At 66.7% G+C, this 115,343-nt stretch carries 96 protein-coding genes, 1 tRNA gene and 1 pseudogene (1 of these 98 running past the window's edge); 54 read left to right on the forward strand and 44 right to left on the reverse strand.

Features of this window, described 5'->3' with window-relative positions:
• Positions 1-855, forward strand: the 3' portion of a protein-coding gene (locus ACN0WF_RS01075) for an ABC transporter permease (protein ID WP_417770913.1). Its footprint begins 270 nt before the window's first position; 855 of the gene's 1,125 nt are visible here — the last part of the coding sequence; its start codon lies beyond the left edge, outside the window; the stop codon is at positions 853-855.
• A 2-nt stretch (positions 856-857) separates the two neighbouring features.
• Entirely contained in the window at positions 858-1,664 is an 807-nt protein-coding gene (locus tag ACN0WF_RS01080) for an ATP-binding cassette domain-containing protein (RefSeq protein WP_417770914.1), read from the forward strand.
• A gap of 76 nt (positions 1,665-1,740) precedes the next feature.
• Here ACN0WF_RS01080 and ACN0WF_RS01085 read toward each other — a convergent pair whose 3' ends face one another.
• On the reverse strand, positions 1,741-3,249 hold the full coding sequence (locus tag ACN0WF_RS01085) for an ABC transporter substrate-binding protein (RefSeq protein ID WP_417770915.1): 1,509 nt from the start codon (positions 3,247-3,249) through the stop codon (positions 1,741-1,743).
• A 224-nt stretch (positions 3,250-3,473) separates the two neighbouring features.
• Between ACN0WF_RS01085 and ACN0WF_RS01090 the strand changes: the two genes are divergently transcribed.
• The gene (locus ACN0WF_RS01090) at positions 3,474-4,379 is read left to right on the forward strand and encodes a DUF6030 family protein (protein WP_417770916.1); all 906 of its coding nucleotides are present in this window, start codon (positions 3,474-3,476) and stop codon (positions 4,377-4,379) included.
• Here the strand turns inward: ACN0WF_RS01090 and ACN0WF_RS01095 are convergent.
• Positions 4,357-5,283 carry a pirin family protein gene (locus ACN0WF_RS01095; protein WP_417770917.1) on the reverse strand — a complete coding sequence of 309 codons (927 nt, stop codon included), beginning with the start codon at positions 5,281-5,283 and terminating at the stop codon, positions 4,357-4,359. The genes ACN0WF_RS01090 and ACN0WF_RS01095 overlap by 23 nt on opposite strands.
• 291 nt (positions 5,284-5,574) lie before the next feature.
• Here ACN0WF_RS01095 and ACN0WF_RS01100 point away from each other — a divergent pair, with 291 nt between their 5' ends.
• Positions 5,575-7,128: an alkaline phosphatase family protein gene (locus ACN0WF_RS01100; RefSeq protein ID WP_417770918.1), complete on the forward strand. Its 1,554-nt coding sequence runs from the start codon at positions 5,575-5,577 to the stop codon at positions 7,126-7,128.
• A gap of 13 nt (positions 7,129-7,141) precedes the next feature.
• Here ACN0WF_RS01100 and ACN0WF_RS01105 read toward each other — a convergent pair whose 3' ends face one another.
• Both ACN0WF_RS01105 and ACN0WF_RS01110 read right to left on the reverse strand, forming a co-directional pair.
• Positions 7,142-8,899, reverse strand: a complete 1,758-nt coding sequence (locus tag ACN0WF_RS01105) for a TRAP transporter permease (protein WP_417770919.1) — start codon at positions 8,897-8,899, stop codon at positions 7,142-7,144.
• A gap of 149 nt (positions 8,900-9,048) precedes the next feature.
• Positions 9,049-10,005, reverse strand: a complete 957-nt coding sequence (locus tag ACN0WF_RS01110; RefSeq protein WP_417770920.1) for a TAXI family TRAP transporter solute-binding subunit — start codon at positions 10,003-10,005, stop codon at positions 9,049-9,051.
• Positions 10,006-10,337: 332 nt separating this feature from the next.
• Here ACN0WF_RS01110 and ACN0WF_RS01115 point away from each other — a divergent pair, with 332 nt between their 5' ends.
• From ACN0WF_RS01115 to ACN0WF_RS01125, 3 genes are read left to right on the forward strand one after another with little or no spacing between them, the layout of a single operon-like run.
• The gene (locus ACN0WF_RS01115) at positions 10,338-11,288 is read left to right on the forward strand and encodes an ABC transporter permease (RefSeq protein WP_417770921.1); all 951 of its coding nucleotides are present in this window, start codon (positions 10,338-10,340) and stop codon (positions 11,286-11,288) included.
• Positions 11,285-12,151, forward strand: coding sequence for an ABC transporter permease (locus ACN0WF_RS01120; protein WP_417770922.1), 867 nt, complete (start codon positions 11,285-11,287; stop codon positions 12,149-12,151). Before ACN0WF_RS01115 ends, ACN0WF_RS01120 begins: the two co-directional genes overlap by 4 nt.
• The gene (locus ACN0WF_RS01125) at positions 12,148-13,782 is read left to right on the forward strand and encodes an ABC transporter ATP-binding protein (protein ID WP_417770923.1); all 1,635 of its coding nucleotides are present in this window, start codon (positions 12,148-12,150) and stop codon (positions 13,780-13,782) included. The genes ACN0WF_RS01120 and ACN0WF_RS01125 overlap by 4 nt, the downstream gene beginning before the upstream one ends.
• 57 nt (positions 13,783-13,839) lie before the next feature.
• Here the strand turns inward: ACN0WF_RS01125 and ACN0WF_RS01130 are convergent, their stop codons facing one another.
• Positions 13,840-17,541: an autotransporter domain-containing protein gene (locus ACN0WF_RS01130; RefSeq protein WP_417770924.1), complete on the reverse strand. Its 3,702-nt coding sequence runs from the start codon at positions 17,539-17,541 to the stop codon at positions 13,840-13,842.
• A 231-nt stretch (positions 17,542-17,772) separates the two neighbouring features.
• On the opposite strand from ACN0WF_RS01130, the gene ACN0WF_RS01135 reads away from it, so the two are divergent.
• From ACN0WF_RS01135 to ACN0WF_RS01145, 3 genes are all read left to right on the forward strand, one after another.
• Positions 17,773-18,561, forward strand: coding sequence for a DeoR/GlpR family DNA-binding transcription regulator (locus ACN0WF_RS01135; protein WP_417770925.1), 789 nt, complete (start codon positions 17,773-17,775; stop codon positions 18,559-18,561).
• Between the two features lie 38 nt (positions 18,562-18,599).
• Positions 18,600-19,523 carry an ROK family protein gene (locus ACN0WF_RS01140; RefSeq protein ID WP_417770926.1) on the forward strand — a complete coding sequence of 308 codons (924 nt, stop codon included), beginning with the start codon at positions 18,600-18,602 and terminating at the stop codon, positions 19,521-19,523.
• A 76-nt stretch (positions 19,524-19,599) separates the two neighbouring features.
• Complete coding sequence (locus tag ACN0WF_RS01145; protein WP_417770927.1) at positions 19,600-20,211, forward strand: YceI family protein; 612 nt, start codon at positions 19,600-19,602, stop codon at positions 20,209-20,211.
• 43 nt (positions 20,212-20,254) lie between these two features.
• On the opposite strand, the gene serA is transcribed toward ACN0WF_RS01145, so the two are convergent.
• The 7 genes from serA to ACN0WF_RS01180 all read right to left on the reverse strand — a co-directional run bounded on the left by serA (position 20,255) and on the right by ACN0WF_RS01180 (position 28,117).
• The gene (gene serA, locus ACN0WF_RS01150) at positions 20,255-21,502 is read right to left on the reverse strand and encodes a phosphoglycerate dehydrogenase (RefSeq protein ID WP_417770928.1); all 1,248 of its coding nucleotides are present in this window, start codon (positions 21,500-21,502) and stop codon (positions 20,255-20,257) included.
• A 127-nt stretch (positions 21,503-21,629) separates the two neighbouring features.
• On the reverse strand, positions 21,630-22,466 hold the full coding sequence (locus ACN0WF_RS01155; protein ID WP_417770929.1) for an N-formylglutamate amidohydrolase: 837 nt from the start codon (positions 22,464-22,466) through the stop codon (positions 21,630-21,632).
• A gap of 32 nt (positions 22,467-22,498) precedes the next feature.
• The gene (locus tag ACN0WF_RS01160) at positions 22,499-23,497 is read right to left on the reverse strand and encodes an ABC transporter ATP-binding protein (protein ID WP_417770930.1); all 999 of its coding nucleotides are present in this window, start codon (positions 23,495-23,497) and stop codon (positions 22,499-22,501) included.
• Positions 23,494-24,492 carry an ABC transporter ATP-binding protein gene (locus ACN0WF_RS01165; protein ID WP_417770931.1) on the reverse strand — a complete coding sequence of 333 codons (999 nt, stop codon included), beginning with the start codon at positions 24,490-24,492 and terminating at the stop codon, positions 23,494-23,496. The genes ACN0WF_RS01160 and ACN0WF_RS01165 overlap by 4 nt, the downstream gene beginning before the upstream one ends.
• 5 nt (positions 24,493-24,497) lie before the next feature.
• Entirely contained in the window at positions 24,498-25,430 is a 933-nt protein-coding gene (locus tag ACN0WF_RS01170) for an ABC transporter permease (protein ID WP_417770932.1), read from the reverse strand.
• A gap of 7 nt (positions 25,431-25,437) precedes the next feature.
• Positions 25,438-26,415: an ABC transporter permease gene (locus ACN0WF_RS01175; RefSeq protein WP_417770933.1), complete on the reverse strand. Its 978-nt coding sequence runs from the start codon at positions 26,413-26,415 to the stop codon at positions 25,438-25,440.
• A 106-nt stretch (positions 26,416-26,521) separates the two neighbouring features.
• Positions 26,522-28,117, reverse strand: a complete 1,596-nt coding sequence (locus ACN0WF_RS01180; protein ID WP_417770934.1) for an ABC transporter substrate-binding protein — start codon at positions 28,115-28,117, stop codon at positions 26,522-26,524.
• 179 nt (positions 28,118-28,296) lie between these two features.
• Here ACN0WF_RS01180 and ACN0WF_RS01185 point away from each other — a divergent pair, with 179 nt between their 5' ends.
• The 4 genes from ACN0WF_RS01185 (at position 28,297) to ACN0WF_RS01200 (ending at position 33,898) form a co-directional block, all read left to right on the forward strand.
• Positions 28,297-29,259 (forward strand): LysR family transcriptional regulator, encoded by a 963-nt coding sequence (locus ACN0WF_RS01185; RefSeq protein WP_417770935.1) that lies wholly within the window; start codon positions 28,297-28,299, stop codon positions 29,257-29,259.
• A gap of 65 nt (positions 29,260-29,324) precedes the next feature.
• Positions 29,325-30,491 carry an acetylornithine deacetylase gene (argE, locus tag ACN0WF_RS01190; protein ID WP_417770936.1) on the forward strand — a complete coding sequence of 389 codons (1,167 nt, stop codon included), beginning with the start codon at positions 29,325-29,327 and terminating at the stop codon, positions 30,489-30,491.
• Positions 30,488-31,453, forward strand: a complete 966-nt coding sequence (locus ACN0WF_RS01195) for a succinylglutamate desuccinylase/aspartoacylase domain-containing protein (protein WP_417770937.1) — start codon at positions 30,488-30,490, stop codon at positions 31,451-31,453. Before argE ends, ACN0WF_RS01195 begins: the two co-directional genes overlap by 4 nt.
• Before the next feature lie 258 nt (positions 31,454-31,711).
• Positions 31,712-33,898, forward strand: coding sequence for an anthranilate synthase component I (locus ACN0WF_RS01200; protein ID WP_417770938.1), 2,187 nt, complete (start codon positions 31,712-31,714; stop codon positions 33,896-33,898).
• A gap of 99 nt (positions 33,899-33,997) precedes the next feature.
• Here ACN0WF_RS01200 and ACN0WF_RS01205 read toward each other — a convergent pair whose 3' ends face one another.
• The 6 genes from ACN0WF_RS01205 to ACN0WF_RS01230 all read right to left on the reverse strand — a co-directional run bounded on the left by ACN0WF_RS01205 (position 33,998) and on the right by ACN0WF_RS01230 (position 39,619).
• Complete coding sequence (locus ACN0WF_RS01205; protein WP_417770939.1) at positions 33,998-34,441, reverse strand: RidA family protein; 444 nt, start codon at positions 34,439-34,441, stop codon at positions 33,998-34,000.
• A gap of 31 nt (positions 34,442-34,472) precedes the next feature.
• Complete coding sequence (locus ACN0WF_RS01210; protein ID WP_417770940.1) at positions 34,473-36,125, reverse strand: benzoate-CoA ligase family protein; 1,653 nt, start codon at positions 36,123-36,125, stop codon at positions 34,473-34,475.
• 61 nt (positions 36,126-36,186) lie between these two features.
• On the reverse strand, positions 36,187-37,386 hold the full coding sequence (locus ACN0WF_RS01215) for an acyl-CoA dehydrogenase family protein (RefSeq protein ID WP_417770941.1): 1,200 nt from the start codon (positions 37,384-37,386) through the stop codon (positions 36,187-36,189).
• Positions 37,387-37,395: 9 nt separating this feature from the next.
• On the reverse strand, positions 37,396-38,262 hold the full coding sequence (locus tag ACN0WF_RS01220; protein WP_417770942.1) for an enoyl-CoA hydratase family protein: 867 nt from the start codon (positions 38,260-38,262) through the stop codon (positions 37,396-37,398).
• A complete protein-coding gene (locus tag ACN0WF_RS01225; protein WP_417770943.1) occupies positions 38,255-38,839 on the reverse strand; it encodes a MarR family winged helix-turn-helix transcriptional regulator in 585 nt (194 codons plus the stop codon). The genes ACN0WF_RS01220 and ACN0WF_RS01225 overlap by 8 nt, the downstream gene beginning before the upstream one ends.
• 9 nt (positions 38,840-38,848) lie before the next feature.
• Positions 38,849-39,619 carry an SDR family NAD(P)-dependent oxidoreductase gene (locus ACN0WF_RS01230; RefSeq protein ID WP_417770944.1) on the reverse strand — a complete coding sequence of 257 codons (771 nt, stop codon included), beginning with the start codon at positions 39,617-39,619 and terminating at the stop codon, positions 38,849-38,851.
• Positions 39,620-39,930: 311 nt separating this feature from the next.
• Between ACN0WF_RS01230 and ACN0WF_RS01235 the strand changes: the two genes are divergently transcribed.
• Together ACN0WF_RS01235 and ACN0WF_RS01240 are read left to right on the forward strand one after the other, a co-directional pair.
• Positions 39,931-42,270 (forward strand): bifunctional salicylyl-CoA 5-hydroxylase/oxidoreductase, encoded by a 2,340-nt coding sequence (locus tag ACN0WF_RS01235; protein WP_417770945.1) that lies wholly within the window; start codon positions 39,931-39,933, stop codon positions 42,268-42,270.
• Positions 42,271-42,371: 101 nt separating this feature from the next.
• Positions 42,372-42,845 carry a DUF1203 domain-containing protein gene (locus ACN0WF_RS01240; protein WP_417770946.1) on the forward strand — a complete coding sequence of 158 codons (474 nt, stop codon included), beginning with the start codon at positions 42,372-42,374 and terminating at the stop codon, positions 42,843-42,845.
• Between the two features lie 16 nt (positions 42,846-42,861).
• On the opposite strand, the gene ACN0WF_RS01245 is transcribed toward ACN0WF_RS01240, so the two are convergent.
• From ACN0WF_RS01245 to ACN0WF_RS01260, 4 genes are read right to left on the reverse strand one after another with little or no spacing between them, the layout of a single operon-like run.
• A complete protein-coding gene (locus ACN0WF_RS01245; RefSeq protein ID WP_417770947.1) occupies positions 42,862-43,473 on the reverse strand; it encodes an ABC-type transport auxiliary lipoprotein family protein in 612 nt (203 codons plus the stop codon).
• Positions 43,474-43,511: 38 nt separating this feature from the next.
• Complete coding sequence (locus tag ACN0WF_RS01250) at positions 43,512-45,161, reverse strand: MlaD family protein (protein WP_417770948.1); 1,650 nt, start codon at positions 45,159-45,161, stop codon at positions 43,512-43,514.
• A gap of 20 nt (positions 45,162-45,181) precedes the next feature.
• Complete coding sequence (locus ACN0WF_RS01255; RefSeq protein ID WP_417770949.1) at positions 45,182-45,985, reverse strand: ABC transporter ATP-binding protein; 804 nt, start codon at positions 45,983-45,985, stop codon at positions 45,182-45,184.
• Position 45,986: 1 nt separating this feature from the next.
• Positions 45,987-47,132 (reverse strand): ABC transporter permease, encoded by a 1,146-nt coding sequence (locus tag ACN0WF_RS01260; RefSeq protein WP_417770950.1) that lies wholly within the window; start codon positions 47,130-47,132, stop codon positions 45,987-45,989.
• Positions 47,133-47,368: 236 nt separating this feature from the next.
• On the opposite strand from ACN0WF_RS01260, the gene dgcN reads away from it, so the two are divergent.
• Positions 47,369-48,382, forward strand: coding sequence for an N-acetyltransferase DgcN (gene dgcN / locus ACN0WF_RS01265; RefSeq protein ID WP_417770951.1), 1,014 nt, complete (start codon positions 47,369-47,371; stop codon positions 48,380-48,382).
• Complete coding sequence (dgcA, locus tag ACN0WF_RS01270; protein WP_417770952.1) at positions 48,379-49,362, forward strand: N-acetyl-D-Glu racemase DgcA; 984 nt, start codon at positions 48,379-48,381, stop codon at positions 49,360-49,362. Before dgcN ends, dgcA begins: the two co-directional genes overlap by 4 nt.
• A 12-nt stretch (positions 49,363-49,374) precedes the next feature.
• On the opposite strand, the gene ACN0WF_RS01275 is transcribed toward dgcA, so the two are convergent.
• Positions 49,375-50,559, reverse strand: coding sequence for an MFS transporter (locus ACN0WF_RS01275; protein WP_417770953.1), 1,185 nt, complete (start codon positions 50,557-50,559; stop codon positions 49,375-49,377).
• A 135-nt stretch (positions 50,560-50,694) separates the two neighbouring features.
• On the opposite strand from ACN0WF_RS01275, the gene ACN0WF_RS01280 reads away from it, so the two are divergent.
• Complete coding sequence (locus ACN0WF_RS01280; protein ID WP_417770954.1) at positions 50,695-51,981, forward strand: protein phosphatase CheZ; 1,287 nt, start codon at positions 50,695-50,697, stop codon at positions 51,979-51,981.
• Positions 51,982-52,260: 279 nt separating this feature from the next.
• Complete coding sequence (locus ACN0WF_RS01285) at positions 52,261-53,310, forward strand: DUF2336 domain-containing protein (protein WP_417770955.1); 1,050 nt, start codon at positions 52,261-52,263, stop codon at positions 53,308-53,310.
• A 151-nt stretch (positions 53,311-53,461) separates the two neighbouring features.
• Here ACN0WF_RS01285 and ACN0WF_RS01290 read toward each other — a convergent pair whose 3' ends face one another.
• From ACN0WF_RS01290 to ACN0WF_RS01300, 3 genes are all read right to left on the reverse strand, one after another.
• A complete protein-coding gene (locus ACN0WF_RS01290) occupies positions 53,462-54,448 on the reverse strand; it encodes a threonine ammonia-lyase (protein ID WP_417770956.1) in 987 nt (328 codons plus the stop codon).
• Positions 54,449-54,522: 74 nt separating this feature from the next.
• The gene (locus tag ACN0WF_RS01295) at positions 54,523-55,560 is read right to left on the reverse strand and encodes a glycosyltransferase family 4 protein (RefSeq protein WP_417770957.1); all 1,038 of its coding nucleotides are present in this window, start codon (positions 55,558-55,560) and stop codon (positions 54,523-54,525) included.
• Positions 55,557-56,360 (reverse strand): UDP-2,3-diacylglucosamine diphosphatase, encoded by an 804-nt coding sequence (locus ACN0WF_RS01300; protein ID WP_417770958.1) that lies wholly within the window; start codon positions 56,358-56,360, stop codon positions 55,557-55,559. Before ACN0WF_RS01300 ends, ACN0WF_RS01295 begins: the two co-directional genes overlap by 4 nt.
• 190 nt (positions 56,361-56,550) lie before the next feature.
• On the opposite strand from ACN0WF_RS01300, the gene ACN0WF_RS01305 reads away from it, so the two are divergent.
• Entirely contained in the window at positions 56,551-57,330 is a 780-nt protein-coding gene (locus ACN0WF_RS01305; protein WP_417770959.1) for an SDR family oxidoreductase, read from the forward strand.
• Positions 57,331-57,424: 94 nt separating this feature from the next.
• Here the strand turns inward: ACN0WF_RS01305 and ACN0WF_RS01310 are convergent, their stop codons facing one another.
• The 3 genes from ACN0WF_RS01310 to ACN0WF_RS01320 all read right to left on the reverse strand — a co-directional run bounded on the left by ACN0WF_RS01310 (position 57,425) and on the right by ACN0WF_RS01320 (position 63,598).
• Positions 57,425-58,729, reverse strand: coding sequence for an OmpP1/FadL family transporter (locus ACN0WF_RS01310; protein ID WP_417770960.1), 1,305 nt, complete (start codon positions 58,727-58,729; stop codon positions 57,425-57,427).
• 463 nt (positions 58,730-59,192) lie between these two features.
• Positions 59,193-62,396 (reverse strand): efflux RND transporter permease subunit, encoded by a 3,204-nt coding sequence (locus tag ACN0WF_RS01315; RefSeq protein WP_417770961.1) that lies wholly within the window; start codon positions 62,394-62,396, stop codon positions 59,193-59,195.
• Positions 62,393-63,598, reverse strand: coding sequence for an efflux RND transporter periplasmic adaptor subunit (locus ACN0WF_RS01320; protein WP_417770962.1), 1,206 nt, complete (start codon positions 63,596-63,598; stop codon positions 62,393-62,395). Before ACN0WF_RS01320 ends, ACN0WF_RS01315 begins: the two co-directional genes overlap by 4 nt.
• 380 nt (positions 63,599-63,978) lie before the next feature.
• On the opposite strand from ACN0WF_RS01320, the gene ACN0WF_RS01325 reads away from it, so the two are divergent.
• Positions 63,979-64,740, forward strand: coding sequence for a TetR/AcrR family transcriptional regulator (locus ACN0WF_RS01325; protein WP_417770963.1), 762 nt, complete (start codon positions 63,979-63,981; stop codon positions 64,738-64,740).
• Between the two features lie 33 nt (positions 64,741-64,773).
• On the opposite strand, the gene ACN0WF_RS01330 is transcribed toward ACN0WF_RS01325, so the two are convergent.
• Positions 64,774-65,934, reverse strand: coding sequence for a TRAP transporter substrate-binding protein (locus tag ACN0WF_RS01330; RefSeq protein WP_417770964.1), 1,161 nt, complete (start codon positions 65,932-65,934; stop codon positions 64,774-64,776).
• 272 nt (positions 65,935-66,206) lie between these two features.
• On the opposite strand from ACN0WF_RS01330, the gene ACN0WF_RS01335 reads away from it, so the two are divergent.
• Positions 66,207-66,443 carry an Lrp/AsnC ligand binding domain-containing protein gene (locus ACN0WF_RS01335; RefSeq protein ID WP_417770965.1) on the forward strand — a complete coding sequence of 79 codons (237 nt, stop codon included), beginning with the start codon at positions 66,207-66,209 and terminating at the stop codon, positions 66,441-66,443.
• A gap of 30 nt (positions 66,444-66,473) precedes the next feature.
• On the opposite strand, the gene ACN0WF_RS01340 is transcribed toward ACN0WF_RS01335, so the two are convergent.
• Positions 66,474-67,466: a DMT family transporter gene (locus tag ACN0WF_RS01340; protein WP_417770966.1), complete on the reverse strand. Its 993-nt coding sequence runs from the start codon at positions 67,464-67,466 to the stop codon at positions 66,474-66,476.
• A gap of 295 nt (positions 67,467-67,761) precedes the next feature.
• Positions 67,762-70,065 (reverse strand): xanthine dehydrogenase family protein molybdopterin-binding subunit, encoded by a 2,304-nt coding sequence (locus ACN0WF_RS01345; protein ID WP_417770967.1) that lies wholly within the window; start codon positions 70,063-70,065, stop codon positions 67,762-67,764.
• A 333-nt stretch (positions 70,066-70,398) separates the two neighbouring features.
• On the opposite strand from ACN0WF_RS01345, the gene ACN0WF_RS01350 reads away from it, so the two are divergent.
• Positions 70,399-71,364 carry a DMT family transporter gene (locus ACN0WF_RS01350; protein WP_417770968.1) on the forward strand — a complete coding sequence of 322 codons (966 nt, stop codon included), beginning with the start codon at positions 70,399-70,401 and terminating at the stop codon, positions 71,362-71,364.
• A gap of 42 nt (positions 71,365-71,406) precedes the next feature.
• Here the strand turns inward: ACN0WF_RS01350 and ACN0WF_RS01355 are convergent, their stop codons facing one another.
• From ACN0WF_RS01355 to ade, 3 genes are all read right to left on the reverse strand, one after another.
• The gene (locus ACN0WF_RS01355) at positions 71,407-72,279 is read right to left on the reverse strand and encodes a substrate-binding domain-containing protein (RefSeq protein WP_417770969.1); all 873 of its coding nucleotides are present in this window, start codon (positions 72,277-72,279) and stop codon (positions 71,407-71,409) included.
• 112 nt (positions 72,280-72,391) lie between these two features.
• Entirely contained in the window at positions 72,392-74,050 is a 1,659-nt protein-coding gene (locus ACN0WF_RS01360; RefSeq protein WP_417770970.1) for a long-chain-fatty-acid--CoA ligase, read from the reverse strand.
• A gap of 226 nt (positions 74,051-74,276) precedes the next feature.
• Positions 74,277-76,043, reverse strand: a complete 1,767-nt coding sequence (ade, locus tag ACN0WF_RS01365) for an adenine deaminase (protein ID WP_417770971.1) — start codon at positions 76,041-76,043, stop codon at positions 74,277-74,279.
• A 198-nt stretch (positions 76,044-76,241) separates the two neighbouring features.
• Between ade and ACN0WF_RS01370 the strand changes: the two genes are divergently transcribed.
• From ACN0WF_RS01370 to ACN0WF_RS01425, 12 genes are all read left to right on the forward strand, one after another.
• The gene (locus ACN0WF_RS01370; protein WP_417770972.1) at positions 76,242-77,540 is read left to right on the forward strand and encodes an ROK family protein; all 1,299 of its coding nucleotides are present in this window, start codon (positions 76,242-76,244) and stop codon (positions 77,538-77,540) included.
• Positions 77,541-77,582: 42 nt separating this feature from the next.
• Positions 77,583-78,599 carry a sugar ABC transporter substrate-binding protein gene (locus tag ACN0WF_RS01375; protein WP_417770973.1) on the forward strand — a complete coding sequence of 339 codons (1,017 nt, stop codon included), beginning with the start codon at positions 77,583-77,585 and terminating at the stop codon, positions 78,597-78,599.
• Between the two features lie 102 nt (positions 78,600-78,701).
• On the forward strand, positions 78,702-79,778 hold the full coding sequence (locus ACN0WF_RS01380) for an ABC transporter permease (protein ID WP_417770974.1): 1,077 nt from the start codon (positions 78,702-78,704) through the stop codon (positions 79,776-79,778).
• Positions 79,775-80,557, forward strand: coding sequence for an ATP-binding cassette domain-containing protein (locus ACN0WF_RS01385; RefSeq protein ID WP_417770975.1), 783 nt, complete (start codon positions 79,775-79,777; stop codon positions 80,555-80,557). Before ACN0WF_RS01380 ends, ACN0WF_RS01385 begins: the two co-directional genes overlap by 4 nt.
• A 28-nt stretch (positions 80,558-80,585) precedes the next feature.
• The gene (locus tag ACN0WF_RS01390) at positions 80,586-81,611 is read left to right on the forward strand and encodes an alpha/beta hydrolase (protein ID WP_417770976.1); all 1,026 of its coding nucleotides are present in this window, start codon (positions 80,586-80,588) and stop codon (positions 81,609-81,611) included.
• Positions 81,608-82,573, forward strand: a complete 966-nt coding sequence (locus tag ACN0WF_RS01395; protein ID WP_417770977.1) for a carbohydrate kinase family protein — start codon at positions 81,608-81,610, stop codon at positions 82,571-82,573. Before ACN0WF_RS01390 ends, ACN0WF_RS01395 begins: the two co-directional genes overlap by 4 nt.
• 19 nt (positions 82,574-82,592) lie before the next feature.
• Positions 82,593-84,065: a glucose-6-phosphate dehydrogenase gene (gene zwf, locus ACN0WF_RS01400; protein ID WP_417770978.1), complete on the forward strand. Its 1,473-nt coding sequence runs from the start codon at positions 82,593-82,595 to the stop codon at positions 84,063-84,065.
• Positions 84,066-84,244: 179 nt separating this feature from the next.
• Positions 84,245-86,071, forward strand: coding sequence for a phosphogluconate dehydratase (edd, locus tag ACN0WF_RS01405; RefSeq protein ID WP_417770979.1), 1,827 nt, complete (start codon positions 84,245-84,247; stop codon positions 86,069-86,071).
• A 46-nt stretch (positions 86,072-86,117) separates the two neighbouring features.
• A complete protein-coding gene (gene eda / locus ACN0WF_RS01410) occupies positions 86,118-86,753 on the forward strand; it encodes a bifunctional 4-hydroxy-2-oxoglutarate aldolase/2-dehydro-3-deoxy-phosphogluconate aldolase (RefSeq protein WP_417770980.1) in 636 nt (211 codons plus the stop codon).
• Positions 86,754-86,801: 48 nt separating this feature from the next.
• Positions 86,802-88,463, forward strand: coding sequence for a glucose-6-phosphate isomerase (gene pgi / locus ACN0WF_RS01415; protein ID WP_417770981.1), 1,662 nt, complete (start codon positions 86,802-86,804; stop codon positions 88,461-88,463).
• A gap of 183 nt (positions 88,464-88,646) precedes the next feature.
• A complete protein-coding gene (locus tag ACN0WF_RS01420) occupies positions 88,647-88,916 on the forward strand; it encodes a glycine zipper domain-containing protein (protein ID WP_417770982.1) in 270 nt (89 codons plus the stop codon).
• Between the two features lie 80 nt (positions 88,917-88,996).
• A complete protein-coding gene (locus ACN0WF_RS01425; protein ID WP_417770983.1) occupies positions 88,997-89,266 on the forward strand; it encodes a glycine zipper domain-containing protein in 270 nt (89 codons plus the stop codon).
• 100 nt (positions 89,267-89,366) lie between these two features.
• Here the strand turns inward: ACN0WF_RS01425 and ald are convergent, their stop codons facing one another.
• Positions 89,367-90,506: an alanine dehydrogenase gene (gene ald, locus ACN0WF_RS01430; protein ID WP_417770984.1), complete on the reverse strand. Its 1,140-nt coding sequence runs from the start codon at positions 90,504-90,506 to the stop codon at positions 89,367-89,369.
• Between the two features lie 222 nt (positions 90,507-90,728).
• On the opposite strand from ald, the gene ACN0WF_RS01435 reads away from it, so the two are divergent.
• The 3 genes from ACN0WF_RS01435 (at position 90,729) to ACN0WF_RS01445 (ending at position 92,772) form a co-directional block, all read left to right on the forward strand.
• Positions 90,729-91,205 (forward strand): Lrp/AsnC family transcriptional regulator, encoded by a 477-nt coding sequence (locus tag ACN0WF_RS01435; RefSeq protein ID WP_417770985.1) that lies wholly within the window; start codon positions 90,729-90,731, stop codon positions 91,203-91,205.
• A 97-nt stretch (positions 91,206-91,302) separates the two neighbouring features.
• Entirely contained in the window at positions 91,303-91,800 is a 498-nt protein-coding gene (locus ACN0WF_RS01440; protein WP_417770986.1) for a response regulator, read from the forward strand.
• An 84-nt stretch (positions 91,801-91,884) separates the two neighbouring features.
• The gene (locus tag ACN0WF_RS01445; RefSeq protein ID WP_417770987.1) at positions 91,885-92,772 is read left to right on the forward strand and encodes an SMP-30/gluconolactonase/LRE family protein; all 888 of its coding nucleotides are present in this window, start codon (positions 91,885-91,887) and stop codon (positions 92,770-92,772) included.
• Between the two features lie 24 nt (positions 92,773-92,796).
• Here ACN0WF_RS01445 and ACN0WF_RS01450 read toward each other — a convergent pair whose 3' ends face one another.
• Entirely contained in the window at positions 92,797-93,657 is an 861-nt protein-coding gene (locus tag ACN0WF_RS01450) for a rhodanese-related sulfurtransferase (protein WP_417770988.1), read from the reverse strand.
• A gap of 144 nt (positions 93,658-93,801) precedes the next feature.
• Here ACN0WF_RS01450 and ACN0WF_RS01455 point away from each other — a divergent pair, with 144 nt between their 5' ends.
• Positions 93,802-94,716, forward strand: coding sequence for a PhzF family phenazine biosynthesis protein (locus ACN0WF_RS01455; protein WP_417770989.1), 915 nt, complete (start codon positions 93,802-93,804; stop codon positions 94,714-94,716).
• A gap of 62 nt (positions 94,717-94,778) precedes the next feature.
• Here ACN0WF_RS01455 and ACN0WF_RS01460 read toward each other — a convergent pair.
• The 3 genes and pseudogenes from ACN0WF_RS01460 to ACN0WF_RS01470 all read right to left on the reverse strand — a co-directional run.
• Positions 94,779-95,120 (reverse strand): annotated as a pseudogene (locus tag ACN0WF_RS01460) (ribbon-helix-helix domain-containing protein); the annotation flags it as partial.
• A gap of 132 nt (positions 95,121-95,252) precedes the next feature.
• Entirely contained in the window at positions 95,253-95,822 is a 570-nt protein-coding gene (locus ACN0WF_RS01465) for a DJ-1/PfpI family protein (protein ID WP_417770990.1), read from the reverse strand.
• Between the two features lie 155 nt (positions 95,823-95,977).
• Positions 95,978-96,748, reverse strand: coding sequence for a matrixin family metalloprotease (locus ACN0WF_RS01470; RefSeq protein WP_417770991.1), 771 nt, complete (start codon positions 96,746-96,748; stop codon positions 95,978-95,980).
• 576 nt (positions 96,749-97,324) lie between these two features.
• Here ACN0WF_RS01470 and ACN0WF_RS01475 point away from each other — a divergent pair.
• The 11 genes from ACN0WF_RS01475 (at position 97,325) to ACN0WF_RS01525 (ending at position 107,075) form a co-directional block, all read left to right on the forward strand.
• The gene (locus ACN0WF_RS01475; RefSeq protein WP_417770992.1) at positions 97,325-97,993 is read left to right on the forward strand and encodes a TetR/AcrR family transcriptional regulator C-terminal domain-containing protein; all 669 of its coding nucleotides are present in this window, start codon (positions 97,325-97,327) and stop codon (positions 97,991-97,993) included.
• Between the two features lie 65 nt (positions 97,994-98,058).
• Entirely contained in the window at positions 98,059-99,078 is a 1,020-nt protein-coding gene (gene ilvC, locus ACN0WF_RS01480) for a ketol-acid reductoisomerase (protein ID WP_417770993.1), read from the forward strand.
• A gap of 136 nt (positions 99,079-99,214) precedes the next feature.
• Entirely contained in the window at positions 99,215-99,748 is a 534-nt protein-coding gene (locus ACN0WF_RS01485; RefSeq protein WP_417770994.1) for a dihydrofolate reductase, read from the forward strand.
• A 154-nt stretch (positions 99,749-99,902) separates the two neighbouring features.
• Positions 99,903-101,012, forward strand: coding sequence for an S-(hydroxymethyl)glutathione dehydrogenase/class III alcohol dehydrogenase (locus ACN0WF_RS01490; protein ID WP_417771208.1), 1,110 nt, complete (start codon positions 99,903-99,905; stop codon positions 101,010-101,012).
• A gap of 71 nt (positions 101,013-101,083) precedes the next feature.
• Complete coding sequence (locus ACN0WF_RS01495) at positions 101,084-101,506, forward strand: helix-turn-helix domain-containing protein (protein WP_417770995.1); 423 nt, start codon at positions 101,084-101,086, stop codon at positions 101,504-101,506.
• A 44-nt stretch (positions 101,507-101,550) separates the two neighbouring features.
• Positions 101,551-102,039 carry a GNAT family N-acetyltransferase gene (locus ACN0WF_RS01500; protein WP_417770996.1) on the forward strand — a complete coding sequence of 163 codons (489 nt, stop codon included), beginning with the start codon at positions 101,551-101,553 and terminating at the stop codon, positions 102,037-102,039.
• On the forward strand, positions 102,036-102,878 hold the full coding sequence (fghA, locus tag ACN0WF_RS01505; RefSeq protein WP_417770997.1) for an S-formylglutathione hydrolase: 843 nt from the start codon (positions 102,036-102,038) through the stop codon (positions 102,876-102,878). Before ACN0WF_RS01500 ends, fghA begins: the two co-directional genes overlap by 4 nt.
• Before the next feature lie 240 nt (positions 102,879-103,118).
• The gene (gene hflK, locus ACN0WF_RS01510) at positions 103,119-104,303 is read left to right on the forward strand and encodes an FtsH protease activity modulator HflK (protein ID WP_417770998.1); all 1,185 of its coding nucleotides are present in this window, start codon (positions 103,119-103,121) and stop codon (positions 104,301-104,303) included.
• Positions 104,303-105,214: a protease modulator HflC gene (gene hflC / locus ACN0WF_RS01515; RefSeq protein WP_417770999.1), complete on the forward strand. Its 912-nt coding sequence runs from the start codon at positions 104,303-104,305 to the stop codon at positions 105,212-105,214. Before hflK ends, hflC begins: the two co-directional genes overlap by 1 nt.
• Positions 105,211-105,396, forward strand: a complete 186-nt coding sequence (locus tag ACN0WF_RS01520; RefSeq protein ID WP_417771000.1) for a DUF2065 domain-containing protein — start codon at positions 105,211-105,213, stop codon at positions 105,394-105,396. The genes hflC and ACN0WF_RS01520 overlap by 4 nt, the downstream gene beginning before the upstream one ends.
• Before the next feature lie 167 nt (positions 105,397-105,563).
• The gene (locus ACN0WF_RS01525) at positions 105,564-107,075 is read left to right on the forward strand and encodes a DegQ family serine endoprotease (RefSeq protein WP_417771001.1); all 1,512 of its coding nucleotides are present in this window, start codon (positions 105,564-105,566) and stop codon (positions 107,073-107,075) included.
• Positions 107,076-107,173: 98 nt separating this feature from the next.
• On the opposite strand, the gene serB is transcribed toward ACN0WF_RS01525, so the two are convergent.
• A complete protein-coding gene (gene serB, locus ACN0WF_RS01530) occupies positions 107,174-108,085 on the reverse strand; it encodes a phosphoserine phosphatase SerB (RefSeq protein ID WP_417771002.1) in 912 nt (303 codons plus the stop codon).
• 32 nt (positions 108,086-108,117) lie between these two features.
• On the opposite strand from serB, the gene miaA reads away from it, so the two are divergent.
• The gene (gene miaA, locus ACN0WF_RS01535; protein ID WP_417771003.1) at positions 108,118-109,026 is read left to right on the forward strand and encodes a tRNA (adenosine(37)-N6)-dimethylallyltransferase MiaA; all 909 of its coding nucleotides are present in this window, start codon (positions 108,118-108,120) and stop codon (positions 109,024-109,026) included.
• Between the two features lie 308 nt (positions 109,027-109,334).
• Positions 109,335-109,874 (forward strand): GNAT family N-acetyltransferase, encoded by a 540-nt coding sequence (locus ACN0WF_RS01540; RefSeq protein ID WP_417771004.1) that lies wholly within the window; start codon positions 109,335-109,337, stop codon positions 109,872-109,874.
• Positions 109,875-109,980: 106 nt separating this feature from the next.
• Here the strand turns inward: ACN0WF_RS01540 and ACN0WF_RS01545 are convergent, their stop codons facing one another.
• From ACN0WF_RS01545 to ACN0WF_RS01555, 3 genes are all read right to left on the reverse strand, one after another.
• Positions 109,981-111,528 carry a 2-isopropylmalate synthase gene (locus tag ACN0WF_RS01545; protein WP_417771005.1) on the reverse strand — a complete coding sequence of 516 codons (1,548 nt, stop codon included), beginning with the start codon at positions 111,526-111,528 and terminating at the stop codon, positions 109,981-109,983.
• Between the two features lie 442 nt (positions 111,529-111,970).
• Positions 111,971-112,543 (reverse strand): acetolactate synthase small subunit, encoded by a 573-nt coding sequence (gene ilvN / locus ACN0WF_RS01550; RefSeq protein ID WP_417771006.1) that lies wholly within the window; start codon positions 112,541-112,543, stop codon positions 111,971-111,973.
• Between the two features lie 19 nt (positions 112,544-112,562).
• Positions 112,563-114,329: an acetolactate synthase 3 large subunit gene (locus ACN0WF_RS01555; protein ID WP_417771007.1), complete on the reverse strand. Its 1,767-nt coding sequence runs from the start codon at positions 114,327-114,329 to the stop codon at positions 112,563-112,565.
• A gap of 748 nt (positions 114,330-115,077) precedes the next feature.
• Here ACN0WF_RS01555 and ACN0WF_RS01560 point away from each other — a divergent pair.
• A tRNA-Lys gene (locus ACN0WF_RS01560) sits at positions 115,078-115,153 on the forward strand.
• Positions 115,154-115,343 lie beyond the last annotated feature (190 nt).

Below are 115,343 nucleotides of genomic sequence, written 5' to 3' on the forward strand. Positions count from 1 at the left end.
GTCGGCTCCATGGTCGCCTTCGCCGGCCTGGCCTTCGGCACGGTGCTCGTCACCTGGGATATGCCGCTCATCGTCGCCATCTTCGCGACGCTTGTCTTCGCCGCCGGCATCGGTGCGATCAACGGCCAGATCGTGCTGCGCACCGGCCTGCCGTCCTTCATCGTGACGCTGGCCTTCCTGTTCATCCTGCGCGGTCTCACCCTCGTCGGCCTGAAATGGGCGACCGGCGGGGCGACCCAGTTGCGCGGCATCAAGGACGCCGCCGGCGACGGCTTCGTCATGGAGCTGTTTTCCGGCGAGGCTTTCGAAGGACTCTTCGCCCGGCTGGCCGAGGCCGGCTGGATCGACACCTTCAAGAACGGGACACCCAAGGTCACCGGCGTTCCGGTGGAAATCCTCTGGTTCACCGGAATCGCGCTGATCGCCACCTGGGTGCTTTTGCGCACCCGCTTCGGCAACTGGATCTTCGCCTCCGGCGGCGATGCCAATTCGGCGCGCAACTCCGGCGTTCCCGTCAAGAGGGTGAAGACGATCCTGTTCATGACGACGGCGATGTGCGCCGGGCTCGTCGCCATCCTCACCGTTCTCGACGCCGGCTCGACCGATGCCCGGCGGGGGTTCCAGAAGGAGTTCGAGGCGATCATCGCCGCGGTGATCGGCGGTTGCCTGCTCACCGGAGGCTACGGCTCCGCCATCGGCGCCTTCCTCGGCGCGATCATTTTCGGCATGGTGCTCATCGGCCTCACCTACACCCAGATCGACCAGGACTGGTATCTCGTCTTCCTTGGCGGGATGCTGCTCATCGCCGTGCTGTTCAACAACTTCATCCGCAAGCGCGCAACGGGGGAGCGGTGACCATGGCACAGGCAGCAACCAACCCCGAGGCCGCCGCCCCGCTCATCGAGGTGCGCGATCTCGTCAAGCACTTCGGCTCGGTCATCGCTCTTGGCGGCGTGTCGATGAAGGTCCACGCCGGCGAGGTCCTGTGCCTGCTCGGCGACAATGGCGCCGGCAAGTCGACGCTGATCAAGACGCTGTCGGGCGTCCATAGCCCGAGCGACGGCGCGTTCCTCGTCGAAGGGCGCCCGGTTTCGTTTTCGAGCCCCCGCGACGCACTCGATGCGGGCATCGCCACGGTCTATCAGGACCTGGCAATGATCCCGCTGATGTCGATCACCCGCAACTTCTTCATGGGGCGTGAGCCATTGAAGGGCTTCCCGCCGTTCCGCCACATGGACATGACCCACGCGGACGCGGTGACACGCGAGGAAATGCACCGCATCGGCATCGATGTGCGCGACCCCCAGCAGGCGGTGGGAACCCTGTCGGGCGGCGAACGCCAGTGCGTCGCCATCGCCCGCGCGGTCTATTTCGGCGCCAAGGTGCTGATCCTCGACGAGCCGACGTCGGCGCTTGGCGTTGCCCAGACATCGATGGTGCTGAAGTACATAGGCCAGGTGCGGGCCAAGGGTCTGGGGGTGATCTTCATCACCCACAACGTCCGCCATGCCTATGCGGTCGGCAACCGCTTCACCGTGCTCAACCGGGGCAGGACGCTCGGCACCCACGCCAAGGGCGAGATCACCATCGACGAACTGCAAAACCTGATGGCAGGCGGCAAGGAGCTGCAAGATCTCGGCACGGAGCTTGGCGGCACCGTCTGAGACGCGCGGGTTTCAACGTCAAACGGCCCGGGCTGACTGTCCGGGCCGTTTCACTTTCGCGCCGCGCAGGGCGGCGTCAGTCCGCCCAGTAGACGCCGGTCAGGTCGTTCGCCTGGATCGGCGCGTTGACCCACATGCCCTTGAGCTTGGCGTTCCACACGCCCGCCTTGGCAAGCTGGAAAAGATAGACGTTCACCGCGTCATCGGTGATGAGCCGCTGCGCCGCGCCAAAGAGCTGGTAGCGCGCCTTGGTGTCGGTGGTCGCTGCGAGTTCGTCCATCACACGCCCGAAGTCGGCGCCGTCATACTGGAAATAATAGTCCTTGCGGCCATAGATACCGATGTCCATAGGCTCTGTGTGGGACACGATGGTGAAATCGAAGTCCTTGCCCTTGAACACTTCCGTCAGCCACTGCGCCCATTCCAGTGGAACGATCTCCAGCTCGATGCCGATCTTCTTGAGATCGGAGGCGATGAGCTCCCCGCCCCGGCGCGCGTAGGTCGGCGGCGGCAGCTTCAGCGTTGCCTTGAAGCCGTTCGGATATCCCGCCTCCGCCAGCAGCGCCTTCGCCTTCTTCAGGTCCAGCGGATAGCGGCCGGTCAGATCCACATAGGCGGGATGATGCGGAGCGAAATGCGTGCCGATCGGCGTGCCGTTGCCGAACATCGCCCCGTCGATGATCGCCTGCCGGTCGACCGCGTGCGAGATCGCCCGGCGCACCCGCACATCCGCGAGCGGACCGGCCTTGTTGTTCATGGCCAGGATCGTCTCGCCCTCGGTGGTGCCCACCGCCACGGTAAAGCGCGGGTCGGCCTCCAGAATCGGCAGGTTCTCGGTCGCCTGGAAATTCGGAAAGGCGTCGATGTCCTCTGCCATCAGCGCGGCCAGCTCGGCCGCCGGATCGGCGATGAACTTGATCGTTGCCGTCTCGAGGTGCGCCGGCGTTCCCCAGTAGCCGGGATAGCGCGCCATCTCGACCCTGTCGCCGCGCACCCAGCGGGAGAAGGCGAAGGGGCCGGTTCCGACCGGCTCGGACTTGTTGGTGTCCGCGCTCTCCGGCGCCACGATTGCCGCGTCGCCCCAGCCGAGATTGAAGAGGAATGCGCCGTCGGGCTGCTTCAACGTCACCTTCAGCGTCGCCGGATCGACCGCCTCGACACTGTCGATATGCGCGAACAGCGGCTTTTGCGCATTGGTGCTGCCCTCGCCGCGCGCCCGGTCGAGCGAGAATTTCGCGTCGCTCGCCTCGAAGCTTGTGCCGTCATGGAAGGTGACGCCGGTGCGCAGCTTGAAGGTGTAGACCAGCCCGTCCTCGGAGACAGACCAGCTTTCGGCCAGCCATGGCTGGACCGCGCCTGTCGAATCGATCCGCGTCAGGCCCTCGAAAATATTGGCATAGGTGATCTCGTCGATCGCCGCCGCCGCGCCCGCCGTCGGGTCGAGATGCGGCGGCTCGAGCCGCACGCCGATCCTGACGTCCGTGCGTGCCGCCGCGGCCGGGCCGACGTTTCCAAGCGACAGGCCAACGACCGCCAGCATCGCGCCGGCGGCCAGCACGCCGCGTCGGTTCCAGTGTCCGAACATGTTTGAGGACCTCCCCCTTTTCGAGATCGCCTGCCGATCCGGCCAGAGCCGTCCGACCTACCGCTGCCCTCCCTCGGGCGCGATTTGAGGAGAGCCTAGCCGCTGGCGCGCGCGAGCGCCACATGTCACCCCGCACATGGTGTGCGCCGGCGAAAGGCGCGCCAAGCCGGCGTCGTCATGTTAGGACTGCCGCGCTGAACACGCGCGTAGGGAAAGGAAGCGAGGTGGCACCGGAACGACCAGGCGGCAAGGCCAGCCTCCCCGGGCGGTCGGGCGGTGCAAGGACGCAGCCCGGCCCCGGCGCGCCCGCGCTTGCCGGCATCGCCGGCCGCCAGCGCCTTGTCAGGCGCGCGCGTCTCGCCGTGCCGCTGCTGCTCGTGGCCGCCGCCCTGGCCGGTGCCGTCATCGTCGCGCTGGAAGAGCCCCCCTCGCCGCCGCCCGCAGCCCCGGCTCTTCCGCCAGACCCGATGGCGGCGCTGACGCCCGCGGCCCGCGACACCCTGCTTGCCCCGACCCTCGAAAAGCCGGCGCGCTTCAGGCGCGTCTACGGCGGCCACCCCCGCGCGCTGTGCGAGGCAATCACCGGCCTCGGCATCCCGATGTCCGACTGGCGACCCGATCCCTTCGTCGCCGGAAGCTGGTACTGCGCCAGCGAACTGGTCACCATCGGGCGCACCGGCGCGGACGGTTCCCGCTCGACGCTCTTCGTCAACCTGCGCGGCCCGGGCGAAACGGAGCTCGGCACGGTGCGGATCAAGCTCAACGGCGAGAACCCGCAAAGCGTCCCGGCGGCGCGCGCCTCGCTGCTGCGCATTCTCGACGCCGTCGGGCGACGTTACGGCTGGCCCTGGCCGCCCTCGCTGCGCGCGGCCATCGAACGCAACACTGCGGCGGAAGCCGTGCAATACGGCATGGTCTCCCGCGTCCTGCCCGAGGACGCCGGCCTGACCGGCGACGGCACGAACACCGTGCGTCTCAATGTCATCGTCGATTTCCCGACCGGCGATTTCGTCGCCCCGGCGGAGATGTTCGCGCCCTTCCCCTGGGACCCGGAAGAGCCGTCCCGCCGTCGCAACATACCGACCGGCGGGGCAACGCTTAATCCCGTCAGGCCCCCGGAAGCGGAATGAAGTCCTCCGCGTCGCCCGGCACCGTGTCAAAGCGCATCCGCTTCCAGTCTTCCTTGGCCTGCTCGATCCGCTCCTTCGAGGAGGAAACGAAATTCCACCAGATGTGGCGCGGTCCGTCCATCGGCTCGCCGCCGAGGATGAGGAAGCGCGCCGCCCCCGGCCCTTCGGCCGTCACGGTGATGCGGTCGCCGGGGCGGAAGACGAGAAGCTGACCCGCCTCGAACCGCTCGCCGGAGATCTCGACCGTGCCGCTGACGGTGAAGATACCCCGTTCCTCATGGGTCGCATCGACCGGAAAGCGCCGGCCCGGCTCCAGCGAGACGTCGGCGTAGATCGTCTCCGAGGCAGTGGCCACCGGTGAACGGGCACCGTAGAGCTCGCCGGCTATCACGCGCACGCTGACGCCGTCGTCGCGCAGCATCGGCAGGTCGCCACGCCCGACGTGCTCGAACACCGGCGACTGCTCCTCCTTGTCCTTCGGCAGCGCCACCCAGCTCTGGATGCCGAACAGCTTGCGCGCCATCGCCTTGCGCGCCGGATCCTCGCGCTCGGAATGGACGATGCCCGAGCCCGCCGTCATCCAGTTGAGATCGCCCGGATGGATCGCCAGCTCCGACCCCAGGCTGTCGCGATGATGGATCTCGCCCTCGAAGAGATAGGTCACCGTGGCAAGGCCGATATGGGGATGCGGACGCACGTCGATGCCGCCGGTGTGCAGGAACTCCGCCGGGCCCATCTGGTCGAAGAAGATGAAGGGGCCGACCATCTGGCGCTTGGGCGAGGGCAGCGCCCGGCGCACCTCGAAACCGCCGAGATCGCGCGCCCTCGGCACGATCACCATGTCGATGAGATCGCAGGCGCCGGCATCGCCGGGCTGCGGGTCGAGATCTGGCATCCAGGTCATGGCTGGCCTCGCTCCGTTTTCGCCGCCGCGGCGGCCGCGCGCTCGGCGCAGGTGGAATCTTGCGGACAATCCCGCCCGCCTGGCAAGCCGCCCGCCCGATGTCGCGCCCTTGTCATTGAAAGACGTGACCGTCCCCGACAAGATAAGCCACAAGCCGCCGCCCGCCAGTGATCTCCGCGCGACGGTGCGTTTCCGCCTCCGCAACAATCGGCAGAGCGGGGGCGCAATGTCAGCCCAGTCCGGCGCGACAGAAACGCGTCTGATCAGACATGATGTCAGGTAAAGCGATCCATGCTCAACGTCCTTCTCATCACCGCCGACCAGTGGCGTGGCGACTGTCTCGGCCTTGCGGGCCACCCCGTGGTGAAGACCCCGAACATTGACGCGCTGGGTCGCGAAGCTGTCTGGTTCTCGCGCCACTATTGCCAGGCGGCCCCCTGCTCGCCGGCGCGGGCCTGCCTCTACACCGGGCTCTACCAGATGACCAACCGGGTGGTGCGCAACGGCACGCCGCTCGACGCCCGCCACGACACCATCGCACTCGCCGCCCGGCGGGCCGGTTACGATCCGACGCTCTTCGGCTACACCGACCAGTCCGTCGATCCGCGCACCGTCACCGGCGACGATCCCTGGCTCAGGACCTACGAGGGCATTCTGCCCGGCATGAGCGTGCGCGTGCGCGTGCCGGAGGACCACGCCCCCTGGCTTTCCTGGCTCGCCGCCCGCGGCCACCGGCTGCCTTCCCCACCGCAGGACATCTGGCTGCCGGTCGACGGCCCGGCCGACCCTCCCTCCGCCCGCCCCGCCCGCTACGGCAAGGATGAAACGGAGACCGCCTTCCTGGTCGACGAATTCCTGCGTTGGCTCGACGAGATGGAAAGCGCCCCGCCCTCTCGGGCGAAGGCCGGTGCGCGGCCCTGGTTCGCACATCTGAGCTTCATCCGGCCGCATCCGCCCTTCATCGCGCCCGAGCCTTATGCCTCCATGTACGATCCGGGCGAGGGGCCGGACTTCCTCGGCGCGGCAACGCCGGAGGAGGCCGCCGCGCTGCACCCGTTCCTGGCCTATTCCCTCGACCGGCTCGACAAGGCCGACCTCGTCTGGGGCGCGCGAGGGCGGGCCCGCGACTGGAGCGAGGCGGACCGCCGGCGCATCCGCGCCACCTATTGGGGCATGGTCTCGGAGGTCGACGCGCAGATCGGTCGCATCGTCGATGGGCTGAAGGCGAAGGGAGAGTGGGAGAACACGCTGATCGTGCTGACCGCCGACCACGGCGAGATGATGGGCGACCACCAGCTTTTCTCCAAGCTCGGCTTCTACGATCAGGCCTACCACATCCCACTCATCGTCCGCGATCCACGCCGGCCCGCCGGCCACGGGCGCAAGGTCTCCGCCTTCACGGAATCCGTCGATGTCATGCCCAGCGTTCTGGAGGCAATCGGCGCCGAGTGTCCGAACTGGCTCGACGGCGCGCCGCTGACGCCGTTCCTGGAAGGCGGCGCACCAGCCGAATGGCGCGATGCGGTGCACTGGGAATACGATTTCCGCGAGGTCGCAACCCGTGAGGCGGAGGAAGGCCTGGGCGTGCCGCTCGATGCCTCGGCCATGAGCGTCATCCGCGACGAGGACGTGAAATACGTCCATTTCGCCGGCCTGCCGCCGTTGCTCTTCGACCTTGCCGCCGACCCGCATGAAACCCGCAACGTCGCCGACGATCCGGCCTACACCTCGCTTCGCCTGCACTATGCGGAAAAGATGCTCTCCTGGCGCGCGCGCCACCTCGACCGGCGGTTGACCGGGCTGGAGCTGACCGAGAACGGTCCCGTCGACGGACGGGCCCGCTGAGGCCCGCCCACCTTCAGACGAAGAGCAGCACCGCGCCGCCGGCAACGAGGGCGGCGCGCAGCAGCACATTGAACGGAGCGATGACGCCGAAGGAGATCGCCGACAGCGCCGCGCCCACCTTGACCGCCGCGACGAGCGCGTGGCCGGGCTCCGCCGCGAGCCCGATCAGCGCCGGATTGGCGATCATGCCGAGCGGCACCAGATAGAGCCCGAGGCCAAGCGCCATCGCCGACATCGCGACCTTCAGCCAGTTTTCCCCGACCATGCCGGCGGCAATGAAGACCGCTCCGCAGACCGGCGGCGTGATCGTCGACAGCAGCGCGTACCAGAACACGAAGAGATGGGCGAGAAGCGGCGGCAGGCCGAGGTGCGACAGCGCCGGCCCGGCGACGGAAACGCAGATCACATAGGCCGCCGTCGTCGGCACCTCCATGCCCAGGATCAGGCAGGCAATCGCCGTCAGCACCAGCGCCGGCCACAGGTAGCCACCCGAACCGGAGAGAATGAGCGAGGTGATCTTCACCCCGAGGCCGGTGAGGCCGAGCACGCCGACGATGATCGACGCGCACAGGATGATCGAGGCAATGGTCGCAATCTGCCGGCCGGCGTTGGTGCAGGCCTCCTCGAGCCGACGCGCCGTACGCCGGACGTCGAAGGTCAGCCGGCCATCAAGCAACAGCAGCAGTGCACCGGCGAGGATCGCCAGCGAGGCGGCGTATTGCGGTGTCACCTTCAGCCAGAACATGCCCCACAGCAGGATCGTGAAGGGAACGAGAAAGAAGGCCGACGTGATGGCCACCGCGCGCGCCGCCGGCCGATCCTCCGGCGCAAGCCCCTTCAGCGCATAGCGCAGTGAATAGGCGTCGATGCCAACCCACACGGCGACGAAATAGAGCAGCGCCGGCAGGATCGCCGCCATCATGATGTCGGAATAGGGCGTGCCGGTCAGCTCCACCATGACGAAGGCCCCCGCCCCCATCAGCGGCGGCATGATCTGCCCGCCCGAGGACGCCACCGCCTCCACCGCGCCGGCAAGCGCGCGCGGATAGCCGAGCCTGGTCATCGCCGGCAGCGTGATCGCCCCTGTCGAGGCGACATTGGCGGAGGCCGAGCCGGAGATCGAGCCGAACAGCGCCGAGGACAGCACCGCGACCTTGGCGGCCCCGCCGCGCAGCCGGCCAGCGGCGGCCGCCGCCACGTTCATGAAGCCCTGCCCGGCCTCGCCCGCGTTCAGCACCGCGCCGAAGATGACGAAGATCGCGACAACGGAGACCGAAACCCCGGTGAGCTTGCCCCAAAGCCCGCCCTCGGCAATCGTCAGCGTGCCGAAGAGGCTCGCCATGGGAAGTCCGGGATGACCGAACTCGCCCGGAATACCCTGCCCCCAGACCGCATAGGCAAGCGCAAGTGCGGCAACGAGCGGCAGCGGCCAGCCGATGGCCCGCCTGGCCATCTCCAGCGTCACCGCGATCAGCACCAGCGCCACGCCCATCTGGAAATCGCTGGACAGATAGCCGTACTGGTCGCCCAGCGCCTCGGCGTTCCACGCAACCCAGCCGGCTGCGGCGATCCCGAGAACGGCGATCGGCGGCCCGCTCCAGCGCTGGAAGGCGGACTTCGGCGCGAACAGCAGCACGAAAGGCACCGCCAGCGCCATATGCAGCGGCCGGCTGACGAGATTGGGGACGAGGCCGGAGAACACGAGCCACAGGTGAAACGCGATCGACACCGCGCCAAGCGCGGTCCAGATCAGCCGGGCTTTCAGGGTCATTCAGGCCTCGACAGCAAAGTCAGGAAACAGGAAATGCGCCCGGACGCGGGGCTCCGCAGGGGGGAGGATGGCTCCCTTGCGCGGGACAAGCTGAAGAACCGGCGCAGGCCTGCGGCCCGCGCCGGACAAAAGCTTGATCACGGAAGCTTTTACTTGGCCGCCTCGCCAAGGGCGATGCCCTTTTCCGTGTAGTAGCGCAGCGCGCCGGGATGAATCTTGCCCGGAATCGCGGCCACCATCTCCGGCGTCACGCCCTTCCACCACGGCGCGTCATCCGCCATCTTCGCCTTCTCATCCCAGAAGGTCTTCGTAAGCTCATAGGCGGTGTCGTCGTCCATCGCCGTGGTTGCGAAGGCGATCACATCGAGCGACGTGGTGGCGACAGGCGCGTCCTGCCCCGGATAGGTGCCGGCGGGAATGACCAGCCTGGTGCGCTTGGTCTCGGCGATCTGCGCGTCCGAGAGCGGGAGAAGGACAATGCCGGTGCCGGCGGCCGCCTCGATGACGTTCGGCGCCGGATAGGAGCCGGCAGTAACAAAGCCGTCGATCTGGCCGTTCTTCAGCGCCGCGCCCGCGTTGGACAGCTCCACGTTGGCGAGGTTCACCTTGTCCTTGAGGCCGAAGAGGTCGAGATACTTGGCGCCTTCCGTCGCGCCGAAGCTGCCCTTGCCGACGAGGATGGTCTTGCCTTCCATGCCGGCGAAATCGGTCACGCCGGTGTCGGCGCGCATGACGAAATGCATGGTCAGCGAGGGGATCGGGAACAGCGCGCGGATCTCGTCGAACTTCGGGTTGCCCTTGCCCTCGAACATCGCCTTGCCGCCTTGCGCCAGGCGCACGAGCGCCGGCGGCGAGGTGAAGACATAGTTGCCAGGGCGCACCGCCGCTTCCATGACGTTCTGCACCGACCCCTGGCTTTCCTCGAGCGTCAGGATGATGTCGCCATTGGTGCCGGCCTTGATCGCCTCCGCGATCTGCACCCCCATCTGGTAGTAGGACGATCCGGCCGAGGCCGACTTGTAGGTCACGCGGGTCTCGGCCGTAGCCGAGGAAAGCGGAATGAGCGCGGCAAGTCCGGCCACCGCGATTTTGCTCCAGAACGTCATGATACCTCCCCGACTGTTCTTCCTGCGTGCCGGCGCGGCGGATCCTCCGTCCGCCCGGCCTTCGTCTTTCCGGGTCAGCGCCCGGCTGCCGGCTCCAGCGAGTCCCCGGCGGGAGGCAGAGATTAATCCGCCTGCCCGCAGCTTGCACGCCCGAAGATTACGGAAAATTGCGGAGGGACGGCGGCAACCGGCGCAACCGGCAAACCGCTCGGGAAGCAGCGGACCGCCGGACGGCGCATCGCTCCCCCCGCCCTCCCCCCCTTTCACACTCCGCCCTTCCCCTATAGCCTTGCGGCGACAATGAAGATTCCCTCCGGAGCCCCTTGCCGCCGATGCTGGTTCTTGCCGCCAAACGCCTCGCCAGCCTCGTCGCGACGCTGATCGTCGCGAGCTTCGTCATCTTCTTCGTGCTGGAGATCCTGCCGGGCGATCCGGCCGAGGTGATGCTCGGCATCAACGCCCAGGAAGACACGCTCGCCGCGCTTCGCTCGGAGTTCGGCCTCGACCGGCCGCCGCTGGAGCGCTACGCCGACTGGCTTGCCGGGTTTGCCAGCGGCGATCTCGGCCAGAGCTACACCTACGCCGTGCCGGTTTCGGAGCTGATCGCCGGGCGCATCGCCATCTCGCTGCCACTGGCGCTGCTGGCGCTGGCCCTGTCGACGGCGATCGCCTTTCCCGTCGGGGTCTACGCGGCGGCGCGGCGCGGACGCTGGCAGGACGGCGGCATCATGGCGCTCACACAGATCGGCATCGCCGTGCCGAACTTCTGGTTCGCCATGCTGCTCGTCTATGTCTTCGCCGTGGTGTTGCGGATGGTTCCATCGGGCGGCTTCCCCGGTTGGGAGGCGGGCCTCGCCCCGGCGCTGACCGCCCTGGCGCTTCCCGCCATCGCCCTGGCCCTGCCGCAGGCGGCGATCCTCGCCCGCGTCATGCGCTCGGCGCTGATCGACGCGCTGCACGAGGACTATGTACGCACCGCAAGGGCCAAGGGGCTGACACGCACGGCCGTGCTGTGGCGCCACGCCCTGCGCAATGCCCTGATCCCCGTGCTGACGATCCTCGGCCTGCAGTTTTCCTTTCTGATCGCCGGCACCATCATCATCGAGAATGTCTTCTACCTGCCCGGCCTCGGGCGGCTGGTCTTCCAGGCCATCGGCCAACGCGACCTGATCGTGGTCAGAAGCGTCGTCCTGCTGCTGGTGGCGACCGTCATCGCCGTCACCTTCCTCGTCGACATGACCTATGCGCTGGCAGATCCACGGCTGCGGAGGAAACCGCGATGAACACCGAGACCCCCGGCACGACCCGCAAGGGACCGCTCGCGCGCGTGCTGGCCCATCGCGCGCTCGTCACCGGCGGCGCCATCGTCGCGCTGGTGACCTTCGCCGCGCTGCTGTCGCTGGTCTGGACGCCCTATCCCATCGACGTGCTGTCCGTGCCCGACCGGCTGCAGGGACCGTCGATGGCGCACCCTCTGGGCACCGACCAGTTCGGCCGCGACATGCTCTCCATGCTGATGGTGGGGGCGCGCACCTCCATCGCCGTCGCGCTCGTCGCCGTCGGCATCGGCATCGCCGTCGGCGTCCCGCTTGGGCTTCTCGCCGCCTCGCGCGGCGGCCTGCTCGACGAGGCGCTGATGCGGGCAAATGACCTCGTCTTCGCCTTCCCCGCCCTACTTTCGGCGGTGATGATCACCGCCATCCTCGGTCCCGGTGCCATGAACGCGGTGATCGCCATCGGCATCTTCAACGTGCCGGTCTTCGCCCGTGTCGCCCGCGGCGGGGCGCTGTCGCTGAAGTCGCGCGAGTTCATTCTCGCCGCCAGGGTCGCCGGCAAGGGCGAGACCCGCATCCTCGCCGAACACGTCCTGCCGAATATCGCCAACCTGCTGATCGTGCAGGGCACGATCCAGTTCTCCCTCGGCATCCTCGCGGAAGCCGGATTGTCCTATGTCGGCCTCGGCGCGCAACCACCGCTCGCCTCCTGGGGGCGGATGCTGAACGAGGCGCAGACCATGATGGCGCTCGCCCCCACGCTTGCCCTCTATCCGGGGCTGGCCATCGTCGTCACCGTGCTCGGACTCAACCTGATGGGCGACGGATTGCGCGACCTGCTCGACCCCCGGCTGAAACGGCGGGTGGCATGACCATGCTTCTCAAGGCAGAAAACCTCGCCCTTTCGATCCACGGCACACCGATCCTGAAGGGCGTCAGCTTCGAGATCGCCCGGGGCGAGACGCTCGGCCTCGTCGGCGAGAGCGGCTCGGGCAAGTCGATGACGGCGCTCGCCGCCATGCAGCTGCTTCCGCAGGGGGCGACAGCCTCCGGTCGCCTGGCGCTCGACGGCACGGACGTGCTCACCCTGCCCGAAGCGGCACTCTGCCGCCTGCGCGGCCGCCGCGTCGGCATGGTGTTTCAGGAACCGATGACGGCGCTCAATCCGGTGAAGACCATCGGCGAGCAGATCGCCGAGGGCCTCGTCTGGCACCTTCGCCTGTCGAAGCAGGAGGCCGGCCGGCGCGTCACCCGCCTGCTTGACCGGGTCGGCCTCGCAGGCGCGGGCGTCACCTCCAGCCGTTTTCCGCACCAGCTTTCGGGCGGCCAGCGCCAGCGCGTGGTCATCGCCATGGCGATTGCCTGCGAGCCCGACCTGCTCATCGCCGACGAGCCCACGACCGCGCTCGACGTCACCATCCAGGCGCAGATCCTGGCGTTGATTGCAGAAATCGCGGCCGAGCGGAAAATGGGCTGTCTGCTCATCAGCCACGACCTTGCCGTCGTCGCGCAGATGGCAGACCGGGTCGCGATCATGAAGGATGGCGCACTGGTGGAGAGCGGGCCGACGGCGGCGCTCTTCGCCAATCTTCGCCATCCCTATTCGCTGGCGCTGATGGAAGCGTCCTCCCACGTGCCCGAACGGCCGGCAACGCCGGAGCGCGACGAAAGCGCTGCGCCGCTGGTCAGCGTCCGGGCGCTCGTGCGCCGCTACGCCCGGCCGCGCGAAAGCCTGTTCGCCCGCCCCGGCACCTTCACCGCCGTTGATGGCGTCAGCTTCGACATCCACCCCGGCGAAAGCATCGGCCTGGTCGGGGAATCGGGCTGCGGCAAATCCACCCTTGCCCGCGCGCTGCTTGGCCTCGAGCCACCCGACGGCGGCGAGATCCTCGTGGAGGGAGCCGATCCGCATCGCGTCCGCGGCCCGGCGGCACGGGCGCTTCGACGCTCGATCCAGGTCGTTTTCCAGGATCCCTATGGCAGCTTCGATCCACGCCACCGCGTCGGACGCATCGTCGGCGAGCCGTTGCATTTGCTGCGAGAGGACCTCTCGCGGGCCGAACGCACCGGGCGGGTGCGGCAGGCGCTGACCGAGGTCGGCCTGGCGGGGGACGATGCGGAGAAGTTCCCGCACGAATTTTCCGGGGGCCAGCGCCAGCGCATCGCCATTGCCCGCGCGCTGGTGACCCGCCCCCGCCTGATCGTCGCCGACGAGCCGGTCTCCGCGCTCGACGTGTCGATCCGCGCCCAGGTTCTCGACCTCCTCGCCGACCTGCGCGCCCGCCACGGCCTCGCCTATCTCTTCATCAGCCACGATCTCGGCGTGGTGCGCGCCATCACCGACGAGGTGCTGGTGATGAACGGCGGCAAGATCGTCGAGCGCGGCCGCACGTCCGATGTGCTGGACCATCCGCGCCATCCCTACACGCGCATGCTGGTGGCCGCCGCCCCCAGCCTTTCCTCCGCCCTTGCCGCAAGGGCCCGGTGCGAGGCGGAGCCGTGAACGGAACAAGGCCGGGAAGGTCGCCCCTCCCGGCCTGTCCGCAAGCCTCCGACCGGCTTAGAAGCTGATCGCCAGCCGTGCCTTCACCGTGCTCTGCGAAAGCCCCGAGCCGAACTGTCCTGCGTAGGAGAGCCCCGCCCTCGCCCGGCTGCCGATCAGCGCGTCGGCGCCGATCTCGACAAGGCCGACATCGCCGGCCACCGGCGTACCCGTGACATCGAAGGCACCGCCGCCGGCAAACGCCATGCGCGCTGTCGGCGAGACATCGCCGAAGGCATGCTGCCAGCCGACCATGCCGCGGGCCATCAGGTCGAGATCGCCGAAGGAGAGCGGCGTCGAAGCGCGCAGGCCGACGGTGGTGAAGGTGACGCTGTCGTTCGCACCGGCAACGCTCAGCGCCGCCGATCCGCCGGTTTCGGAGAAGCCGTCGGTGCGCATCTGCACGAAGGCGAGATTGGCGAAGGGCTCGAACACCGCCGCCTCGACACGCGCCTCATAGGCAAGTTCTCCGAAGGCCTGGAACGTGCGGGCCGAGTGGTCCGCGCTCAGCGTCTCGACAAGGCCCGGTGCGACGACCGAACGGCTGGACTTCATCGTGTGCCAGCTGAAGGCCGCACCGCCGCGCAGCGCCGCGCCGTTCCACATACCGCCGCCGTAGACGCCGACATGCGCCGTCTCGGTGTTGCCGCTCGACGAGCGCGCGGAAACGTCGAAGGTCGAACGGGTGAAACCGCCCATCACACCGATCCGCAGGCTGTCGCTCACCTCGCCGTCGATGCCGGCGACGAACCCGCCCGTGGTCTGCGTCATCCGCGCGGCGTTGCCGTTGGCGGAGGTGGACGACCAGCCGCCCAGCGCCGTGCCCCACAGACCGGATCCGGCACGGGCCGGCGTTGCCGCCGCGCCATGGGTGGCAACAACCGCGTTCGGCGCGGAGGTTTCGGCGAAGGCCGCGCGGATGCGGTCATTGGCGGCAGAGCGCAACAGCAGGCTGTCGTTGATCAGCGCCGTGCGGACGGAGGCGTGCATCTCGCCCGACAGCGCGTCAAACGTTGCCCGCGCCGAGGTGTCGCTCGCCTGGCGGGCAACCGCGTCGTAGACCACATTGCCGACGCCCAGAGCTTCGACCGCATTGGCCGTCCGCTGCTGATTGCCGGTCGCCGCGATGCTGTCGAAGGAGGCCGTGTTGCGCAGCACGTCCAGATGCAACTCGTTCGGATCATAGGCAAGCGTGAGGTCAAGGAACGGCAGGTTCTGCGTCAGGTTGCCGAAGGTTCCGGACACGCCGCCCGTCGCCGTCAGGATCGTGTAGCGCTGGCCCACGCCATAGCTGCCCACGGCCTTGGTGATGTCGACGGTCGCCCCGCCAAGGGTCGCGGCTCCGCCGACCTCGACCCGGTCACCCGCGCCGGTAGCGTCGATCTCGACCTTGAAAATCGAGCCGGAGGAGAAGGAAAGATCGCCGGCGACCTTGAGCGTGCCGATGGAGTTGCCCGGCGCCAGAACGGCGCCATTGTCGAGCGCCAGCGCACCCAGCGTTCCCGCGCCACCGATCTGACCACCGGAACCGAGCGACACGGTGCCGGCAAGGCTTGCGGTTGCGTGATCCGCATCGCCCACGACCAGCCAACCACCGTCGACGCGGGTGGTTCCCGTGTAGGTGTTCTGCCCGTTGAGGACCAGAGCACCGGTGCCGGACTTTGTGAGCCCGCCCGTGCCGGAGATCACGCCATCGAAGCGGGTGTTTGCGGACTGGTCGACGCCGAGCGAGGACCCGCCCAGCGCGATCGCCCCGCCGGTGCCCGAAAGCCGCGACGCAGCAAGATCGAAGCCGCCAAGATCCAGAGTGCCGCCATTGACCTCATAGGCGGTGTTCTGCACGAAGCCGCCGGCAAGCGTACGCGTGAGGCGTCCCGCCTCCACCACGGTGCCGCCGGCGTAGCTGTTCGCAGCCTCAAGGGAGAGCGTGCCCGCCCCTTCCTTGACGAGAACGCCCACGCCCGAAATGCCCTGTGCGAGCGACACGGTGTTCGCCGCCTCCTCGACCTCGATCCGGCCAACGGCGTCAAGGCCCACCTTGCGATTGAGTTCGGTCATGGCCGTGCCGGCGATCCGCAGCCGGCCGTTGACCAGCCGCAGGTCCGCCGAGGCAAGGCCGAGCGCCGCGTCCTCGTCGACGATCACGGTGCCGTTGTCGCTGACCACGGTCTCGCCGATGAAGGTGTGATCGTCGATGCAGTACTCCTGGATCGACGCTTGCAGCCCCGCATCCTGGCTCGAGCAGTCGAGCAGGGTCTTCTTCTCCGCCTCGCTGAGGCCGGTGAGGATCGGGTTGCCGTCCGCGTCCGAAATCTGCCCGAGGTAGACGTCCGTGCGCCTGTTGTTGCGGGTCAGGTGAAACACCCCACCCGCCTCGTCGAACGTGTTGGCCGCGGCTCCCCAGATGATGCGCTTCTTCGCGCCGTCCGGCGTGAGATCCTGCAGCACCGGACCGACCCAGCGCACCGTGTGGGCGACGAGTTCATGATCGGAAAGCTGACGCGAGCCGTCGTTGCTGAAGGCCGTTTCGGTCAGGACGCCGGTGTAGGAATCGTTCGGATCGTCGTCGAGCACCATCCACTTGCCGAACGGCCGCGCGGCGATGAAATGATCGATCTTGACGTGATCCCAGCTCGTCCAGGTGTTGGTGTGATCCTCGCCCTTGGAGGTCCATGTGGTGCGCCCGTCGCCAGCCTCGATGGGCTGAAACAGCTCCCGCTCACTCTCGTTCTGAAGCAGGATGTAGTCCTTCTTCAGAACATTCATGGTCACGGGCAGGTTGGCGTCGACCGCATATGTCTCGTCTTCGAAGGTCAGGCCCTTGCCGGCCATGTCCTTGGCGATGATCTCTTCCCATTGACGCCAGCTCAGCTGCCCCGCATCGCTGGCACCGGGATAGTCTGCGCGATGCGCGTCGAAATAGTCGGCGATCACCTGGCGGTACTTCTCGGACCCGCTCGCGCCGCTCCGCATGTCGGCGACATAAGCCTGAAACTCGACCTCGCGGCCCTCGGGCGTGTACTGCCCGGCCAGGTCCTTCCAAAGCTGGGAACTGCCACCGTCCATCAGGACGCGGGCAAACAGATAGGAAGCCTGCTCGGCGGAGTGCAAGCCGCGCTCCGAGACGTCGCCGGCATTGAAATCACCGACGATCAGCAAAGGATTCGTCACGCCCTTGGCGATCGCGTTCAACCCCTTGGCCTCGGCAACACGCACCGCCGGCTCGTCGTGATAGTCGAAATGGACGGAGCCGACCCCCATCTTCGGCATGCCCTTTTGCGCATCCAGCGCCGCATAGCCGATGAAGCGGTCGTATCCGCTGCCAGGCACGAGATCCTTCAAGGATCCGACGCTGCCCTGAAGTCGGGACAGAACGGAGGCATCGTCACGCTGGCTAGCGTCGTAGGTGCCAAGGCCGAGGCTTGGCAGCAGCGCCAGGAGCGCGCTGCGATAGGCACCCGACGTGCTCTCCTGGAGGCCGATCACATCATAGTCGCCGTTCAGGAAGAAGTCAGACATCCGGGTCGGGTCAGCACGCAGGCCGCTGTTGGACCCATCCCCCCAGGTATTGAAGGTCAGGACGCGAATGCCGTCCTTCTGCGCGTCCTGGGCACCGGCCGCACCACTCAGTGCGCCGAGAACGGCGACGCTGCACAAAAGATGCGCCATGGCGGCACGCAGCACCCGCCCGCCGTTGCCGTTGCGGCGCGCAACAACCATACCGCGTTCAGTTTCGATTGATTTTCCAGCACCACGCAAACGCCCCGTCTCACCCAGGTTACTCATAACTACGCCTTCCCGATTATGTCTGCCTCACAACAAAAAATGTTGCTTTACGGACATTATTGAAGGCTCTTGTCAGTTTGATAACAATTTCGACGAGACATCGGACAAAAAAAATGCGACAGTACATAACACCCATAAAAGAAGATGACGCCCGGATTATTCGATATGGATACGCAACGTAAGTACCGAACAGAAGGAAACAAAAAGGAGAATAGAAAATCATTCATCGAACAATACATTGAAGAAAATGGATTCATCTCGGTGGATGAGATAACGAAATTGTTCTCGGTCACAACTCAAACAGCACGCCGTGACATCATGGCTCTTGAGGCACTGGGGAAGGTACGCAGGCTCCATGGCGGAGCGGCACTCGCGGCCCCCGTGACGCCCCTGACACTACGGGAAAGGCGCCTGCAGCAGGCCCCCCAGAAACTGAAGATCGCCGCGAGCATCGCGGAGCTGGTGCCGGACGGCGCCGCCATCTTCATCGACACCGGCACCACCTGCGAGGCGGTCGCCCAGGCGCTTCTGGTGCGTCGCGACCTTCGGGTGGTGACCTACAGCCTGCGCGTGGCCTCGATCCTGAGCGAAAACTCGGACTTCGCGCTTGCCATCCCCGGCGGCTTCGTGCGCCCGGTGGACGGCGGGCTGTTCCAGGAAAACACCGACGAATTCATCCGCCAGTTCCGGTTTGATCACGCGGTGGTCTCCGTGAGCGGCATCGATGCGGAAGGCAATCTCTATGATGACGATCAGGCCGAGGTCGCGGCCGTCGCGGCCGCCCTTGGTCGCTCGGATCATCGCATCCTCGCCGTCGACAGCAGCAAGTTCGGCAAGCGCGCGCTCGTGCGCCTCGGCAGCCTCGACATGGTGACCACGCTTGTCACTGACAAATGGCCTGATGACGCTCTGCGCCGGCGTGCGCGTGCGTCCGGCGTAGCGGTTCTAGCCTGAAGTCGCCTTTCCCGTATCCCGATCACCGGACAGCACGCATGACGCAACCGCAGGCACTTCCCCTTCGTCTCGGCATCGACTGGGGCGGCACCAAGATGGAGGTGATCGCGCTCGACGCCGCTTCCGGCCGGGAGCTGTTCCGCAAGCGCGTCGCCACCCCGCGCGACGATTATCCCGGCTGTATCAGTGTCGTGCGCGATCTCGTGGCGGCCGCGGAATCCGCGATCGGAACAACCGGCACCCTCGGCCTCGGCATACCGGGATCGCTGTCTCCCGCGACCGGCCTCGTCAAGAACGCCAATTCCACCTGGATGAACGGCAAGCCGCTGGACCGCGATCTCGAGCAGGCCCTAGCCCGTCCGGTGCGCATCCAGAACGATGCCAATTGCCTCGCCGTTTCCGAGGCGACCGACGGCGCCGGCGCCGGCGCCCATCTGGTTCACGCCATCATCATCGGCACGGGATGCGGCTCGGGGATCGCCATCGACGGGCGCGCCCATCGCGGCGCCAATGGCATCGGCGGGGAATGGGGCAACATTCCCCTGCCCTGGATGCGCGAGGACGAATTTCCCGGGCCCGACTGCTGGACCGGCCATCGCGGCACCATCGACCGGCTGTGTTCGGGCTCTGGCTTCCAGTGGGATTACACGCAGGCAAGCGGCGAGACGCTGACCGGCCGCGAGATCGTTGCGCTGGCGCGCGCCGGCAACGCCCAGGCAGCCGCAAGCCTGGCGCGCTACATCTCCCGCCTCGGCCGCGCCATGGCCATGGCCGCCAACCTGATCGACCCGGATGTCTTCGTGCTGGGCGGAGGCATGTCCAACGTGGACGAGCTTTACGAGCGCCTGCCCGCGGCGATGGCGCCCTTCATCTTTTCCGACCGCTACGAGGTGCCGATCCGCAAGGCCGCCCATGGCGACAGCTCCGGCGTACGCGGCGCGGCCTGGCTCTGGAACGACTGAGCGCGCCCTCGCCGGACGCCGCGCGGGGCCTATATTCCAGGAGCGAACAGGGTTTCATCCATCATGGGAGGACACCGTGCCAAGCCCGCTCCTTCGCCGTTTCGCCGGACCGCGCCGCATGCTGCTTGCCGCCGCAGCACTCTTCGCCCTCGCAGCCCCGGCGCAGGCGGAGCCGCGCGACTACCGCATTGATCCGGAGCATTTCTCCATCGTCTTCAATGCCGTGCATATCGGCTACGCGCCGACCTGGGGCCTGTTCCTGAAGGGGGCCGGTTCCTTCACTTTCGACGAGGAGACAAGGACACTCTCCAGGCTGAAGGTCGAGATCGAGACCGGCAGCGTCTTTTCCAACAACCAGGCGCGCGACGAGCACCTGCGCTCACCCGATTTCCTCGACGCCAGGGCCCATCCGCTCGCGACCTTCGTCATGAGCGAGGCCCGTCCCACCGGCGAACGCACCGGCAAGGTCACTGGCGATCTGACCCTGCGCGGGGTGACGAAGCCGGTCACGCTGGATGTCACCTGGAACAAGTCCGGCCCCTACCCGTTCGGCGGCACCTATGTGACAGGCATCAGCGCCCGCACTGCGATCAAACGCTCTGACTTCGGCTCGACCTACGCGCTGGAGAACGATCTCGTCGGCGACGAGGTGGAGATCCGCATCGATCTGGAGGCAATCCGGCAATAGTCCCGCCACCCGCCAGTCGGCGGGAGACGGGGCCGGTTGCTCATCACACCCGGTTGAGCAGGCGCGCGCGGATGGTGCCGGGAAGCTCGCGGATCGCCTCCAGAAGTTCCACCGCATTTGCGACGGGACCGTCCGCATCGAGAACCACGTAGCCGATCTCGCCGTCGGTCTGGTAATGCTGCGCGGCGATGTTGATCTTGTAGCGTGCGAACAGGTCGTTGAGCTTGCCCAGTTCACCCGGCAGGTTGCGCTGAACCTGGATGAAGCGGGTGTTGTTGGTGCCCTTGGGAAGCTGCACCTGGGGCACATTCACCGCGCCGATGGTCGAGCCGACGTCCGAATACTCGATCAGCCGGCGCGCCACCTCCTCGCCGATGCGCTCCTGCGCCTCTTCGGTCGAGCCGCCGATATGCGGCGTCAGGATGACATTGTCGAGACCGCGCAGCGGCGAGACGAATTCCTCGTCGTTGGACTTCGGCTCCTTCGGGAAGACGTCGACCGCCGCGCCCGCCAGATGCCCCGACTTCAGCGCCGCCGCCAGCGCGTCGATGTCGAGCACCGTGCCGCGCGCGTTGTTGATCAGATAGGCACCCTTCTTCATCGCCGCGATCTCGGCCGCACCGATCATGCCGCGCGTCTCCGGGGTCTGCGGCAGGTGCAGCGACACCACGTCAGAGGCCGCCAGCAGGTCGTGCAGCGAGCCGGTCGGCTCGGCGTTGCCGTGACGCAGCTTGTCGGTGTGATCGTAGTAGATGACCTTCAGCCCCATCGCCTCGGCAAGCACGGCAAGCTGCGAACCGATGTTGCCGTAGCCGACGATGCCGAGCGTCTTGCCGCGCACCTCGTTGCTACCCGAGGCCGTCTTCAGCCATCGGCCGGTCTGATGCGCCGCCATCGACTTGGTGAAGGCCCCGCGCATCAGCATGACGATCTCGGCCATGGTGAGCTCGGCGACGCTGCGGGTGTTGGAGAAGGGAGCGTTGAAGATCGGAACCCCGCGCCGGTTGGCGCCAACAAGATCCACCTGGTTGGTGCCAACGGAAAAGCAGCCGACGGCGACCAGTGTGCCGGCCGCCTCCAGGATCGCCTCGTCCACCTGCGTGCGCGAGCGGATGCCGAGGATATGAACCCCGTGCAGAGCCTCGATCAGCGCATCGCGGTCGAGCGCCGTCTTCAGCGTGGTGACGTTGGAATAGCCGGCCTGCTCGAGCAGGGACGTTGCGGTCGGGCTGATGCCCTCCAGCAGCAGCCAGCGGATTTGGTTCTTCGGACGCGACAGGCCGGTGTTCATTGTGCGTTTCCGTGGTCGGGACGAGGGAGGCGGGCGCGGGGCCGGAAGGAGGCCCCACGTTTCCGTCGTTGCGTTCTGGTGCCCTGTCCGGCGGGAAAATTCAACAGTCTCGCGGGGGAATTCCGTTCTACCGTGCTGCGACCCAATCCCGCATGGCGGCGAGAAATGCCGTCAGCCGTGTCCGCGTCTCCTCGAAACGCGGCGATTTCACAAAGGTTTCGACATCCATGTAGAGCGCCCGGTTGACCTCGACCTGCACCGAATGAGTGCCGGCGGCCGGATTGCCATGGCGGCGCAGGATCTCCGCCCCCTTGAACGGATCGTTGAGCGCGACGGAAAACCCGAGGCTCTCGAGCGCCGCCCGCGCGGCATGGAGGAACGCCGGCCCCGAACTCGTTCCCTCGCGGTCGGAAAGCACGATGTCGGGGCGACGCGAACCGCTCGCGTCCTCGTGCATCGCGTTGGCAACCGGCTGCATCGAGTGCAGGTCGAGGTGATGGACGACACCGGCCGCCTTGCGGGCGTCGTCGAGAAGGCCGGCCAGCGCCGCGTGATAGGGCCACCAGCAGCGCGACAGCCGGTGCTCGTAGTCGGCGCGCCGCACGGGGGCGGCAAGCAGCGGCGCCCCGTCCGGAGGCGTCGCCGTCCAGATCACGCCCTTGCCGAGGCGGGCCTTGGCGGATGGGGCAAGCGCCATCCCCGCCGCGTCGTCCAGCGTGCCGGGCGCGAGGTCGTCCGCGGCCCTGTTCACGTCGCAATAGATCCGCCCGAAACGCGCCGCAAGCAGCGGCAGGCCAAGGCCGGGGCCCGCCGAAAACAGCTCGTCCACATACATGTCCTCCGCCCGGCGGTAGCGCGCGGGCGGCACGGCGGCGTTGAAGTCGTTCGGGTAGAGCGTCCCCGAGTGCGGACTGTCGAGCACCAGCGCCACCGCCGGTCCGGCCGGCAGCTCGATCGCGATCATCCCCGTGTCCTCAGCGCCCGCCATCGCCGCCCTCACCTGTCGTTGAGATGGCAGGAGGAAAGCCGGCCCGGTGCGATCTCGCGCAACGCCGGCGCTTCCACCTTGCAGCGGGCGAAGGCGCGCGGGCAGCGCGGATGGAAATGGCACCCCGGCGGCGGTGACAGCGGCGAGGGAATTTCCCCCTTCACCGGCTGGAACACGCGCCGGCGCGCATCGATCCTCGGCACCTCGTCGAGCAGCGCGCGGGCATAGGGGTGGTTCGGCTGGGCGAACAGTTCCTCCGCCGGGGCGCTTTCCACCACCCGGCCGAGATACATGATCACCACCCGGTCGGCGAGATGCTCGACCACGCCGAGATCGTGACTGATGAAGAGATAGGTGAGGTTCAGCTCTTGCTTCAGATCCATGAAGAGATTGAGAACCTGCGCCTGGATCGACACGTCGAGCGCGGCGATGCTCTCGTCGCAGACGAGGAACTCCGGGCGGACCGCCAGCGCGCGGGCGATGCCGATGCGCTGGCGCTGACCGCCGGAGAACTGGTGCGGATAGCGGGTCTTGAAGTCAGGATCGAGACCGACGCGGGTCAGCATCTGGTCCACATAGTCGGAGACCTCCGCCGTCCCGATCAGCCCATGCACGCGCGGCGCCTCGCCGATGATGTCGCGCACCCGCATACGCGGATTGAGCGAGGACATCGGGTCCTGGAAGATCATCTGGATCTTCAGCGTCGCCTCGCGCCGGTCCGCGCCCGACAGCTTCGCCACGTCGCGGCCGCGCCAGAAGACCCGGCCTTCGCTTGGCCCGTGCACGCCGGCAACGACCCGCCCGAGCGTCGACTTTCCACAACCCGATTCCCCGACGAGGCCGACCACCTCTCCCTCGCCGATGGCCAGCGACACGTCATCGACCGCGTGCACCACTTCCTCGCGGCGGTTGCCGCCGAACAGATTGACGACGCGCTCGGCCGCGTCGAGCCGTCGCACGAAGCGCTTGGAAACGCCCTCCAGGCGCAGAAGCGGTTCGCCGCTCATGCGGAACCTCCGGAGCTGGCGACCTCGGCCGCGTGGGGGTAGTGACAGCGCACAAGGCGGGCGGGGCCGACGCCGACAAGCTCAGGCATCGTTCGGCAGGCCGCATCAACGCGCGGGCAACGGGCGGCAAAGCTGCACCCCTGCGGCAGCGCCAGCAGCGACGGCGCCATGCCCGGGATCTGGGTCAGCCGCTCGCCGCGCCGGTTCTGGCTTGGCACCGAGCCGACAAGACCGTGGGTATAGGGATGGGCCGGGGCGTCGAGCACCGGATCGACCGGCCCTTCCTCGACGATGCGGCCGGCGTACATCACCGCCACCCGGTCGGCGAGGCCGCCGACGACGGCAAGGTCATGAGTGATCCAGATCATCGCCAGCCCGCTTTCGGCACACAGTTTCTGCACCTCGTAGAGGATCTGCGCCTGGATGGTGACATCGAGCGCGGTGGTCGGCTCGTCGGCGACGATCACCTCCGGCTCGTTGAGCAGCGCGATGGCGATGGCCACGCGCTGGCGCATACCCCCGGAGAACTGGTGCGGATAGGCGGCAAGCCGCTCGTCGGGGGCCGGAATGCCGACGCGCACCAGCGCCGCGCGCGCCCGCTCGCGCGCCGCCTCCTTCGAGATAGACTCATGCGCCCGGATCGCCTCGATCATCTGCGTATCGACCCGCAGCACCGGATTGAGCGTCATCATGGGATCCTGGAAGATCATGGCGATGCGCTTGCCGCGCAGGCTCCGCCATTCCTCTTCCCGCCGGCCGACGAGTTCCTGGCCGGCAAGGCGGATCGAGCCGCCGACGATCCGCCCCGGCGCGTCGACGAGCCCCATCAACGAGAAGCCCGTGACGGTCTTGCCCGAGCCGCTTTCGCCGACCAGGCCCAGCACCTCGCCCCGCTTCAGCTTGAAGGACACGCCGTCGACGGCGCGCGCGACGCCGGCCTTTGTGAAGAAATGGGTCTTGAGGTTCTCGACCTCGAGCACGGTTTCGCCGGTCATCGGCCTCACCTCCTCAGGCGCGGGTTGAGCACGTCGCGCAACTGGTCGCCGACCATGTTGATCGAGACGATGGTGATGAGCAGCGCCAGTCCGGGAAAGACCGCGATCCAGTATCTGCCGGAGAGCATGTATTCGAACCCGTTGGAGATCAGCAGCCCGAGCGAGGGCTCCGTCTGCGGCAGGCCGACGCCGAGGAACGACAGCGTCGCCTCCAGCGCGATGGCGTGGGCGGTCTGCACCGTAGCGACGACGATCAGCGGCGCGACGCAGTTCGGCAGGATGTGGCGGAAGACGATGCGCGCATGCGACAGGCCGAGGCAGGCGGCTGCCTCCACATATTCGCGTCGCCGCTCGCTCAGCGCCGAGGCGCGCACCGTGCGGGCGTAATAGGCCCATTGGGCGATCACCAGCGCGATGATGATCTTGTCGACGCCCTTGCCCAGGATCGCGAGCAGCATCAGCGCGATGAGCACGGCCGGCAGCGACAGCTGGATGTCGACGACGCGCATGATCAGCGTCTCGGTGCGCCCGCCCGCATAGGCGGCGATGAGCCCGACCGTCATGCCGACGACAACGGCAATCACCGCCGAGGCGACGCCGACCGACAGCGAGATCCGCAAGCCGTAGATGATCGCCGAAAGCAGGTCGCGCCCCGCTCCGTCGGTGCCGAGCCAGAAGGTGTAGCCGTCCATGCTCTGCGCGCCCGGCGGCTGGCGCGCGTCGAAGATCGAGACGGTGGCGAGGTCATAGGGATCCTGCGGCGCGATCCAGGGCGCGGCCAGGGCGACGACGACGATCGCCAACAGCACCAGGAAGGCGAGCACCGCGATCCGGCTCTCGCAATAGTCCGACAGAAGGCGGCGAAAGGCGTTCTCCGGCGGCGTCACGGCCGGCGCGGCAAGGGAGGCGCCGTCGCCTGCGGGGTCGGTCACGGTCATCGCGCCCTCACTGTCCGCGCTCGCCGAGCCGCACGCGCGGATCGAGGAGCGAATAGAGAATGTCGACCACCAGGTTGATGACCACGAAGAGGAACACGATCATCATCAGGTAGGCGACGATCACCGGTCGGTCGAGCTGCTGGATCGAGGAGATCAGCAGCTTGCCCATGCCGGGCCATGCGAAGATCGTCTCGGTCACCACCGAGAAGGCGATGAGCGAGCCGAACTCGAGACCGAGCACGGTGACCACCGGGATCAGGATGTTCTTCAGCAGATGCACCCCGACGATGCGTGAGCGCGACAGCCCCTTGGCGCGGGCGAACTTGATGTAGTCCTGCAGCATCGCCTCGCGCGTGCCGGCGCGGGTCAGCCGGATCACCAGCGAGATCTTCAGCAGCGCCAGGTTGAGCGCCGGCAGCGCCAGATGCCGCAAGCCGTCGAGCGTCAGGAAGGACAGCGGCACGCCGAGCACGTCCACCGTCTCGCCTCGCCCGGTCGAGGGCAGCCAGCCGAGCATCACGGCGAAGACCAGCATCATCATGATGCCGACCCAGAAGGTGGGCAGCGAGAAGCCGAGGATCGAGCCGGCCATGATCGTCTTCGCCGCGACGCCATCGGGATAGAGGCCGGCGTAGAGGCCGAGCGGGATGCCGATGACGATCGCCATCAGCAGCGCCGTGAAGGCAAGCTCCAGCGTCGCCGGCATGCGTTCGATGATGAGGCCCAGCGCCGGCTCGCCGAAGACGAAGGACTGCCCCAGATGGCCGGTAACCGCATTGACCATGAAGTACCAGAACTGTTCCCAGATCGGTCGGTCGAGGCCAAGCGCCCGGGTTACCTGTTCGATGTCGGCCTGGTCCATGTCCGGGGTGATGAACATGTAGACCGGGTCGCCGACGAAGTGGACGCCGAAGAACACCAGAACCGCCATCGCCGCCATGACGAGGATGCTCTGGAAAAGGCGTCGGAGGATAAAGACGCTCATGTGCGGATTCCGGACCGGGGGAGGAGGCCCCGTTGACGGGTGCCCGGCCCGCGGGCAAAGCCTGCGGGCCGGGTCGGTCGCTTTGGCACGCGCGGCGCCGGCAGGACTATTCCTTCACCACGCCGTAGCCGACGGTGTATTCGTCGGTGCGCGGGATGTGGCGCAGGCCCTTGCGGCTCGCCCAGGTGTTGACCTGATAGTGGATCGGGATGATCGCCTGATCCTCGCCGATGGAAAGCTCCGTCGCCTTGGCGAGCAGCTCGGCGCGCTTGGGATCGTCCACTTCGGCGAGGGCTTCCTCGATCAGCTTGTCGACCTCCGCGTTGGCGTAGCGGCCACGGTTGGCGGTGCCCATGCCCTTTTCCTTGTCGAAGGACGCGATGAGCGCGCGCAGCGGCGAGGAGGCCTCACCCGAGCCGGCGCCCCAGCCGACCAGGATCAGCGAGAACTCCGGCAGCCCCTCCGCGCCCGTCGATGCCCGGCTGAAGTAGACCGAGCGCGGCATCGTCTCGACCTGGGTCTTGATGCCCGCCCGCGTCAGCATCTGGGCGATGGCTTCGGCGATCTTGGCGTCGTTCAGATAGCGGTCGTTCGGCCCGTGGATGGTCAGTTCGAAGCCGTCCGGCAGGCCCGCCTCCTTGAGCAGCTCCTTGGCGCCGGCGACATCGTAGTCGTCCGGCTTCAGGTTCTCCGACACGCCGAAGAAACCTTCGGGAAGGAGCTGGCCGGCGGGGATGGAAAGCCCCTCCATCACCCGGTCGCGGATGAGATCGCGCGAGATCGCCTTGGAGATCGCCTTGCGCACCCGCACGTCGAGCAGCGGGTTCTTGATGTCGCCGCCGCCATTGGCCTTGACGAAGGGCGAGGCCTCGCGGAACTGGTCGACATGCAGGTAGATGACGCGGTTGGAAACGCCCTGAGACAGGGTCACGTCGTCCCGCCCCTTCAGCATGCCGATGTCGGTGGTCGGCACGCCGTTGATCACGTCGACGTCGCCGGCGAGCAGCGCCGCGACCCGCGAGGGACCCGACTTGATCGGCTTCAGCGTCACCTTGTCCCAGATCGGCTTGTCACCCCAGTAATCCGGATTGGCCTCGAGCACGATCCGGTCGCCCGGCACGTATTCGGAAAACTTGAACGGCCCCGTTCCCGCCGCCGCCTTGCCGGAGTTGAAGTCCTCCGTCGAACCGTCGCAGCCGCCCTCGCTGGAGACGATGGCGACATTGCCAAGATCGTTGACCATCACCGGATAGGGCGCGTCGGTCTTCACGTGGATCGTGTAGTCATCGACCTTGATGAAGGTCTTGCCCTTCACGTAGGTGCCGAAGCCGGCGGGCGAGTTCGGCACGTTCGGCGCGCGCTCGAAAGTGCAGATCACGTCGTCGGCGTTGAAGTCCGACCCGTCGTGGAACTTCACGCCCTTTCGCAGCTTGAATTCCCAGGTGGTGTTGTCGATGGGCTTCCAGCTTTCGGCCAGCCCCGGCTTGAAGTTCTGCCGCTCGTCCGGATTTGCCAGCCGGTCGAAGATCATGAAGCCGAGCTGGTTGTTCGGGCCGAGATTGTGGAAATGCGGATCGATGGAGGTTGCCTCGGAATCGAGGCCGATCACCAGGTCGTCGGCAAGCGCCGGACCGGCGAAGGCAAGCGTCGAGCACGCGGCAGCAAGCAGCGCGCGCCGAAGCGGCGTTTTCACGGAATGCATCAACTGTCTCCCCTCCGGACCCCTGGAAGGATTTTTTCGGTCGGGGCGAGATCCGGGAGGTCCCGACCGGTGCCGTTTGCGGATTGGCCTGCGCCATCCACGGCTTGTCGGAAAGGCTATTATGCGATTTAATGATCGACAAATGAAAAACGATACCTTCCACGCATAGACCTATTCTCGTGACAAATACCGAGTATCTTGAGCAGCCCGCGCCGCGTCGCGTGGGCGAGAACTTCCAGCGCGGCGGACTGACCCTCCGGGAGCTTGAGGTGCTGCGCGCGGTGATCAGCGAAGGCAAGACGACCGCCGCCGCCCACCGGCTCGGCATCTCCCAGCCTGCTGTCAGCCGCGCCGTCGCCCAGCTTGAGGCCCGCCTTGGGCGTAAGCTGTTCCTGCGCCATGGCAACCGCATCGAGCCAACGGCGGACGGCCTTGCCCTCAACGAGCAGATCGAGCCGATCTTCGCCACCCTGGCGAGCCTTACGGCAAACGAGACCGACCGGCCCAATCCGCGCCGTCTGCGCATCTGCGCGCCGCCGACCCTGGCCCACCGGCTGGTGACGCGGCTGATCGCCGGCTTCCTGCGCGAGAACCCGGACGCCTCGGTCCATCTGGAGATCGGCATGTCGGCCAATGTCACGGCCGCCGTCGCCGACGAAAACGCGGACCTGGGCATCGGCGACGGGCGTATCCGCCACGACGGGCTGCGCATGTACCCCTTCCGTCAGGCCGTCGCCCATGCCGCCATTCCACACCATCACCGGCTCGCCGGGCGCACCGAGATCGTGCCGGAGGACCTGGCCGGGGAGCCTTTCATCACGCTCACCCGGCGCTTCCATCAGCGCAATCTCTACGACCGGATCTTCTCCGAACGGGGTGTTGAGCGGAACATTCGCGCCGAAACGGCGACCAGCATCGCCGTGTGCGAGCTGGTGCGAGAGGGGGTCGGCATCGGCCTGGTCAACCCGTTCCCGGTCAACCTGCGCCCGGTCGAAGGCGTCGTCTTTCGCCCCTTCACCCCCCGCATCGACTATCTGACGCAGTTTTTCACACCTGCCGGCCCGGTGACGCCGATCGCGCAGAGTTTCATCGAGTACGCGCGCCGGACGGTCCCCGCCGACGCCTATTCACAGCCCGCCTGATGTTGACCTGACAGAGACGAACCCGCCTTGAAACCACCCGCCCGCAAGGGGCAAGAGGACACTCCATGTTGCAGAACGCCGCGCCGAAATCAGCCCAGATCCTGAAAGAGCTGGTTGCCTTCGACACCACCAGCCGGGGATCGAACCTCGCGCTCATCGCCCATGTGGAGGCCTTTCTCCATGCCCGTGGCGTGAAGACCGCCCGCGTTCTGGACGAGACCGGCGAAAAAGCCAACCTCCTGGCGACCGTCGGTCCCGCCGATGTGCCGGGCTATGTTCTCTCGGGCCACACCGACGTGGTTCCCGTCGACGGGCAGGAGTGGACCAGCCCGCCCTTCGAGCTGACGCTGCGCGACGACAAGCTCTACGGGCGCGGCTCCTGCGACATGAAAGGCTTCCTCGCCTGCTGCCTCGCCCGTGTGGACGACATGTTGGCCGCCCCGCTCAAGGCTCCCATCCACCTCGCCTTCTCCTATGACGAGGAGGTCGGCTGCAAGGGCGTTCCGAGCCTGATCGAGAAGATGATCGAGACGCTGCCGCGCCCGCGCGCCTGTTTCGTCGGCGAGCCGACCGAGATGCAGGTGGTGCTTGGCCACAAGTCGAAGCGCTCCTACCGGGCCATTGTCACCGGCCTGACCTGCCATTCCTCGCTTGCCCCGCACGGCGTCAATGCGGTCGACTATGCCGCGGAGCTGATCCTGAAGATCCGCGACATGGGCCGCGTGCTCGCCGAAGGGGCCTCCGATCCGCTTTACGACGTCGCCGTCAGCACCGCCCACACCGGCATGTGCCATGGCGGCACGGCGCTCAACATCGTGCCGGACCGCTGCGAGATCGCCTTCGAGTTCCGCGTCCTGCCCTCGCAGGATGCCGACGCGCTGGTTGACGAGATCATGCGCTACGCCCGCGAGGAGATCGAGCCGGCGATGCAGGCGCGTTCCCCCGGGACCGGCATTGCCTTCGAACAGATTTCCAGCTTCCCCGGCCTCGACACGGCGCCGGACGCGGAGGTCACGGTGCTGGCCAAGCGCCTTGCCGGGCGCAACGATCACGCCAAGGTCGCCTTTGGCACCGAGGGCGGCCTCTTCCAGGAGATCGGCGCGATTCCGACCGTGGTCATCGGCCCGGGCAACATCGAGCAGGCGCACAAGGCCGACGAGTTCATCAAGGTCAGCGAGCTGGAGAAATGCGAGGCCTTCATCGGCAAGCTGATCGAGGAGGCCTGCGCATGACCGGCCTTCCGACCGCAGGCAGCATCCCGCTCGAACTCGAGAAGACGGACATTTCCGCCTATCTCACCGGCAACACCGGTATTCGCGGCGTCACCACCTTCGACAGCGGCAAGCCCGGCCCCCATGTGGCGATCACGGCGGTCGTCCATGGCAACGAGCTGTGCGGCCCTATCGCGCTCGACTGGCTGTTCCGCCAGCAGGTGCGCCCGGTCGCCGGCCGGCTCTCCCTCGCCTTCGTCAATCTCGACGCCTACGAGCTCTACGATCCGGCCGATCCCTTCGCCTCGCGCTGGGCGGATGAGGACATGAACCGCCTTTGGCAGGCCGAGACGCTGGACGACGACAGCACCCGCGAGCGCCGCCGCGCCCGCGAGCTGCGGCCCTTCGTGGACACGGTCGATTTGCTGCTCGACCTTCACTCGATGCAGAACGCGACCGACCCGCTGACCCTCTCCGGTCCCCTGGAAAAGGGCCGAGAGCTTGCCCGCGCCGTCGGCTATCCCGCTCTCGTGGTCACCGACAAGGGCCACGCCGCCGGCAAGCGCATGCGCGACTACGCCGGCTTCTCCGATCCGCAAAGCCCGAAGAACGCGCTGCTGGTGGAATGCGGCCAGCACTGGGAGAAGTCGAGCGCGGATGTCGCCCTCGCGACCTCGATCCGCTTTCTCCGTGCGACCGGCGTCGTGGATGCCGCCTTCGGAGCGGCGGAGCTTGCACGCATCGGCGCGCCCGCGCCGCAGAGTTTCATCGAGATTGTCGAGCCTGTCACGATCATGACCGACGACTTCCGCTTCGAGGGCGATTTCCTCGGCCAGGAAGTGATCGAGAAGGCCGGCACCGTGATCGCCCGCGACGGCGACAGGCCGATTGTCGCGCCGCACGACCGCACCGTCCTGATCATGCCGAGCAAGCGGCTTACGAAGGGCATGACCGCGGTGCGTCTCGGGCGTTTCGTCGAATGAGCCGCCGGGCGGCGCGCGGCTGACGCGGATTCCGCGTTGCGCGCGCCGCCCGCTTGCGCTAGTGAAAATGCCATGAGCACGATGATTGTCACGAACAGCGGTTGGTGGTGGCGCCTTTCATAAAGGGCGGCAACCGACAACGCGTGACCAGTCGTCACTCGAAAGATGAGGAAAGCCGCCGCGGGGTCCCGCCGGCGGCTTTGTCATTTCTGACCGCTGCAACAGCGGGTCCGGCGGCCGGATGAAGGAAGGCGGACAATGCAGCTGGGACGTGAAGAAACCTTCGTGACGAAGGGCGGTATCGGGGTGACGGTGACGGCGCGCGCCGCCGACTATTCCAAGGGCACGTCCCCCTGGATCGACCGGCTCGACGCCGAACGTGGCGCCGTCTTTTCCTCCTCCTACGAATATCCCGGGCGGTACACCCGCTGGGACATGGCGTTGGTCAATCCGCCGCTGGTGATCGAATCCCGCGCCCGCGACGTCAGCGTCACCGCGCTCAACGACCGCGGCCGGCTGCTGCTTCCCGCGATCCGCAAGACGCTCGACGCCCTGCCCGAGCTGGAGCGGCTCTCCGGCGACGACACCCGCCTGGAGATGCGGATCGCACCGGCCACCCGCGCCTTCTCGGAGGAGGAACGCTCGCGTCAGCCCTCCGTCTTTTCGGTGATCCGCGCCGTCAATGCGCTGTTTTCCTGCGACGACGCGCACCTCGGCCTCTATGGCGCCTTCGGCTACGATCTCGCCTTTCAGTTCGAGCCCATCGAGCTTGCGATGGAACGGCCCGACGACCAGCGCGACGTCGTCCTCTACCTTCCCGACGAGATCCTTCTGGTCGATCACTACGGCCGCAAGGCCCATGTGCTTGCCTATGAATTCTCCGTCGAGGGTAAGAGCACCGACGGCCTGCCGCGCGACGGCGCCAGCAACGTCTATCGCCCGGCCAACGAGGCCCCCGGCCGGGGCGACCACCAGCCCGGCGAATATGCCCGGCTGGTCGACGAGGCGAAGGCCTATTTCCGCCGCGGCGATCTGTTCGAGACCGTGCCCGGGCAGGTCTTCTACGAGGCCTGCCCGGCGACGCCCTCGGCCGTCTCCCGCCGCCTGCAGGAGATCAATCCCTCCCCTTACGGCTTCTTCATCAACCTCGGCAACGCGGAGTATCTCGTCGGCGCCAGCCCGGAAATGTACGTTCGCGTCTCCGGCGGTCGCCGGGTCGAGACCTGCCCGATCTCGGGCACAATCCGGCGCGGGCGCAACGCCATCGAGGACGAGGCGCAGATCCGCAAGCTCCTCAATTCCGCCAAGGACGAGGCGGAGCTCACCATGTGCTCCGACGTCGACCGCAACGACAAGAGCCGCATCTGCGTGCCCGGCTCGGTGCGCGTCATCGGCCGGCGGCAGATCGAGCTCTACTCGCGTCTGATCCACACCGTCGACCACATCGAGGGCACGCTGCGGGAGGACCTCGACGCGCTCGATGCCTTCCTGTCGCACACCTGGGCGGTGACGGTGACCGGCGCTCCCAAACGCTGGGCGATGGACTTCATCGAACGCCACGAGAAGAGCCCCCGCGCCTGGTATGGCGGCGCGATCGGCGCCATCCTCTTCAATGGCGACATGAACACCGGCCTGACGCTGCGCACCGTGCGCATCAAGGATGGCGTCGCCCAGATCCGGGCCGGCGCAACGCTGCTCTTCGACAGCGTGCCGGAAGACGAGGAGGCGGAGACCGAACTCAAGGCCGAGGCCATGCGCGCCGCCGTGCGCGAGGCCGGTCAGGGACGCGCCGCCGAAGCACTCGCGCGCGCCGAGGAGCCCGGCAAGGGACTGAAGATCCTGCTTGTCGATCACGAGGACAGCTTCGTCCACACGCTTGCCAACTACTTCCGCCAGACCGGCGCGGACGTTGTCACCTACCGCTCGCCGGTGGCCGACAGCGTCTTCCACGATGTCGCGCCCGACCTCGTCGTGCTCTCGCCCGGCCCCGGCAACCCGAAGGATTTCGACTGCGCCGCCACCATCGGCCGGGCCCGCGCCCGCGGCCTGCCGATCTTCGGCGTCTGCCTCGGCCTCCAGGCGCTCGCCGAGGGTCTCGGCGGCCGGCTCGCCCAGCTCGATATCCCGATGCACGGCAAACCCTCGCCGGTGCGCTTCACGCCCGACAGCCTGCTCTTCGCCGGCCTTTCCTCGCCGGTGACCGTCGGGCGCTACCATTCGCTGCACGCGGTCCGCGACGCCCTGCCGGCGGGCTTCCGCGTCACGGCGGAGACGGAAGACGGCATCGTCATGGCCATCGAGCATGAGGCGGAGCCCATCGCCGCGGTGCAGTTCCACCCGGAATCGATCATGTCCCTCGACCAGGAGGCAGGTCACCGCATCATCGTCAACGTGATCGAGCGCCTTCTCGACCGCCGGCAGGCGCCGCGCGCGGCCAACGGCTGAAGACACCGCGAATCGTTCATCGACGATGAGCGCAACGACACGAAAAAAGGCCCGGCAGAGCCACTGCCGGGCCTTTTTGCATGGATGGCGGCTGCCCTGTCAGACCGGCACGATGGCCGTGCCCTCGATCTCGACCATGGCCTCACGCTCGACCAGCGCCAGCACCTGCACGACAGCCATGGCCGGATAGTTCCGCCCCATGACGGCGCGATAGGCAGGGCCCAGTTCCTTCAGGCAGTTGCGATAGGCCTCGATGTCGGTGACATACCAGGTCAGCCGGGCGATGTGCTCCGGCCCGCCTCCGGCCGCACGCACCACGGCAACGACGTTTTCCAGCGTCTGGTGGATCTGGCCGACGAAATCCGTCGGAAAGGTCCCGTCGGGACGCCAGCCGATCTGGCCGCCTGTCAGCACATAGCGCCCCTCGCCCGCCATGCCGTTGGCATAGCCTCTCGGGATAGGCCAGCCCTCGGGCTGGAGCGGCGTCAGCGGCGAGGACGCGGGCTCGGCCACGGCGGCGGCGGTTTCGGCGGTCTTGGTCATTCGTTCATCCAGATCGTTGGCCCGGCCGATATCACGATGCGGCCTTGGCGTGAAGGGCGTCCTCGCCGTCCCGGGCGGCGATGTCGCGAAGGGCAAAGCGCTGCAGCTTGCCGGTTTCGGTGCGCGGCAGGCTGTCGACGAACTCGACAGCGCGCGGGTACTTGTAGGGAGCAAGCTCGGCCTTGATGTAATCCTGCAGCGCCTTCGCCAGCGCCGCGTCCCCCTGGACGCCGGGCTTGAGCACCACATAGGCCTTGACGATGCGCCCGCGATCGGGATCCGGCGCGCCGACGACGCCGCATTCGGCGACCGCCGGATGGGCCAGCAGCGTGCCCTCGACCTCGGGTCCGGCGATGTTGTAGCCAGCCGACACGATCATGTCGTCGGAGCGCGCCTGATACCAGAAATAGCCATCGGCATCGCGGATATAGGTGTCGCCGGTGACGTTCCAGCCATTGACGGCATAGACGGCCTGGCGGTCGTCGGCGAGATAGCGGCAGCCCGTTGGCCCGCGCACGGCAAGCTTCCCCGGCGTGCCGTCGGGCACCTCTTCGCCGTCGGGTCCGATCACCTTGGCCTCATAGCCCGGCACCGGCTTGCCGGTCGCCCCGGGGCGCACCTCGTCCTCGCGCGCGGCGATGAAGATATGCAGCATCTCCGTCGCGCCGATGCCGTCGAGGATCTTGATCCCGGTCGCCGCCAGCCAGTCGTCCCAGGTCGCCTTGGGCAGCGCTTCGCCAGCCGACACGCATTTGCGCAGCGACGAGAGATCCGCATCCCCCTTCTTGGCCAGGATCGCGCGATAGGCCGTCGGCGCGGTGAAGACGACGGTCGGCCGGAGTTCGGGTATCGCCTTCAGCAGTTCGTCCGGCCCGGCACGCTCCAGCAGGATCGCGCTTGCCCCGACGCGGAAGGGAAACAGAACCAGCCCGCCGAGGCCGAAGGTGAAGGCCAGCGGTGGCGAGCCGATGAAGACGTCGCTCTCCTGCGGCCTCAGCACTTCGCGCGCGTAGCAGTCGCAGATCGTCAGCATGTCGCGGTGAAAGTGCATGGTCGCCTTCGGCACGCCCGTCGTGCCGGAGGTGAAACCAAGCAGGCAGACATCGTCGGCCGCCGTGTCGCAGGCGCTGAACTCGGGCGAGGCATCGGCCATCAGCGCCTCGAGGCTGTCGGCGCTTCCCGACCCCGAATAGACAATGGTCTCAAGCCTGTCGGTGCGCGCCCGCGTCATCTCCATCTCGTCGGCAAGACGGTGGTCGCAGACGGCCAGCGAAAGCTCGGACTTGTCGACGATGACCGACAGCTCCTTGGCCCGCAGCAGCGGCATGGTGGCGACAACGATGCCGCCGGCCTTCAGGACGGCGAAATAGACAGCCACCATGGTCGGCGTGTTGGGAAAGCGCAGGAGCACGCGGTTGCCCGGCGCGAGAGCGAATTTCTCGACGAGCACATTGGCCATCCGGTTCACCTTCTCGGCGAGCTCGGCATAGGTCCAGCGTTCGTTGGGGCCGATCAGGGCGAGCTTGTCGCCGCGCCCCTCCTCGACATTGCGGTCGATCAGTTCGACCGCGCAGTTCATCCGCTCCGGATAGCCGAGGCGGTCGAGATTGATGAGGTCGGGCCACTGGTCGCGGGGCGGGAGGTTGTCCGCCGCGAAGGTATCGACATGAGCTGAGCGGGCCATCAGGCACTCCTTCTGGAAGGATCCGTCGGCCGGTTCTGCGCCGGCTCTGACGGGAAGTTCGTTACTCCGCCGCCGCAGCGGCGGAGCAGCGGGCTGCGTGGTCGGCCACCGCCTGACGGGCGATGACGACCTTCTGGATTTCCGTTGCGCCCTCGTAGATGCGCAACGCGCGCACGTCGCGGTAAAGCTCCTCCACCTTTGTGCCCGTGCGCACACCGTGACCGCCGTGCAACTGCACGGCGCGGTCGACGACCTTCTGGGCGTTCTCGGTCGCCACCATCTTGGCAAGTGCCGCCTCGCGGGTGACGCGGGCGGCCCCCATGTCCTTGGTCCATGCGGCGCGGTAGACGAGAAGGGCCGCCGCATCCACGTCGGCGACCATCTCGGCCAGCGAGGCTTGCGTCATCTGCAGATCGGAAAGCGGCGCGCCGAAAAGCTGGCGCGTCGTCGTGTGCTGGAGCGTCTCGTCAAGCGCGCGGCGGGCGAAACCGAGCGCCGCCGCCCCGACCGTCGAGCGGAAAATGTCGAGCGTCGCCATGGCGACCTTGAAGCCCTCGCCGCCTCTGCCGAGCCGTGCCGAGACCGGCACGCGCACGCCATCGAAGGCGAGCGTCGCAAGCGGATGCGGCGCGGTGGTCTCGATGCGCTCCTTCACGCGGAACCCGGGCACGTCCGCGTCGACCACGAAGGCGGAGAGCCCGCGCGCGCCCGCCGCCTCGCCGGTGCGGGCGAAGACGATGTAGTGATCGGCGATGCCGCCGTTGGAGATCCAGGTCTTCTCTCCGGTGATGCGCACATGGTCCGGCCCGTCCGGCTCGGCCACGGTCGCAAGGGCGGCCACGTCCGAGCCCGCCTCGGGTTCCGAAAGCGCGAAGGCGGCGATCTTCTCGCCGCGGGCGACCGGAGGCAGGTAGCGCGCCTTGATCTCCTCGGATCCCGCAAGCGAGATCGAGCCGGTGCCGAGCCCCTGCATGGCGAAGGCGAAATCGGCAAGCCCGTGATGGCGGGCCAGCGTCTCGCGGGCAATGCACAGGCTGCGCACGTCGAGCCGCTCGTGCAGGCCGCCGAAGGCCGCCGGCACGGCCGCCCGCAACAACCCGGCGCGGCCGAGCGCCGCGACCAGCTTGCGGCAGGACCCGTCGACATCGTGATGGTCGGCCAGTCCGGCGACCTCGGCCGCGGCGAAGGCTTCCACCTCGTCGGCGAAGGCCCTGTGCCCGGCGTCGAAGAACGGCCAGTCGAGAAAGCTCTTGTCCGTCATGGCCGCTCCTCAGTTCCCCTCGAATACGGGCTTGCGCTTGGCGGCAAAGGCCTCGAATGCGCGGCGATAGTCCTTGGTCTTCATGCACACGGCCTGGGCCATGGCTTCAGCCTCGATCGCCTGGTCGATGGACATGTCCCACTCCATGTGGAGCATCCGCTTGGTGACGGAATTGGCGAAGGTCGGACCGGCGGACAGCGTGTCGGCGAGCGCCCGCGCATCGCCAAGCACCTCCTCCGGTGTCGACAGCCGGTTGAAGAAGCCCCAGCGCTCGCCTTCCTCTCCGCTCATCACCCGGCCTGTGTAGAGCAGCTCGGAAGCCCGCCCCTGGCCGATGATGCGCGGCAGGATGGCGCAAGCGCCCATGTCGCAGCCGGCAAGGCCGACCTTGTTGAACAGAAAGGCGACCTTGGCGCCCGCCGTCGCCACCCGCAGGTCGGAGGCCATGGCAATGATCGCGCCGGCGCCAACGCAGACGCCGTCGACCGCCGCCACGATCGGCTGCGGACAGGCGCGCATCGCCTTGACCAGCTCGCCGGTCATGCGCGTGAACTGCATGATGCCCGGCATGTCGCGGGACAGAAGCGGCTCGATGATCTCGAACACATCGCCGCCGGAGCAGAAATTGCCGCCGGCACCGGTGATCACCACCGTCTTGACCTCCTCGTCGAACTGAAGCGCGCGGAACAGGTCGCGCAGCTCCGCGTAGGACTGGAAGGTCAGCGGGTTCTTGCGCTCCGGACGGTTGAGCGTGATCAGCGCGGTCTTGCCCTCCACCTCAAGCTTGAAGTGCACGGGCACATAGTCACGCACCGGTAGCGTGATGGCGTAAGTTTCCTGCGGCGCGGGCGCAGATGCGGTCAGGGCGTCAGCCATTCGGTGTTTCCTCGTCCCCTCGGGTGTCCTGCGTCGCCGTGGCCGGCTTCAGTGCCGCAGCCATCGCCGACGCCTTTGTCTTTGCCAGGAGCCGCATGAGCGCCTCCATGTCGGCCGGCTCCAGCCCGGCGAAGATCTCTCCGATCCAGTCGCCATGGGCATGCGCCATGCCCTCGAAGCTCGCGCGCCCCGCCGCCGTCAGGCTGACCAGCGCCGAGCGCCGGTCGCCGGGGGCCGGGCGACGCTCCACCAGCCCGTCCTGGACGAGCCGCTCCACGAGGCCCGTGACATTGCCCGCCGACACCATCATGCGTCGCGAAAGCTCGCCCAGCGTCAGGCCGTCCTGGGTGCGCTCGAGCTGCGCCATCAGGTCAAACCGCGGCAAGGTCACGTCGAATTCGGCGCGAAGCTGCGAGCGGATATCCGTCTCGATCAGGTTGGCGCAGGTCAGAAGCCTCAGCCACAGGCGAAGCTCCGTCTGGTGATCGCCGTCGCCATGAAGGCGGGTCTCGGCATCGAGCGTCACGCCCGCATGCGCAAGCGCGCCTGCCTCGGAAACTGGGGTCCGTTCATCCATCGCCAGGCCTCACATCACTTCGCCGCCGGCGACTGCCAGCGACTGGCCGGTCACCGAACGCGCCCGCGCGCCGACAAGCCATGCCACCGCGTCCGCCACCTCGTCCGGGTCGACAAGCCGCTTTTGCGGGTTGTCGCGCACCATGTCGGCGATGATCGCCGCCTCGTCCCGGCCCGTCTTCTCACGGATCTTCGCCACGCTGTCGCGCACCAGGTCGGTGTCGGCGAAGCCCGGGCAGACCGCGTTGACCGTCACCCCGGTTTCCGCCGTCTCCAGCGCCAGCGCCCGCGTCAGCCCGACGACCGCATGTTTCGCCGCCACATAGGCGGAGACATAGCGATAGCCCTTGAGGCCCGCCGTCGAGGCAACATTGACGATCCGCCCCTCTCCCGCGTCGATCATGCCGGGAAGCACCGCCTGGCAGGCAGTGACGACGCTGTCGAGGTTGACCGAGATCATGCGCGAGAAACGCTCGGGCGAGGTTTTCAGGAAGGGCGCGCTTTCCGCCTGCCCGGCATTGTTGACGAGGATCGCCACCGGACCGAGACGGCTTTCCGCCTGCCGGATCGCGCCGGTCAGCCCGTCGCGATCGGTCACATCGGCGCCCGCGAAACCAGCGGCGCCGATCTCGCGCGCCATCGCTTCCGCCCGCCCCGCGTCGCGTCCGAGGATCGTCACGCTGGCGCCCTCGGCCACCAGGCGACGGGCAATCGCAAGCCCGATGCCGCGCGTGCCACCGGTCACGAAGGCGTGACGGCCATGAAGCGAAGCCTGTGCCAACCTGTCTCTCCCGCTTGCCGGGCCATGATGCGCCGGCTGCCCGCCTGCTGCTTCGTTGCGGATCCCGAAAGCGATCCAGAACGGCATTGCGCGTCGAATTATTTTAAGCTTAAAATATCTCCGACGGGGACGCAAGCATGTCCATCGCGAGGGCGGCCGCCAGAGGGAACCTTCCGGGGAACCCGGCGCGGCCGGGACATGGCACGGCGACAACGAACCGGCGCCGGAGCACGGGACAACCGGGCACGGACGCCAGAGGGGACGAGCCAGGCAGGCCGGAAGGGCCGCCATGGCCACGGAAGGAAAATGCCATGCGGATCGAAATCATCGGCGGAGGCCCGGCCGGCCTCTATTTCGCAATCCTGATGAAAAAGGCGCAGCCGGGCGCGCGGATCACTGTCCACGAGCGCAACCGCGCCGACGACACCTTCGGCTTCGGCGTCGTCTTCTCAGACCAGACGCTTGAGACCTTCGAGCGCTACGACAGCGAAAGCTACCGGGCGATCACCGAGAATTTCGCCTATTGGGACGACATCTCGATCAACTACAAGGGCGCCTCCTACCGCGTCGGCGGCAACGGCTTTTGCGGCTGCTCGCGTCGCACGCTGCTGCTTCTCCTCCAGGAGCGGGCCCGGGCGCTTGGCGTCGAGATGCACTTCGAGGCCGATGTCAGCGATCTCGGCCAGTTTGCCGGCGCCGACCTGATCGTTGCCGCGGACGGCATCAACTCGGCCATCCGCGAGGCCAACCGCGATCATTTTCAGCCCTCCGTCGACCTGCGCCCCAACAAGTTCACCTGGATGGGCTCGACCAAGCCGCTCGACGCCTTCACCTTCCATTTCAAGGAAACGGAACACGGCATCTTCATCGCCCACGCCTATCAGTATGAGCCCGGCCGCTCGACCTGGGTGCTGGAGACCGATCCGCAGACCTTCGAGAATGCCGGCATCGGCGCGATGAGCGAGCAGGAGTCCGCCGACTTCCTCGAAGAGGTCTTCGCCGAGGAACTCGACGGCCACAAGCTGCTCATCAACCGCTCCATGTGGCGCAACTTCCCGATGATCCGCAACGCCCGCTCGACGATGGACAATGTCGTGCTGCTGGGCGACGCCAAGTCGACGGCGCATTTCTCCATCGGCTCCGGCACCAAGCTTGCCATGGAAGACGCCATCGCCCTCTACGAGAGCCTGCGCCGGACCTCCTCGGTCGCCGGAGCGCTCGCCGACTTCGAGGACACCCGCCGCGAGGAGGTCGAGAAGACCCAGCATGCCGCCGACGTGTCGCTCGTCTGGTTCGAGCATGTGAAACGCTACTGGCACATGGACCCGGTCACCTTCGCCTTCGGCGTGATGACCCGCTCCAAGGCGATCACCTATGACAATCTCGAGCTGCGCGCTCCCGGCTTCGTCGCCGACGCCACCCGCGCCTTCGCCGAGAAGGTCCGCGCCTCCGGCCTCGACGTCGATACGAAGAACCCGGTCGTTCCCGCCTTCCAGCCACTGCGGTTGCGCGACATGCAGGTGGCCAACCGCCTCGTCGTCTCGCCCATGTGCATGTATTCCGCCGTCGACGGCGTGCCGCAGGACTTTCACCTCGTCCACTATGGCGCCCGCGCCATCGGCGGCGCCGGCCTCGTCTTCACCGAGATGACCTGCGTCTCGCCGACCGCGCGCATCACGCCGGGCTGCACCGGCCTTTGGAACGACGATCAGGAAGCCGCCTGGACCCGCATCGTCGACTTCATCCACGGCCAGTCCGCCGCGAAGGTCTGCCTGCAGCTCGGCCACGCCGGCCGCAAGGGCGCCTCGAAGCTGATGTGGGAGGGCATGGACCGCCCGCTTCCCGCCGAGGAAGCGTGGCCGATCCTCTCCGCCTCCGCCCTGCCCTACTATCCCGAGAGCCAGGTGCCGAAGGCGATGGAGCGGGCCGACATGGACGCGGTGAAGGCGGATTTCGTCGCCTCCGTCGAGCGCGCCATCCGCTGCGGCTTCGACATGATCGAGCTGCACTGCGCCCACGGCTACCTGCTCGCCAGCTTCCTGTCGCCGGTTACCAACGAGCGCACGGATGAATACGGCGGCGCGCTGGAGAACCGCCTGCGCTTCCCGCTCGAGGTCTTCGACGCGATGCGCGCCGCCTGGCCGAAGGAGAAGCCGATGTCGGTGCGCGTCTCGGCCACCGACTGGATCGAGGGAGGCATCAGCGCCGACGACAGCGTCGGGATCGCACGCGCCTTCGCCGCGGCAGGCGCCGATCTGGTCGACGTCTCCACCGGCCAGACCAGCCCGAAGAGCGCACCGGTCTACGGCCGCATGTTCCAGACCTCCTTCGCCGACCAGATCCGCAACGAGGCGGAGGTTGCCACCATGGCGGTCGGGGCCATCACCACGGCCGACCAGGCGAATACGATCCTCGCCGCGGGGCGCGCCGATCTCGTCGCCCTTGGCCGCCCGCATCTGGCCGACCCGGCGTTCGCGTTGCGCGCCGCCGGCGACTATGGCGCGGGCGAGATCTTCGCGCCGAAACAGTACCAGCCGGGCAAGTTCCAGCTCATGCGCAACGCCGAACGCGCCCGCGAGGAGTTGAAGGAACTGAAGATCAAGGCCAAGCCCAAGACCCACAACCCGGCCTTCCGCGAGGCGGCCGAGTAACTCTTGGCGTCAGGCACGGGCGGCTCGCAAATCGGGTCGCCCGCGCGCTGCTCTCCTCCTAGGCCTCCTGAGTTCCCCCGGGCACCAACAGGAGACCTCACATGACCGACATCCGCTTCGTCGCCCTCGACAGCGCCACCGCCGCCCGCTACCGCGACGGCGCCTTCGATGCCAACGGCCAGGCGCCGGAGCGGCGCATCTGCGCGGAAGGCGGCCTGCCCTGCCGCCACTGTCTGCGCCACATTCCGATCGGCGCGCCGTACCTGATCCTGGCGCTGCGCCCCTTCACCACGCTTCAGCCCTATGCGGAACTCGGGCCGATCTTCCTCTGCGCGGACCCTTGCGAGCGCCACACGGATACGGCCGAGTTGCCGGAGATGTTCGCGCGCGGCGACCGCTACATGCTGCGCGGCTATTCCGCCGACGAGCGGATCATCTATGGCACGGGGGATGTGGTGGAGGTTCCGGCGATCGCGGCGCGCGCGGCCGAGTTGCTCGCCCGCGACGACGTCGCCTTCGTGCACATGCGCTCGGCGCGCAACAACTGCTATCAGGCCCGCATCGACAGGGCGTAACGCCCCGCCGCCTGCCTCACACGTTGGCAAGCACCCAGGCGGCAAGCTCGGAGAGCACGCCGTCGGCGGCCGCGTTCATCGCCTTGACCGCATCTCCGACGGCCACGCCGGAGGCGGGAACCTCGGCACGGAAAACGCGGCTCGCCTTGGTGCGGCCATTGCGGTCGTTGACGAGGCGGGCCATCAGCTCGACCACCGCCCGGTCCTGCCCGTCGACGTGAAGCTCGAAGGAGCGCAGGTCCGTCTGCAGCTGGTAATCGATCAGCAGCCCCTCGCCGGGCAGGCCGACGCCGCGCAGCCCGCGCGTATTCTCGAGCGTCTGGACGATCTTCGCCTGCAGCACCTTGGGCAGCGTGTCGGTCCAGGCGGCCTTTGGGAAATAGGTGTAGACCGGACCCGTATCGACGACGGCGATGGAGACCGTGTCGAGCGCCTGCAGCGCGCGCGGCGGCGGCACCAGGAGCTGGATGGAACGCCCGCCGGACCGGCTCGCGACATCGCTCGCCGCCGGCGCCGTCAGCCCGTAATAGGCATCCGGCGCGGAACTGGAGGCACAGCCGCCGAGCACAACGGCAAGGGCCAGTGCGCCAATCCGCCAGGCATGCGCAGCCCTGCTCCCGCTTCGCATCGCCCGCCCCGTCATCTCCAACTCCAGCCCCGCCCTGCTCATCGCCGTTGCGCCCCGTTGAAGGTCGGCTTGTCCGACCCGCCGAAGATCACCCGCTGCGGATCGCGGTTGATGCTCTCGACCGTGCGCTGGATCTCCACCAGCGTCCGGTTCAGCTGCGCCATGGCATTTCCGAAATCGGCCGCGCCGCGCGTCGTGAAGCGCTCCAGGCCGGATGTGATCGGGCCGACCCGCTCGGCCAGCACGTCCGCCACCTTGCGGATCGCGGCCGCTGCCTTGGTGGCTTCCTTGATCAGCCCTTCGCCGTCGCCGTCGACCATCGTGTCGACCTTGTCGACCATCGCCTGCAGGCGCGTGCCGGTGGCGTTGAGCTTGGAGGCAAGCTCGCGCGCGTCGCGCATGATCTGGTCGACCTCCGGCCCGCGCCCCTTCAGGCTCTGCGAGAATTCGCTGACGTTGGCGATTGCCTCGCCGGCCCGGTCGATGGCCGTCGTCACCGTGTCGGTGCGCGTCGACAGGCCCTCGGTGAACGTCTCGACCGAGGAAACCACCTTGGACACCCGCTCCGGATCGATCGCAGCGATCACCTGGTCGACCTTGTCGACGGCGGAGTTCAGCCGGGTCGCGAGCGCCCGCGCCTCGGTGATGATCTCGCCGATGTCCTCGCGCCTGTCGGCGGCGACCTGGCTGACGCTCTCGATGTTGTCCATCGTCCTGGTCGTGGAAACGACCAGCCTGTCGAGGTCGTCGCTGCGCGCCTTCAGCATGTTGGTGAAGCTCGCCACCCCGTCGACGATGTCCTGCACCGCCTTGGGCTGAACGCTTGCCACAAGCTTGTCGACCTTGGCGAGGCTTTCCGAAAGCCCGGCGGCGAAGCTCTGCAACTCCGCGGCCGCCTTCTCCGCATCGTCCATCAGCCCGACGAGGCCGTCGGAGGCCTTGGCCACCTTGGAGGTCACCTCGGAGGCATCGTTGATGATCTGGGCCACCTTGTCGCGCGGCACCGCGTCGACAATCTCGGTCGCGCTGTCGACCAGCCCTTCCAGGCGGCCCGAAAGCTTGGTCAGCGCGTCGCCGGTCGCCGCGACGCTCTTCATGAAGGTGTCGACGCTGTCGGCGTTGGCCGCCAACGAGTCGGAGAAGATCCGCGCATTGTGGATGATCTGATTGATATCGCCGCGGTTGTCGTTGACCACGTTCTCGATCGAGGCCAGCGTCGTGTCCGCCCGGGTGAGAATGTCACGCGCGCCCTCGACGATGTCCTCGAAGGCGGAGCGCTCGGCCTGGATCACCGGGATGGTGTCGGAATTGGGATCGAGCAGCAGCGGTGCTGTGTTGCTGCCGCCGGACAGATCCACATAGGCGATGCCGGAGAGCGTCTGGAACCCGAGCGTCGCCTTCACGTCCTTGCGCAGCGGCGTGGTCGGGTTGACGCGAATGGTGGCGATGACGACGGAAGGGTCCTTGGAATCGAAGCCCAGCGCGCCGACGTCACCTACCTTGATGCCGTTGAAATTGACCGCGCCGCCCACGGAAAGCCCGGTCACCGCGCCGTTGAACACCACCTTGACCGGCAGCGCGCGCGGCCCCTCGGAACGCGCGCCAAGCCAGTAGATGAAGACAAAGCCGACGAACAGCGTGATAAAGACGAACGCGCCGATAATGATATAGTTCGCGCGGGTTTCCATGCTGAATTCGAATCCCCGATCTAAACCCGCCGCAACGCGCGCTCGCCATTGAAATACGATTGCACCCAGGCATTGTCGAAATGCATGAGCTCATCAATCGTACCGGCGCGCAGCACCTTCTTCTCCCCTAATACAGCGACACGGTCGCAAATGGAATGCAGACTGTCGAGATCGTGGGTCACCATGTAAACGGTAAGCCCCAACGTATCGCGCAGACGGCTCACCAGGTCGTCGAAAGCGGCAGCGCCAATGGGATCGAGGCCGGAGGTCGGCTCGTCCAGAAAGACCAGATCCGGGTCGAGCGACAGCGCCCTGGCCAGGCTCGCGCGCTTGATCATGCCACCCGACAGTTCGGAGGGAAACTTCTCCGCCGCGCTGCGCGGCAGGCCCACCATCTCGATCTTCAGCAGCGCCAGTTCGTCCATCAGCCGCTGCGACATATTCATGTGCTCGATCATCGGCACCTGCACGTTCTGGCGGACCGTCAGCGACGAAAACAGCGCACCCTGCTGGAAAAGCACGCCCCAGCGCCGCTCGATGGCGTTGCGCTCGTCCGCGCTTGCCTGGTCGAGATCCGTGCCGAACACCTCGATGGTGCCGGCCTGGCGCGGTGTCAGGCCGAGGATCGCGCGCATCAGCACCGACTTGCCCGTTCCCGAACCGCCGACAAAGCCGAGGATCTCGCTCCGGTAGACGTCGAGATCGAGGTCCTTGAGGATGATCGCCTTGCCGAAGCCCACGGTGACGCCGCGCGCCCGCAGGATGACCTCCCGCTCGCCGGAGGTCGCGTCACCGGATACCGCTGTTGTGTCCCCGTCCGTCATGTCAGATCCCGATCGAGGAGAAGAAGATGGCGAACAGCCCGTCGACGACAATCACCATGAAGATCGCCTTCACCACCGAGAGCGTGGTGTGCTGCCCGAGCGATTCGGCCGATCCCGAGACCTTGAACCCCTCGACGCAGGCCACCAGCCCGATGATCAGCGCCATGAAGGGCGCCTTAACCAGACCGACGACCAGCGTGTCGACGGTGACGGCCTCCTGCATCAGCTTGATGAACACCGGCGGCGCGATGTCGAGATAGAACCAGCTCACGAGACCCGCGCCGAACAGCGCCGCCAGATCGGACAGGAACGTCAGGATCGGCAGGGCAATGATCAGCGCCAGAAGGCGCGGCATCACCAGCACTTCCGTCACCCGCAGGCCGATGACATGCAGCGCGTCGATCTCCTCGCGCATCTTCATCGAGCCGATCTCGGCGGTGAAGGCTGATCCCGAGCGGCCCGCGACCATGATCGCGGTGAGAATCACGCCGATCTCGCGCAGCACCAGCACGCCGGCGAGATCTACGACATAAACGTCCGCGCCAAACTGACGCAGGTAGAAGCCGCCCTGCTGGGAAATGATGGCGCCGATCAGGAAGCTCATCAGCATGACGATGGGCACCGCGCCGATGCACACCCGCTCGAACTGCGTGGCGAGCGACGGCAGGCGGATGCACTTGGGCCGCACGAAGACACGCGCCAGCACCGACGCCAGCGAGCCGACGATATGCAGCACCGACTTGCAGTCTTTCAGGATCTCGACGACCTGTCGCCCGGTCCGCTCGAAGACGCCAAACAGGGAGAGGGGGTGGTGTTCCGGCTCCCAGGGCGGCGGATGCAGCCGCTCGACCTCGTCCATCAGCGCCGCATGCGCCCCCTCCACGCCGTCCAGATCGACGCGCACGCCCTTGAACTCGAGGTCGCCGCGGACGCGGTGCAGCAGCCAGGCGCCGGCGGTGTCCAGTCCGGTGATGCGCGACAGATCCATGCGCAGATGCGAGCTGCGCTCGACCGGCAGGTCGCTCAGCAGGCGCTCCATGAGCTCGCTGTTGCCGATCTTCCAGGTGCCTTCGACGACGAGTCGGGCCGCGTCGCCATCCCGCTCGAGGGTCAGGCGAGGAACATCCTTTGCCACATGGGTCGTCATCTGCGCCTGTCGCCGTCCCGTTCCGCCGCCGCCCGGTTCGACCGGCCAGTCGATGCGCGGCCCTTGCCGAGCATCCCGTCGCAAACGTATACCTTGGCGGCAACGTCAGCGTCCAGCCGGCCCGCGACCTCCCGATGTGGAAGACGGCGGACCGGTGCACGCGCACAACGCCGCTCGCCGGCACGCCAACGCTTCGCCGGCAGAGTCCGGCGCCCGCATGTTCTAAGGAGTTTTCGATGGAAATCGCCCATCCCTACCTGCTGTTCCTCGGCGACGTGCCGGACGCGCTTGCCGCCAAGACCGGGCTTGGCATCGTCGACTGGCGCCGCGACTGGTGCATCGGCCAGCATCGCCTCGAGGGTTGCCAGGCGGATGCGAAGCTGCCCGACATGTCCCCGGCCGAGGCCGCGAGCGCTGGCGCGCGCACCATGATCGTCGGCGCGGTGAACGCCGGCGGCGTGCTGCCCGAGCACTGGGTCTCCTCCATCGTCGCCGCGCTCGACGCGGGCATGGACGTCGCCAGCGGTCTTCACATGCGCCTGCGCGATGTGCCGGAGATCCTCGCCGCCGCCGAACGCAACGGCCGCCATCTGCGCGACGTGCGCCATTCGGACATCCGCTTCGACACCGGCAAGGGCCACAAGCGCACCGGCAAGCGCCTGCTCACCGTCGGCACCGACTGCTCGGTCGGCAAGAAGTACACCGTGCTGGCGCTCGAGAAGGTGATGCGTGACCGCGGCTTCGACGCCGACTTCCGCGCCACCGGCCAGACCGGCGTGTTCATTTCCGGGCGCGGCGTCGCGCTCGACGCGGTCATCGCCGACTTCATCTCGGGCGCGGCCGAGTGGGTGTCGCCGGCCGGCGAACCCGATCACTGGGATCTGGTCGAAGGCCAGGGCTCGCTGTTCCACCCCTCCTTCGCCGGTGTCACGCTGGGTCTTCTGCACGGGTCCCAGCCAGACGCCTTCGTCGTCTGCCACGAGCCGACCCGCACCAACATGCGCGGCGTGAAGACGCCGCTGCCGACCATCCAGCAGGTCATCGACCTGACCACGGTCTGCGGCCGCCTCACCAACCCCGAGATCCGTTGCGTCGGCATCTGCGTCAACACAGCCGCCCTCGACGAGGCCGACGCCAAGGTGCTGCTCTCCGACATCGCCGCCGAGCACGGCCTGCCGGCGACCGATCCGGTCCGCTTCGGCTGCGAGGAGATCGTCGACCGCATCGAGAGCGAGTTCGGCAAGCCATGACCGTCACGCTCGAGGTCGCGACCGACAGCTGGCCGATCGAGGGTGGGTTCACCATCGCGCGCGGCAGCCGCACCCACGCAAATGTGGTGGTGGCGACCCTGCGCGAGGGGGCCCATGCCGGTCGCGGCGAATGCGTGCCCTATGCCCGCTACGGCGAGACCGTCGAGGGCGTCATGGATGACATCGCCCGGCTCGCCCCGGAGATCGCGCGCGGGCTCGACCGCGCCGGTCTCCAGCAGGCGATGCCGGCGGGCGCGGCGCGCAATGCGCTCGATTGCGCCTTCTGGGATCTTGAGGCGAAACGCGGCGGCACCACCGCCGCCGCGCTCGCCGGGCTCGCGGAGCCCAGGGCACAGATCACTGCCTTCACCATCAGCCTCGGCACGCCGGAAAAGATGGCGGCGGATGCCGCGAAGGCCGCGTCCCGCCCGCTGTTGAAGGTGAAACTCGGCGGCGAGGGCGACGACGCGCGCATTGCCGCCGTTCGTGCCGCCGCCCCCCAGGCCCGTCTCATCGTCGATGCCAACGAGGCATGGACCGAGGCGCTCTTCGCCCGCAACATGGCCGCCTGCCAGGAGGCCGGCGTCGAGCTTATCGAGCAGCCACTGCCCTCGAGCGCCGATGGCGCTCTCGCCACGCTCGAGCGGCCGATCCCGGTCTGTGCCGACGAGAGCCTGCACACCTCCGCCGATCTGGAGAGGCTGGCCCCGCTCTATGACGCGGTCAACATCAAGCTCGACAAGACCGGCGGTCTCACCGAGGCGCTGGTGCTTGCCCGCAAGGCGCGCGCCATGGACTTCCGCGTCATGGTCGGCTGCATGCTCGGCACCTCGCTTGCCATGGCTCCGGCCGTGCTGGTGGCGCAGGAGGCCGATTATGTCGACCTCGACGCGCCGCTTCTGCTCGCGCAGGATCGCGAGCCGGGCCTTGCCTTCGAGGGCAGCCTGCTCATCCCCCCCGGCCCCGCCCTTTGGGGCTGAGCCGGCAGGGGATCAGCCCTCGCGTCGCGTCGCCGCGGCCCTGAGACGCAGGGCCCCGGCGGCGAGCATCGCACAGCCGACGCCGGCGATCGCCGCCATGGCGAGAAACGCCGGCGTCGGGCCGATGCCATAGAGCGCGCCGGCCAGCGCCGAGGCGAGCGCCGTGCAAAGCCCGATCACCATCGAAAGCAATCCCTGCGAAAGGCCTGCCCAGCGGCGCGGCGCGCGCGCCGCCACGAAGGCGACCGCCCCGAGATGCGTCGCGCCGAAGCTGAAGCCGTGCAGCAACTGGACCAGTCCGGTGGCCAGCGGATCGACCACAAAGGGAAAAAGCAGCCAGCGCAGGATGGCCGCCGCCGCCCCGATCCCCAGGATCCCGAGCGCCCCGATGCGCGCCCCCACCGCCCCCGCATAGGCGAAGAGCACGATCTCCGTGGTCACGCCGAGCCCCCAAAGGATGCCGATGGAGAGCCCTGAAAAGCCGGCGTCCTCCCAGAACAGCGCGCTGAACGCGTAATAGGCGGCATGGCTGCCCTGCAGGACGCCCGCCCCCACCACGACGAGCAGGAAGCCGATATCCGGCAGGCCGCGGCCTTTTTCGACCGCCGCCCCGGCCCGCTCCGGCTCTGCCTCCGGCTCCATGTCCGCCGGCGAGCGGGCCTGCGGGACCGTGAGCCGCAGGCCGATGGCGAGAGAAACCAGCATGCCGCCGACGATCCCGCCGATCACCACCGCCTGCGCATGCGCCCCGGCCGCCGCCCCGCCGACGAGATTGGCGGCGATGAAGGCGACCGATCCCCACAGCCGCATCCGCCCGTATTGCCCCCTGCCCTCCCGGTCGAGGCGAGCCGCGAGCGCATCCTCGATGGGCACGAGAGGCGACCAGACGAGGGCGGCCGCAAGGAGCAGCGCGGCAATGGGCCAGAAGCCGGAGACAACGAAGAGGCCAGCGAAGGCGAGTGCGGCGAGGCCGGAGAGCACGGCGATGGCGGTGCCCGGACGCGCGTAGCGGTCGGCGAGCCCGCCGACGAGGGGATTCGCGGCCAGCCGCACGATCATCGGCACCGCAAGCAGCGTCCCGATCTCCGCCGCCGTCAGGCCCGTGTCACGCAGCACCACCGGAAAGAACGGAAGGAACAGCCCGAATCCGAAGAAGTAGGCCGCGAACAGGCCCGAGACCAGATAACCTTGCGGCATTTTGCGGGGTCCGTTTGGCGCTGAAGCCGGCCTTCTATACCGATTTTAAGGATTTGGCGATTAAACATCATCCTTGCGCGAGAGTGCCGGCGGCGCGATCCGGTTTGACGAAACGACAGGTTGCGGACGAGGAACATGGTTGAGATGGCGACGCCGGGAACGATCAGGGAAGACGACTTCGAAGCGATTCTCGTCGCCCTGTCCGAGACCGAACGCGGACGCTCGTTCCTGTCGGAATACATACGCCGCCAGCAGAAACCCGACACGCAGGTCGTGCTCGAGGCCATCGCCCGGCTCGAGAAGACGATGACGCGCGAGCGCGCGATCCCGAGCATCGACCGCATCCGCCTCGACATCGCCGACATGCAGGAAGCCATCGAGCGCACCAAGCGCGAGATCGCCAACATCAAGCACGAATCGGACGACGGAAACCGCTTCGTCGAGGCCTCCAACGAACTCGACGCCATCGTCACCAAGACGGAAGCCGCCACCCAGGAGATCCTCGCCGCCGCCGAGGCGATCCAGGAACACGCCTGGACCCTGCGCGAGGCCGGCGCGGACGAGGCCGCCTGCGACGACATCGACGCCCGCGCCACTGAGATCTTCATGGCCTGTTCCTTCCAGGACCTCACCGGCCAGCGCACCCAGAAGATCGTCAACGTTCTCCAGTACCTCGAATCGCGCATCAACATGATGATCTCGATCTGGGGCATCGAGGGCAGCAACGCCGACGAGGGCGCCTATCTCGAGGACAGCCGTCCCGACGCCCATCTTCTGAACGGTCCCCAGCTCGACGGGCGTGGCGTCAGCCAGAACACGGTCGACGAAATGTTCGGCCCCACCGACGGGGACCAGACGGAAGACACCGGTGGCGCGGCGCAGGAGAGCGCCGACAGCTTCGCCGGAACCACCGCCTCGGCCGACGAGATCGACGCCCTGTTCGCGGAAGATGACGCCGACGCGCAGGACGCCGGCAGCGAGCCGATGAACGAGGACGACATCAGCGCCCTCTTCGATGCCGACACACCGGCAACCGTCGAGGCCGACGACTTCGACGATCTCGTCATGATCGACAGTCCGGCCGTGGACGATGTCGCCTTCGTCGATGCGGAGGACGCCGACGAGGCCGCCGCCGATGAGGAAATGGACATGGAGGCGCTGATGGCCTCCTTCGACGCCCCCGCCGACGGCGGCGAGGACGACATGGCGGCCGCGATGGCCGCCGACAACGAGACTGAGACCGAAACGGAGACGGAGACGGAGACGGAAACCGAAGTCGAGCCCGAGGCGAAGGCCACGGCGGACAACGACACCGTCGCCGACGCCGTGTCGCGCCAGCTGTCGCGGATGGACGACGAGGTCGACGGCGATGACCCGCTCGAGGAGCTCTCGGCCGGCGAACGCCAGGCCCTGTTCAGCTAATCTTTCGCTTCAGGGCCTTCGCCCTGTAATTTTCTTCTTTTATTTCTTATACTTGTCGCGTGGGACAATTGAGCCCGCACAGCCGTCACAGCCCTTGCGCAGCCGCGCCGGGAAGATCACACTGCGACGGCATCGAGGCTGGCGCGTGCCGCCATCTACGCATTTTTAACATGACAGGGCGTATCCTTTCCGATGCGCTCGCGCAGGGCGCACCACCGGGCGGGCGCCGCTCCCTTGCGGAGGCGCGTGGAGACTGCCGAGGGGATTGGAAGCGGGGGCATGATCAGGCAGCAGCTGGAGGAATTGGCACGGATCCGCGAGCCGTCGGCCCGCTCCGAACTCGTCCGTCTGCTGAGCGCGCAATATGCCGACAAGCTCGAGCGCGAACCAAGCGAGGTCGAACGGACGCTGTTCTCCGGCCTGGTGCTCGACGTCTTCGACCAGCTTGACCATTCCGTGCGCCTGGACATCGTTGTCCGCCTTGCCCGCACCGACCGCATCACCTCCCCGCTGGCCGACCGGCTTGCCGAGGAATCCTTCGATCTCAGCGAACCTGTGCTCCAGCATTCGCCTGTCATCTCCGAGGAAAAGCTGGTCGAGGTCGCCCGACACCGCAGCGACCGTCACCGCCTGGCGATCGCCCGCCGCCAAAACGTGCCCAACCGCATTTCCGACACGCTGGTCGCGCGCGGCGGGTTTCAGGTCATCAACGCGTTGCTGCACAACGACGGGGCCGCTTTCAACGTGCGCGCCCTGCTTGCCTTGCTGATCCAGTCGAACTCCGACCCGCGCCTTCTGGCGGCCCTTGCCCGTCGCTGCGCCGGCGACGATCTTTTCCGCGAGGAGCTGCGGATGATTGGCGAGGCCGATTGCCCGCTGATGCCGCCGGAGCTGGAAAAGGCGCTCGACGACCCCGACCGGCTCAGGCAGATCGCCGACCGCGCGGTCACCGACAAGCGCGAGGCCGAGATGGAGGTCGATGGCGAGACCCTGTCCAAGCACGAGGTGCGCATCCAGATCGCGGCCGGAGAATTGAGCTTCGAGACCATTCTCCTGACCTTGATCGAGCGTCAGGACATGGACGCCATCATCTGGCTTGTGGCGCGCCACCTGAGCCTGCGCGAGAGCACCGTGCGCGACACCTTCGCCTCACAGGCCGACGGCGCGGTGGCGCTGCTGATGAAGGAAACCGGCATCCGCCCCAAGTCCTACGGCGCGTTCCTGCGCTTCCGCTGCGCCTGGCTCGGCGTCGGCACCTCGAGCGTCGCCCGGGACGTCTACCTGTTCCGCACCATGCGCCACCCCGGCTCGCCACGCGCCTTCAACTAACGCCGCCAGCGCCAGCCCCCGCCGTTCCCCAGGCCCCCCCCAGGACGTCGCCCCCTCTCCTGCGTCACCCCGGGCTTGACCCCGGGCCCAATCCACGCCCCCGCGCGCACCGCCCCGGCCAGGGCACCAACCCTGGCCGATGACGGGTGTCTTAGCCGGCGAGTGCGCGGGCGAGCATGGCGCCGTCGATGTTGCCGCCCGAAAGCGTCAGCGCCACCGTGCGCCCTTTCACCGGCAGCTTGCCACTCAGCACGGCGGCGAGCGTCACCGCACCGCCGGGCTCGACCACAAGCTTCAGCTCCCGGAACGCGAAGGCAACGGCGGCGAGGGCTTCCTCGTCGGAGACCGCGAGCGCGCGCTTTGCACGGCGTCGGGTGATCGCAAAGCCGATTTCGCCCGGCATCGGCGTCAGCAGCGCATCGCAAATCGAGCCGCTGGAGCGCGCGTTGGCGACCCGTTCGCCGGCGGCGAGCGAGCGGCCGTAGTCGTCGAACTCGGCAGGCTCCACCGGCAGGAACTCGCAATCGGGCGCCAGCGCCTCAAGCGCCAGCGCGATGCCGCCGGTCATGCCGCCGCCGCCGGCGCAGGTCAGCATCGCCTCGACGGCCAGGCCGCGCTCGGCCGCCTGTTCCACCACCTCGACGCCAATGGTGCCCTGCCCGGCAATGACACCCAGGTCGTTGTAGGGATGCACCAGCGTTGCCTGCTTCTCAGCGGCAAGCGCCTGGGTGATCGCGTCGCGGTCCTCGCTGGCCCGGTCATAGGTCACGATCTCCGCCCCCGAACGGCGCGTGCGGAAAAGCTTTGCCTCCGGCGCATCCGCCGGCATCACGATGGTCGCGGGCATGCCGAGGATACGGGCGGCCTCCGCCACGCCCTGGGCGTGATTGCCGGAGGAACAGGCAACAACGCCGCGCGCCTGATCTGCCTCGGGGATCATCGACAGCCGGTTGAAGGCGCCGCGAAACTTGAAGGACCCGGTGCGCTGCAGGCTCTCCGCCTTGAGCAGGATCCGGCCGCCGGTCAGTTCGTCGAGAAAGGCGGACGAGATCAGCGGCGTCAGCACCGCTTCGCCCGCGATGCGCCGGCGCGCATCGAGAATGTCCTGAAAAACCGGTGCCTTGACGTTGATACCCATGCCGCTCTCCTTCGCAAGATCATTCAATCGGTACACGATCGGGGAAGGCCGTTGAAGCGCGAAACGCGGCGGCGTCAGGCGGCGGCAGTGGTGGCGCGCGCTATTTCCTGCGCGTGCATGCAATTGTCGATGAATTGCCCGGTGCTCTTTTCCCAGGTGTAGGAAAGCGCCAGCTCGCGACAGCGAGCGGAAGGGATGTCGAGCGCGGCAAGCGCGGCGGCGCCGAGATCCTCGCACAGCACGCCGGCATCCGTTCCCCCGATGATGTCGATCGGCCCCATCACCGGGAAGGCAGCGACCGGCACCCCACAGGCAAGCGCCTCCAGAAGCACGTTGCCGAAGGTATCCGTCAGGCTCGGGAAAACGACCACATCGGCGCTGGCATAGTGGCGGGCGAGGTCTTCCCCGTACTTCGATCCGGTGAACAGCACGTCCGGATAGTCCGCCTTCAGCTCGCCGAGCTGCGGCCCCCCGCCGACGACCACCTTCGACCCGGGCAGGTCGAGATCGAGGAAGGCGGAGATGTTCTTTTCCACCGCAACCCGACCGACATACATGAACACCGGTCCCTCGACATCGGCCGGCAGCACGCTGTCGCGGTGGGGACGAAAGAGGTCATGGTCGACACCTCGCGACCAGCGCATCAGGTTGCGGAAGCCCCGCCCGGCAAGATCCTCCTCCAGCGTCCGCGTCGCCACCATGCAGCCGCTGCCGGCGTTGTGAAACCGGCGCAGCCAGCCGTAGGACCAGGAGACCGGCACGGGCATGCGCGCCGAGAGGTATTCGGGAAAACGGGTGTGGTAGCTCGTGGTGAAGGGCTGGCCGGTGGTGCGCGCCACCCGCGCCGCCAGCATTCCCAGCGGGCCCTCGGTGGCGATGTGCAGGTGCTCGCAATCGAGACCGGCGATCCGCCGGCGCAGGCTTCCCGGTGTTGTCAGCGTCAACCGGATCTCCGGGTAGGTCGGACAGGGAACGGTGTAGAAATCGGACGGCGACAGCACCACCACCCTGACGCCGCGACGCTCCAGCTCGACGACCGTGCGCTCGATCGACCTCACGACGCCGTTGACCTGCGGATGCCAGGCGTCGGAGACGATGAGCAGCGATCTCATGCGGCCACCTGCGGGCGGCCGAGCTGCCGGGGTTCCGCAGCAACGGCGGAGCGGTCCGCCCAGCGGATGATCTCGAAGGTGCCGTCGTGATGTTCGGCAACGGCCGTGCAGCTTTCCACCCAGTCGCCGGTGTTGATGTAGCGGGTGCCGAACTCGCGATGGTCGGCGGCATGGTGGATATGCCCGCAGATCACCCCGTCGACCTTCTGGCGCGCCGCCTCATGGGCGAGCGTTTCCTCGAACTTGCCGATGAAGCTGACAGCGTTCTTCACCTTCAGCTTGGCCCAGGCCGACAGCGACCAGTATTGCAGGCCGAGACGGCGGCGCATCACGTTCAGCACGGTGTTGAGGTTGAGCGCCGTGACATAGGCCCAGTCGCCCAGAAACGCGAGCCACTTGGCGTGGCGCACGACGACATCGAACTTGTCCCCGTGGATCACCAGGAAGCGCTTGCCGTCGGCGCTTTCATGGATCGTCTCCTCGACAACCTCGATGCCGCCGAAGTGGGTGCCGAGGAAATCGCGCAGGAACTCGTCGTGATTGCCCGGCGTGTAGATGATGCGCGCGCCCTTGCGGCCCTTGCGCATCAGCTTCTGCACCACGTCGTTGTGCGCCTGCGGCCAGTACCACATGCGTTTCAACCGCCAACCGTCGACGATATCCCCGACCAGATAGATCGTGTCGGCGTCGTTGTGGCGCATGAAGTCCAGCAGAAGATCCGCCTGGCACCCTCGCGTGCCGAGATGGATATCGGAAAGGAAAATCGCCCGGTAGTGACGCGGGGCCGGCTCGACGGACATGGCGCGCTCCTGACAAGTGTTGGAGCCTTGATCCACGATTCCGATCTCAGGAATGTGACAGGCGCGACGATCCGTCGTCGCCAGGCCTGCCCGCGCCGGCCATGGACGCGCGCCCGCCCGATCCGCTATCACGGTTGGCAAGGCGCAAACCCGGGCCGGCCCGGATGCGTGCAGCACAAGGAGATATCTGATGGATCTTGGCATTTCCGGTCGCACGGCGATCGTTTGCGCGTCCAGTCGCGGGCTGGGGCGCGGGTGCGCCGAGGCGCTCGCCGAGGCGGGCTGCAATCTCGTGATCAACGGTCTCGACGCGGTTCGCCTCGACGCCACCGCCAGCGACCTGCGCGCCCGCTACGGGGTCGAGGTGACGCCGGTCGTCGCCAATGTCTCGACGCTCGCGGGCCAGAAAGCACTGCTCGCCGCCTGCCCCGCCCCCGACATCCTGGTCAACAACAACGGCGGCCCGCCACGCCGCGACTATCTCGATCTGGACCGCGAGGCGATGATCGACGGCGTCATCCAGAACATGATCTCGCCGATCGAGATGATCCAGCAGGTGGCCGAAGGCATGGCCGAGCGCGGCTTCGGGCGGATCGTCAACATCACCTCGATCTCCGTGCGCATGCCGCTCGACGGGCTCGACCTGTCGAGCGGCGCCCGCGCCGGACTGACCGCCTTTCTGGCGAGCATCGCCCGCCGCTACGCCGGGCGTAACGTCACGATCAACAACATCCTGCCCGGCAAGATGGACACCGACCGCCTGCGCGGTGGCCTGGAACGCGCCGCGGAGCTCTCCGGCACCTCCGTCGACGCCGCCGGCGCCGCCCAGATGGCGGAGATCCCGGCGCGCCGCTTCGGCACGGCCGACGAGTTCGGCAAGCTCTGCGCCTTCGCCTGCTCCACCCACGCCGGCTACATCACGGGCCAGAACCTGCTGATCGACGGGGGCCTCTACCCGGCCGCCTTCTGAGCCGGCGAGAACGACGCAAGAAAAGGCCGGCGGAAGCTTCCGCCGGCCTTTGTTTTCGAAATTCTGTCACGCGAATTGCCGGAATTGCAGCCGCTCAGTAGCCGCGCGCCGGATCAAGGCTCGGCCGTGGCAATGCCCCACCCCAGTTGTAGCGCACCGACGCGGAGACAATGTTGACGCTCGAATCCGCGTTGCCGACGTAGCTGCCGAGAGCCGGATTGTAGTCCTGATGGGTGCCGCTGATGTTGATCGGCGTGTCCTTCGACCAGATGTAGGTGTAGCCGAGGTCGAACGCCAGATTGTCGCTGAAGCGATAGGACGCGCCGGCAGACAGCCAGTAGCGGTCGTTGTCGGGCAGGCGGGTCGAGCGGATCGAATCGTCGATCGGCGAGATCTCGTAGGCAAGACCACCGCGCACCGTCAGGTCTTCATTGATGTCATATTCGCCGCCGAGCGCGAAGAACCAGCCATCGCTGTAATTGAACTTCAGCGTCTGCACCGTCGCACCCGAGGCCTGCGCATAAACGCGCGGCGCCTTGAGCCGGCTCCAGTTGCTCCATTCAACCGTGCCAAACAGCCGGAACTGATCGGTAATGCGCTGTTTCACCGAGAGATTCACCGAGTCCGGCGTAATCAGGTTGGCGCCGATCGCCGGCGTTCCGGCCGGTGACTGCAGGCTGCCGCCAAGCTCATGCACGATGCCGGAGCGGTAGCCCAGACCGACCTCGGTTCCCGCCATCGGCTTGTAGGTCAGGCCGGCGGTGACGCCGAAGCCGATGTCATCGCCCTCCAGGATGCCCGAGGGGAAGCCCGGCACCGTCGGAATGCCGGTGGCCAGGCGCACCTTGAGCTGCTCGATCTGCAGGCCGAAGCCGACGGCAAGCTGCTCGTTGATCTGATAGGAGATCATCGGCGTGACGTTGAGCGAGGAAACCTTTGACGTGCGCGAGTAGAACTGGCCCGCCCAGTTGTAGTTCGGCTTGGTCGACAGGCCAAAGGGCGCGTTGACGGAGAGGCCGAAGACCACCTGGTCGGTGACCCGATAGGCCATGTAGCTTGCGGGAATATAGGCGTCGGAACCGATGTCGCCGGACGGCGCGGTGCTCGCCGGAACCGGCACGACACCTGGCGTGAAGGTGCCGGTGATCTCGGAATTCGGAACAATCGCAGTGTTGTGGGTTTCGGACGTGAAGCCCGCGCCGGCCCCCGAAAGCGCCGCCGGGTTCCAGAACATGGACGAGATCGACGGCCCGGTCGTACCATAACCGGCGAACGACATGCCCTGATAATAGGAACTCTGCTCGCGCAGCGCAAAACCGCCCGCATAGGCTCCCGTCGCGCCGACACACAAGGCGACCGCAGTCGCCGAAAGCAATAGAACCCTGCGCTTGCTTGCCATGTCTGCCATTTCCTCCCGAAGCGGCCTTCGCCGGCATGCCCCTGCCGGCAATTACGTTTACGTAATCGTTACCAACCAAAACGAGAGAAGCAAGCCGGGAAATTTCCCGAAAATCCGGGGATTTTGCAGCGCGAGATCGCGAAATATTGCCAATATCGTTAGGAAATGCACGTTTTACGTGCAATGAAAAATATGCTCAAGATATTGCTTTCACGACACTTTCATGAACGAATCCGAAAAATTCAGAAATTAATTCCAAAATCGATCAACCAAGTACTCCCGCAATGCAGCAATGCTTTCATCGCCGATCGTTGCCGGAATGACACAGGCACCCGCCTTGAACGCCCCAAGCCGATCTCCAGGGGCGCAAGGCCTCGACCGCCCGCCCCGAACCGGCCCCGGGATGGGGGAGCCGAAAGGCCGGAGGGGCGGGCGGCGCGGCGTGGCGGAATGACCTCGCGGGTCACTCCGCCGCGTGGGGCAGAGCCGGTGCGGGGGCCGTTTGACGCTCTGCCTCAACTGGATTTTCCGTGTGTGCGCTGGCCGATGCGGCATCGCCGCCAGCCCCGCGACCGGTCTGGCTCGCCATTTCCGCCTCGGTCTTGTCGAGGCGGCGGCGGAACCACAGGGCATAAAGCGCCGGCATGAAGACCAGCGTCAGGACGGTCGCCACCGTCAGCCCGCCGATCATCGAGATCGCCATCGGCCCCCAGAAGATATTGAAGGTGAGCGGGATGAACGCCAGAACAGCGGCGAGCGCGGTCAGAATCACCGGGCGTGACCGCCGCACGGTGGACTCGACGATGGCCTGCCGCATGGTCGCTCCCGCGCCGAGATCATGCTCGATCTGGTCGGCCAGGATCAGCGTGTTGCGCATCACCATGCCCCCCAGCGCGATGACGCCGAGAATGGCGACGAAGCCGAAGGGCGCATCCGTCAGCAACAGCGCCCCCACCGCTCCGACCAGCCCGAGCGGGAAGGTCAGAAAGACCAGCACCATCTTCGAGAACGACTGCATCTGCAGCATGATCAGGAACGCCATGGCCAGCAGCATCAGCGGGAAGACGGCAGCCAGCGCCGTGTTCGCCTTGGCCGATTCCTCGGCCGCGCCGCCGGTGTCGATCCGGTAGCCGGCGGGTAGCCCCGCCTCGATCTCGCGCATCGCCGGCAGCAGCGCCGCGGTGACGTCGGGCGCCTGCACGCCGGGCGCCACATCGGCGCGCACGCTCAGGACAGTCTCGCGGTTGCGACGCCACAGGATCGGCTCCTCGGCCTCATAAGAAATCCTGGCAACCTGCGAAACAGGTATGGCCCTGCCGTCGCGGACGCGAAGCACAAGATCACCGAGATCTCCGAGCGCGGCGCGCTCGGCTTCCGTTGCGCGCACCACGACGCCGACCGAATGGCGGCCGTCGCGCAGGGCCGTCGCCTCGACACCCGACAGAAGTGCCTGCAGCGACTGGCCGATCTCGCTCGTCGAAAGGCCCAGCGCCCGCGCCCGGTCCTGGTCGACCTCGAGACGGATCGACTTCATCTTCTCGCCCCACTGCAACTCGGTGAAGCGCGTGTCCGGATGGGCGCGCATCTTGTCGCGCACCCGCTCTGCGATCCGATGCACCTCTTCGCGATCCGCGCCGATGACGCGGAACTGAACGGGAAAGCCCACGGGCGGGCCGAGCTCGAGCCTGTTGACCCGCCCGCGCACAGGGCCGGGCGCGGTCTCGAAATGCGCGCGCAGCTGCTCGGTCAGCCGCGCCGTGTGTTCGCCGCCCTTCGACTGGGCGAGGATCATCGCGTAGCTCGGGTTCGGCAGCGCCGGATTGTAGGCGAGGAAGAAGCGCGGCGCGCCCGCCCCCACGTAGGTGGTGAAATAGTCGACATCGGGATTGTCGGAGAGCATTGCCTCGATCTTGCGGACCTCGGCATCCGTCGCCTCGAAGGAGGCGGATTGCGCGCCCTGGAGTTCGATCAGCACCTCCGGCCGGGAGGAACTGGGAAAGAACTGCTGCTTGACGAAGCCCATGCCGTAGCCAGCCCCACCGATGAGGGCGAAGGTGGCGAGCACCACCGGCAGGCGAAAGCGCACCGCACCGGAGACCAGACGGCGGAGCCGGTTGTAGGAGGGCGTCGCATAGATCGCCTCCTCGTCATGATGCCCGCTTTCCGCCGCCTTGCGTTCCAGCGAGCGCGGCAGCAGCATCATGCCCAGATACGGGGTGAAGACCACCGCGACGATCCAGGAGATCAGCAGCGCCGTGGTCACCACCCAGAAGATGCCGCCTGCGTATTCGCCCGCCGCCGACTTGGCGAACCCGACGGGAAGGAAGCCCGCAGCCGTCACCAGCGTGCCGGTGAGCATTGGAAAGGCCGTCGATTCCCACGCATAGGTGGCGGCCCGGAAGCGGTCCCACCCCTGCTCGATCTTCACCACCATCATCTCGATGGCGATGATCGCATCGTCGACCAGAAGACCCAGCGACAGGATCAGCGCCCCGAGCGAGATCCGCTCCAGGTCGATGCCCATGCCCATCATCACGACGAATGTGCCGGCCAGGGTCAGCGGCACCGACAGGGCAACGATAATCCCGGTGCGCAGGCCGAGCGAGGCGAAGGACACAAGGAGCACGATGGAAATGGCGGCGACGAACTTGAGCAGGAACTCGCCGATGGCTTCCTCCACCACTTCCGGCTGGTTCGAGACCTGGTGGAGTTCCGCCCCGACCGGAAGCTGCGCCTTGAGCTCACCGGCCTTCTCGTGCAGCAGCTCGCCGAGATCCAGCACGTTGCCGCCGTCGGACATGGCGATGCCGATCATGACCGCCGGCTCGCCATCGTAGCGTGCCACATAGCTCTTGGGATCCGCGATTCCGCGCGACACGCGGGCGACGTCGCCAAGACGGAATGTCTTGCCGCCGGCCTCGATCGGCACCGACGCCACCGCCTCGACCCCGTTCAGGCTGCCGCTGACGCGGATCTCGACGGTTTCCGCCGGCGTGTCGACCGAACCGGACGGCACGACGGCGTTCTGCGCCGCGAGCGCGTCGAAGATGGCGCTCGCGGGAATGCCCAGGGTGGCGAGCTTGGAATAGGAGATGTCGACGTAGATCTTCGGATCCTGCTCGCCAAAGAGCTGAACCTTTTCCACGCCGGGAACCCTGAGGAAGCCCTGACGCAGGGTCTCGGCGAGATCGGAAAGTTCGATGGCCGAGGCGCCCGGCGCGGTCAGTGCGTGAACCTGGACGAAGACGTCGGCGTATTCATCGTTGAAGAAGGGACCGAGGACGCCGGACGGCAGCTCGGAGCGGATATCCCCGACCTTCTTGCGCACCTGGTACCAGAGCCCCTCCACATCGGCGGCCGGTGTCGAATCCTTGAGAACCACCTGCGAGGCCATGAAGCCCGGCCGCGCGTAGGTCTCGATACGCTCCAGATGAGGAAGCGTCTGCAGACGGGTCTCGATCCGGTCCGCGACCTGGCCCTGCATCTCCTCCGCAGTCGCCCCCGGCCAGGCGGCCGTGACGACCATCACCTTTACCGTGAAGGAGGGATCCTCGTTGCGCCCGAGATTGACATAGGCATAGACGCCCGCCGCCGCGATGACGAGGATGAAGAAGAGCACGAGCGCCTGATGTCGCAGGGCCCAGGCCGACAGGTTGAAGCGGCTCACTGCAGCGCCCCCACGGCGAGCGCGCCGGAGGACGTCGCGCCAGCGGCGGTCGTGCCACTGGCCGCGCGCTGCACCACGCGGACCTCGAGCCCCGGGTCGAGACGGTGCACTCCCATGCTGACAACATCGTCGCCGACTGCGAGATCGCCGGCGATCACCGCCCGCTCGCTCTCGATGCGCCTGACCGTCACCGGAACCGCGCTGACCCGCCTGGCATCGGCCTCGGCGCGCCACACGCGCGCCGCCCCGCCTTCGTACCAGACAGCCGACAGCGGCACGGAGAGACCTTCATGCGCGGCTTCCGGCGAAAGCGCGACCGTCGCCGTCATGCCGAGACGCACCGCCGCGATCGGAGCGTCGAGCGCATAACGCGCGGTGAAGCTTCGCGAGGCGCTGTCGGCCTGCGGCGAAACCTCGCGCAAGGTGGCGGGAAAACTGCGGCCGGGTGCGGCCCAGAGCGACACCCGGGCCGTCGCGCGGTCCAGGTCGGCGATCCTTGCCTCGGGAATGGCGACCTCGATCTCGCGCGCGCTGCCTCGCGTGACCAACGCCACCGGCTGGCCGGCGGTCACCACCTCGCCGGGTTCCGCCCGGACCTCGGTGACAACGCCGTCCGCATCGGCGCGCAAGACAGCGTAGGAAAGCCGGCTCTCGGCAAGGATGCGCGCCTCGCGCGCGGCCTTCAGCGTTTCGCGTGCCGCATCGGCGGTCGCCTCCGCCCGGTCGAGCGCCGATTCGCTGACATGCCCCTTGTCCTTGAGTGCGGCGACACGGGTGAGGTCCTCGGCGCTGCGGCGCGCTTCCGTCTCCGCCGCCCGCTCCCGCGCCTTCTCCGCCCGCAGGCTGGATTCCAGGTCCGTGGCATCGAGGCGCGCGATCACATCTCCGGCGCGAACGCTTGTTCCCGGATCGACGAAGCGCTCGGCAATCTTGCCGCCGGTGCGAAAGGCCAGCGGCACCTCGAAGCGAGCGCGAACCGTGCCGGAATAGGCAAGGATGCGGGCGGCCGCGCTTTCGACCGGCTCGACCCAGACGGCACGGACCTCGCCCTGCCCGCCCGTCTCCTCGCTCGCCTCAGGCTGGCACCCGGCGAGGAAAACCGCGGCAAGGAGCCCGACCGAAAGGCGCAGGCGGCCGTACGTCCGCCCAGATGACGCGGCGGTTTCTTCCCCGGCGCGGGTGGCGGTGTGATTGTCTCTCATCGTCTTTCCCTTGCCAGGCTGGAACCGCCGCGCGTCTCGATCCGCGACATCTTGCGTTCCGCCAACATCACCCCTGCGGCCGCCACGATGACAAGCCGATGCCCGAACGGCATTTCGCACATATTGTCTGTCGAATGACGATTGTCAATATTCGTCAGGAGACATATGTTCAACTGCGGACGTTGACGTCGGGGTGAGAGGTGCCCATGGTATTCTGGTGCGCACGTCAGTTGGACGCACCGGAGCATGGCCACCCCAGACAGATGGAACCGGCAAGGCGCTGGATGCGTTGATGAAAGACGAGGCAGGCCAATGATCGCGCCTGCCGGCGCTGAAACCGAGAACAACAGTCAGGCAGGGCCGGAGCCCGCATTGGACAGATGAGCGAAACAATCGAGAAGACGGTCCATCCGGTGGAAACCCCGATGACCCACGAAATGGACCCGCGCGATGGCGGGTCCCGCGATGGCTCGACTTCGAGCGCGGCAATCGAAATGCGCCGCCGCATCGTCGAGAAGGCGAGCGAACTGTTTCACATCTACGGCTTCCAGAAGACAACCGTCGCCGACATCGCGCGCGAACTCGGCATGTCGCCGGCCAACGTCTATCGATTCTTCTCGTCCAAGGCTGCTCTGACCAAGGCCGTCGCGGGGCTGGTGACCTGGCAGGTTCGCCAGCAGATGCAGAAGGGCATGGAGATGCCGGCGCAGACCTGCGCCGAGCAGCTGCGCATCATGGTGAAAAGTCATTTCCACTACATGCGCGACCGCTACACGGACTTCCGCAAGATCCACGACCTGCTCGAGGCGGCCATGGAGGAAGCCTGGGACGTCGTACAGGTGCACAAGGAAGAGGAACGCCGCTCCTTCGCCGCCGTCATCCGCGAGGGCATCGCCAGGGGCGAGTTTCCCGAACAGGACGCCGACAGCGCGGCGATGCTGTTCCAGCACTCGCTGCTGCTTTTCTTCCACCCGGCGCTGGTCGCGGAAACCTGCCGCTGCCTGCCCGAGGGCCATCAGGACCTGCTGTTCGATCCGCTGGTGGATTTCTCCATCGCCGCCCTGCGTGACGGGCGGTATCGCGAGGTGCCGGAGGAGGTGAAGAGGATCTTCACCGATCCGTCGATCTCCTCGGCGAATTGATGGCGCAATGGCGCCGCGAACGTACAGAAATCCTCAGAAGTAGACGCCGCGGCCTTCCAGGAAGAGCCGGCGGGAAGCATCGCTCCACGGTGCGATCCGGTTCATCGCGCGGAAATAGCTCTTGAAGATGTCGCGCGCCAGATCACCGTCGGCGCCGAGCCCGGAAACCACATCGCGCGCCGTCGAGCGCAGCGCCTGGACAATGTCCTGGGGATAGACGCGGATCGAAGCCCCGTCCTCCTCGCGCAGCGCCCGCAGCGCGTCGGCGTTGATCCATTCGCTTTCGGCAAGCGACAGAACCGTCTCCGCCCGGCACGCAGCCCGCACGACCGCCTTCAGGTCGCTTGAAAGGCCGTCGAAGGCAACCGCATTGACGAGCGCCTCGTTTGCCCCGTTCGGCTCGTGGAAGCCGGGCGCGTAGCAATAGGGAGCAACGGCTGCGAGCCCGAGCGGACGGTCGCTCGCGGGACCGAGGAATTCCGCCGCATCGATCAGTCCGCTCGACAGCGCCGGGATCAGTTCGCCGGGCGGCAGCGACACGGGCGTTGCGCCGAGGCGCCGCATGACCTCCCCGCCAAGGCCGGGCATGCGGATCTTGAGCCCCTGAAGGTCCTCCAGCCGCTCGACCGGACGCCGATACCAGCCGCCGAGCTGGCAGCCGCTGTTGCCAGCCAGAAACGGCCGGACGCCGAAGGGCGCATAAAGCGCCTCCCACAGCTCCTGCCCGCCGCCACGCTCGATCCAGGTCACATGCTCGCCCGGCAGCATGCCGAAGGGAACGGTGGCGAAGAACGCCGCCGCCGGCATCCGCCCCTGCCAGAACGCGGGAGAGGCATGTCCCATCTGCGCCGTTCCGGAGGCAACCGCGTCGAACACTTCCGCCGCCGGCACCAGTGCCCCGGCGGCAAAGAGGCGCACCCGCATGCGGCCGCCGCTCAGTTCCGCGATCATGTCGCAAATGCGCTGCGCCGAGGCGCCCTGCCCCGGCAGATCCGCCGGCCAGGCGGTCGCCATCTTCCATTCGATCGTGGTCTGCGCCAGCGCCGGACGCGCGAGCGAGGCCACGACCCCCGCCCCGGCAAGCCCCAGCGCCCCGCGTCGGGTCAGCCCGGCGGCGCCGGCAGACTTGGCCGGCCGCGGACCGGAGATCTCGCGGCACTCGGCATCGGCATCAGTGGGGCGACGGGTCGTCATCGCGTCTTTCCGTGGTCGTCTGTTTTCCGTGGTCGTTTCGCACCGCCCTGTGCGACCCGCGAGCGAGCCGAACGGTCCCGTTTTCATGGCAGGTTCCGGCCCATGCCGCAACTTTCCAGCCTCCGCCATCCCCCCTTTGACCGACAGAAAGCACAGGAGACGCGGATCGGCGGCCGGCACGCCACTTGCCGAGCGTGCCCGCTTCCGCTTCACTGGCGGGCAACCCAAACCGGCGCCGGCCACCCTGCGCGAGCGCCGCAACGGAGAGAAAGATGATCCCGTTCTTCGTCATGATCAAATGCCATCTCGGCAAGGCTTACCAGGTCGCGAATTCCATTGCTGACGCCGAAATCGCCTCGGAAATCTACTCGACGGCGGGTGACTACGATCTCATGGTCAAGTTTTACGTCGAGGATGAGACCGATATCGGTCATTTCGTCAATGAGAAGGTACATCCCTTCGACGGCATCCTCGACACCAAGACAATCATCACCTTCAAGGCGTTTTGAGCCCCACGCGAATCGCTGCGGCGGCTCGGGTCAGACCTTGGACGGCGTTACCGTGCGCCGCTCCTTCGAGCGGTCGAGCCCGAGCGCCCGCTCGCGGAAGATAACGAAAACGCCCGCGCCGATCACGATCAGGGCTCCGGCGATCACCTCCACCGACGGCACGTCGGAAAAGACCAGCCAGCCGACGATAACCGTCCAGAGCATGGTCGAATAATCGAAGGGCGCGATGGTCGAGGCATCGGCGAAACGGTAGCTGCTGGTGAGCAGGATCTGCCCCACGCCGCCAAGCAGCCCCATGCACAAAAGCATCGCGAAATCCGTCGCATCCGGCATGATCCAGCCGAAGGGAGCGCTCATCAGCGCCATGATAGAGGTCACGCCGGCGAACCAGATGACGATGGTCGAGGTCCGCTCCGTGCCGGTGAGCCGCCGCACGGTGATCATCGCCAGCGCCATGAAGACGGCCGAGGTGAAGGCGAAGGCCGACCCGGTGGCCGTCTCCGGTCCCTCCACCGAGCCGCCCAGATGCGGCGACAGGATGATGAGAATGCCGATAAAGCCGACGACGACAGCGGACCAGCGGTAGATGCGCACCGTCTCGTGCAGGATCAGCGCGGCGAAGACCACGGTGATCAGCGGGGCGGCAAAGCTGATCGCCGTCGCATCCGGCAGCGGCAGCCGGGCAAGGGCGGCGAACCAGAAGGTCATGGCCAGTCCGCCGACAACCGCTCGGCTGATATGGCCCATCGGCCGCTTGGTATGGAAGGCGCCCGGCAGTTCGCCCCGCCAGGCCGCCATCGCCAGCACCGGCAGGATGCCGAAAAAGCTGCGGGCGAAGATTATCTCGCCCACCGGATAGCGCGCCGACAGGATCTTCACCAGCGCCACCATGCCGGTGAACAGCAGCGCCGACCCCACCTTGAGCGTGATGCCGAGCCTGGGGTTGTAGTGGTTCAGATCGGGTGAAGACTTCGGCCCGGGCACGGGCGCGCTGCTGGAAGACGACGCGCTCTTGGAAGACATGAAGGAGGTGTCCGGGCTGGAGGGGCTGCGGGCGGCAATCGCGATATCCGCGCGCCCTGCTCTCGGTGGGAAGGAGCGGACCCGAGGACCGCACCCAAGCAAAGCACCTTGCGCCCGGTCGCGCAACCATCGGCGGGCACAAGCGACTGTGCCGCCGTGCTTTCTCCCCCGCTGCCAGACCCGACCGACTGGAATGCCCGCCGTCGCGCGCCCCGACGGCCCACGCAAAAAAGGCCGGACCACCCCGCGGCGATCCGGCCCTCCTTCGAGTGTCGCCCGGCCCCGGAGAGACGGATCAGTTGCGGGTCGCGGCAATCGCCTCCCACACGCGCGACGGCGTTGCCGGCATCTCGATCTGCGGCACGCCCGCCCCCCTGCGCAGCGCATCGTTGACCGCGTTCATCACCGCCGGCGTCGCGCCGATGGTGCCGGCCTCGCCCGCACCCTTGATACCGAGCGCATTGGTGGTGGAAGGCACGTTGCGGGTGTCGAAGCGAATGGGCGGAATGTCGGCCGCCCGCGGCATCCGGTAGTCGAGGAAGGAGGCCGTCATGAGCTGGCCGTCCTCGTCATAGACGGTCTGCTCCATCAGCGCCTGGCCGATGGCCTGCACCACGCCGCCATGCACCTGCCCGGCGAGAAGCAGAGGGTTCACCACAACGCCGAAGTCGTCGACGATCACATAGTCGAGCAGCTCCGTGTCACCGGTCTCCGGATCGATCTCGAGCTCGCAGATGTGTGTGCCGTTGGGATAGGTCGCCTCGTTCTGGCGTACCTCCTCGCGCCCCATCAGGGGCTCCGGCGCGCCGGCGGCGATCTCGGCAAGCGTTACGGCACGGTCGGTGCCGACAACGCGAACCTCGCCATCCAGCAACTCAAGATCCTCGACCCCGGCCTCCAGCTTGTCGGCCGCCAGTTCCTTGACCTTCTTCACCAGCGACTTCGAGGCCTCGAGCACCGAGGGCATGCCGATGGGGATCGAACGCGAACCGCCCGTGCCGCCGCCCTTGCGCACCCGGTCAGTGTCGCCCTGGATCATCGAAACCTTGTCCAGATCGACGCCGAACTGCTCCGCGATGATCTGGCCATAGGCGGTCGCATGGCCCTGGCCGTTGGTCTGGGTGCCGATCAGAAGCGTCAGCGAGCCGTCGGTTCCAAGCTCGATCGTCGCCTCCTCGGAGCCGGCGAAGGCGCAGGCCTCGATATAGGTGGCCATGCCGATGCCGCGCATCCGACCGCGCTCGCGCGACTGGCGGGCCCGATCCTCGAAGCCGTCCCAGTCTGCCGCCGCAAGCGCCTTGTCCATGTGCTGGGCGAACTCGCCCGTGTCGTACATGCGCCCGGCCTGCGTCGTGTAGGGAAGCTGCTCCGGCGTGATGAAGTTGCGACGCCGCAGCTCGGCCGGCGACAGGTCCATCTCCGCCGCCGCCTTGTCGACCAGACGCTCCAGCAGATAGGCGGCTTCCGGCCGGCCCGCGCCTCGATAGGCATCGACCGGCGTGGTGTTGGTGAAGACACCGCGCAGCGCCGCGTGCATCGCCGGAATGTCATAGAGGCCGGTCGTCATCGACAGCCCGAGGAAGGGAATATAGGGCCCGAACTGGTGAAGATAGGCACCCATGGCTGCAATCAGGTCGACTTTCATGGCAAGGAAGCGCCCTTCCTCGTCCATCGCGACCTCGGCGGCGGCGAGATTGTCGCGCCCGTGGGCGTCGGCGAGGAAGTGCTCGGAGCGTTCGCAGACCCATTTGACCGGTCGGCCAAGACGTTCCGCCGCCACCAGCGCCACCGGGTATTCCGGATAGACGAAGTTCTTGGTGCCGAAACCGCCGCCCACGTCCGGCGTCACCACCCGCAGCCGATCCTTCTCGATCCGCAGGATGTCGCCGGTGATGATGTCTCGCATGCCGTGACCGCCCTGGGTGCCGGCGGTGAGCGTGTAGCGCCCGGTATCCTTGTCATATTCGGCGATACAGCCGCGCGGCTCCATGTAGTTGCACACGAGACGGTTGTTGACGATCTCGATGCGGGTGACGTGATGGGCCCTGGCGAAAGCCTCCCCGGTCGCCTCCGCGTCGCCGATCTCGAAGGTGTAGGCGAGGTTCGTGCCGCTCTCGGGCCAGACCAGAGGCGCGCCGGGCTTCAGCGCATCGCCCGTCTCCACGACGGCATCAAGCGGCTCGTAGTCGATCTCGATCAGTTCCGCCGCCGACTTGGCGTTCGCGATCGTGTCGGCGATCACCATGGCGATGGGCTCGCCGACATGCCGCACGGTGTCCGTGGCCAGAACGGGGCGCGGGGGAATGGCGTGCTTGGAGCCGTCGGGCTGGGTCAGCACCGCCTTGGTCGGCATGTTCCCGAGCCCTTCCAGATCCGCAGCCGTCAGGATCATCGCGACACCGGGAGCCGAACGCGCGTCGGCAAGGTCGCCGAGCGCGATGCGGGCATGCGCCATGGACGAACGCAGCACAAAGGCCTTGAGCACGCCCTCCGGCTTGTGGTCGTCGACGTAGTTGCCGCGGCCGGTGATCAGGGCGTCATCTTCCTTGCGGCGCACCGGGGCGCCCATACCGAATTTCGCCTGGACAATCTCGTTCATTCGAAAGGCCTCATTGGGAGTTCGCTGGCTGCCGGGGGGCTCGCTGGCGACATGGGGTCGCGCGACGTGCGGTCAAGGGCGGAAGAGGTTGCGGTTCGGCCAGGTAGGTCCTCGCCGGCGGGTCTGTCAGGCCGCAAACGCGCGCGTCACAACGCGCGTTTGCGGCCCGTTGCGGGCCAGACTAACGGCAAACCGCCCGGCCCGCCAAGTGGGTCTTGATCGGCCTCAGCTCGTTCGCCCGGTCCGCGCCCCCTTCCTTCGCTGGCGCGGATGGGTCTATGCTGTCAGTCCTGCCTTGCCGCGCACGCGGCCCGCTCGATGGAACAGCCAAGCATGGATTCCCCTCCCCGCCACCGGGGGCCAGCCCAGCGCTTTCGCGACGCAGGCGACCGACTGTCGCTTCTGCCCGACAACATGCGCGGCATCCTGTGGATGCTGCTGGCCGGCATGCTCCTGACCGTCATGGTGACGCTGATCAAGATCCTGGGCGAGCGGCTGCACGTCGCCCAGATCATCTTCATCCGGCAGGTCCTGATGACCCTGATCGTCGCCCCGACAATCATCTACGGCCTGCCGCATTCGCTGGTGACCCGACGGCCGATGCTGCATGCGCTGCGCGTCGTCTGCGCCTCGACGGCGATGCTGTGCGGCTTTACCGCCGCAGTGCACCTGCCGCTCGCCGACGCCACCGCCATCGGCTTTTCCAAGACCTTCTTCCTGACCGTGCTCGCCATCTTCTTCCTCAACGAGACGGTCGGCCGCCATCGTTGGGCCGCGACGCTGATCGGCTTTCTCGGCGTCATCATCATCGCCAGGCCGGCGGGTGCCGAGGGCACCTACCTCTATTCGGCCCTTGCCGTGATCGGAGCCTGTGGCGCATCCGTGGTGATGGTGATCATCCGCAAGCTGTCGCAGGTGGAACGCCCGATCACGATCCTCAGCTACCAGGCGGTCTTCGTCGGCGTCATCATGGCGCCGATCGCCTTCTACAACTGGCTCACGCCGACCTGGGAGGAACTCGGACTTCTCGTCGTCGTCGGCCTGTTCTCCTGGGCCGGGCAGATGTGCAACATCCGCGCCTTCCGCGCCGGCGAGGCCTCCGCCATCGCCGCGTTCGACTACATGCGCCTGATCTACGCGACGGTCGTCGGCTTTCTCATTTTCGGGGATATCCCGGGTATCGCGACGCTTGCCGGCGCCGCGCTGATCGTGACGGCCGCGCTCTACACCGCCTTTCGCGAGCAGCGCCTCGGGCGGCAGGTCACGGCGCGCACCGGCGTGCGCTCGGATCCGCCCTGAGCCGCGCACCAGACGAAGCCGCACACCGGACGGACAGGCGGCTCATCCGCCGTTGAAATGCGCCTTCCAGATGCCCTCGACCCGGTAGCCGCCGAGGCTTCTTGCCATTTCGGCGAAAGCAGGTGTGCGGGTGAAGGCGACGAGCGCCTGGAAAGACGGCTCGAACCACTCGCGGCGGGCAACGAGAATGTCGAACCGCTCCTCGCAGACCGGCACGAAATCGAGCTTGAACTGCCGCGCCGACGCCTCGAGCCCAAAGGCCGCGTCGGCTCGCCCGTCCAGAACCGCCAGCGCCGCGTCGCGCTCATCACGGGCCAGCGGACTGTCTTCCTGGGAAAGAGCCAGGTCCTCCTCCCGTGCCAGTCGCTCCAGCAGCAACTGACCCCCGGCAGTTTTCTGTCGGCGCACGACCCGGCGGCCGGCGAGATCGGCGAGGCGCGTGACATCCTGCGGATTGCCCTGCGGCACGATCAGGCCGCGGTTGCGCCACGCCCATTCGACGAGCACCACCGGCCGATAGCGGAAACGCGCGGACACGGCGTCGGTGTTCCAGCCCTCGTCCTGGACCACATGCAGGCCGGCGGCGACACCTTCGCCGTGCTCGAAGCGGTCGAGCCCGTCCAGACTGCCGTCGAAGAAGGCGGCAAGGCCCGAGCCCGATTCGCGCAGCGCCCATTCGAGCAACGGATCGTGGCTGCCAAGCAGCACCGTCGGACGCACCGCATCCGGCGACGGCGCGTCACTGGCGCTCTCGATCCAGGCCAGCACGACATCGCGGGGAAACAGCAGCTTGCCGGTGGCCCGGCTGTGCGGGATTTCGCCGGCTGCAGCCAGGTCGTAGATCTTTCGCTCCTTGACCCGGAGAAGGTCGGCCATTTCCCTGGTCGTGAGGTACGTCGGCAATTCGCCCGTCATCTGGCGCTGCGGCCTCCGGCTCGTCGGTTAAGAGGACGAAGACAATGCCAAGCCCCGCCCGCCGCATCAAGCGGCGCGCACGCACCTTGCGACTTCGCGCGAAACAAATGCGTCAGCCCGTCCCGCCGTCGCGCTTTCCCGCCTCCTCCGCAACGAGCTCCTTCTTCGACAACTTGCCGACCATCGTCTTCGGCAGCGTGTCCCGGAACTCGATTTCCTGCGGCATCTCGATCTTCGACAGGTGCCCCTTGAGAAAGGTCAGCATCTCGCCGCCGGTAAGGCTCTCGCCCTGGCGAAGCTTGACGAAGGCCTTCGGCGCCTGACCGCGGTAGGTGTCGGGGACCGCGATGACGATCGCCTCCTCGACGGCGGGGTGACGGTAGATCGCCTCCTCGATCATGCGCGGATAGACGTTGTAGCCGGAGCACAGGATCAGGTCCTTGATGCGGTCGACCAGGTAGACGAAGCCCTCCGCGTCCCGATAGCCGACGTCGCCCGTGTGCAGGGCCCCGTTGCGGATTGCGCGGGCAGTCTCCTCGGGGCGCTCGTAGTATCCGGCCATGACCTGCGGTCCGCGCACGACGAGCTCGCCCTTTTCCCCCTCGCCCACTTGCTGCGCGGGGTTCTCGATCGAATGGAAGGCGATGGTCGTGCCGGGCACCGCCATGCCGATGGACCCGGCCCGGCGGCGCTCGTCGAGCGGATTGACCGTGACCACCGGCGAAGCCTCGGTCAGCCCGTAGCCCTCGACCAGCATGCAGCCGGTCAGCTTCTCGAACTGCTCCTTCACCTCGACGGGCAGCGGCGCGCCGCCGGACAGGCAAATCTTGATCGAGGTGAGATCGTAGGAGCGCGTCAACTCGTCCGAGTTGATGGCCGTATAGAGCGTCGGCACGCCGGGGAAGAGCGTGACGCGCTTGCGCTTCGCCGCGTCAAGAAGCTGCTTCAGCTCGAAGCGCGGCAGCATCACCATCTCCGCGCCGATGGCGACCGAGAGGTTCTGCGCCACCGTCATGGCGAACACATGGAAGAACGGGAGCACGCACAGCATCCGTTCCTGACCGGGCTCGGCCATGCAGAACACCGAGCGGATCTGCTCGAGGTTGGCGGAGATGTTCGTGTGGGTGAGCATCGCCCCCTTGGGAAGCCCGGTGGTTCCGCCGGTGTATTGCAGCACCGCGACATCGGTGTCGGGCGCGATCTCCGGCACATGTGGCGTCGACCCGCGGACCGTCAGCTCGCCATAGCGCGGGTGGGCGTCGTCGTGAGGAACCTTCGCCCGGTCGCGCGCCTTGAACAGCGTGAACAGCAGCCTCTTGAGCGGCGGCAGCGCGTCGGCCATCGGACAGACAACCACCGTGTCGAGATGCCCGGCGCGGCGCACCGCATCCACCTTGTCGTAGATCACCTTGAGATCGAGCGTGATCATGATGCGCGCGTTCGCATCCTGCACCTGCGCTGCGATCTCCCGCTCCACATAGAGCGGGTTGAAGTTGACGACGATGCCCCCGATCTTCAGCACGGCAAAGTAGAAGATCGGATAATAGGGCGTGTTCGGCAGGCACAGACCGATCTTCGTGCCCTTCACCGCGCCCAGCGCCTGCAGCCCGACGGCAACCTTGTCGACCTCCGCCCCGAACTCGGCGTAGCTGTAGCCCTTTCCAAGGAAATCGATGGCCGGCCGGTCACCGTGACGACGCACCGCATCGTCAAGGTAGGTGTGGATGGGCTGCGGACGAAAGGCTGCAAGCCAGACCTGCGGTTCGCTCACGAGTGTTCCTCCCCGACCTGTGGTCGTTCTTGTTTTCAGGCACTATACGCCGAATTCATGGCGCATCGCCTATCTCGGGCCGGTCTCCCCCCGGACCAGGACAACCACGCGGACACGCGTCGCCCCGCCACCGACCATCGCCAGAGCTTCCGTTTACGTCAACGTAAAAATTTGGTCGTGCGACGGACAATCGCAACGCCCCGCGAACAGCTTGCGGCCTCCCCGGTCATTCGACCAGCGCGAAGCGGTCGACGTCGAAGAGACCCATGTCGGTGATCTTCAGGTGCGGGATCACCGGAAGCGGCAGGAACGCCACCTGCAGGAAGGGTTCCGCCAGGGTGCAGCCGAGATCGCGCGCGGCCGCGCGCAAGTCCTCCAACGTGACGCGCACCTCCTCGAAGCTCGACAGGCTCATGAGACCGGCAATGGGCAGCGCCAGTTCGGCCCGCACCTCATCCCCCTCGGCGACGACGAAACCACCCTGCAGCTCACCGATGCGACGGACCGCCGTCGCCATCGACGCGTCGTCCGCCCCCACGACGCAGATGTTGTGGCTGTCATGGCCGACGGACGAGGCAATGGCCCCCCGCTGCAAGCCGAAGCCCGAGACAAAGCCCCGGCCGATGCCGCCCGTTTTCCCGTGCCGCTCGACAACCGCGACCTTGACCGTGTCCTGCGCCGGATCGGCAATCACGGCGCCATCGCGCACAGGCAGCGTCGCCGAAAGCCGCTCGGTGATGATCCGCCCCGCCACCACGCCGATCACCGGTCGTTCGTTGGCGCGAGACGCCTCGATGCGGAAGTCCTCCGCCGAAATCCGACCGATGACGACGCTTTCGAGACCGACGGGATCGAGCGGAGCGCGCGCGGCAAAGCCGGCCTCATCGACAGGACGACCGCCGGCCACGACCGAGTGGACACGGCAGCTCTCGAGATCGTCGAGAAGCACCAGGTCGGCGCGCCAGCCCGGCGCGACCAGGCCGCGGTCGCGCAGGCCGAAGGCCATGGCCGCCGACCAGCTCGCCGCCCGATAGGCGTCCTGGGGCCGCGCGCCGCGACCGATCAGCCGGCGGATCATGCTGTCGACATGCCCCTCCTCGGCGATATCGAGCGGATTGCGGTCGTCGGTGCACAGGCCGATGAAGGACGCCATATCGGGGGTGAGGATCTCGGCGAGGGCTTCGAGGTCCTTCGACACCGATCCCTCGCGGATCAGGATCGTCATGCCCTTCGCCAGCTTTTCTCGCGCCTCCGCGGCGGTCGTGGCCTCATGGTCGGTGCGAATGCCGGCGGCGAGATACCCGTTGAGATCAAGCCCCGAAAGCAGCGGCGCATGTCCGTCGATGTGTCCGCCCTGGAAGGCGGCGAGCTTCGCCAATACCGCAGGGTCACCGGAAAGGACTCCCGGAAAATTCATGAACTCCGCAAGTCCAATGACCTTCGGATGATCTCGAAGCGGCTCAAGATCGGCAATTTCAAGGCGTGCGCCAGACGTTTCGAACGATGTTGCAGGAACGCACGAAGAAAGATTGACACGCAAATCCATCAATGTGCGCTCGGATGCATCGAGAAAATAGCGAATCCCCTCGATTCCGAGTACATTCGCAATCTCATGCGGATCGCAGATTGCAGTGGTGACGCCATGCGGCAACACGCAGCGGTCGAATTCGAGGGGCGAGACAAGGGAGGATTCCACATGCAGATGCGCGTCGATGAACCCCGGAACGACCACCCGCCCGCCCGCGTCGAGCGTTTGCGCGCCCTCGTAGCGCCCGTGCGTGCCGACGATCCGCTCACCGACGATCGCGATGTCGGTGTCGACGAACGACCCGTCCATGACGGAAAAAAGCCGCGCGTTGCGGATCACCAGATCGGCCGGCTCGAGGCCGCGCCCCGCGGCGATGGCCCGCCTCAGGAATTGCTCCGTCATCGTCGCGTTCGGCATCGTCCGTTTCCTTTCCGCATCTTGCTGCAAGCAGCGCAAGCTTCGCATGACCGGAGCCGCCAGGACCAGACACAACCCCGCCACCGGCCCCCTTTCCAGCCTTCGCACCGCAACATCGAATTCGATTGACAGTACGGCATGGCTATTTTTTAATAAATCAAATGAAGTAAATTTATCAAGGATGGCAACGAGAGCGGCCTCGTCCGATAATGGGAGCGGAGTCGCAAAACTTGGGAGGACAATTCGTTGCCAAGACGCCCACTCGTTGGTCAGGGATCGAACTCGGTCCAGCTCAGACGCTACAATGAACGCATCGTGCTCCAGGTTCTACGCAGGGTCGGCGAAGCTTCGAAGGCGGATCTCGCCCGGCTTGCGCAACTGACCAACGCGGCAATCGGCGGCATCATCCAGGACCTTGCCGCCGGCGGAATGATCGAGACACTCGGCAAACGTCACAGCGGCGGTCGGGGCCAGCCGGCCACGATGCTCCAACTCGCACCGAACGGCGCCTTCGGCTTCGGCGTCCGCCTCGACCGAACCCTGATCGAGACCGTCGTCGCCGACTTCTCGGGCCACATCATCGGCCGCCGCTCCCACGACCGGATCCTGCCGTCGCCGGAGGAGGCCGTTGCCATTGTCGCCAGCGACATCGCCGAACTCATCGAGCTCGTCGACAGCGACGACCGGGAGAGGATCGCCGGCGTCGGGCTGGCCATGCCCTTCAACCTCGGCGCCTGGCTCCCCGAACTTGGCCTCCCGACAGACACTTTCGCCCCCTGGGACGGCATCGATTTCAAGACGATGCTGGAGGAAGCCGTCAGATATCCCGTCTTCTTCGAGAACGATGGCACCGCCGCCGCCATCGCCGAGCTTTTCTCGGGCATCGGCCAGCATGAGGACGACTTCCTCTATCTGTTCATGGGACCGGCCATCGGCGGAGGCGTCGTCTACGGCGGCGACTGCCTGAAGGGCGTCAACGGCAATGCCGGCGACATTGCCATGATCCCGGTATCGCGAAGCGGCCTGACTTCCGCCCCGCCGCCGCGCGGCGTGCTGGACATCCTGCTCACCCGCGCCTCGATCGTCTCGCTGAAGCGGCACATCGCCTATCGCGGTCACCCCGTGGAAACGCGCGCCGAGATCGAGCAGGCCATCGCGGCCCGCAACCCGGCGGTCGACGAATGGCTGGAGGATTGCGTCGCCGCGCTGGCTCCCGCGATCTGGTCGGCGATCTCCGTGCTCGACGTGCCGCTCGTGGTGATCGACTTCGACATCGACGCCGGCCTGCCTGACCGGTTGCTTGCAGACCTTGAGATCGCGCTGCAGGAAACCGCTCCCGAAGCGCGTCGCCCGCCGCGGTTGATGCGCGGTTCCTTCGGACCTGACGCGGGCGCGGCCGGTGCCGCCAACCTGCCAATTTTCTTCAACTATTCGCCACGCGCGGCAATCCTGACAGGGCGGGTGGCGGACAAGGGCGCAGCCGAGGACGGGCCGGAAAGGATCCGCGCCATGCCCCAAGGCTCACGCAGCAGCCGGAGCGCCTAGGCGCACGGCAAAACACTGGCAACACGTGGGAGGAGACCACAGATGCTACGCAAGCTGATGCTCGCCGGAACCTTCGTCGCTGCGGCGGCGGCAAGTCCCGCGATGGCGGCCGATGTCACGGCCTGCCTGGTGACCAAGACCGACACGAATCCCTTTTTCGTCAAGATGAAGGAAGGCGCCACCGCGAAAGCGGCCGAACTGGGCATCGAGCTCAAATCCTACGCCGGCAAGATCGATGGCGATCATGAAAGCCAGGTGGCCGCCATCGAAACCTGCATCGCCGATCAGGCCAAGGGAATCCTGATCACCGCGTCCGACACCAAGGCCATCGTCGACAGCGTCAAGCAGGCTCGGGACGCCGGCATTCTGGTGATTGCGCTCGACACCCCGCTGGAACCGATCGACTCCGCCGACGCGACCTTCGCCACCGACAACTTCAAGGCCGGCGAACTGATCGGGCAATGGGCGAAGGCCACACTGGGCGACGCGGCAGCGGACGCAAAGATCGCCATGCTGGACCTTGCCGTCAGCCAGCCCTCGGTCGGCGTGCTGCGCGACCAGGGCTTCCTCACCGGCTTCGGCATCGATGTGAAGGACGTCAACCGGTGGGGCGACGAGGACGATCCGCGCATCGTCGGCAACGACGTCACCGCCGGCAACGAAGAAGGCGGCCGCTCGGCCATGGAGAACCTTCTCACCAAGGATCCCGGCGTCAATGTCGTCTACACGATCAATGAGCCTGCGGCCGCGGGCGCCTTCGAGGCGCTGAAGGCGATGGGACGCGAGAAGGATGTGCTGATCGTTTCCGTCGATGGCGGCTGCCCGGGCGTGCGCAACGTTTCCGAGGGCGTCATCGGCGCCACCTCGCAGCAGTATCCGCTGCTGATGGCCGCGCTCGGCATCGAGGCGATCAAGGAATACGCCGACACCGGCAAGAAGCCCGAGCCGACGCCAGGCAAGAACTTCTTCGACACCGGCGTCGCACTCGTGACCGACAGGCCGGTGGACGGCGTGCCCTCGATCGACACCAAGGAAGGCCTGGACAAGTGCTGGGGCTGATCCCCGCACACGTCTGATTTCCTGCGCTCGGCCGGCGCGGGACGGAGATCCGCCCCGCGCCGCCGGCATGTCGCGAACCGCCAAGTCTTTCGGGAGAACACCATGAGCGAAGCGGAAAGCCGCACGCCACAGGCCTACGAGACATCGCTTGCAAGCGGGCCCGGATCCGTCGCCGCCTTCGACCGGCATCACAGGTCGCTGCTCGGTCTCGTGCAGCACAAGCTGCATGCCCGGCCAGAGTTCGTGCCGCTGATCGTGCTCATCGCGTCGGTCGCCGTCTTCGGCTTCTATCTGGGTGAAAAGTTCTTCTCCCCCTTCTCACTGACGCTCATCCTTCAGCAGGTGGCCATTGTCGGCATCGTCGGCTGCGCGCAATCGCTGGTGATCCTGACCGCCGGCATCGACCTCTCGGTCGGCGCGATCATGGTCCTGTCATCGGTGGTGATGGGGCAGTTTACCTTTCGTTACGGGTTGCCCCCGGAGATCGCCGTCCTGTGCGGTCTCGCCTGCGGAGCGCTCTGCGGCTTCATCAACGGCGCGCTGGTCGCCGTCATGCGCCTGCCGCCCTTCATCGCCACGCTCGGCATGTGGCAGATCGTGCTGGCGACAAACTTCCTCTATTCCGCCAACGAGACGATCCGCAGCCAGGAAATAGAGCGGCAAGCACCGATCCTCCAGTTCTTCGGCGAGAAGTTCAACATTGGCGGGGCGGTGTTCACCTATGGCGTCGTCGGCCTGTTCGTGCTCGTGCTCGTGCTCAACTACGTCCTCAACCACACCGCCTGGGGACGGCATGTCTATGCCGTCGGTGACGACCCGGACGCGGCCGAACTCGCCGGCGTGCAGGTGGTGCGCGTGCGCATCTCGGTCTACACGCTCGCCGGCCTCATCTGCGCCTTCGCCGGCTGGGCGCTCATCGGTCGCCTTGGCTCGGTCTCGCCCACATCCGGCCAGTTCACCAACATCGAGTCCATCACCGCGGTCGTCATTGGCGGCATCTCGCTCTTCGGCGGGCGCGGTTCGGTTCTCGGCATGCTCTTCGGCGCTCTCATCGTCGGCGTCTTCTCGCTCGGCCTGCGTCTCGTCGGCACCGACCCGCAATGGACATATCTGCTCATCGGCGTGCTGATCATCTCGGCCGTCGCCGTCGACCAGTGGATCAGAAAGGTGGCCGCATGACCCGCGAACCGATCCTGTCGGCAACCGGCCTCGTCAAGCGCTACGGCCGCGTCGTGGCGCTCGACCGGGCCGACTTCGAGCTTTTCCCCGGCGAAGTGCTCGCCGTTATCGGCGACAATGGCGCCGGCAAGTCGACGCTGATCAAGGCAATCTCCGGCGCGGTCGTGCCTGACGAGGGCGAGATCCGCCTGGAAGGACAGCCGGTTCACTTCACCTCGCCGATGCACGCCCGCCAGGCCGGCATCGAAACGGTCTACCAGAACCTCGCCCTCTCCCCTGCCCTTTCCATCGCCGACAACCTCTTCATGGGGCGGGAACTGCGCCAGAGCGGCTTCCTGGGAAAGGTATTCCGCAAGCTCGACCGCAAGGGGATGGAGCGCATCGCGCGCGAGAAGCTCTCTGAGCTTGGCCTGATGACCATCCAGAACATCAACCAGGCCGTCGAGACGCTTTCGGGCGGCCAGCGCCAGGGCGTCGCCGTGGCGCGCGCCGCCGCCTTCGGCTCCAAGGTCGTTATCATGGACGAGCCGACGGCCGCGCTCGGCGTCAAGGAAAGCCGCCGCGTCCTCGAACTGATCAGGGATGTGAAAGCGCGCGGCTTGCCTATCGTTTTGATTTCACACAACATGCCACATGTGTTCGAGGTCGCGGACCGCATTCACATCCACCGGCTCGGGCGTCGCGCCTGTGTCATACGACCAGACGAATTTTCCATGGCCGACGCCGTTGCGATCATGACCGGCGCCAAGGAGCCGCCCGGAGCGGCCGTGGCCGCCTGAGGCACTCCGCCTTTGCAGAGGTAGAACGATGCGAATTCATCTTGCGGCGCTGGCGCTGATCGTCTCCTGCATGCTCGTGCAGACGACGGACGCCCAGGCGACGGAGATTGAAGCGCCCGGTCCTCTCGGTCCGCTGCGCGGTGCGATGGCAGGCCCTGCGACAGCCGACCGGCCGGTCGTTCTGATCGTGCCGGGATCGGGCCCGAGTGATCGCGACGGCAACATGCCGAGCGGCATCCGTCCGGACACGCTGAAGCTCCTCGCCAAGGGCCTCGCCGCACGCAACATCACCTCCGTGCGGATCGACAAGCGCGGCCTCCATTCCAGCCGCGACGCCGTTGCCGATGCCTCGGACGTGACGCTCGCCGCCTATGCCGACGACCTGCGCTCGTGGATTGGCGTGATCCGCCAGCGTATCGGCGCGCCCTGTATCTGGATCCTTGGCCACAGCGAAGGCGGCCTTGTGGCGATGAAGACCGCCCTGACCGGCGAGCCCGGCACCGAAGCCGGCAACGGCGCCATCTGCGGCCTCGTGCTTGCAGGAACGCCCGGCCGGCCGATCGGCCAGATCCTGCGCGACCAGTTCCGCGCCTTCACGCCCGAGGGGCCCGAGCGCGCGCCGGTGCTCGAGAGCGTCGAGCGCATTCTCGGCGAGATCGAGGCCGGGCACGAGGCGGACCTTTCCGGCGTGAGCCCGGAGCTCGCCGGCTTCTTCAACCCCTCGATCCAGCCCTACATGATCGACCTGCTCTCCCATGATCCGGCCGAGATGATCGCCGCCGTCGACCTGCCCGTCCTGATCGTGCAGGGTTCCAACGACGTTCAGGTGAGCGTCGAGGATGCGCAACGGCTCGCGGACGCCCGCCCCGGAGCGCGCCTCGTGATCCTCGACGGCGCCACCCATGTGCTCAAGACCGCCAGAGGCAACGACCGTGCGGCGAGCCTGGCCACCTATCAGGACCCCGAGCTGCCGCTCGCGTCGGGCCTCGTCGAGGCGGTCGCCGGGTTCGTTTCCTCGGCACCCGCGCGCGCAACGAAAGGCGGCTCCAAATGATCCTCGTCTGCGGCGAAGCTCTCTTCGACCTGTTCGCGGAAGAAGACGGCGCACGCCTGTCCTTCGACGCGCGCATCGGCGGTTCTCCGTTCAATGTCGCCGTCGGCCTGGCGCGGCTCGGGGCGCCAGCCGCCTACTTCGGCGCGCTGTCCAGCGACCTGTTCGGCGCACGCCTGCGCCGCGCCCTGACGCGCGAGGGCGTCGACATTTCGCTGGCGAAGGCGACAACCGCGCTCACCACGCTGAGCGTCGTCGGCGTCGATGCGCACGGAAGCCCCGCCTATGCCTTCTACGGCGACAATGCCGCCGACCGGCAGGTGTTCCCCGAAGATCTTCCGGAGTTGCCCGAAACCATCTCGGCACTCCACATCGGCTCCTTCTCGGCGCTCGTGCCGCCGGTGGGCGAGGCCCTGCTTGCCCTGGTACGCCGCGAGCACGGGCGCCGCCTCATTGCCTACGATCCCAACGTGCGCCCGACAGTGGTGCCCGACCTCGACGCCTGGCGCGCGCGCATCGAAGCGCTGCTGCCGCATGTGGACCTGCTCAAGATCAGCTCCGAAGATGCAGGAACGCTTTATCCTGGCGTTGACCTCGACGAACTTGCCGACACCTTTCTGCGCAAGGGCCCGGCCCTCGTGATCACGACCCTGGGCGTCGGGGGAGCGGTCGGGCGCACGGTGCGCCACAGGGTCGCGCTCGACGGCCGGCGGGTTGCGGTAAGCGATACGGTGGGCGCCGGCGATACCTTCCAGGCCGCCCTGCTCACCTGCCTGCACGAGACCGGACGCACCGACCGCGACAGTCTGGCGGACCTGACGCAGGACGCCCTGACCAGCCTTCTCGCCTTCGCCGTCGACGCGGCCGCGGTGACCTGCACGCGCCGCGGCGCGGATCTGCCCAGGCGCGACGAAATCGACACGGAACTGGACAAGCGGGCCGAGCCTCCCCTCTCCGCCCCCTGAAAGACATGAAAGGACCGACATGGTTGCGCGTGTCATCGAGGTCGCCCCGTTCGACCTGATTGTTTTCGGCGCCACGGGCGACCTCGCCCACAGGAAGATCCTGCCCGCGCTCTATCACCGCGACGCGGACGGACAGATCCCCGACGATGCCCGCATCATCGGCTGCTCCCGCCGCGAGATGAGCGCGGCGCAGTATCGCGACTTTGCCACGGAGGCGCTGCGCGAGCACGTCGGCGATCTCGAGGAAGACGCCCTCGCACGGTTCCTGGAGCGCATTTTCTACGTCTCGGCCGAGGCCGCCGGCGAGCGGGGCTGGGACGATCTCGCCGCCATGCTTAAGGGGCGCGACCAGGTGGTGCGGGCCTTCTATCTCGCCGTCGCCCCGGACTTCTTCGGCGCGATCTGCGAGCGCATCGGCAGCCACGCCCTCGTCAACGAGACGACCCGCATCGTCATCGAGAAGCCCATCGGCAAGGACGGCGCCTCGGCCAAGGAGTTGAACGCGGCCATCGGCGCGGTCTTTGCCGAGGACCAGGTCTTCCGTATCGACCATTATCTGGGCAAGGAGACGGTGCAGAACCTGATGGCGCTGCGCTTCGCCAACGCGCTGTTCGAACCGCTGTGGAACGCCGCGCATATCGACCACGTACAGATCACCGTCGCTGAATCCATCGGCGTTGGAGGCCGCGCCGGCTACTACGACACCGCCGGCGCCATGCGCGACATGATCCAGAACCACCTTCTCCAGCTCCTGTGCCTGGTTGCCATGGAGCCACCGGAATCGATGAACGCGGACTCCGTGCGCGACGAGAAGCTCAAGGTGCTGAAGGCGCTGAAGCAGATGGACGCGGAAACCGCGGCGCGCGCCACCGTGCGCGGCCAGTACCGGGCCGGCGCCTCGGCCGGAGGCGCGGTGCCCGGCTACCTGGAAGAACTCGACGGCCAGGAATCGCAAACGGAGACCTTCGTCGCGATCAAGGCTGAAATCGCCAATTGGCGATGGGCGAACGTCCCGTTCTACCTGCGCACCGGCAAGCGCCTTGCCGAGCGCGTCTCGGAGATCGTCGTGCAGTTCCGTCCGATCCCGCACTCGATCTTCGAGGCGGAAGCCGGCGAGATCTCCTCCAACCGGCTGGTGATCCGCTTGCAGCCGGATGAGGGCGTGCGCATGCAGGTGATGATCAAGGACCCCGGTCCCGGCGGCATGCGGCTGCGCCAGGTGCCACTGGACATGTCCTTCGCCAAGGCCTTCAACGTACGCAACCCCGACGCCTACGAGCGGCTGATCATGGATGTGATCCGCGGCAACCAGACACTCTTCATGCGCCGCGACGAAGTGGATGCCGCCTGGGCGTGGGTCGACCCGATCCTCGATGCCTGGGCTGCCTCGAAGGACGCGCCGAAGGGCTACACCTCGGGAACCTGGGGCCCGTCGGCCTCCATCGCCCTGATCGAGCGCGACGGCCGCACCTGGTTCGAGGACCTGATCTAGGCGCGACAACATCGCCCGTCCGCGACACGCCCGGAGCCGTTGCGGCGGCCCTTAAATCGATTTAAACCACACGGGACGGGGCATCCTCTCCAATGCCCTTCCCGGTCCAACTGGATCGCCGGACGCCCTCCGCGCATCGTGGGAGCGGCGCGCCGCAACCGAAAGGACGGACAGGAACCATGGCCCTCAACAGCAAGATTGCCGATGTCACCGCGCGGATTACCGAGCGCAGCCGCGACACCCGCACCCGCTATCTCGAGCGCATCCGCGCCGCCGGCGAGGCCGGCCCGACACGCTCGCGTCTGTCCTGCGGTAATCTTGCCCATGGTTTCGCCGCCTGCGGCGTCACCGACAAATCCCGGCTCTCCGACGACGTGGTGCCCAATCTCGGCATCATCACCGCCTACAACGACATGCTCTCGGCCCATCAGCCCTACGAGCGTTTCCCCGACCTGATCCGCGACGCGGCGCGCGAGGTCGGTGCGGTGGCGCAGGTCGCCGGCGGCGTGCCGGCCATGTGCGACGGCGTCACCCAGGGCCAGACCGGAATGGAGCTGTCGCTTTTCTCCCGCGACGTGATCGCCATGTCGGCCGCCGTCGGCCTGTCACATCAGATGTTCGATGCGGCTGTCTTCCTCGGCATCTGCGACAAGATCGTTCCCGGCCTGATGATCGCGGCGCTTTCCTTCGGTCACCTTCCCGCCGTCTTCGTGCCCGCCGGCCCGATGACGACCGGCCTTTCCAACGACGAGAAGGCCAAGACCCGCCAGCTTTACGCGGAAGGCAAGATCGGCCGCGCGGAATTGCTGGAATCGGAGAGCAGGTCCTACCATTCGCCCGGCACCTGCACCTTCTACGGAACAGCGAATTCCAACCAGATGCTGATGGAGATCATGGGCCTGCACCTGCCGGGCGCGAGCTTCGTCAATCCGAACACGCCGCTGCGCGACGCGCTGACCCGCGAGGCCGCCAAACGTGCCCTGTCGCTGAGCGCCCTTGGCAATGACTACACGCCCGTCGGCGAAGTCATCGACGAGCGCGCTATCGTCAATGGCGTCGCCGGGCTGCATGCGACGGGCGGCTCGACCAACCACACCATGCATCTGGTCGCCATCGCCCGCACCGCCGGAATCCAGCTCACCTGGGACGATATTTCCGACCTCTCCGAGGCGGTGCCGCTGATCGCCCGCATCTATCCGAACGGGATGGCCGACGTGAACCATTTCCAGGCCGCCGGCGGCATGGGCTATCTGATCGGCGAGCTCCTGTCCGAGGGACTGCTGCACGAGGACGTGCGCACGGTGAACGGCACCGGCCTTTCCTCCTACACGGCGGAGCCGAAGCTCACCACCGAGGGCGGCATCGCCTGGGAGCCGGGCGCGCGCGCGAGCGGTGACCCCAAGGTGCTTTCGACGGTGAGGAACCCGTTCCAGCCCAATGGCGGCCTCACCGTGCTCGACGGCAACCTCGGCCGCGCCGTCATCAAGGTCTCCGCTGTGAAGCCGGACCGGCGGGTGATCGAGGCCCCGGCCCGGATCTTCCTCACGCAAGAGGCCTTGCAGGAAGCGTTCAAGGCCGGCGAACTCACCGATGATTTCGTCGCTGTCCTGCCGTTTCAGGGCCCCCGCGCCTGCGGCATGCCCGAACTGCACAAGCTGACGCCCGTGCTCGGAATCCTGCAAGATCGGGGGCTCAGGGTCGCGCTGGTCACCGACGGGCGCATGTCGGGTGCATCCGGCAAGATCCCGGCGGCAATCCACGTCACCCCGGAAGCCGTCGACGCCGGACCTATCTCGCGCATTCGCAACGGCGACAGGATCCGTGTCGACGCACAGGCCGGGCGGCTCGAGGTTCTTGTCGACGCGCAGGATTTCGCCGCCCGTCCGCCGATGACCGCCGACCTCTCCCACCACCAGACCGGCCTCGGCCGCGATCTGTTCGCCGCCTTCCGCGCCGCTGCCGGTCCAGCCGACCAGGGCGCACATGTTTTCGGCGCCTTTGCGTGAAAAGCAGGGGCTGCCCGTTTCAAGAAGATCAGGAGTCGATCTGAAAATGACGCAGGACGTTTCCAAGCTCGACCGCATCATGCGGGCGGCCCCGGTCATTCCGGTGCTTGTCATCGAGGATCCGGCGAAGGCCGTACCCATGGCGAAGGCGCTGGTTAAGGGCGGCCTGCCCGCAATCGAGATCACCTTGCGCACGCCCAAGGCGCTGGAAGCGATCCGAGCGGTGGCAGCCGAGGTCGAGGGAGCGATGGTCGGCGCGGGAACCGTGCTCGACGCGGCGCAGTATCAGGCGGCGGTGGACGCGGGCGCGACCTTCGCCGTCTCCCCTGGTGCGACCGAAAGGCTCCTGTCAGCGGCGGCCGGCCACGACGTGCCGCTGCTTCCCGGCGCGGCCACCGCATCGGAAGTCATGCGCCTTCTCGAAGCCGGCTACGTGCGGCTGAAGCTCTTCCCGGCCGAGGCGGCCGGAGGCGTGGCGATGCTGAAGGCGCTCTCCTCCCCGCTTCCCGCCGCCCGCTTCTGCCCGACCGGCGGCATTTCCGAAAGCTCCGCGCCCGCCTATCTGTCGTTGCCCAACGTCATCTGCGTCGGCGGCTCCTGGATCGCGAGCGCCGAGGCAATCGCCATGGACGACTGGAGCGGGATAGAGGCGCGCGCCCGCACCGCCGCCGCTCTGGGCTGACGCGCGGACATTGCGACATTCGGCCGATGCGGCGAGAGGAGAGGAAACATGGACACCGCCGAGATCCTGCGCGCATTGACGCTCGAAGCCGAACGCCTGCAGGCGCGTGGCCTGCGCGAGCTGTTTCGCGAGGATCCCAACCGCTTCGACCGGCTGTCGCGCACCTTCGACGATCTTCTCGTCGATTTTTCCAAGGTCTGCTGGTCGCCCAAGGCGCTGACGCTGCTTCTCGGCCTGGCTCGCGCCAGGGGGGTGGAGACCCGCCGTGCGGCGATGTTCGCCGGCGACCCGATCAACGAGACCGAGGGGCGCGCCGTCCTGCATGTCGCCCTGCGCAACCGCTCCGGCGATCCGGTGACGGTCGACGGCCGCGACGTGATGCCAGATGTGCGCGAGACGCTGGCACGGGCTGGTAAATTTGCCGAGGCGCTTCGCGCCGGGCGCATTCGGGGAAGCACGGAAAGGCCGTTCACCGATGTGGTCAACATCGGCATTGGCGGGTCGGACCTCGGGCCGGCGATGGTCACCGGAGCGCTGGCCCCCTACGCCGACGGTCCCCGGTTGCACTATGTCTCCAACGTTGACGGCGCCCACATCGCCGACACGCTGAAGCCACTCGACCCGGCGACAACGCTCTTCATCATCGCCTCGAAGACCTTCACCACCGTCGAGACTATGACCAATGCCGCGACAGCGCGCCGGTGGGTCGCCGATGCGCTCGGTGAGCAGGCCGTGGGCGACCACTTCGCCGCCGTCTCCACCGCGCTCGACAAGGTCGCCGCCTTCGGTATCGACGAGACCCGCGTCTTCGGTTTCTGGGACTGGGTCGGCGGGCGCTATTCGGTCTGGTCGGCCATCGGCCTGCCGGTGATGATTGCCGTCGGCGCGGAGAATTTCGGTGCGTTCCTCGACGGTGCCCATGCGATGGACGAGCACTTCCGCACGGCCCCACTCGCCGGAAACCTGCCGGTGCTGCTTGGCCTTGCCGGTGTCTGGCATCGCAATGTCTGCGGCCACGCCTCACGGGCGATCCTGCCTTACGACCAGCGGCTCTCCCGCCTGCCCGCCTATCTCCAGCAGCTCGACATGGAATCAAACGGTAAGTCGGTAACGCTTGCCGGCGCGCCGGTCGAGCAGGACACCGGGCCTGTCGTCTGGGGGGAGGCCGGCACCAACGGCCAGCACGCCTTCTACCAGCTCCTTCACCAGGGGACGACTGTCGTGCCTTGCGAGTTCATCGTCGCCGCCCGAGGCCACGAACCTGAGCTTGCGCATCATCACGCATTGCTGGTGGCAAACTGCCTTGCCCAGTCGGAGGCTCTCATGAACGGCCGGACGACCGCGGAGGCCCGGGCGCTTCTCGAAGCACAGGGCAATGACGCCGAAACGGTCGAGCGACTGACCCCGCACAAGGTTTTCCCCGGAAATCGTCCTTCCGTCACAATTGTTCACGACAAGCTTACCCCCTACACGCTGGGGCGCCTGATCGCGCTTTATGAGCACCGCGTGTTTGTCGAGGGAACCATTTGGAACATCAATTCGTTTGATCAGTGGGGAGTGGAGCTTGGCAAGGTTTTGGCAGGAGAACTGCTGCCGATGATCGAGGGAAGGTCCGAGGCAAAGGGGCGGGACGCCTCCACCATGGGTCTCCTGCGCCGTCTCGCCGGTGCATCCTCCGCTCATGTTTCCGAAGTTCGCGAGGAGAGTTGAAAAGAACGGCAAACCAATGATCTGCGTCACAGCCTGACAATCCGCTCCTGCTAGACTGTCACCGGTTTTGATGCTCAGATAGTCGGTTAGGGGGGCACAGATCCCGATGGTAGCCGCGCCACCCGCCGGTTGAAAAGCCGGCACACTTTACCGAACTTCAGGTGACATGTGAGGAACGACAAGATGTTCAGGATCCTAGTTGTTGGCGGCGCAGCGCTTTTGCTCGCAGGGTGCCAGTCGGACAGTCAGCGTGACCGCGCGCTCGTCGGCGGCGGCCTTGGTGCCGCAACCGGTGCGGTCATCGGCGGCGTTGCGACCGGCGATGTGGGCGGCGCCCTTGTTGGCGGCGTGATCGGCGGCGTCGGCGGTGCCATGGTCGGCTCGGCCACCACTCCCAAGAACTGTATTGCACGCGACCGCTATGGTCGCCGCTACCGCGTCGTCTGCCCGTAAGCGGCGACGCCCCCCCCAATGCATCCGGCGATACGGTCGCCGGGTGCCTTCGCTGGATGATCCAAACTGGAGGCTATGACATGAAAAAACTTCTTCTCGTTTCCGCAGCGGCATTGACGCTTGCGGCATGCCAGTCGGACAGCCAGCGCGACAGAACCCTCGTCGGAGGCGGCCTTGGTGCTGCCACCGGCGCGGCCATCGGTGCAGCCGCGACCGGCGACGTCGGCGGCGCGCTTGTTGGCGGCGCCATCGGTGGTCTCGGCGGTGCCGCCGTCGGTTCGGCGACAACGCCGAAGAACTGCGTGACACGCGACCGCTACGGCCGCCGCTATCGGGTGGCGTGCCCGTAAGACCGCGCCACAGGCCCGAACCGGGCGCCAGAAACGACAACAGCCGGTCGGATCCCCGACCGGCTGTTTTCATTGGTGCGCATCAATGGGCACCAGACACTCAGGCGGCGGCCGAACCGAAGTCGCCTGCCAGTGCCCGCGTCGGGTCGACAAACGGCAGGCCGAGAGCCTCCGCCACCGCCTCGCACGTCAGGTGACCGCCGATCACATTGAGCCCGTCGAGCAGATGCGGATTGGCGCCCAGCGCCGCCTTCACCCCCTTGTCGGCCAGCGCCAGCGCGAACGGCAGCGTCGCGTTGTTGAGCGCATAGGTCGAGGTCCGTGGCACGGCCCCGGGCATGTTGGCGACGCAATAGTGGACGACACCGTCGACCACATAGGTCGGCTCGGCATGTGTCGTCGCCCGCGAGGTCTCGAAGCAGCCGCCCTGGTCGATGGCCACATCGACGAGAACAGATCCGGGCTTCATGCGCCGGACATGGTCGGCGGTGACGAGCTTCGGCGCGGCGGCTCCAGGAAGAAGAACCGCACCGATGACGAGATCCGCGTCGAGCACATATTGCTCAACCGCCGAGCGGGTCGAATAGACCGTCCTGAGCGCCGCGCCGAACCGGGCGGACAGCGCGCCGAGCGCGTCGACGGAGCGGTCGAGAACGGTCACATCCGCCCCCAGACCAAGCGCCATGGTGATCGCATGGGCACCGACGACACCGCCGCCGATGACCACGACCTTGGCCGGAGCCACGCCAGGCACGCCGCCGAGCAGCATGCCGGCTCCGCCGTGGGACTTCTCCAGCGCCGTCGCGCCGGCCTGGATCGCAAGCCGGCCGGCAACCTGGGACATGGGAGCCAGAAGCGGCAGGCCGCCGCGTGCGTCGGTCACGGTCTCATAGGCAATGCAGGTCGCCCCCGAGCGCAGCAGATCCGCCGTCTGTTCCGGGTCCGGGGCGAGATGGAGATACGTGAAGAGAATATGGTCCGGGCGCAGCATCGCGCGCTCGGCAGCCTGAGGTTCCTTGACCTTGACGATCATGGTCGCGGCGTCGAAGACGGCCCGCGCATCGGCAAGGATCGTCGCGCCGGCAGCCTGATAGGCCGCATCCTCTGCAAGGATGCCCGCGCCGGCACTGGTCTCCACGAACAGCTCGTGCCCGTGGGCTACGAGTTCGCGGACGCTGTCCGGCGTCAGACCGACGCGATACTCATGGTTTTTGATTTCTTTGGGTACTCCGATTTTCATTGTCGCCTCCTACCTGGGTCCCTCTGGATGACCCGAAGGCAGAGAGACTAAAGCAATGCCGCTCGAATGTGCTTGCGAACTCGTCTGACCGAGCGCAAGTTTTGCAATATTCCAGCGTAAACTGGTGAGATTGCGCAATCTCATGCACCAGAACCTTCAAAGCATGGCCCATGATGCGCTCGAACCCTGTCTACGCGCGAACCGAGCGGGAGGCCAGGCACGATGTTCGACCGGATCGACAGACACATCCTGAAGGAACTGCAGAGCGACGGGCGGATCGCCAACTCCGACCTTGCCGAGAAGGTCGGCCTCTCGGCCTCGGCCTGCCTGCGCCGCGTCCGGGCGCTGGAGGATGCGGGCGTCATCGAGCGCTATGTCGCGCTGCTCGATCCTTCCAAGATCCGGCGAAATCTGGTGATCTTCGTCGAGATCTCGCTGAACTCCCAGGCAAGCGATGAGCTCGCCCGCTTCGAGGAGGCGGTCGCACGTTCCCCGGAGATCATGGAATGCCACCTGATGGCCGGCGACGCCGACTATCTGCTCCGGATCGCCGCCGCCGACCCGGCCGACTTCGAGCGCATACACCGCGATCACCTGACGCGTCTGCCAGGAGTATCGCGGATGCGTTCGTCCTTCGCCATCCGCACGGTCGCGCGGACGACGGCCTTCGTTCTGCCGACACTCCCGGCAAGGGATTGATCCGACTGAAAAACCTCCCATCGACCATAAATAGCGAGCCTGTATGTAATATATCGCAGTGGAAGATAGGCAATTTTGCTGATACGCTACTGTTGCAATGATCAGGGCACGCACACTCAAAAGCAGACAGTCAATCGCACCGGCGGGCAAGACCGACGGCAAGACGGTGGTGCTTGTTATCGACGATGACCCGGACGACCTGTTCCTGCTGTCGCGGGCGCTGCGCGACGCCTTCGTCGACGCCGGCGGATTCTCGCTGGCAACCTGTGTCAGCCCGCTGGAAGCCGTTGCGCGCATGGACGAGGCCGGCGTTCCGGTTCCTGATCTCGTGCTCATTGACCTGAACATGCCCGGCCTGTCGGGCATCGAACTGGTCGCGCACCTGCGCCGCCGTCCGGCCTTCGACGCGGTACCGCTCATTGTCATCACCACGGGCGCCGAGGCACACCTGCGCGAGGAGGCCCGGGCGGCCGGCGCGGATGCGGTGATCGCCAAGCCGGACACGCTCTCCGGCCTGACCAAACTGGCCGCCTCGATCCGCAACGACTGGCTCACCGGCCGCGGAACGGCCCCGCTTCATCCCCTCTCCGCCTGATATCCGGGTAGCCCAATATCCAGGCTTGATTCCAAACGTCCCCTCCCACACCGTGCCAAGCGCGACGGGGCAGGAGAAGTGCACATGATGACCGCTACGATTTCGAAGCTGGACGGCATCCGCTCGGACCTTGCGGAGAGCCTGATCTGGGATCCGAAAAGCGGGCACCTGCTGTGGTGTGACGTCCTCGGCAAGCGCCTTCATGTCCGCGACTGGGAAAGCGGCCGGGAACACAGCCTCGACCTTCCAGACGTCATCGGCTCTTTCGGCCTGACACAGGACGACGACCTCCTCGTTGCCGCCATCCGCGACCGCATCGTCCTGCTTCGACTGTCAAGCGGCGAGATCGTGGAGACGCTGGCGGAGATCGAGGCGAACGATGCGAGAACCCGTCTCAATGACGGCAAGGTCGGCCCCGACGGCGCCTTCTATGTCGGCACCATGGACGACCGCCCGGAGCGCCAGCCGATCGCCGCACTCTATCGGGTCGACCGCGCAGGCACGGTGACCCGGCTGGTCTCCGACGTCACCGTCTCAAACGGTCTCGCCTGGTCACCGGACGGGCGCACGCTCTATCACGCCGACAGCCGTCCCGGCTGGATCGACGCATGGGATTTCGATCCGCGAACCGGTGCCATCTCAAACCGACGTCGCTTCGCTCAGCTCGTCAACGAGACCGGGCGGCCGGACGGGGGAACCGTCGATGTTTCGGGAAACTACTGGTCGGCCGGCATCTCTGCCGGCGTGCTCAACCGCTTCACGCCGGACGGAACGCTGGTCGAGACGATCTCCATGCCCGTGCCGCGCCCGACCATGCCGTGCTTCTGCGGCCCCGATCTCGACGTACTGGTCGTGACATCGCTACGCCCGCTGGCCGACGCGGACATGCTCGCCGCATATCCGGACCTTGGCCACCTCTTCACGCTCACGCCGGGAACTCGCGGCCTGCCGCCCCATCGCTTCAGGCTCTGAACGGCCACGCCGGGTCCGCGGTGCCTATTTCGCCGCGTCGCGGTCCACCACGTCCTTCGGCAGAACCTCATGCGCTTCGGGCGGCGCGTCCCGGCCCCAGGTCGGCGAAAGTTCGTGATCGACCGCGACCCGCTCGTCGAACACGAAACAATCTCCCTTCCAGAGGCTTTCCTCCCGAGGCACCTTCTCGAGATAGTTCAGGATGCCGCCATCGAGGTGATAGACCTCGTCGAACCCCTCGCGCAGCATGAGCGCCGTCGCCTTTTCGCACCGGATGCCGCCGGTGCAGAACATGGCAAGCTTGCGGGCGCGGCCCTTCTCCCGCTCGCCGCGCACCCACTCCGGGAAGGCGCGGAATGTGCGGGTCTGCGGAGAGACGGCCCGTTCGAAGGTTCCAAAGGCGATCTCGTAGTCGTTGCGCGTGTCGATCACCGTCACGTCGGGATCGCTGATCAGCGCGTTCCAGTCCTCGGGCGAGACATAGTTTCCGACCGTCCGCCGGGGATCTATCCCCTCGACGCCAAGACTGACGATCTCACGCTTGAGGCGCACCTTGAGCCGGCGAAAAGGCATCTTCTCGGCGAAGGACGCCTTGTCGGAGAGATCTGCAAGACGCGGGTCGGCACGCAGGTGAGCAAGGACGCGCGCAACGCCCGGCGCGTCGCCGGCGATGGTGCCATTTACCCCCTCGCCAGCAAGCAGGATCGACCCGCGCACGCCGGCTTCTTGCGCAACAGCAAGCAGAGGCGCGCGCAACGCCTCGAAATCCTCAAGCGGAGCAAAGAGATAGAACGCGGAAACGCGAACGGGAGCTTCTGGCGACTGTGACATGGGCGGCAAACTGCCATGAGGACAGGGCTTCGGCAAGATCCTCTGCTCCGTCACGCCGGCACCGAGCCGAGTGGGCCATTAACGCTAGCGACGCTGCAGCTGCCTGCACCCGCTGGCAATGGCGCGCCCGCCATGCCAAAGTCTGGCCGGATCAAATCCAGCACGCACTGCTCTCGCGGCCAGCCAGGGAACGACACGATGGCACGACGTTATTTCGTACTCGACGTCTTTACCAATCAGGCGCTTGCAGGCAATCCGCTTGCAGTCGTCATGGACGCCGAGGGACTGTCAGACCAGCGCATGCAGGCGATCGCGAGCGAGTTCAACCTGTCGGAAACAGTGTTTGTTCTGCCCCCGCAAAACCCGGCCCATTCCGCGAAGTTGCGCATCTTCACGCCCGCCAAGGAGCTCCCCTTCGCCGGTCACCCGACTGTCGGAACGGCCATCTTGATGGCGATGGAGCGTTTCGGCGAAATCGACGCCGACCAGAACGCCATGGTCATCCTCGAGGAAGGCGTCGGCAACGTGCGCTGCGGCGTGGTTCTGAAGCCGAATGCGGCGGGCTTCGCCGAGTTCGACGTGCCCAGGCTTCCCCGCCCGGCTGACCCGCTCGCCGACAGGGACATCATCGCCGCCGCGCTCTCGTTGGAGCCAAACGAAATCGGCTTCGAGAACCACCGGCCCTGCTCCTACGATGCAGGCGTGCCCTTTGCCTTCGTTCCGGTGGCCAATCTGGCCGCACTTTCTCGGGCCCGCCCGCGCAACGCCAATTGGGACGAGGCTTTCGGCGGACTCGGATCGGGGGCCGCCGCCTATGTCTACTGCCGTCAGACGGCGGCGAGCGGAAGTACCTTTTCCGCGCGCATGTTCGCCCCGGCCATGGGCATCGTCGAGGACCCGGCGACGGGCTCCGCGGCGGCTGCCTTCGCCGGCGTCGTCCGCCACTTCGACAAGCCCACCGATGGCACTCACAATCTGCGCATCGAACAGGGCGTGGACATGGGGCGTCCCTCGATGATCGATCTTGAGATCGACATCCAGGCCGGAGCCCTCAAGGCGGCCCGGATCGGTGGCCAGGCCGTCATCATTGCCAAGGGCGAGCTGCTTATCTAGCGCGAGGCGATGCGCGCCACGGCGGCGCCGCCACTCACCCGCCGGGGCAGCGGATGCGAGAGGCGGGCGCGCTCCTTGTCGAGGATGCGCGCGCTGTCGAGCGTCGAGATCGGCGTCGAGACATCCGCGGGAATGTCGCCGCTGAGCTGCAGCGCCAGATAGCGGCCGCAGCACACGCGCAGGAACGACGCGAAGTTCCCGAGATCGTGGCCAGCCTCGATGGATTCGTGATGCAGCCGCGTGATGAGTTGCACGAGGTTCATCCCGTCACGCTCTGCGATTTCCTCCAGAATGCTCCAGAAAAACGTCTCAAGCCGGACACTGGTCACCATCCGGTCGATCCTGAGCGACCGGGTCGTGCTCTCCCAAAGCCCCGGATCCGCCTCGATAAAGAGCTTGCACATACCGCCTCCTCCCTGTCCGTCGGGCTCATGCCTTGCGCCCGTCGCCTGCCGCGCGGCCGGGCCAACCTGCCCCATCGGGAGGCAGGTTGGCCCGGCCGTCGCTTGAAATCAATCAAGGGCGCCAGCGGCCCGTCAAACGGCAAGCACCGCTATGAACTGCGAGAGCCAGGCGGGATGCGCCGGCCAGGCGGGCGCAGTGACAAGCTTGCCGTCCGTCACCGCGCCGTCGATCGCGATATCCGCATAATGCCCCCCTGCGAGTTCCACCTCGGGCCGGCAGGCGGGATAGGCCGACACCGTCCGCCCCTCGATGACACGCGCGGCCGCCAGGATCTGAGCCCCGTGACAGATGGCGGCAACCGGCTTGTCCGCTTCGAAGAAATGCTTCACCGCCGCGATGACGGCAGTGTCGAGTCGCAGATATTCCGGCGCCCGCCCGCCCGGAACGACAAGCGCGTCATAGTCGGCCGGATCGATCTCGGAGAATGTCGCGTTGAGCGTGAAATTGTGCCCGCGCTTCTCGCTGTAGGTCTGGTCGCCCTCGAAATCGTGGATCGAGGTCGCCACGGTGTCACCGGCCTTCTTGCCCGGGCAAACCGCATGCACGTCGTGCCCAAGCGCCAGCAATGCCTGGAACGGGACCATCGTCTCGTAATCCTCGGTGAAGTCACCGGTGATCATCAGGATCTTCTTCTTGCTCATCGCATCCTCCCGAATGTGAACTGGAACGGGGAGGAGGCTAGCAATCCGCGTGCGGCAACGGGTATTAGGCCGGTACTACAAGAGGGCCCAATTCACCCGAGGCACGGCCGCGCGAGACCAGCGGAGCCGATGGCACACCGATGGCTTTCGCGCTGTTAGCCAGGGCGGCCATAGAGCCATTGAACGCCCTCGATGTCGCCAGGCTGCAGGGTCTGGAAGGTTTCCCCATACCTGAAATGCATGATCGACTGACGCCGAACGTAATGGTCGAGACCGATCGCATGCCCGATCTCATGGGCGAAAGTGTATCTGAGATCATAGACGCCGAGGTCGCCGTCGAAGCCGATCTTCCACCTGTGCGCGGGGTTGAGGCAGATGGCGGACTGCGTGATCCGGGAGACCCGTGGGCCACCGGCGGCGCGTTTCTCGCTTGTCACGTCGGATGCGGATCCCGCCTTGCCAAGACCTCGGTCACTGCCCGCCGCCACCCCTGGCAGGCCAGTGACCTGCCTTGCGTGCTGGACATTGGTGAAGGCATAGCCGCGCGGCGATGACTGGGAGCCGATGACAATGTTCGCCTCACCGACGGAGCCGACCTCCTGGAAGGAAATCCCGCTCGCCTCCTCCCAGAGCCGGAAGGCGGCGACGGCCTCGCCGCGAATGTCGGCAAGATCGAGCCTGCTCTCGCGGGCGACACGCTCAAGACTGTCCATCGCCCGGCAGTTGCGGGCGCTCGTGTTGTCGAGAGGGCCACGGGCAAAGGCATAGGTCACGCGTGCCGGAACCCCGAGCCTGGGCGCCCCCCACTTCACGACATGTCCATCCAGCTTGAGGGGATTGAAGCCCTTGGCATCGGCCGCATGCGCCGGGGCCGCCGCACCGATGGCGAGGCTGAGTAGCAAGAGAAGGGGAGTGATTTTCGCCACGCCTGAACTTGTCCACTCTTTGAGGTCGCCGACAAGCGCACGGCCTTGCGGGCGCCTTTGACGGCCGGTTGCCCTGAACGTCGAGAGAGCCACCCGGTTCACGCGGATGCCCGCCACCCTCGGCACGTAAAGAAAGCGTGGTGCATCGTGGTTAACAAACCGCTACCGACCATCATCTGCGTCGCAGCCTCGGTATATTCGGTAAATCCCCGACAGATGTGACAAGGCCTTTTTCCTGACGGGACAAACAGGCATCTGGGCAAGGCCTATCAGGGAGCGATTCTCCTTTCCCATTTCCTTACGGAAGAGATCAGGAGATGCGGTGCAAGTGTGGGCCTCCGCGGGCGGTTTCAGCGCCCTGGCAACATGCGCGCAACGCGCCTTCCCGCCTCCGATCCGCCATTCGCACCTGCCACTTTCCCCCTTGACCGTCCTCAGGCCCGATGCGATAAATGCCGCCGAACCGTACCGTACGGTACCAATCCAGCGAGATCTGCAAGAACCAGGGCCCCGCGCCCTGAAACGTCGGTCTTGGCGGCCTTTCCGCCCTCCTCCGACGCAGCCACCCGGACCGGAATGTCGAGCATGCCTCCCCTCACCGAAAGCGACTTCACGCCGCGCCAGAACGAGGTCCTCGCCTCGGCGCTGCGGCTTGTCGTAGACGGTGGCGAGAAGGCGCTGACGACGGCGGCGCTGGCACGGGCGGCCAATTGTTCCAAGGAAAGCCTCTACCGCTGGTTCGGCGACCGCGACGGCCTGCTGGCGGCCATCGTCGGCCACCAGGCGGCAAAGGTGCGGGTGCCAAGCGAACGGGCGGGCGAACTGAGTGCGGGCGAATTCCGCGATCGGCTTGTCACCTTCGCCGAGGACCTGCTGACTGTGCTTGCCGGCGACACGTCGCTGGCGCTCAACAGGCTGGCAACCGCCCATGCGAGCCGCGACGGCGCACCGCTCGGCCGCCTTCTGCTGGAGCGCGGCCGCGAGCGCATCGCCACGAGGGCCCGGGTGCTGCTGGAAGCGGGCGCGGCGCAGGGGCACATCGCCTGCGACGATTCGACCGATGCCTATCGCACGCTCTACGGGCTCATCCTGCGCGACAGCCATGGGCGCTGGCTTCTCGGCGAGGAGCCCGGCGTCGCCGAACCGGATTTCGCGGAACGGGCGCGGCGCGCCGTCGACCAGTTCCTCACCCTTCACCACCCTGCCGGGGACAGCCACGAAACAGGCTGCGCCCGGCAATCCTGACCCCGGCCGCGCGGCGGGACATGCCGCCGGCCAAGAAGCGAAAACGCAAACGGGAGACTGCTGAAATGCGCGTTTACTACGATCGCGATGCCGACCTGAACCTGCTGAAGTCCAAGAAGGTCGCCATCATCGGCTACGGCAGCCAGGGCCGCGCCCATGCTCTGAACCTCAAGGATTCCGGCGTCACCGAGGTTGTGGTCGCCCTGCGTCCGGGTTCCTCCACCGCCAAGAAGGTCGAGGCCGATGGCCTCAAGGTCATGAGTGTCGCGGATGCCGCCGGCTGGGCCGACCTGATGATGATGGCCACCCCGGACGAACTCCAGGCCGACATCTACAACGATCACATCGCAGCCAACATCCGTGACGGCGCCGCGATCGCCTTCGCTCATGGCCTCAACGTCCACTTCGGCCTGATCGAGGCGAAGCCGACCGTCGACGTCATCATGATCGCGCCGAAGGGCCCGGGCCACACGGTGCGCGGCGAATACGAGCGCGGCGGTGGCGTTCCCTGCCTCGTGGCGGTCCATCACGACGCTTCCGGCAACGCCCTCGACATCGCCCTCTCCTATGCTTCCGGCGTTGGCGGCGGCCGTTCGGGCATCATCGAGACGACCTTCAAGGAAGAGTGCGAGACGGACCTCTTCGGCGAGCAGGCCGTGCTTTGCGGCGGCCTCGTCGAGCTCATCCGCGCCGGTTTCGAGACGCTGGTCGAGGCTGGCTACGCTCCCGAGATGGCCTACTTCGAGTGCCTGCACGAAGTGAAGCTCATCGTCGACCTCATCTACGAGGGCGGCATCGCCAACATGAACTACTCCATCTCCAACACTGCCGAGTGGGGTGAGTACATGTCCGGTCCGCGCGTCGTGACGCCGCAGACCAAGGCCGCGATGAAGGACATCCTGACGGACATCCAGTCCGGTAAGTTCACTTCCGAGTGGATGCAGGAATGCAAGGCCGGCCAGGCCCGCTTCAAGGCGACCCGCCGCCTCAACGATGCTCACCAGATCGAGGAAGTCGGCGAGAAGCTGCGCGGCATGATGCCGTGGATCAAGAAGGGCGCGCTCGTCGACAAGGAGCGCAACTAAGCCCTAGGGGCCCTTGCCTCCCGGTTTTTCCGGGTTATCGACAGATGGAAACGGCCCGCCCCGCGCGGGCCGTTTTCATTTCGCCCCATGGGCGCTACTAGAGGTGCCAGATCGGAAGGCCGGAGCCGGAGCCCCCATGACGTCAGCCAACACGCCGCAAATCGTGCTTGTCGCCGCAGCGGCAGAAAACGGGGTGATCGGCGCTGTCGGCGACATGCCCTGGCGGCTCTCCAGCGACCTGAAGCGCTTCAAGCGCCTGACGAGCGGACATCCGGTGGTCATGGGTCGCAAGACGTTCGCCTCCATCGGCCGCCCGCTTCCCGGGCGCACGAACATCGTCATCACCCGCGATCCCGGATTTGCCCACGAGGGCCTGCGTGTCGTGGCGACCCCCGCCGAGGGACTGGCCCTTGCCGGCGAGATCGCGCGGGCCGACGGGGTCGATGCGATCATGGTGATCGGCGGCGGCCAGATCTACGCCGCGACCATCGGTCGCGCCGACCGCCTCGAGATCACCCGTGTCCATGCGACACCCGAAGGCGACACGCGCTTTCCCGACATAGACCCTGCCATCTGGCGGGAAACCGCACGAGAGACACCCCAACGCGGCCCGAAGGACAGCGCCGAGGTGACCTTCCTCACCTATATTCGACGCGACAACAGTGCCTGACCCCGGGCATCGGCTCCCTCACGCTGTCGCACAATCGACCTTTCGCGTCGTCTCCGCCCTTTCGCCCGCCGCTATCCTTTCCTAGGATCGGGTCAAAGGGATCGTGCCGGAACCGCGCGCCCGCAAGCTCAACACGCTCGAAGGAATGCTTCTCATGGATGTACGCGCCGCAGTGGCCCACAAGGCCGGCCAGCCCCTCACGATCGAAACCGTGCAACTTGAGGGACCCAAGGCCTTCGAGGTGCTGGTTGAGATCAAGGCGACGGGAGTCTGTCACACGGACGCTTTCACCCTTTCCGGCGACGACCCGGAAGGCATCTTCCCCGCAATTCTCGGCCATGAGGGTGCCGGCATCGTCCGCGAGGTCGGCAAGGGCGTCACCTCGCTGAAGCCGGGCGACCATGTGATTCCGCTCTACACACCCGAGTGCCGCGAGTGCGAATACTGCCTCAACCCGAAGACCAACCTGTGCCAGAAGATCCGCGCCACCCAGGGTGCCGGCGTGATGCCGGACGGCTCCTCGCGCTTCTCCGTCGGCGGCGAGAAGGTGTTCCACTACATGGGCACTTCGACCTTCGCCAACTTTACGGTCGTGCCGGAGATCGCGCTCGCCAAGGTGCGTGAGGACGCCCCCTTCGACAAGATCTGCTACATCGGCTGCGGCGTCACCACCGGCATCGGTGCCGTGATCAACACGGCCAAGGTGGAGCCCGGCTCCAACGTCATCGTCTTCGGCCTCGGCGGTATCGGCCTCAACGTCATCCAGGGTGCCCGCCTCGTCGGCGCCAACATGATCGTCGGTGTCGACATCAACCCGGCCAAGAAGGAAATAGCCGAGCGGTACGGCATGACCCACTTCGTCAATCCCAACGAGGTCGAGGGTGATCTGGTCCCCTATCTGGTCGATCTGACCAAGGGCGGCGCCGACTATTCCTTCGAATGCATTGGCCGGCCGGCGACCATGCGCCAGGCGCTGGAATGCGCTCACAAGGGCTGGGGCGAATCCATCATCATCGGCGTTGCCGGCGCGGGACAGGAAATCTCCACCCGCCCGTTCCAGCTCGTGACCGGCCGCTCCTGGCGTGGCTCCGCCTTTGGCGGCGCGCGCGGCCGCACGGATGTGCCGAAGATCGTCGACTGGTACATGGACGGCAAGATCGATATCGACAGCATGATCACCCACACCATGCCGCTCGAAAAGATCAACGAGGCCTTTGACCTCATGCATGAGGGCAAGTCGATCCGGTCCGTCGTGACCTTCTGACCGCCTTGCCTCAACGGCGCGCCGGCATCGGCGCGCCGTCACCGGGAGAAGCAAAAAGAGGGAGCGACGCGATGACAACGGAACGCAGCATGTGGTCGGATGCCCGTGATCGGGACACGATCGGCGGCAGGATCCGACGCGCCCGCGAGGCTGCAGGTCTCAGCGGCGCTCAGCTTGCCCGGCGCATCGGCGTCAAGACGGCCACCGTCACCGGCTGGGAGGCCGGCCGTTCGGAGCCGCGCGCCAACCGGCTGACCATGCTGGCCGGCTTTCTCGGCATCAGTCCCACCTGGTTGCTCTATGGCGTCGGCGACGCGCCTGTCGACAGCCCTCTGTCGAGCGAGCTGGCGGTCATCGCCGCGAGCATAAAGTCGCTCAAGGAAACCCACGAGCGAACCGGCGAGGCACTCGAACGCCTCGAGGAACAGATCGCCGCCCTGTCCCGCATTGCCGGCGACGAACCGGCCCATGGCGAGGCTCCAGGCAAGGCATGATTCGCGCCGCAAAGCCCCCCGCCAGCCCTCGGGGACGAGGCCCCTTGCGGGCGACCTGGGCGGACTTCCACGAGCTCTCGCCGGAGCGGCTCTATGCCGTGCTGCGACTGCGCGTCGACGTCTTCGTCGTCGAGCAGGCCTGCCCCTATCCGGAAATCGACGGGCGCGATCCCGACGCCAGCCATCTCCTGCTTGAGGACGCAGGGACAGGCCGGCTCGCCGCCTATCTTCGTGTCTTCGCACCGACGCCGCCACCGGGCGGCGACGGCGCCGCCCATATCGGACGCATCGTCACCGCGCCGGACTGGCGCGGCGCCGGGCTCGGCTCCGCGCTGGTGCGCATGGCACTTGCCGAGATCGCCCTGAACCATCCCGGAACCGCTTCCGTCCTCGCCGCGCAGGCCCATCTTTCCGGCTTCTATGCAAGCCTCGGGTTTTCCCCGATCAGTGCGGAATATCTCGAGGACGGCATCCCCCACATCGACATGCGCCGTCCCGCCACGGCGGAACTGCTGGAGAACCAGACCCAATGACGCTAGACACCCTCTCGACCGCGCGCGCCTTCGGTGGCGAGCAGCGCGTGTACCGCCATGCCTCGACCGCGACCGGCACCGACATGGAATTCGCTGTCTTCCTGCCGGCGGAGGCCCTGCGCGGCGAGGCCTGCCCGACCCTTTTCTACCTCTCCGGCCTGACCTGCACCTGGGAGAACGCGACCAGCAAGGCAGGGTACCAGCGTCTGGCGGCGCTTCACGGCATGATCGTCGTCGCCCCCGACACCAGCCCGCGCGGCGACACCGTCGCCGACGACGAGGCCTATGACCTGGGCAAGGGCGCGGGTTTCTATGTCGATGCGACGCAGGCCCCCTGGGCACCCAATTTCAACATGGAAACCTATGTCGCCGAGGAGCTTTTCGATCTGGTCACCGCCGAGTTTCCCGTTTGGGAAGGTGCGGTCGGAATCACCGGCCACTCGATGGGCGGTCATGGCGCGCTGACGCTGGCCATGCGTCACCCGGACCGTTTCCGATCGGTCTCGGCCTTCGCGCCGATCGCCAATCCCGCAGCCTGCCCCTGGGGAGAGAAGGCGTTTTCGGCATATCTCGGGGAGAATCGCGAGGACTGGCGCGAGCACGATGCATGTGAGCTGCTGCGCACGCGCGGCTGGAGCGGGGACATTCTTGTGGACCAGGGCGGCAGCGACGGCTTCCTTGCCGAGCAGTTGCATCCATACGCGCTCGACGAGGCCTGCCGGCAGGCGGGCGTCGAGCTGACCCTTCGGATACAGGGGGGGTACGACCATTCCTACAACTTCATCGCCACGTTCCTGGAAGACCATTTCGCATGGCATTCCGAGCGGTTGACGGGCTGAAGCCCGACCGAACGGCGGCCGATTGGCGGTGCTCTCGACTTTTTCAAGCCCGAAGCGGCCGCAAACCACTTCGAGAGATTGAAAACAAAGGACTGAATCGCCAATTCCCTCTCGGGAGGCGCGACGATGGGCTTCATTGAAAGGCCCTGCTAATCTTCCTATAACCTCGCCAGGATCTATTGGCGCAATCGAATGCAACGACCCCGGCCGCGTGGCCTGGGCCAAACGAAGGATGTCTTGATGCCTTGGAGCAACCAGAATGGCGGTGGCTGGAAAGGCGGCGGGAGCGGCGGCCCCTGGGGGGGCGGTGGTTCCGGCGGCGGCGGCCCCTGGGGCGGTGGCCCGCAGCGCGGCGGTGGCGGCGGTGGCGGCGGCAATTCTCCTGATCTGGAAGATCTCCTGAAGCGCGGTCAGGACACCCTGCGAACCGTTCTTCCCGGCGGCGGCAACATGGGCGCGAAGGGCATTATCCTTGCCGTGCTTATTGCCGGTGCCGTGTGGCTTGCGACGGGCTTCTACCGGGTCGACCAGGGCCAGGTCGGTGTCGAGCTGGTCTTTGGCAAGGTGGTCAACCAGACCAAGCCGGGCCTCAATTACAACTGGCCCTATCCTGTCGGCACTGTCTTCACGCCGGACGTCCAGCGCATCCGCGAGGTCTCCATCGGCATGCGCGAAACGGTGCGCGGCAGCCAGGTGGCCAAGCAGGACGTGGCCGAGGAAAGCCTGATGCTGACCGGCGACGAGAACATCGTCGACGTCGACTTCAAGGTGCAGTGGCGCATTCTCAACACCCGCGAGGGTGTCTCCAACTACCTGTTCAACATCCAGAATCCCGAAGGCACCGTGAAGGCTGTCGCCGAGAGCTCGATGCGTGAGGTCGTTGGCGAGAACAACATCGATTCCGTCCTTGCCGAGAACAAGCAGCAGGTCCAGGGCTCCGTGATGGAGCTGATGCAGACCTCGCTCAACCGCTACGGCGCGGGCGTCGAAGTAACCGACGTGCAGATGCAGAAGGTCGATCCTCCGCAGCAGGTCATCGAGGCCTTCCGCGACGTCCAGGCGGCGCGCGCCGACCAGGAGCGCATCCAGAACGAGGCGCAGGCCTATGCCAACCGCGTCGTGCCGGAAGCGCGCGGCGAGGCAGCACGCATCCTCGAGGCCGCGAACGCCTATCGCGAGCAGACGGTCGCCGAGGCAAACGGTCAGGCCCAGCGTTTCACCAAGGTTCTCGAGGAATACGAGAAGGCTCCCGACGTGACCCGCCAGCGCCTCTATCTGGAGACGCTTGAGAAGGTGCTCGGCGCCAACAACAAGATCATCATCGACGACAAGGTCGGTGGTGGCGACGGTGGCGTGGTGCCCTATCTGCCGCTCGACCAGCTCAACCGCAACCAGGGCTCGGCCCGTACCGGAGGCAACCAGTGATGAAGAACGGGTTTCTCGGTCTCATCGGCGTCGTCCTCGTCGTCGCGGCCTTCGTCGCCTACATGTCCGTCTACATCGTCAATCCGACCCAGCAGGCGCTCGTCCTGCAGTTTGGTGAGGTGAAGGGCAGCGAGCGCGATCCGGGCCTGAAGTTCAAGATCCCGTTCGTGCAGAACGTGGTCTATTTCGACAAGCGCGTGCTCAACCTGGACATGCCGCCCATCGAGCCGATCCTGTCGGACAAGAAGCGGCTGGTGGCGGACGCCTACGCCCGCTATCGGATCACCAACCCGGTGCTCTTCTTCCAGACGGTCAACAACGTGTCGGAGGCAAACCAGCGCCTGTCGACCTTCATGGATGCCAGCATCCGTTCGGTGCTCGGTCGCTCGACCTTCCTCCATGTGGTGCGGGACAACCGTTCCGAGCTCATGGACGAAATCCGCAAGGGTGTGGCTCTGAAGGCAGCCCCGCTCGGCATCGAGGTCGTGGACGTCAAGATCCGTCGCGCCGACCTGCCGCAGACCAACTCGGAGGCGATTTTCCGTCGCATGCAGACGGAGCGCCAGCGCGAGGCGACCGAGATCCGCGCGCAGGGTTCCGAGCAGGCTCAGCGTATCCGCTCGCGCGCCGAACGTGACGCCACGGTCATCGTCGCCGAGGCCAAGCGCGATTCGGAAGTGATCCGCGGCGATGGCGACGCGGAGCGGAACAGCGTCTTCGCCGAGGCTTTCGGCAAGGATCAGGAGTTCTTCGACTTCTATCGTTCGATGCAGGCCTACGCGGCGGCGCTGAACGAGGGCGGCACCTCGATGGTGCTGTCGCCGAGCTCGGACTTCTTCCGCTACTTCCGTGACCCGCGTGGCGTCGGTCGTCCGACGAACGAGACACCGGTCGCGCCGGTCGCCCAGTGACGGAGCTTCTTGCGGCGCTCGGCCTCGCGCTGGCTTTGGAAGGCACGCTCTATGCGCTCGCCCCCACGGCTCTCAAACGCGCGATGCAGGCGATGCAGGAGCTGCCCGACCAGACGCTCAGGGTCGGCGGCCTCGCCGCCCTGTTCGTCGGTGTGATGATCGTCTGGCTGGCACGCGGCTAGCCGGAGCCCCCAATCAGCCGGCGCGGGAGATTCATTTCTCCCGCGCCGGTTTCGCGTTAGAATCGGGGCAGCCGGACGTATCCGCGTCCCGTGCCCCCGCGATCCTCGCGCGCCGGTCGGATGAACCGCGCGCGGATGGCCCCTTGCCAACTGGAGGACAACGGCCAATGGCCCTGTTGAACATCGCCTCACGTTCCCCCCGAAGCCCGTCGCGGCTCGCACGTCTCGCGGCCGCGGGCACGCTTGCCTGCATGGTCGGTCTCGGCAGCGTCGTAACGCCGCTCTCCCCCGCTCACGCCCAGCCGCCCGAGTCCGTCCCGGACCTGGCCGAGAAGCTGCTTGACGCGGTCGTGAACATCTCCACCGCGCAGAATGTCACGGCACAGCGCTCCGTGCCGCTGCCGCAGGTTCCGGAAGGATCTCCCTTCCAGGAGTTCTTTGACGAATTCTTCAACCGTCAGAACCGCGACAGCGACCGTCCACGGCGGGTGCAATCGCTCGGTTCGGGCTTCGTGCTCGACGGCAAGGAAGGCATCATCGTCACCAACAACCATGTCATCGAGGGCGCTGACGAGATCACGGTGAACTTCACCGATGGCGCAAAGCTCTCTGCCGAGGTGGTGGGCACCGACCCCAAGACGGACATCGCCGTCTTGAAGGTGAAGCCGGAAGCGCCGCTGACCGACGTGTCTTTCGGCGATTCCGAGAAGATGCGCGTCGGCGAGTGGGTGATGGCCATCGGCAACCCGTTCGGCCTGGGCGGAACGGTCACGACCGGCATCGTCTCGGCGCGCAACCGGAACATCAACTCCGGCCCCTATGACAACTACATCCAGACCGACGCCTCCATCAATCGCGGCAACTCCGGCGGCCCGCTGTTCAACCGCGAAGGCCAGGTGATCGGCATCAACACCGCCATCATCTCGCCCTCCGGCGGATCCATCGGCATTGGCTTCGCCATCCCCTCGGAGACGGCGATCCGCGTGGTGGCACAGCTTCGCGAGTATGGCGAAACCCGCCGCGGCTGGCTCGGCGTGCGCATCCAGGAAGTCACCGACGAGATCGCCGAAAGCCTCGGAATGGACCGCGCCCGTGGCGCACTGGTCGCCGGCGTGACCGAGGGCGGTCCGGCCGAGGACGCCAAGATCGAACCCGGCGACGTGGTGATCGGGTTCAACGGCACCGATGTTCCCTCCATGCACGACCTGCCGCGCATGGTCGCGGACACGCCGGTCGGCGAAGAGGTTTCCATCGTCGTCCTGCGCAAGGGTGAGGAAGTGGAACTCAAGGTGACGCTCGGCCGCCTCGAGGAAGCCGACAAGATCGCCGACGCCGAGGATGGCGCGGACGGCAAGCCCGGCGCTGCGGCAAAGGAAACCGAAGTTCTGGGCATGACCCTTGCCCCGGTTTCCGACGAGCTGCGCCAGAAGCACAGCATCGCTGCCGATGTCGCCGGCGTTGTCGTCACCGCCGTTGCCACCGGCTCGCCCGCCGAGGAAAAGCGCATTGCCGCCGGCGACGTCATCGTCGAGGTCGCGCAGGAGAGCGTGTCCACGCCGGCCGACATTTCCGCCCGCCTCAAGGCGCTCAAGGACGAAGGACGGCGGCTTGCCCTGTTCCTCGTCTCCAACGCGCAGGGAGAAGTCCGCTTCATCCCGCTGCCCATCGCGGACGACTGACGTCGGCCTGAGCCAATCTAGCCTTTGCGAACGAAAAAGGGGCGCGACCGCAAGGCCGCGCCCCTTTTGTCTCTTACCGGCCGGTAGCCCCCCGGGCTTCAGCCGCTGACGATGTCGCGCGCCGTGTAGCCTTGGAGGTAGAGCAGCGCCGTCAGATCGCCGTGGTCGATGCGCGCATCGGCAGCCGCCGCCACCGATGGCTTGGCATGAAAGGCGACGCCAAGCCCGGCCAGCTCGATCATCGCAAGATCGTTCGCTCCGTCGCCAACGGCGATCGCATCTGCCGGCACCAGCCCCTTTTCGTCCAGGAGCTGCTGCAGCCGCTCGCGCTTGGCGCTGCGCCCGAGGATCGGCTCACCGACCTTGCCGGTCAGCTTCCCGCCCTCGACAAGAAGCGTGTTGGCCTTGTGCTCGTCCATGCCGAGCGTTGCTGCAATCTCGCTGGTGAAGGAGGTGAAACCGCCCGAAACCAGCGCGCAATAGGCACCATCCGCCTTCATCGTAGCAACGAGTTCGCGGGCACCGGGCGTCAGGGCGATCTGCTCGGCGAGAACCTTTCCGATCACGGCGGCCTCCAGCCCGGCCAGCATTCCGGCGCGCTCGCGCAGAGCGCCCTCGAACTCCAGCTCGCCCCGCATCGCACGTTCGGTGATCGCCGAGATCACCTCCTTCTTGCCAACGGCAGCGGCCAGCTCGTCGATGCACTCCTGCTGAATCAGGGTGGAATCCATGTCCGCGATAAGCAGGCGCTTGCGTCTGGTGGCCCGCTTCTGCACAACGACATCGATGGCGGCATCGCCCAGGCTGGACCGAAGGATCAGCTCGGCCTCGTCGGCGGCCGCGACGTCCGCCTCGAAGACAATGTCGGCCGCGATCCCGGGCGCGAGTGTCTCGGTGTGTGGCGAGGGACAGGACAGGCCAGCCGCGAGGGCGGCGGCGACCCGTTCCACGGTGTCCGCATCGACCTGCGGCGCGAGAGGATTGGAAATCAACGTGGCGACAAGCGACATCGAGACAGGCTTTCCGAGATGAGGAGTGGAGCGTGAGGCAACCGGTCACGTTGATAGCGGGCCCCACCGCGAGCGGCAAGTCGGCGCTTGCTGTTGCGCTGGCCGAGCGCGACGGCGGCATTGTCGTCAATGCCGACAGCATGCAGGTCTACCGCGACCTGAACGTGCTGACGGCCAGACCCGAGGCCGACGACCTCGCCCGCGCGCCGCATCTTCTCTACGGGCATGTGGACGCAGCCGCCAAATACTCGGTCGCCCGCTGGCTCGACGATATCCGCGAGGTCATCGAGCAGGCCCGCATCACCGGACGGCCGCTCGTCATCGTCGGAGGCACCGGCCTTTATTTTCGCGCCCTGTTCGGCGGGCTCTCCCGGGTACCGCCGATCCCCCAGGAGGTACGCGACCGATGGCGGGCCTTCGCCGAGACCGCCAAGCCCGGCGTGTTGCACGCAGCCCTGGCGGAGCGCGACGCGGAGATGGCGGCGCGGCTGGAGAAGGGCGACACCCAGCGTCTGTCGCGGGCGCTCGAGGTCATCGAGGCAACCGGCAGGTCCCTGCTCCACTGGCAACAGCAAACGGGCGAGGCCTTGCTTTCGCAGGACACGCGAAGGGTTGTTCTCGCTCCGCCCAGGCCCTGGCTCCACGCCCGGATCGAAGATCGATTCGCGCGCATGGTGGAGACCGGCGCCTGCGAGGAAGCCCGCGCGCTCATGTCCCGAGGCCTGGATCCGGCCCTCCCGGCGATGAAAGCAATCGGCCTGCGCGAGTTGGCAAGCGTCGCCGAGGGCAAGCTGTCCGTCGCCGACGCGGTCGTGGCCGCAACCGCCGCAACCCGCCAGTATGCAAAGCGTCAGGAGACCTTTTTCCGAGGTCAACTCGCCAACTGGCCACGGCTCAACCCTAGCGCAGGAAGTGTGGACACGGCACTGACACAATTTTAAGTCAATCTGAAACAACGCTCCTGCATTGCTTGCGCCACCCTATCTGGCGTAAAATGACGGCATGCGGCGTCCCGGGCACGGCAGGCGAACCAATCGTCAGGCCCTTTGTCCCGGATGCACGCGGTGCGGCCAGGGCCATGTTCACGCGACACGCATGTCGCGACGCGAGCATCGCAAGGCCGGCTCTTGGGAGGGAGACAGCACCACGCCGCCAGGACGGACGGCGAAGCGGAAGCATTTCCGCATAACGAACCGGCGTATCCGGATGACCCAAGCGCGCGCATCCGCGCCTGGAGGAGGAGAACAAGATGGCGAATACCACGATCCTGCAGACGGAGCGTCTGCGGCTCTCGACCTTCGCCGAGACCGACCTTTCCGATCTTGTCGGTCTCCACCGGGATCCTTCCGTCAACCGATACCTCGCGTCCCACGAGATCATCCACACAAGCGCAGACGCCGAACGACATCTGGCCGATTACATCACCGGTCAGGAGCGGCGCGGCTTCACCCAGTGGAAGGCAACGCTCGGCGACGGCAGCTTTGTCGGGCGCGCCGGCTTCTCGGTCTACCGGGAAACCTCGGAGGTCGCGCTCAGCGTCTGCCTCGGCGCCGCGCATTGGGGCAAGGGCTATGCCTCGGAACTCGCCTCTGCGCTGGTCGACTGGTACTTCCGCAACACCTATTACACCCATCTGATCGCCTTCGTCGCCGCCGGCAACACACCGGCAAGACGGATGATGGAAGGCATAGGCTTCAAGCAGCGCCAGCGTACGGTAATCGAGGACGGCGCGGTCGATTGCCTGCAGATCCTCTCGCCCTCCCTGGCCAAACGCTTCCTCAGCGCCTGACCTCAGGCGACAAGTCGCACAGGTCTTTGATGCAAAAAGCCCCGGCATCACGCGATGCCGGGGCTTTTCGTTTCACTCAGCAGCAACTGGGCCGCTCCAAGGCGGCTCAGACCGCCCGCAGTTCCTGATGGTCCGGACGGTTCTGACGGGCGATCAGCTTGTTGAGCGCCGACACATAAGCCCGCGCCGAGGCCACAAGGGTGTCCGTGTCCGCGCCCTTGCCGGTCGCCATGCGGCCGTCGGCCTCGAGGCGAACGGAAACCTCGGCCTGCGCGTCGGTTCCTTCCGTCACGGCGTGCACCTGATAGAGCGAGAGCATCGCGTCATGCGGCACGATGGACTTGATCGCGTTGAACGTCGCATCGACCGGCCCGTCGCCCGAGCACTCCCGGGTTTCATGGCGACCATCGATGTCCATGGTCAGGATCGCCTTCTGCGGACCGCCGGTTCCCGCGATCACGGTCAGCGCGATGACGCGGATATGCTCGCCCTGGGTCGCGATCTCGTTCTCGACCAGCGCGTCGATGTCCTCGTCGTAGACATGCTTCTTGCGGTCGGCCAGTTCCTTGAAGCGGCGGAAGGCATCCTCGAAGGCGTTGCCGCCGATCTCGTAGCCCAGTTCCTCCAGCTTCTGGCGGAACGCGTGGCGGCCTGAGTGCTTGCCCATGACCAGCGAGGTCGACTTCACGCCAACATCCTCGGGACGCATGATCTCGTAGGTCTCGGCATTCTTGAGCATGCCGTCCTGATGGATGCCACTCTCGTGCGCGAAGGCGTTCTTGCCGACGATGGCCTTGTTGAACTGCACCGGGAAGCCGGAGACCGCCGATACCAGCTTGGAGGCGCGCGTCAGGTACTTCGGGTCGACGCCGCAGTCATACGCCAGCACATCCGCGCGGGTGCGCACCGCCATCACGATCTCTTCCAGCGCGGCGTTGCCGGCGCGCTCGCCCAGACCGTTGATGGTGCATTCCACCTGGCGCGCGCCGCCGGCGACGCCGGCGAGCGAGTTGGCCACCGCCAGCCCCAGATCATTGTGGCAATGAACCGAGAAGATCGCCTGATCCGCGTTCGGAACGCGCGCGCGGACCTGCTCGAACATCGCCTTGTACTCGTCCGGAGTGGCATAGCCGACCGTGTCCGGCAGGTTGATCGTCGTCGCGCCGGCGCGGATGGCCGTCTCGACGCAGCGGCACAGATAGTCGATCGGCGTGCGCGTCGCGTCCATGCCCGACCATTCGACGTCATCGATCAGATTGCGTGCGCGGGTCACCGTATCGGTGATGATGTCGAGAACCTCGGCCTCGGTCTTCTTCATCTGGAACTCCAGATGGATCGGTGAAGTCGAAACGAAGGTGTGGATGCGACCGCGCTCCGCATGGCGGACCGCCTCGCCCGCCCGGTCGATGTCGGCATGGATGGCCCGTGCCAGACCGGCGATCACCGAGCGCTTCGAGCGCTTGGCGATCTCGGAGACCGCCTCGAAATCACCGTTGGAGGCAATGGGGAAGCCAGCCTCGATGATGTCGACCCCCATATCGTCGAGGAGTTCGGCCACCTGCAGCTTTTCTTCCAGGGTCATGGAAGCGCCGGGCGACTGCTCGCCGTCGCGCAGGGTGGTGTCGAAAATGAAGATCTTGTCGCTGCCAGCCATGGCTTTTCAGTCCTTCTCATCCGGGCCGCGTCGCGCATGTTCGGTCGCACGCGGGAACCGGTTCAATCCGATTGCGGTCTTGAAGCTTTCAATCCCCTGAGTGCCCGCCTCCTTCGTATGGGAGGCAGCCAGCGCTCAGGGGCTGATAAGGAGGAGGAGGCCGCCGAGGCGGAGGGAGGGCGAACGAAGAGAGCCGCCGCGCGTGTTACGCGCGTCGATCGCAAAAGCGGCAGGGATGCCAGCGGCGATCATGCGGGTCGTCCATCCTCACAAATGGTACCGAGCGAGGCACCATGTTGAAATTTTCTGTCAAACGGTGACGCCAAAACGTAAGCAAACCGTTACCGGCGAAATTGGTACCCGATCGTGGCGGGGCTGGCAAGTGCCGATGACACCCGTTTTTGCTCCCGCCACGTCAGATCTTTGGTATCGCCAGCGCTGCTCAGAGCCCGTCCGGACCGCGCTGCAGGGCGGCGACGCCGGAGCGTGACACCTCGACGAGGCCGAGCGGCTTCAGGATCGCGATGAACTGCTCCACCTTGCTGGTGCGGCCGGTGATCTCGAAGACGAAATGCTCCGCCGTCGCATCGATCACCGTGGCGCGGAAGGCATCGGACAGGCGCAGAGCCTCGAGACGCTTCTCGCCCACGCCCGTGACCTTGATGAGCGCAAGCTCCCGCTCCAGCGGCTTCTCGAAATTGCGGCGACGCGCATCCGCCGTCAGGTCGGTGACCCGATGCACGGGCACGAGACGCTCAAGCTGGTGACGAATCTGCTCGATCACCATCGGCGTGCCGGTGGTGACGATGGTGATCCGCGACAGGTGCTTCTCGTGCTCGGTCTCCGACACGGTCAGGCTGTCGATGTTGTAGCCGCGACCGGAGAACAGGCCGATGACCCGGGCAAGCACGCCCGGTTCGTTGTCAACCAGAACCGAAAGCGTATGGCTTTCGATCTGCTCGTGGTTGTCGGCCATGAAGTAGGCGGACGGCGCGTTGAGATTCTGTGCGTTCATTGTCCTGGTCCTATCCCGCTCAGACGAGCGCCTTGCCTTCCGCGGAGATGGCGTTCGCCACCGCCTCGTCGTTCGCCTCGTCCGGCAGGAGCATCTCGTTGTGCGCCTTGCCCGAGGGGATCATCGGGAAGCAGTTGGCGAGATTGGCCACGCGGCAGTCGAAGAGCACCGGCTTGGGGGTGGCGAGCATCTCCTCGATCGCCCCGTCCAGGTCCCGCGGCTTGTCCACGATGATACCATGACCGCCGAAGGCTTCCGCCAGCTTCACGAAGTCCGGCATGCTTTCCAGATAGGAATGAGAGAGCCGGTTTCCGTGCAGGAGCTGCTGCCACTGGCGCACCATGCCCATGTACTGGTTGTTGAGGATGAACACCTTGACGGGCAGGCCGAACTGGACGGCCGTCGACAGCTCCTGGATGTTCATCATGATCGAGGCATCGCCGGCGATGTCGATGCAAAGCGCGTCGGGATGCGCCACCTGCGCACCGATGGCCGCCGGCAGACCATAGCCCATGGTGCCGAGGCCGCCGGAGGTCAGCCAGCGGTTCGGCGCCTCGAAGCCATAGAACTGCGCCGCCCACATCTGGTGCTGGCCGACCTCGGTGGAGACATAGGTCTCTCGGTCCTTGGTGTACGCATAGAGACGCTGCAGCGCATACTGCGGCATGATGATGTCTTCCGACGGACGGTAGGCCAGCGACTGGCGCGCCCGCCAGCGATCGATCTGCGACCACCAGTCCGCCATCGCCTCCTTGTCGAGCGCGAAGGAGCCGTTGCGCCACAGGCGCACCATGTCCTCCAGCACATGGGCGACGTCACCGATGATCGGCAGGTCGACCTGCACGGTCTTGTTGATCGACGAGGGGTCGATGTCGACGTGGATCTTCAGCGAATTCGGCGAGAAGGCGTCGACGCGGCCGGTGATGCGGTCGTCGAAACGCGCGCCGATGTTCACCATGACGTCGCAATCGTGCATCGCCATGTTGGCTTCGTAGGTGCCATGCATGCCGAGCATGCCGAGCCATTTGCCGTCGGAAGCCGGGAAAGCGCCAAGCCCCATCAGCGTCGAGGTCACGGGAATGCCGGTCATCTCGGCGAACTCGCGCAGGAGCTGGCTCGCGACCGGGCCCGAGTTGATGACGCCGCCGCCGGTATAGAGGATCGGCTTCTTCGCACGCGCGATCAGTTCGACAGCGCGCCGGATCGCCTCCATGTCGCCCTTGATGCGCGGCCGGTAACTCTTGTGCGCCACCTGCGTCGGCGGCTCGTAGGTGCCGGTGGCGAACTGGATGTCCTTCGGCACGTCGACGACGACCGGCCCGGGACGGCCGGAGGTCGCCACATAGAAAGCCTCGTGCAGGATGCGAGGCAGATCCTCGATCCGCTTCACCAGCCAGTTGTGCTTGGTACAAGGACGGGTGATGCCGACCGTGTCGCATTCCTGGAAGGCGTCATTGCCGATCAGATGGGTCGGAACCTGGCCGGAGATGCAGACGAGCGGAATGGAATCGAGCATCGCGTCGGTGAGCGCCGTGACCATATTGGTCGCGCCCGGACCCGAGGTGACCAGCACGACGCCCGGCTTGCCGGTGGAGCGAGCATAGCCCTCCGCCGCATGGCCTGCGCCCTGTTCGTGGCGCACAAGAATGTGCTCGATATCGTCCTGCTGGATAATCTCGTCATAGATCGGAAGCACGGCGCCACCGGGATAGCCGAATACATGGCGGACCCCCTGGTCCCTGAGTGCCTGGAGCACCATCTCGGCGCCGGTCATCTCACGCTTCATTTTCCTGTCCTCGATTATCGCAGCTTGCTGATGTGAGCCATGTCTTCCGAAGGGATCGCCATGCCGTCGGCGGCTCTGGCGATCGGGCAATAAAAAAGGCCCCCGGGGAGGCCTCATACGCGCGTGACTTCATTCGGAAACGGAGTTTATCCCGTCCGTGTCGCGCGCGTTCCGCATACAAGAATGAGCACGTTGCTCATCATCTCTTCCGTCTCCTTGCCGCCTGCGGGCGATGTTCCCCGGCGGATCCGATTCGTTGCGGACAACCTGAATGTCTCCGCCGACGGGGCGCAAACTAGACGCGCCCGCAAAGCCGGTCAAGCGGTAAGTCACGAAATTACGCCACACACGGCCATCCCTTGCCGATTGTTGCAAGAAGGCTCCCCCTCCCCCGAAAACGGCCGTGGTTCCCGACCGGCGAACGATGGCCGGCGCCGCTGATTGCGGAGGCGCGCTGCCATACCGCTCACAGCGGTTCGCACCGACCACAAGAGCGGCTTCGGCGCCGACATCGGCAGGGGCCAGGCAATTCCGCCGCCAACATCCGCCCTGCACGCCACTTATCCCCAGGCGCGAGGCAGCAATTTCAACGAAGATAAATTTGCGACACAAACCCCCTTGCGTGCTCTCTCCGGCCTTTGTATATACCCGTCACACAGCGGCCGGCGCGCAGCGCCAGCCGAAGGCGGGACATTCCCTGCGGAAGCGCAGAACACGGAATTACCGACTTCCGACCGAAACGGTCTGTGGGTGTATAGCTCAGTTGGTAGAGCAGCTGACTCTTAATCAGCCGGTCCTGGGTTCGAATCCCCGTGCACCCACCACTTTCCCCTCGTTGAAAAATCAGAGATAATCGCCTTTGGGCGCACGCCGCATCAGGCATGCGCATCGACATGCGTGCAATCCGTCTGACCGCCGCCACACGGCGCGCGATGGCGTGCCTCTTTTGGCGCGAAAAGGCCGGATTGCCACGCCAGCGCGAGGCCTCCCCCTGGGGCGACAAGGCGACTTTTC

It is taken from the genome of Stappia sp. (assembly GCF_048268045.1).
Classification (GTDB): domain Bacteria; phylum Pseudomonadota; class Alphaproteobacteria; order Rhizobiales; family Stappiaceae; genus Stappia.

Bases quoted from the DNA above. Each gene is read 5' to 3' on its own strand.
- ACN0WF_RS01080 (WP_417770914.1), top strand. From the start codon at position 858: ATGGCACAGGCAGCAACCAACCCCGAGGCCGCCGCCCCGCTCATCGAG.
- ACN0WF_RS01085 (WP_417770915.1), bottom strand. From the start codon at position 3,249: ATGTTCGGACACTGGAACCGACGCGGCGTGCTGGCCGCCGGCGCGATG.
- ACN0WF_RS01095 (WP_417770917.1), bottom strand. From the start codon at position 5,283: ATGACCTGGATGCCAGATCTCGACCCGCAGCCCGGCGATGCCGGCGCC.
- ACN0WF_RS01100 (WP_417770918.1), top strand. From the start codon at position 5,575: ATGCTCAACGTCCTTCTCATCACCGCCGACCAGTGGCGTGGCGACTGT.
- ACN0WF_RS01105 (WP_417770919.1), bottom strand. From the start codon at position 8,899: ATGACCCTGAAAGCCCGGCTGATCTGGACCGCGCTTGGCGCGGTGTCG.
- ACN0WF_RS01110 (WP_417770920.1), bottom strand. From the start codon at position 10,005: ATGACGTTCTGGAGCAAAATCGCGGTGGCCGGACTTGCCGCGCTCATT.
- ACN0WF_RS01115 (WP_417770921.1), top strand. From the start codon at position 10,338: ATGCTGGTTCTTGCCGCCAAACGCCTCGCCAGCCTCGTCGCGACGCTG.
- ACN0WF_RS01120 (WP_417770922.1), top strand. From the start codon at position 11,285: ATGAACACCGAGACCCCCGGCACGACCCGCAAGGGACCGCTCGCGCGC.
- ACN0WF_RS01125 (WP_417770923.1), top strand. From the start codon at position 12,148: ATGACCATGCTTCTCAAGGCAGAAAACCTCGCCCTTTCGATCCACGGC.
- ACN0WF_RS01130 (WP_417770924.1), bottom strand. From the start codon at position 17,541: ATGGTTGTTGCGCGCCGCAACGGCAACGGCGGGCGGGTGCTGCGTGCC.
- ACN0WF_RS01135 (WP_417770925.1), top strand. From the start codon at position 17,773: ATGGATACGCAACGTAAGTACCGAACAGAAGGAAACAAAAAGGAGAAT.
- ACN0WF_RS01140 (WP_417770926.1), top strand. From the start codon at position 18,600: ATGACGCAACCGCAGGCACTTCCCCTTCGTCTCGGCATCGACTGGGGC.
- serA (WP_417770928.1), bottom strand. From the start codon at position 21,502: ATGAACACCGGCCTGTCGCGTCCGAAGAACCAAATCCGCTGGCTGCTG.
- ACN0WF_RS01155 (WP_417770929.1), bottom strand. From the start codon at position 22,466: ATGATCGCGATCGAGCTGCCGGCCGGACCGGCGGTGGCGCTGGTGCTC.
- ACN0WF_RS01160 (WP_417770930.1), bottom strand. From the start codon at position 23,497: ATGAGCGGCGAACCGCTTCTGCGCCTGGAGGGCGTTTCCAAGCGCTTC.
- ACN0WF_RS01165 (WP_417770931.1), bottom strand. From the start codon at position 24,492: ATGACCGGCGAAACCGTGCTCGAGGTCGAGAACCTCAAGACCCATTTC.
- ACN0WF_RS01170 (WP_417770932.1), bottom strand. From the start codon at position 25,430: ATGACCGTGACCGACCCCGCAGGCGACGGCGCCTCCCTTGCCGCGCCG.
- ACN0WF_RS01175 (WP_417770933.1), bottom strand. From the start codon at position 26,415: ATGAGCGTCTTTATCCTCCGACGCCTTTTCCAGAGCATCCTCGTCATG.
- ACN0WF_RS01180 (WP_417770934.1), bottom strand. From the start codon at position 28,117: ATGCATTCCGTGAAAACGCCGCTTCGGCGCGCGCTGCTTGCTGCCGCG.
- argE (WP_417770936.1), top strand. From the start codon at position 29,325: ATGTTGCAGAACGCCGCGCCGAAATCAGCCCAGATCCTGAAAGAGCTG.
- ACN0WF_RS01195 (WP_417770937.1), top strand. From the start codon at position 30,488: ATGACCGGCCTTCCGACCGCAGGCAGCATCCCGCTCGAACTCGAGAAG.
- ACN0WF_RS01200 (WP_417770938.1), top strand. From the start codon at position 31,712: ATGCAGCTGGGACGTGAAGAAACCTTCGTGACGAAGGGCGGTATCGGG.
- ACN0WF_RS01205 (WP_417770939.1), bottom strand. From the start codon at position 34,441: ATGACCAAGACCGCCGAAACCGCCGCCGCCGTGGCCGAGCCCGCGTCC.
- ACN0WF_RS01210 (WP_417770940.1), bottom strand. From the start codon at position 36,125: ATGGCCCGCTCAGCTCATGTCGATACCTTCGCGGCGGACAACCTCCCG.
- ACN0WF_RS01215 (WP_417770941.1), bottom strand. From the start codon at position 37,386: ATGACGGACAAGAGCTTTCTCGACTGGCCGTTCTTCGACGCCGGGCAC.
- ACN0WF_RS01220 (WP_417770942.1), bottom strand. From the start codon at position 38,262: ATGGCTGACGCCCTGACCGCATCTGCGCCCGCGCCGCAGGAAACTTAC.
- ACN0WF_RS01225 (WP_417770943.1), bottom strand. From the start codon at position 38,839: ATGGATGAACGGACCCCAGTTTCCGAGGCAGGCGCGCTTGCGCATGCG.
- ACN0WF_RS01235 (WP_417770945.1), top strand. From the start codon at position 39,931: ATGCGGATCGAAATCATCGGCGGAGGCCCGGCCGGCCTCTATTTCGCA.
- ACN0WF_RS01240 (WP_417770946.1), top strand. From the start codon at position 42,372: ATGACCGACATCCGCTTCGTCGCCCTCGACAGCGCCACCGCCGCCCGC.
- ACN0WF_RS01245 (WP_417770947.1), bottom strand. From the start codon at position 43,473: ATGCGAAGCGGGAGCAGGGCTGCGCATGCCTGGCGGATTGGCGCACTG.
- ACN0WF_RS01250 (WP_417770948.1), bottom strand. From the start codon at position 45,161: ATGGAAACCCGCGCGAACTATATCATTATCGGCGCGTTCGTCTTTATC.
- ACN0WF_RS01255 (WP_417770949.1), bottom strand. From the start codon at position 45,985: ATGACGGACGGGGACACAACAGCGGTATCCGGTGACGCGACCTCCGGC.
- ACN0WF_RS01260 (WP_417770950.1), bottom strand. From the start codon at position 47,132: ATGACGACCCATGTGGCAAAGGATGTTCCTCGCCTGACCCTCGAGCGG.
- dgcN (WP_417770951.1), top strand. From the start codon at position 47,369: ATGGAAATCGCCCATCCCTACCTGCTGTTCCTCGGCGACGTGCCGGAC.
- dgcA (WP_417770952.1), top strand. From the start codon at position 48,379: ATGACCGTCACGCTCGAGGTCGCGACCGACAGCTGGCCGATCGAGGGT.
- ACN0WF_RS01275 (WP_417770953.1), bottom strand. From the start codon at position 50,559: ATGCCGCAAGGTTATCTGGTCTCGGGCCTGTTCGCGGCCTACTTCTTC.
- ACN0WF_RS01280 (WP_417770954.1), top strand. From the start codon at position 50,695: ATGGTTGAGATGGCGACGCCGGGAACGATCAGGGAAGACGACTTCGAA.
- ACN0WF_RS01285 (WP_417770955.1), top strand. From the start codon at position 52,261: ATGATCAGGCAGCAGCTGGAGGAATTGGCACGGATCCGCGAGCCGTCG.
- ACN0WF_RS01290 (WP_417770956.1), bottom strand. From the start codon at position 54,448: ATGGGTATCAACGTCAAGGCACCGGTTTTTCAGGACATTCTCGATGCG.
- ACN0WF_RS01295 (WP_417770957.1), bottom strand. From the start codon at position 55,560: ATGAGATCGCTGCTCATCGTCTCCGACGCCTGGCATCCGCAGGTCAAC.
- ACN0WF_RS01300 (WP_417770958.1), bottom strand. From the start codon at position 56,360: ATGTCCGTCGAGCCGGCCCCGCGTCACTACCGGGCGATTTTCCTTTCC.
- ACN0WF_RS01305 (WP_417770959.1), top strand. From the start codon at position 56,551: ATGGATCTTGGCATTTCCGGTCGCACGGCGATCGTTTGCGCGTCCAGT.
- ACN0WF_RS01310 (WP_417770960.1), bottom strand. From the start codon at position 58,729: ATGGCAAGCAAGCGCAGGGTTCTATTGCTTTCGGCGACTGCGGTCGCC.
- ACN0WF_RS01320 (WP_417770962.1), bottom strand. From the start codon at position 63,598: ATGAGAGACAATCACACCGCCACCCGCGCCGGGGAAGAAACCGCCGCG.
- ACN0WF_RS01325 (WP_417770963.1), top strand. From the start codon at position 63,979: ATGAGCGAAACAATCGAGAAGACGGTCCATCCGGTGGAAACCCCGATG.
- ACN0WF_RS01330 (WP_417770964.1), bottom strand. From the start codon at position 65,934: ATGACGACCCGTCGCCCCACTGATGCCGATGCCGAGTGCCGCGAGATC.
- ACN0WF_RS01335 (WP_417770965.1), top strand. From the start codon at position 66,207: ATGATCCCGTTCTTCGTCATGATCAAATGCCATCTCGGCAAGGCTTAC.
- ACN0WF_RS01340 (WP_417770966.1), bottom strand. From the start codon at position 67,466: ATGTCTTCCAAGAGCGCGTCGTCTTCCAGCAGCGCGCCCGTGCCCGGG.
- ACN0WF_RS01345 (WP_417770967.1), bottom strand. From the start codon at position 70,065: ATGAACGAGATTGTCCAGGCGAAATTCGGTATGGGCGCCCCGGTGCGC.
- ACN0WF_RS01350 (WP_417770968.1), top strand. From the start codon at position 70,399: ATGGATTCCCCTCCCCGCCACCGGGGGCCAGCCCAGCGCTTTCGCGAC.
- ACN0WF_RS01355 (WP_417770969.1), bottom strand. From the start codon at position 72,279: ATGACGGGCGAATTGCCGACGTACCTCACGACCAGGGAAATGGCCGAC.
- ade (WP_417770971.1), bottom strand. From the start codon at position 76,043: ATGCGAAGCTTGCGCTGCTTGCAGCAAGATGCGGAAAGGAAACGGACG.
- ACN0WF_RS01375 (WP_417770973.1), top strand. From the start codon at position 77,583: ATGCTACGCAAGCTGATGCTCGCCGGAACCTTCGTCGCTGCGGCGGCG.
- ACN0WF_RS01380 (WP_417770974.1), top strand. From the start codon at position 78,702: ATGAGCGAAGCGGAAAGCCGCACGCCACAGGCCTACGAGACATCGCTT.
- ACN0WF_RS01385 (WP_417770975.1), top strand. From the start codon at position 79,775: ATGACCCGCGAACCGATCCTGTCGGCAACCGGCCTCGTCAAGCGCTAC.
- ACN0WF_RS01390 (WP_417770976.1), top strand. From the start codon at position 80,586: ATGCGAATTCATCTTGCGGCGCTGGCGCTGATCGTCTCCTGCATGCTC.
- ACN0WF_RS01395 (WP_417770977.1), top strand. From the start codon at position 81,608: ATGATCCTCGTCTGCGGCGAAGCTCTCTTCGACCTGTTCGCGGAAGAA.
- zwf (WP_417770978.1), top strand. From the start codon at position 82,593: ATGGTTGCGCGTGTCATCGAGGTCGCCCCGTTCGACCTGATTGTTTTC.
- edd (WP_417770979.1), top strand. From the start codon at position 84,245: ATGGCCCTCAACAGCAAGATTGCCGATGTCACCGCGCGGATTACCGAG.
- eda (WP_417770980.1), top strand. From the start codon at position 86,118: ATGACGCAGGACGTTTCCAAGCTCGACCGCATCATGCGGGCGGCCCCG.
- pgi (WP_417770981.1), top strand. From the start codon at position 86,802: ATGGACACCGCCGAGATCCTGCGCGCATTGACGCTCGAAGCCGAACGC.
- ACN0WF_RS01420 (WP_417770982.1), top strand. From the start codon at position 88,647: ATGTTCAGGATCCTAGTTGTTGGCGGCGCAGCGCTTTTGCTCGCAGGG.
- ACN0WF_RS01425 (WP_417770983.1), top strand. From the start codon at position 88,997: ATGAAAAAACTTCTTCTCGTTTCCGCAGCGGCATTGACGCTTGCGGCA.
- ald (WP_417770984.1), bottom strand. From the start codon at position 90,506: ATGAAAATCGGAGTACCCAAAGAAATCAAAAACCATGAGTATCGCGTC.
- ACN0WF_RS01435 (WP_417770985.1), top strand. From the start codon at position 90,729: ATGTTCGACCGGATCGACAGACACATCCTGAAGGAACTGCAGAGCGAC.
- ACN0WF_RS01440 (WP_417770986.1), top strand. From the start codon at position 91,303: ATGATCAGGGCACGCACACTCAAAAGCAGACAGTCAATCGCACCGGCG.
- ACN0WF_RS01445 (WP_417770987.1), top strand. From the start codon at position 91,885: ATGATGACCGCTACGATTTCGAAGCTGGACGGCATCCGCTCGGACCTT.
- ACN0WF_RS01455 (WP_417770989.1), top strand. From the start codon at position 93,802: ATGGCACGACGTTATTTCGTACTCGACGTCTTTACCAATCAGGCGCTT.
- ACN0WF_RS01465 (WP_417770990.1), bottom strand. From the start codon at position 95,822: ATGAGCAAGAAGAAGATCCTGATGATCACCGGTGACTTCACCGAGGAT.
- ACN0WF_RS01475 (WP_417770992.1), top strand. From the start codon at position 97,325: ATGTCGAGCATGCCTCCCCTCACCGAAAGCGACTTCACGCCGCGCCAG.
- ilvC (WP_417770993.1), top strand. From the start codon at position 98,059: ATGCGCGTTTACTACGATCGCGATGCCGACCTGAACCTGCTGAAGTCC.
- ACN0WF_RS01485 (WP_417770994.1), top strand. From the start codon at position 99,215: ATGACGTCAGCCAACACGCCGCAAATCGTGCTTGTCGCCGCAGCGGCA.
- ACN0WF_RS01490 (WP_417771208.1), top strand. From the start codon at position 99,903: ATGGATGTACGCGCCGCAGTGGCCCACAAGGCCGGCCAGCCCCTCACG.
- ACN0WF_RS01495 (WP_417770995.1), top strand. From the start codon at position 101,084: ATGACAACGGAACGCAGCATGTGGTCGGATGCCCGTGATCGGGACACG.
- fghA (WP_417770997.1), top strand. From the start codon at position 102,036: ATGACGCTAGACACCCTCTCGACCGCGCGCGCCTTCGGTGGCGAGCAG.
- hflK (WP_417770998.1), top strand. From the start codon at position 103,119: ATGCCTTGGAGCAACCAGAATGGCGGTGGCTGGAAAGGCGGCGGGAGC.
- hflC (WP_417770999.1), top strand. From the start codon at position 104,303: ATGAAGAACGGGTTTCTCGGTCTCATCGGCGTCGTCCTCGTCGTCGCG.
- ACN0WF_RS01525 (WP_417771001.1), top strand. From the start codon at position 105,564: ATGGCCCTGTTGAACATCGCCTCACGTTCCCCCCGAAGCCCGTCGCGG.
- serB (WP_417771002.1), bottom strand. From the start codon at position 108,085: ATGTCGCTTGTCGCCACGTTGATTTCCAATCCTCTCGCGCCGCAGGTC.
- ACN0WF_RS01540 (WP_417771004.1), top strand. From the start codon at position 109,335: ATGGCGAATACCACGATCCTGCAGACGGAGCGTCTGCGGCTCTCGACC.
- ACN0WF_RS01545 (WP_417771005.1), bottom strand. From the start codon at position 111,528: ATGGCTGGCAGCGACAAGATCTTCATTTTCGACACCACCCTGCGCGAC.
- ilvN (WP_417771006.1), bottom strand. From the start codon at position 112,543: ATGAACGCACAGAATCTCAACGCGCCGTCCGCCTACTTCATGGCCGAC.
- ACN0WF_RS01555 (WP_417771007.1), bottom strand. From the start codon at position 114,329: ATGAAGCGTGAGATGACCGGCGCCGAGATGGTGCTCCAGGCACTCAGG.